The 111,213-nt window shown below is 70.5% G+C and carries 115 protein-coding genes (1 of these 115 only partly in view); 63 read left to right on the top strand and 52 right to left on the bottom strand.

Annotation, left to right across the window (positions count from 1 at the left end):
• Positions 1-116 precede the first annotated feature (116 nt).
• From ACWIGU_RS16955 to ACWIGU_RS16970, 4 genes are read right to left on the bottom strand one after another with little or no spacing between them, the layout of a single operon-like run.
• Complete coding sequence (locus tag ACWIGU_RS16955) at positions 117-779, bottom strand: response regulator (RefSeq protein WP_454401623.1); 663 nt, start codon at positions 777-779, stop codon at positions 117-119.
• On the bottom strand, positions 776-2,038 hold the full coding sequence (locus ACWIGU_RS16960; RefSeq protein WP_454401625.1) for a sensor histidine kinase: 1,263 nt from the start codon (positions 2,036-2,038) through the stop codon (positions 776-778). The genes ACWIGU_RS16955 and ACWIGU_RS16960 overlap by 4 nt, the downstream gene beginning before the upstream one ends.
• A gap of 37 nt (positions 2,039-2,075) precedes the next feature.
• Positions 2,076-2,849: an ABC transporter permease gene (locus ACWIGU_RS16965; protein ID WP_454401627.1), complete on the bottom strand. Its 774-nt coding sequence runs from the start codon at positions 2,847-2,849 to the stop codon at positions 2,076-2,078.
• A complete protein-coding gene (locus tag ACWIGU_RS16970) occupies positions 2,846-3,775 on the bottom strand; it encodes an ABC transporter ATP-binding protein (protein WP_454401629.1) in 930 nt (309 codons plus the stop codon). Before ACWIGU_RS16970 ends, ACWIGU_RS16965 begins: the two co-directional genes overlap by 4 nt.
• A gap of 104 nt (positions 3,776-3,879) precedes the next feature.
• Here ACWIGU_RS16970 and ACWIGU_RS16975 point away from each other — a divergent pair, with 104 nt between their 5' ends.
• Complete coding sequence (locus tag ACWIGU_RS16975) at positions 3,880-4,452, top strand: GNAT family N-acetyltransferase (protein WP_454401631.1); 573 nt, start codon at positions 3,880-3,882, stop codon at positions 4,450-4,452.
• Here the strand turns inward: ACWIGU_RS16975 and ACWIGU_RS16980 are convergent.
• The 10 genes from ACWIGU_RS16980 to ACWIGU_RS17025 form a co-directional block, all read right to left on the bottom strand.
• Positions 4,449-6,005 (bottom strand): TraM recognition domain-containing protein, encoded by a 1,557-nt coding sequence (locus tag ACWIGU_RS16980; protein WP_454402362.1) that lies wholly within the window; start codon positions 6,003-6,005, stop codon positions 4,449-4,451. The genes ACWIGU_RS16975 and ACWIGU_RS16980 overlap by 4 nt on opposite strands.
• A 100-nt stretch (positions 6,006-6,105) precedes the next feature.
• Positions 6,106-7,536 (bottom strand): ATP-binding protein, encoded by a 1,431-nt coding sequence (locus tag ACWIGU_RS16985; protein WP_454401633.1) that lies wholly within the window; start codon positions 7,534-7,536, stop codon positions 6,106-6,108.
• Positions 7,537-7,551: 15 nt separating this feature from the next.
• On the bottom strand, positions 7,552-9,111 hold the full coding sequence (locus ACWIGU_RS16990; protein WP_454401635.1) for an SCO6880 family protein: 1,560 nt from the start codon (positions 9,109-9,111) through the stop codon (positions 7,552-7,554).
• Positions 9,108-10,457, bottom strand: coding sequence for a hypothetical protein (locus ACWIGU_RS16995; protein WP_454401637.1), 1,350 nt, complete (start codon positions 10,455-10,457; stop codon positions 9,108-9,110). The genes ACWIGU_RS16990 and ACWIGU_RS16995 overlap by 4 nt, the downstream gene beginning before the upstream one ends.
• Positions 10,447-11,256: a hypothetical protein gene (locus ACWIGU_RS17000; RefSeq protein ID WP_454401639.1), complete on the bottom strand. Its 810-nt coding sequence runs from the start codon at positions 11,254-11,256 to the stop codon at positions 10,447-10,449. Before ACWIGU_RS17000 ends, ACWIGU_RS16995 begins: the two co-directional genes overlap by 11 nt.
• Positions 11,257-11,399: 143 nt before the next feature.
• Positions 11,400-11,708 (bottom strand): hypothetical protein, encoded by a 309-nt coding sequence (locus tag ACWIGU_RS17005; protein WP_116512240.1) that lies wholly within the window; start codon positions 11,706-11,708, stop codon positions 11,400-11,402.
• A 269-nt stretch (positions 11,709-11,977) separates the two neighbouring features.
• Entirely contained in the window at positions 11,978-12,211 is a 234-nt protein-coding gene (locus ACWIGU_RS17010) for a DUF397 domain-containing protein (protein ID WP_356273674.1), read from the bottom strand.
• Between the two features lie 766 nt (positions 12,212-12,977).
• A complete protein-coding gene (locus ACWIGU_RS17015) occupies positions 12,978-13,199 on the bottom strand; it encodes a DUF397 domain-containing protein (RefSeq protein ID WP_454401641.1) in 222 nt (73 codons plus the stop codon).
• A gap of 7 nt (positions 13,200-13,206) precedes the next feature.
• Positions 13,207-13,398 carry a DUF397 domain-containing protein gene (locus tag ACWIGU_RS17020; protein ID WP_454401643.1) on the bottom strand — a complete coding sequence of 64 codons (192 nt, stop codon included), beginning with the start codon at positions 13,396-13,398 and terminating at the stop codon, positions 13,207-13,209.
• A gap of 11 nt (positions 13,399-13,409) precedes the next feature.
• Entirely contained in the window at positions 13,410-14,255 is an 846-nt protein-coding gene (locus ACWIGU_RS17025) for a helix-turn-helix domain-containing protein (protein WP_454402364.1), read from the bottom strand.
• 193 nt (positions 14,256-14,448) lie between these two features.
• Here ACWIGU_RS17025 and ACWIGU_RS17030 point away from each other — a divergent pair, with 193 nt between their 5' ends.
• From ACWIGU_RS17030 to ACWIGU_RS17040, 3 genes are all read left to right on the top strand, one after another.
• Entirely contained in the window at positions 14,449-14,889 is a 441-nt protein-coding gene (locus tag ACWIGU_RS17030) for an ATP-binding protein (RefSeq protein WP_454401645.1), read from the top strand.
• A gap of 400 nt (positions 14,890-15,289) precedes the next feature.
• Positions 15,290-16,312: a C40 family peptidase gene (locus tag ACWIGU_RS17035; RefSeq protein WP_454401647.1), complete on the top strand. Its 1,023-nt coding sequence runs from the start codon at positions 15,290-15,292 to the stop codon at positions 16,310-16,312.
• Between the two features lie 235 nt (positions 16,313-16,547).
• Entirely contained in the window at positions 16,548-17,267 is a 720-nt protein-coding gene (locus ACWIGU_RS17040) for a phosphatase PAP2 family protein (RefSeq protein ID WP_454401649.1), read from the top strand.
• A 363-nt stretch (positions 17,268-17,630) separates the two neighbouring features.
• On the opposite strand, the gene ACWIGU_RS17045 is transcribed toward ACWIGU_RS17040, so the two are convergent.
• Complete coding sequence (locus tag ACWIGU_RS17045; protein ID WP_454401651.1) at positions 17,631-19,202, bottom strand: FAD-binding oxidoreductase; 1,572 nt, start codon at positions 19,200-19,202, stop codon at positions 17,631-17,633.
• Positions 19,203-19,536: 334 nt separating this feature from the next.
• Between ACWIGU_RS17045 and ACWIGU_RS17050 the strand changes: the two genes are divergently transcribed.
• Both ACWIGU_RS17050 and ACWIGU_RS17055 read left to right on the top strand, forming a co-directional pair.
• Entirely contained in the window at positions 19,537-20,406 is an 870-nt protein-coding gene (locus ACWIGU_RS17050) for a hypothetical protein (RefSeq protein ID WP_454401653.1), read from the top strand.
• 97 nt (positions 20,407-20,503) lie between these two features.
• A complete protein-coding gene (locus tag ACWIGU_RS17055) occupies positions 20,504-20,704 on the top strand; it encodes a hypothetical protein (protein ID WP_454401655.1) in 201 nt (66 codons plus the stop codon).
• A gap of 93 nt (positions 20,705-20,797) precedes the next feature.
• Here ACWIGU_RS17055 and ACWIGU_RS17060 read toward each other — a convergent pair whose 3' ends face one another.
• Positions 20,798-21,148, bottom strand: coding sequence for a metal-sensitive transcriptional regulator (locus ACWIGU_RS17060; RefSeq protein WP_454401657.1), 351 nt, complete (start codon positions 21,146-21,148; stop codon positions 20,798-20,800).
• A 188-nt stretch (positions 21,149-21,336) separates the two neighbouring features.
• On the opposite strand from ACWIGU_RS17060, the gene ACWIGU_RS17065 reads away from it, so the two are divergent.
• Complete coding sequence (locus ACWIGU_RS17065) at positions 21,337-21,957, top strand: DUF47 domain-containing protein (RefSeq protein WP_356273697.1); 621 nt, start codon at positions 21,337-21,339, stop codon at positions 21,955-21,957.
• Positions 21,958-21,966: 9 nt separating this feature from the next.
• Entirely contained in the window at positions 21,967-22,965 is a 999-nt protein-coding gene (locus ACWIGU_RS17070) for an anion permease (RefSeq protein WP_454401659.1), read from the top strand.
• Between the two features lie 109 nt (positions 22,966-23,074).
• Here ACWIGU_RS17070 and pstB read toward each other — a convergent pair whose 3' ends face one another.
• From pstB to mshD, 12 genes are all read right to left on the bottom strand, one after another.
• On the bottom strand, positions 23,075-23,851 hold the full coding sequence (pstB, locus tag ACWIGU_RS17075; protein ID WP_454401661.1) for a phosphate ABC transporter ATP-binding protein PstB: 777 nt from the start codon (positions 23,849-23,851) through the stop codon (positions 23,075-23,077).
• Positions 23,852-23,891: 40 nt separating this feature from the next.
• The gene (pstA, locus tag ACWIGU_RS17080) at positions 23,892-24,962 is read right to left on the bottom strand and encodes a phosphate ABC transporter permease PstA (RefSeq protein ID WP_454401663.1); all 1,071 of its coding nucleotides are present in this window, start codon (positions 24,960-24,962) and stop codon (positions 23,892-23,894) included.
• On the bottom strand, positions 24,959-25,960 hold the full coding sequence (gene pstC, locus ACWIGU_RS17085) for a phosphate ABC transporter permease subunit PstC (RefSeq protein ID WP_454401665.1): 1,002 nt from the start codon (positions 25,958-25,960) through the stop codon (positions 24,959-24,961). Before pstC ends, pstA begins: the two co-directional genes overlap by 4 nt.
• Before the next feature lie 99 nt (positions 25,961-26,059).
• The gene (gene pstS / locus ACWIGU_RS17090; RefSeq protein WP_454401666.1) at positions 26,060-27,190 is read right to left on the bottom strand and encodes a phosphate ABC transporter substrate-binding protein PstS; all 1,131 of its coding nucleotides are present in this window, start codon (positions 27,188-27,190) and stop codon (positions 26,060-26,062) included.
• Positions 27,191-27,428: 238 nt separating this feature from the next.
• The gene (locus ACWIGU_RS17095) at positions 27,429-27,887 is read right to left on the bottom strand and encodes an NUDIX hydrolase (protein WP_454401668.1); all 459 of its coding nucleotides are present in this window, start codon (positions 27,885-27,887) and stop codon (positions 27,429-27,431) included.
• Positions 27,884-28,945, bottom strand: a complete 1,062-nt coding sequence (locus ACWIGU_RS17100) for a CHAD domain-containing protein (protein ID WP_454401670.1) — start codon at positions 28,943-28,945, stop codon at positions 27,884-27,886. Before ACWIGU_RS17100 ends, ACWIGU_RS17095 begins: the two co-directional genes overlap by 4 nt.
• Positions 28,926-31,304, bottom strand: a complete 2,379-nt coding sequence (locus tag ACWIGU_RS17105) for an RNA degradosome polyphosphate kinase (protein ID WP_454401672.1) — start codon at positions 31,302-31,304, stop codon at positions 28,926-28,928. Before ACWIGU_RS17105 ends, ACWIGU_RS17100 begins: the two co-directional genes overlap by 20 nt.
• 112 nt (positions 31,305-31,416) lie before the next feature.
• Positions 31,417-32,364: an ABC transporter permease gene (locus tag ACWIGU_RS17110; RefSeq protein WP_454401674.1), complete on the bottom strand. Its 948-nt coding sequence runs from the start codon at positions 32,362-32,364 to the stop codon at positions 31,417-31,419.
• On the bottom strand, positions 32,361-33,374 hold the full coding sequence (locus ACWIGU_RS17115) for a hypothetical protein (RefSeq protein WP_454401675.1): 1,014 nt from the start codon (positions 33,372-33,374) through the stop codon (positions 32,361-32,363). The genes ACWIGU_RS17110 and ACWIGU_RS17115 overlap by 4 nt, the downstream gene beginning before the upstream one ends.
• Complete coding sequence (locus tag ACWIGU_RS17120) at positions 33,371-34,291, bottom strand: ABC transporter ATP-binding protein (protein WP_454401677.1); 921 nt, start codon at positions 34,289-34,291, stop codon at positions 33,371-33,373. Before ACWIGU_RS17120 ends, ACWIGU_RS17115 begins: the two co-directional genes overlap by 4 nt.
• On the bottom strand, positions 34,288-34,677 hold the full coding sequence (locus ACWIGU_RS17125; RefSeq protein ID WP_454402365.1) for a GntR family transcriptional regulator: 390 nt from the start codon (positions 34,675-34,677) through the stop codon (positions 34,288-34,290). Before ACWIGU_RS17125 ends, ACWIGU_RS17120 begins: the two co-directional genes overlap by 4 nt.
• Before the next feature lie 121 nt (positions 34,678-34,798).
• Positions 34,799-35,731, bottom strand: coding sequence for a mycothiol synthase (gene mshD / locus ACWIGU_RS17130; RefSeq protein ID WP_454401679.1), 933 nt, complete (start codon positions 35,729-35,731; stop codon positions 34,799-34,801).
• A gap of 173 nt (positions 35,732-35,904) precedes the next feature.
• Between mshD and ACWIGU_RS17135 the strand changes: the two genes are divergently transcribed.
• The gene (locus tag ACWIGU_RS17135; protein WP_454401681.1) at positions 35,905-37,716 is read left to right on the top strand and encodes a bifunctional metallophosphatase/5'-nucleotidase; all 1,812 of its coding nucleotides are present in this window, start codon (positions 35,905-35,907) and stop codon (positions 37,714-37,716) included.
• 90 nt (positions 37,717-37,806) lie between these two features.
• Complete coding sequence (locus tag ACWIGU_RS17140) at positions 37,807-39,072, top strand: LmeA family phospholipid-binding protein (protein WP_454401683.1); 1,266 nt, start codon at positions 37,807-37,809, stop codon at positions 39,070-39,072.
• Positions 39,073-39,104: 32 nt separating this feature from the next.
• Here the strand turns inward: ACWIGU_RS17140 and ACWIGU_RS17145 are convergent, their stop codons facing one another.
• From ACWIGU_RS17145 to ACWIGU_RS17155, 3 genes are all read right to left on the bottom strand, one after another.
• A complete protein-coding gene (locus ACWIGU_RS17145; protein WP_454401685.1) occupies positions 39,105-40,559 on the bottom strand; it encodes a HAMP domain-containing sensor histidine kinase in 1,455 nt (484 codons plus the stop codon).
• On the bottom strand, positions 40,556-41,290 hold the full coding sequence (locus ACWIGU_RS17150; RefSeq protein ID WP_266562694.1) for a response regulator transcription factor: 735 nt from the start codon (positions 41,288-41,290) through the stop codon (positions 40,556-40,558). The genes ACWIGU_RS17145 and ACWIGU_RS17150 overlap by 4 nt, the downstream gene beginning before the upstream one ends.
• Before the next feature lie 100 nt (positions 41,291-41,390).
• On the bottom strand, positions 41,391-42,482 hold the full coding sequence (locus ACWIGU_RS17155; protein WP_454401688.1) for a S1C family serine protease: 1,092 nt from the start codon (positions 42,480-42,482) through the stop codon (positions 41,391-41,393).
• Positions 42,483-42,820: 338 nt separating this feature from the next.
• Here ACWIGU_RS17155 and ACWIGU_RS17160 point away from each other — a divergent pair, with 338 nt between their 5' ends.
• Positions 42,821-44,575, top strand: a complete 1,755-nt coding sequence (locus ACWIGU_RS17160) for a trypsin-like serine protease (protein WP_454401690.1) — start codon at positions 42,821-42,823, stop codon at positions 44,573-44,575.
• Positions 44,576-44,650: 75 nt separating this feature from the next.
• Here ACWIGU_RS17160 and ACWIGU_RS17165 read toward each other — a convergent pair whose 3' ends face one another.
• A complete protein-coding gene (locus tag ACWIGU_RS17165; protein WP_454401692.1) occupies positions 44,651-45,673 on the bottom strand; it encodes a LacI family DNA-binding transcriptional regulator in 1,023 nt (340 codons plus the stop codon).
• Positions 45,674-45,696: 23 nt separating this feature from the next.
• Positions 45,697-46,569, bottom strand: a complete 873-nt coding sequence (locus ACWIGU_RS17170; RefSeq protein WP_454401694.1) for a winged helix-turn-helix transcriptional regulator — start codon at positions 46,567-46,569, stop codon at positions 45,697-45,699.
• Between the two features lie 255 nt (positions 46,570-46,824).
• Between ACWIGU_RS17170 and ACWIGU_RS17175 the strand changes: the two genes are divergently transcribed.
• The 11 genes from ACWIGU_RS17175 to ACWIGU_RS17225 all read left to right on the top strand — a co-directional run bounded on the left by ACWIGU_RS17175 (position 46,825) and on the right by ACWIGU_RS17225 (position 54,778).
• Positions 46,825-47,658, top strand: a complete 834-nt coding sequence (locus ACWIGU_RS17175; RefSeq protein ID WP_454401696.1) for an alpha/beta hydrolase — start codon at positions 46,825-46,827, stop codon at positions 47,656-47,658.
• Between the two features lie 35 nt (positions 47,659-47,693).
• The gene (locus ACWIGU_RS17180; RefSeq protein WP_100595616.1) at positions 47,694-47,948 is read left to right on the top strand and encodes a MoaD/ThiS family protein; all 255 of its coding nucleotides are present in this window, start codon (positions 47,694-47,696) and stop codon (positions 47,946-47,948) included.
• Between the two features lie 5 nt (positions 47,949-47,953).
• Complete coding sequence (locus ACWIGU_RS17185; protein WP_454401698.1) at positions 47,954-49,207, top strand: hypothetical protein; 1,254 nt, start codon at positions 47,954-47,956, stop codon at positions 49,205-49,207.
• A gap of 123 nt (positions 49,208-49,330) precedes the next feature.
• Positions 49,331-50,059 carry an LmeA family phospholipid-binding protein gene (locus tag ACWIGU_RS17190; RefSeq protein ID WP_454401700.1) on the top strand — a complete coding sequence of 243 codons (729 nt, stop codon included), beginning with the start codon at positions 49,331-49,333 and terminating at the stop codon, positions 50,057-50,059.
• Between the two features lie 190 nt (positions 50,060-50,249).
• Positions 50,250-50,330: a putative leader peptide gene (locus tag ACWIGU_RS17195; RefSeq protein ID WP_351257108.1), complete on the top strand. Its 81-nt coding sequence runs from the start codon at positions 50,250-50,252 to the stop codon at positions 50,328-50,330.
• A gap of 137 nt (positions 50,331-50,467) precedes the next feature.
• The gene (locus ACWIGU_RS17200; RefSeq protein ID WP_454401702.1) at positions 50,468-51,307 is read left to right on the top strand and encodes a sulfurtransferase; all 840 of its coding nucleotides are present in this window, start codon (positions 50,468-50,470) and stop codon (positions 51,305-51,307) included.
• A 48-nt stretch (positions 51,308-51,355) separates the two neighbouring features.
• Entirely contained in the window at positions 51,356-51,643 is a 288-nt protein-coding gene (locus ACWIGU_RS17205) for a DUF1416 domain-containing protein (RefSeq protein WP_100595620.1), read from the top strand.
• Positions 51,644-51,874: 231 nt separating this feature from the next.
• Complete coding sequence (locus ACWIGU_RS17210; RefSeq protein WP_454401704.1) at positions 51,875-52,252, top strand: hypothetical protein; 378 nt, start codon at positions 51,875-51,877, stop codon at positions 52,250-52,252.
• Positions 52,253-52,266: 14 nt separating this feature from the next.
• On the top strand, positions 52,267-53,838 hold the full coding sequence (locus ACWIGU_RS17215; RefSeq protein WP_454401706.1) for a peptidoglycan-binding protein: 1,572 nt from the start codon (positions 52,267-52,269) through the stop codon (positions 53,836-53,838).
• A 22-nt stretch (positions 53,839-53,860) separates the two neighbouring features.
• Positions 53,861-54,322: a protease inhibitor I42 family protein gene (locus ACWIGU_RS17220; protein WP_454401708.1), complete on the top strand. Its 462-nt coding sequence runs from the start codon at positions 53,861-53,863 to the stop codon at positions 54,320-54,322.
• Between the two features lie 51 nt (positions 54,323-54,373).
• Positions 54,374-54,778 carry a hypothetical protein gene (locus ACWIGU_RS17225; protein ID WP_454401710.1) on the top strand — a complete coding sequence of 135 codons (405 nt, stop codon included), beginning with the start codon at positions 54,374-54,376 and terminating at the stop codon, positions 54,776-54,778.
• Positions 54,779-54,860: 82 nt separating this feature from the next.
• On the opposite strand, the gene ACWIGU_RS17230 is transcribed toward ACWIGU_RS17225, so the two are convergent.
• The gene (locus ACWIGU_RS17230) at positions 54,861-55,127 is read right to left on the bottom strand and encodes a DUF3099 domain-containing protein (protein ID WP_326775113.1); all 267 of its coding nucleotides are present in this window, start codon (positions 55,125-55,127) and stop codon (positions 54,861-54,863) included.
• A 25-nt stretch (positions 55,128-55,152) separates the two neighbouring features.
• Complete coding sequence (locus ACWIGU_RS17235; protein WP_454401712.1) at positions 55,153-55,515, bottom strand: DsrE family protein; 363 nt, start codon at positions 55,513-55,515, stop codon at positions 55,153-55,155.
• 218 nt (positions 55,516-55,733) lie between these two features.
• Here ACWIGU_RS17235 and ACWIGU_RS17240 point away from each other — a divergent pair, with 218 nt between their 5' ends.
• From ACWIGU_RS17240 to ygfZ, 4 genes are all read left to right on the top strand, one after another.
• Positions 55,734-56,075 (top strand): hypothetical protein, encoded by a 342-nt coding sequence (locus ACWIGU_RS17240; RefSeq protein WP_454401714.1) that lies wholly within the window; start codon positions 55,734-55,736, stop codon positions 56,073-56,075.
• Positions 56,076-56,332: 257 nt separating this feature from the next.
• Positions 56,333-56,905: an FABP family protein gene (locus tag ACWIGU_RS17245; RefSeq protein WP_266671960.1), complete on the top strand. Its 573-nt coding sequence runs from the start codon at positions 56,333-56,335 to the stop codon at positions 56,903-56,905.
• A gap of 107 nt (positions 56,906-57,012) precedes the next feature.
• Complete coding sequence (locus ACWIGU_RS17250) at positions 57,013-57,480, top strand: Fur family transcriptional regulator (RefSeq protein WP_454401716.1); 468 nt, start codon at positions 57,013-57,015, stop codon at positions 57,478-57,480.
• Positions 57,481-57,514: 34 nt separating this feature from the next.
• Positions 57,515-58,480 (top strand): CAF17-like 4Fe-4S cluster assembly/insertion protein YgfZ, encoded by a 966-nt coding sequence (gene ygfZ / locus ACWIGU_RS17255; RefSeq protein ID WP_454401718.1) that lies wholly within the window; start codon positions 57,515-57,517, stop codon positions 58,478-58,480.
• A gap of 19 nt (positions 58,481-58,499) precedes the next feature.
• Here the strand turns inward: ygfZ and dtd are convergent, their stop codons facing one another.
• Entirely contained in the window at positions 58,500-58,937 is a 438-nt protein-coding gene (gene dtd / locus ACWIGU_RS17260; RefSeq protein WP_454401720.1) for a D-aminoacyl-tRNA deacylase, read from the bottom strand.
• Positions 58,938-59,077: 140 nt separating this feature from the next.
• Between dtd and ACWIGU_RS17265 the strand changes: the two genes are divergently transcribed.
• The 3 genes from ACWIGU_RS17265 to ACWIGU_RS17275 all read left to right on the top strand — a co-directional run bounded on the left by ACWIGU_RS17265 (position 59,078) and on the right by ACWIGU_RS17275 (position 62,076).
• Positions 59,078-59,698 (top strand): RsiG family protein, encoded by a 621-nt coding sequence (locus ACWIGU_RS17265; protein WP_454401722.1) that lies wholly within the window; start codon positions 59,078-59,080, stop codon positions 59,696-59,698.
• 84 nt (positions 59,699-59,782) lie between these two features.
• Positions 59,783-60,781, top strand: coding sequence for an asparaginase (locus ACWIGU_RS17270; protein WP_454401724.1), 999 nt, complete (start codon positions 59,783-59,785; stop codon positions 60,779-60,781).
• Between the two features lie 41 nt (positions 60,782-60,822).
• Positions 60,823-62,076 (top strand): GNAT family N-acetyltransferase, encoded by a 1,254-nt coding sequence (locus ACWIGU_RS17275; RefSeq protein ID WP_454401726.1) that lies wholly within the window; start codon positions 60,823-60,825, stop codon positions 62,074-62,076.
• A 120-nt stretch (positions 62,077-62,196) separates the two neighbouring features.
• Here the strand turns inward: ACWIGU_RS17275 and ACWIGU_RS17280 are convergent, their stop codons facing one another.
• Positions 62,197-62,382, bottom strand: a complete 186-nt coding sequence (locus tag ACWIGU_RS17280) for a hypothetical protein (protein ID WP_100595631.1) — start codon at positions 62,380-62,382, stop codon at positions 62,197-62,199.
• A 175-nt stretch (positions 62,383-62,557) separates the two neighbouring features.
• Here ACWIGU_RS17280 and ACWIGU_RS17285 point away from each other — a divergent pair, with 175 nt between their 5' ends.
• The gene (locus ACWIGU_RS17285) at positions 62,558-63,448 is read left to right on the top strand and encodes a GntR family transcriptional regulator (protein ID WP_454401728.1); all 891 of its coding nucleotides are present in this window, start codon (positions 62,558-62,560) and stop codon (positions 63,446-63,448) included.
• A 21-nt stretch (positions 63,449-63,469) separates the two neighbouring features.
• Here ACWIGU_RS17285 and ACWIGU_RS17290 read toward each other — a convergent pair whose 3' ends face one another.
• Entirely contained in the window at positions 63,470-63,658 is a 189-nt protein-coding gene (locus ACWIGU_RS17290) for a hypothetical protein (RefSeq protein WP_454401730.1), read from the bottom strand.
• 126 nt (positions 63,659-63,784) lie between these two features.
• Between ACWIGU_RS17290 and ACWIGU_RS17295 the strand changes: the two genes are divergently transcribed.
• From ACWIGU_RS17295 to ACWIGU_RS17305, 3 genes are all read left to right on the top strand, one after another.
• A complete protein-coding gene (locus ACWIGU_RS17295; RefSeq protein WP_454401732.1) occupies positions 63,785-64,669 on the top strand; it encodes a GntR family transcriptional regulator in 885 nt (294 codons plus the stop codon).
• A gap of 32 nt (positions 64,670-64,701) precedes the next feature.
• Positions 64,702-65,409, top strand: a complete 708-nt coding sequence (locus tag ACWIGU_RS17300; protein WP_454401734.1) for an HAD family hydrolase — start codon at positions 64,702-64,704, stop codon at positions 65,407-65,409.
• A 294-nt stretch (positions 65,410-65,703) separates the two neighbouring features.
• Positions 65,704-66,765, top strand: a complete 1,062-nt coding sequence (locus ACWIGU_RS17305) for an aminoglycoside phosphotransferase family protein (protein WP_454401736.1) — start codon at positions 65,704-65,706, stop codon at positions 66,763-66,765.
• Here ACWIGU_RS17305 and ACWIGU_RS17310 read toward each other — a convergent pair.
• Positions 66,753-67,517 (bottom strand): HAD family hydrolase, encoded by a 765-nt coding sequence (locus ACWIGU_RS17310; protein ID WP_454401738.1) that lies wholly within the window; start codon positions 67,515-67,517, stop codon positions 66,753-66,755. The genes ACWIGU_RS17305 and ACWIGU_RS17310 overlap by 13 nt on opposite strands.
• A 180-nt stretch (positions 67,518-67,697) precedes the next feature.
• Between ACWIGU_RS17310 and ACWIGU_RS17315 the strand changes: the two genes are divergently transcribed.
• The 4 genes from ACWIGU_RS17315 to ACWIGU_RS17330 all read left to right on the top strand — a co-directional run bounded on the left by ACWIGU_RS17315 (position 67,698) and on the right by ACWIGU_RS17330 (position 72,606).
• The gene (locus ACWIGU_RS17315; protein ID WP_454401740.1) at positions 67,698-68,783 is read left to right on the top strand and encodes a phosphotransferase family protein; all 1,086 of its coding nucleotides are present in this window, start codon (positions 67,698-67,700) and stop codon (positions 68,781-68,783) included.
• Between the two features lie 85 nt (positions 68,784-68,868).
• A complete protein-coding gene (locus tag ACWIGU_RS17320) occupies positions 68,869-69,777 on the top strand; it encodes a hypothetical protein (protein ID WP_454402368.1) in 909 nt (302 codons plus the stop codon).
• 46 nt (positions 69,778-69,823) lie between these two features.
• On the top strand, positions 69,824-70,459 hold the full coding sequence (locus ACWIGU_RS17325; RefSeq protein ID WP_454401742.1) for a TetR/AcrR family transcriptional regulator: 636 nt from the start codon (positions 69,824-69,826) through the stop codon (positions 70,457-70,459).
• A gap of 32 nt (positions 70,460-70,491) precedes the next feature.
• Positions 70,492-72,606 carry a HelD family protein gene (locus tag ACWIGU_RS17330; protein WP_454401743.1) on the top strand — a complete coding sequence of 705 codons (2,115 nt, stop codon included), beginning with the start codon at positions 70,492-70,494 and terminating at the stop codon, positions 72,604-72,606.
• 9 nt (positions 72,607-72,615) lie between these two features.
• Here ACWIGU_RS17330 and ACWIGU_RS17335 read toward each other — a convergent pair whose 3' ends face one another.
• The 3 genes from ACWIGU_RS17335 to ACWIGU_RS17345 all read right to left on the bottom strand — a co-directional run bounded on the left by ACWIGU_RS17335 (position 72,616) and on the right by ACWIGU_RS17345 (position 75,232).
• Complete coding sequence (locus tag ACWIGU_RS17335; RefSeq protein ID WP_454401745.1) at positions 72,616-73,080, bottom strand: TIGR03618 family F420-dependent PPOX class oxidoreductase; 465 nt, start codon at positions 73,078-73,080, stop codon at positions 72,616-72,618.
• Positions 73,081-73,119: 39 nt separating this feature from the next.
• Positions 73,120-74,565, bottom strand: a complete 1,446-nt coding sequence (locus ACWIGU_RS17340; RefSeq protein WP_454401747.1) for an MFS transporter — start codon at positions 74,563-74,565, stop codon at positions 73,120-73,122.
• 181 nt (positions 74,566-74,746) lie between these two features.
• The gene (locus ACWIGU_RS17345) at positions 74,747-75,232 is read right to left on the bottom strand and encodes a MarR family winged helix-turn-helix transcriptional regulator (protein ID WP_454401749.1); all 486 of its coding nucleotides are present in this window, start codon (positions 75,230-75,232) and stop codon (positions 74,747-74,749) included.
• Positions 75,233-75,303: 71 nt separating this feature from the next.
• On the opposite strand from ACWIGU_RS17345, the gene ACWIGU_RS17350 reads away from it, so the two are divergent.
• The 5 genes from ACWIGU_RS17350 to ACWIGU_RS17370 all read left to right on the top strand — a co-directional run bounded on the left by ACWIGU_RS17350 (position 75,304) and on the right by ACWIGU_RS17370 (position 77,681).
• Positions 75,304-75,534, top strand: coding sequence for a hypothetical protein (locus tag ACWIGU_RS17350; RefSeq protein WP_454401751.1), 231 nt, complete (start codon positions 75,304-75,306; stop codon positions 75,532-75,534).
• Between the two features lie 71 nt (positions 75,535-75,605).
• A complete protein-coding gene (locus ACWIGU_RS17355; protein WP_356273797.1) occupies positions 75,606-76,055 on the top strand; it encodes a helix-turn-helix transcriptional regulator in 450 nt (149 codons plus the stop codon).
• A gap of 108 nt (positions 76,056-76,163) precedes the next feature.
• On the top strand, positions 76,164-76,592 hold the full coding sequence (locus tag ACWIGU_RS17360; protein WP_454401753.1) for a helix-turn-helix domain-containing protein: 429 nt from the start codon (positions 76,164-76,166) through the stop codon (positions 76,590-76,592).
• A 28-nt stretch (positions 76,593-76,620) separates the two neighbouring features.
• Positions 76,621-77,211, top strand: a complete 591-nt coding sequence (locus ACWIGU_RS17365) for a hypothetical protein (RefSeq protein WP_454401755.1) — start codon at positions 76,621-76,623, stop codon at positions 77,209-77,211.
• Between the two features lie 128 nt (positions 77,212-77,339).
• Positions 77,340-77,681: a DUF2516 family protein gene (locus tag ACWIGU_RS17370; protein ID WP_100595782.1), complete on the top strand. Its 342-nt coding sequence runs from the start codon at positions 77,340-77,342 to the stop codon at positions 77,679-77,681.
• Between the two features lie 60 nt (positions 77,682-77,741).
• Here ACWIGU_RS17370 and ACWIGU_RS17375 read toward each other — a convergent pair whose 3' ends face one another.
• The 3 genes from ACWIGU_RS17375 to ACWIGU_RS17385 form a co-directional block, all read right to left on the bottom strand.
• Positions 77,742-79,079, bottom strand: a complete 1,338-nt coding sequence (locus ACWIGU_RS17375) for a PP2C family protein-serine/threonine phosphatase (RefSeq protein WP_454401757.1) — start codon at positions 79,077-79,079, stop codon at positions 77,742-77,744.
• Between the two features lie 273 nt (positions 79,080-79,352).
• Positions 79,353-80,414: an NlpC/P60 family protein gene (locus ACWIGU_RS17380; protein ID WP_454401759.1), complete on the bottom strand. Its 1,062-nt coding sequence runs from the start codon at positions 80,412-80,414 to the stop codon at positions 79,353-79,355.
• 222 nt (positions 80,415-80,636) lie between these two features.
• Positions 80,637-81,431 carry a class I SAM-dependent methyltransferase gene (locus ACWIGU_RS17385; RefSeq protein ID WP_454401761.1) on the bottom strand — a complete coding sequence of 265 codons (795 nt, stop codon included), beginning with the start codon at positions 81,429-81,431 and terminating at the stop codon, positions 80,637-80,639.
• 184 nt (positions 81,432-81,615) lie between these two features.
• On the opposite strand from ACWIGU_RS17385, the gene mshA reads away from it, so the two are divergent.
• The 3 genes from mshA (at position 81,616) to ACWIGU_RS17400 (ending at position 85,275) form a co-directional block, all read left to right on the top strand.
• Complete coding sequence (gene mshA / locus ACWIGU_RS17390) at positions 81,616-82,965, top strand: D-inositol-3-phosphate glycosyltransferase (protein WP_454401763.1); 1,350 nt, start codon at positions 81,616-81,618, stop codon at positions 82,963-82,965.
• A gap of 7 nt (positions 82,966-82,972) precedes the next feature.
• Positions 82,973-83,467, top strand: coding sequence for a YbjN domain-containing protein (locus ACWIGU_RS17395; protein WP_454402370.1), 495 nt, complete (start codon positions 82,973-82,975; stop codon positions 83,465-83,467).
• Positions 83,468-83,655: 188 nt separating this feature from the next.
• Positions 83,656-85,275 carry a glycoside hydrolase family 55 protein gene (locus ACWIGU_RS17400; protein ID WP_454402372.1) on the top strand — a complete coding sequence of 540 codons (1,620 nt, stop codon included), beginning with the start codon at positions 83,656-83,658 and terminating at the stop codon, positions 85,273-85,275.
• A 17-nt stretch (positions 85,276-85,292) separates the two neighbouring features.
• Here the strand turns inward: ACWIGU_RS17400 and ACWIGU_RS17405 are convergent, their stop codons facing one another.
• Positions 85,293-86,567, bottom strand: a complete 1,275-nt coding sequence (locus ACWIGU_RS17405; protein ID WP_454401765.1) for an MDR family MFS transporter — start codon at positions 86,565-86,567, stop codon at positions 85,293-85,295.
• A 213-nt stretch (positions 86,568-86,780) separates the two neighbouring features.
• Here ACWIGU_RS17405 and ACWIGU_RS17410 point away from each other — a divergent pair, with 213 nt between their 5' ends.
• A complete protein-coding gene (locus ACWIGU_RS17410) occupies positions 86,781-87,542 on the top strand; it encodes a phosphoglyceromutase (protein ID WP_356273824.1) in 762 nt (253 codons plus the stop codon).
• A gap of 78 nt (positions 87,543-87,620) precedes the next feature.
• Here the strand turns inward: ACWIGU_RS17410 and ACWIGU_RS17415 are convergent, their stop codons facing one another.
• The 3 genes from ACWIGU_RS17415 to ACWIGU_RS17425 form a co-directional block, all read right to left on the bottom strand.
• Complete coding sequence (locus ACWIGU_RS17415; protein WP_454401767.1) at positions 87,621-88,904, bottom strand: serine hydrolase domain-containing protein; 1,284 nt, start codon at positions 88,902-88,904, stop codon at positions 87,621-87,623.
• A gap of 246 nt (positions 88,905-89,150) precedes the next feature.
• A complete protein-coding gene (locus ACWIGU_RS17420) occupies positions 89,151-89,687 on the bottom strand; it encodes a hypothetical protein (protein ID WP_454401769.1) in 537 nt (178 codons plus the stop codon).
• Between the two features lie 570 nt (positions 89,688-90,257).
• A complete protein-coding gene (locus ACWIGU_RS17425; RefSeq protein ID WP_454401771.1) occupies positions 90,258-91,694 on the bottom strand; it encodes a purine-cytosine permease family protein in 1,437 nt (478 codons plus the stop codon).
• A gap of 169 nt (positions 91,695-91,863) precedes the next feature.
• Between ACWIGU_RS17425 and ACWIGU_RS17430 the strand changes: the two genes are divergently transcribed.
• The 6 genes from ACWIGU_RS17430 to ACWIGU_RS17455 all read left to right on the top strand — a co-directional run bounded on the left by ACWIGU_RS17430 (position 91,864) and on the right by ACWIGU_RS17455 (position 97,162).
• Entirely contained in the window at positions 91,864-92,772 is a 909-nt protein-coding gene (locus ACWIGU_RS17430) for a LysR family transcriptional regulator (RefSeq protein ID WP_326775143.1), read from the top strand.
• 137 nt (positions 92,773-92,909) lie between these two features.
• Complete coding sequence (locus tag ACWIGU_RS17435; protein WP_453773924.1) at positions 92,910-93,446, top strand: flavin reductase family protein; 537 nt, start codon at positions 92,910-92,912, stop codon at positions 93,444-93,446.
• Positions 93,443-94,915 (top strand): 4-hydroxyphenylacetate 3-hydroxylase family protein, encoded by a 1,473-nt coding sequence (locus tag ACWIGU_RS17440; protein WP_454401774.1) that lies wholly within the window; start codon positions 93,443-93,445, stop codon positions 94,913-94,915. The genes ACWIGU_RS17435 and ACWIGU_RS17440 overlap by 4 nt, the downstream gene beginning before the upstream one ends.
• Complete coding sequence (locus ACWIGU_RS17445; protein ID WP_454401776.1) at positions 94,912-95,334, top strand: RidA family protein; 423 nt, start codon at positions 94,912-94,914, stop codon at positions 95,332-95,334. The genes ACWIGU_RS17440 and ACWIGU_RS17445 overlap by 4 nt, the downstream gene beginning before the upstream one ends.
• Complete coding sequence (locus ACWIGU_RS17450; RefSeq protein WP_454401778.1) at positions 95,331-96,008, top strand: DUF1028 domain-containing protein; 678 nt, start codon at positions 95,331-95,333, stop codon at positions 96,006-96,008. Before ACWIGU_RS17445 ends, ACWIGU_RS17450 begins: the two co-directional genes overlap by 4 nt.
• Positions 96,005-97,162: a M20 family metallopeptidase gene (locus tag ACWIGU_RS17455; protein ID WP_454401780.1), complete on the top strand. Its 1,158-nt coding sequence runs from the start codon at positions 96,005-96,007 to the stop codon at positions 97,160-97,162. Before ACWIGU_RS17450 ends, ACWIGU_RS17455 begins: the two co-directional genes overlap by 4 nt.
• Here ACWIGU_RS17455 and ACWIGU_RS17460 read toward each other — a convergent pair.
• Positions 97,140-97,754 (bottom strand): TetR/AcrR family transcriptional regulator, encoded by a 615-nt coding sequence (locus tag ACWIGU_RS17460; protein WP_454401782.1) that lies wholly within the window; start codon positions 97,752-97,754, stop codon positions 97,140-97,142. The genes ACWIGU_RS17455 and ACWIGU_RS17460 overlap by 23 nt on opposite strands.
• Before the next feature lie 116 nt (positions 97,755-97,870).
• Here ACWIGU_RS17460 and ACWIGU_RS17465 point away from each other — a divergent pair, with 116 nt between their 5' ends.
• The 3 genes from ACWIGU_RS17465 to ACWIGU_RS17475 all read left to right on the top strand — a co-directional run bounded on the left by ACWIGU_RS17465 (position 97,871) and on the right by ACWIGU_RS17475 (position 101,943).
• Complete coding sequence (locus tag ACWIGU_RS17465; RefSeq protein WP_454401784.1) at positions 97,871-99,334, top strand: aldehyde dehydrogenase; 1,464 nt, start codon at positions 97,871-97,873, stop codon at positions 99,332-99,334.
• Between the two features lie 56 nt (positions 99,335-99,390).
• Complete coding sequence (locus ACWIGU_RS17470) at positions 99,391-100,743, top strand: aminotransferase family protein (protein WP_454401786.1); 1,353 nt, start codon at positions 99,391-99,393, stop codon at positions 100,741-100,743.
• A gap of 84 nt (positions 100,744-100,827) precedes the next feature.
• The gene (locus ACWIGU_RS17475) at positions 100,828-101,943 is read left to right on the top strand and encodes an APC family permease (protein WP_454401788.1); all 1,116 of its coding nucleotides are present in this window, start codon (positions 100,828-100,830) and stop codon (positions 101,941-101,943) included.
• Between the two features lie 294 nt (positions 101,944-102,237).
• Here ACWIGU_RS17475 and phoU read toward each other — a convergent pair whose 3' ends face one another.
• Positions 102,238-102,921, bottom strand: a complete 684-nt coding sequence (gene phoU, locus ACWIGU_RS17480; protein ID WP_266562819.1) for a phosphate signaling complex protein PhoU — start codon at positions 102,919-102,921, stop codon at positions 102,238-102,240.
• 187 nt (positions 102,922-103,108) lie between these two features.
• Between phoU and ACWIGU_RS17485 the strand changes: the two genes are divergently transcribed.
• Both ACWIGU_RS17485 and ACWIGU_RS17490 read left to right on the top strand, forming a co-directional pair.
• Positions 103,109-104,386: a sensor histidine kinase gene (locus ACWIGU_RS17485; RefSeq protein WP_454401790.1), complete on the top strand. Its 1,278-nt coding sequence runs from the start codon at positions 103,109-103,111 to the stop codon at positions 104,384-104,386.
• Entirely contained in the window at positions 104,383-105,063 is a 681-nt protein-coding gene (locus ACWIGU_RS17490; RefSeq protein WP_111665435.1) for a response regulator transcription factor, read from the top strand. Before ACWIGU_RS17485 ends, ACWIGU_RS17490 begins: the two co-directional genes overlap by 4 nt.
• 92 nt (positions 105,064-105,155) lie before the next feature.
• On the opposite strand, the gene ACWIGU_RS17495 is transcribed toward ACWIGU_RS17490, so the two are convergent.
• Positions 105,156-105,800 (bottom strand): DUF461 domain-containing protein, encoded by a 645-nt coding sequence (locus ACWIGU_RS17495; protein WP_454401792.1) that lies wholly within the window; start codon positions 105,798-105,800, stop codon positions 105,156-105,158.
• A 708-nt stretch (positions 105,801-106,508) separates the two neighbouring features.
• Here ACWIGU_RS17495 and ACWIGU_RS17500 point away from each other — a divergent pair.
• From ACWIGU_RS17500 to rlmB, 6 genes are all read left to right on the top strand, one after another.
• Positions 106,509-106,991: a CarD family transcriptional regulator gene (locus ACWIGU_RS17500; protein WP_003953493.1), complete on the top strand. Its 483-nt coding sequence runs from the start codon at positions 106,509-106,511 to the stop codon at positions 106,989-106,991.
• A gap of 291 nt (positions 106,992-107,282) precedes the next feature.
• On the top strand, positions 107,283-108,050 hold the full coding sequence (gene ispD, locus ACWIGU_RS17505; protein ID WP_454401794.1) for a 2-C-methyl-D-erythritol 4-phosphate cytidylyltransferase: 768 nt from the start codon (positions 107,283-107,285) through the stop codon (positions 108,048-108,050).
• Positions 108,040-108,534 (top strand): 2-C-methyl-D-erythritol 2,4-cyclodiphosphate synthase, encoded by a 495-nt coding sequence (gene ispF / locus ACWIGU_RS17510; RefSeq protein ID WP_454401796.1) that lies wholly within the window; start codon positions 108,040-108,042, stop codon positions 108,532-108,534. Before ispD ends, ispF begins: the two co-directional genes overlap by 11 nt.
• Before the next feature lie 74 nt (positions 108,535-108,608).
• A complete protein-coding gene (locus ACWIGU_RS17515) occupies positions 108,609-109,013 on the top strand; it encodes a PPOX class F420-dependent oxidoreductase (RefSeq protein ID WP_100595667.1) in 405 nt (134 codons plus the stop codon).
• Between the two features lie 93 nt (positions 109,014-109,106).
• Complete coding sequence (cysS, locus tag ACWIGU_RS17520) at positions 109,107-110,507, top strand: cysteine--tRNA ligase (protein ID WP_454401798.1); 1,401 nt, start codon at positions 109,107-109,109, stop codon at positions 110,505-110,507.
• An 85-nt stretch (positions 110,508-110,592) separates the two neighbouring features.
• Positions 110,593-111,213, top strand: the 5' portion of a protein-coding gene (gene rlmB, locus ACWIGU_RS17525) for a 23S rRNA (guanosine(2251)-2'-O)-methyltransferase RlmB (protein ID WP_454401800.1). The gene runs 324 nt beyond the window's last position; only the first 621 of its 945 coding nucleotides appear in the window; the start codon lies at positions 110,593-110,595; the stop codon falls past the right edge of the window.

Consider the following 111,213-nt stretch of genomic DNA (forward strand, 5'->3'; position numbering starts at 1 on the left):
CCCTGTGGGAGAGTAGGACGCCGCCGAACTATTTTTGATAAAAAGCCTCGTTCCCCGAGTGAAAACTCGGGGAACGAGGCTTTTTTGCGTTCCCGGCCATAAAGCAAGCCGCGGATTCACGCCGGCTCCACCAGCTTCGCGTCGTAAGCCACGATCACCGCCTGCACCCGGTCTCTGGCGCCCGTCTTTGCCAGGATGCGACTCACATGGGTCTTCACCGTCGACTCGGCCAGGTGCAGGCGCGCGGCGATCTCCGAATTCGTCCAGCCCTGGGCGATGACCGTGAGGATCTCGCGTTCCCGGTCCGTGAGGGCGGCGATGCGCGGATCGGGGCCCTGGGGTGTGTTCGTGGCCGGCAAGTGCTGGACGTACGCGTCGAGGAGACGGCGCGTCAGGCTCGGGGCGACCACCGCGTCGCCCGTCGCGACCGCCCGGATCCCGGAGAGGAGTTCCTCCGGCAGCGCGTCCTTGACGAGGAATCCGGACGCTCCCGCGCGCAGGCCGTCGTAGGCGTACTCGTCGAGGTCGAACGTCGTGAGGATCAGGACCCGGGTGCGGGCGCCGGACGCGACGATGCGGCGCGTGGCCTCGATGCCGTCGAGGCCCGGCATGCGGATGTCCATCAGGACGACGTCCGGGTGGAGGCGTGCCGTGAGGCGGACCGCCTCGGCGCCGTCGCCCGCCTCGCCGGCGACCGTCAGGTCGTCCTGGCTCTCCAGCAGCATGCGGAAGCCGAAGCGCTGCATGGGCTGGTCGTCGACGATGAGCACGCTGGTCACAAGGAGGGTTCCTTCGGGAGGTGGAGACGGACGCGCCAGCCGCCCGGGGGCGTGGGCAGCGGGCCTGCCTCAAGTGTGCCGTCGTAGAGGGAAGTTCGCTCGCGCATGCCGGTCAGGCCGCGTCCCGCGCCCGGCTCCGGCGGGCGGCCTCCGCGGCCCGTGTCCGTGACGCTGACCCGTACCCCGTCGTCCCCGTACGTGACGTCGACGGCGGCGGCGGCGCCCGGACCGGCGTGCTTGAGCGTGTTGGTGAGCGCCTCCTGCACGACGCGGTACACCGTCAGTTCCTTTCCAGGGGCGAGGGAGCCCGGGCGGCCGCGCAGCGCGAGGCGTACGGGCAGGCCGGCCGCGCGTACTCCGTCGACCAGCTGGTCCAGGTCCGTGAGCGCCGGCTGGGGGGCCAACTCGGCCGTGAGCACGGCCTCTTCGCGCAGGACGTCGAGCAGACGGCGCAGTTCCGCGAGGGCCTGGCGACTCGTCGTCGCGATGGCCTCCAGCGCCTGCCCGGCGCGCTCGGGGCTCTTGGCCGCCGCGTAGGAACCGCCGTCGGCGAGGCCCGTGATGACGGAGAGGTTGTGGCCGATGATGTCGTGCATCTCGCGGGCGATGCGGGTGCGTTCCTCTGCCGCGGCGAGCCGGGCCTGCTGGTCGCGTTCGACCTCCAGGCGGCGGGCGCGCTCGACGAGGGACGATGTGTACTCCTGGCGGCTGCGGACCGCGATGCCGAGCAGTGCCACCAGGGTGATGGCCCAGACCTGCGGGACGATCTGCTGGTCCCAACTGCCCTTCGGATAGCGGGCGACGCCCACGACGACCGGCACGATCGTCAGCGCGCAGGCGGCGGCAAGGAGCTTGAGGGGGCGGCGCAGCGCGACGTTGAACACGACGATGAGCTGGACCAGCGCCGCCTGGAGCAGGGCGCCCGTCCAGCTGTTCACGACACCCGCCGCCACCATCACCGCGAGGGTCGTCATCGGGCGCGTGCGGCGCCACAGCAGGGGCACGGTCAGAGCGAGACTCAGGCACAGGACCAGCGGGCCCGGTACGTCGGTGTTGTGGGCGATGTTGCGCCAGCCGCCGCCCGTGTAGTCGATGACGGCGGCGGTCACGAAGAAGCCCGTCAGGTGCAGGTCCCAGACGAGCGGGCGGCGCCGGTCGGAGGCGCGCACCCGCTCGGTGAGCCGCTGGACGTGAGCGGTGAGGGGGAAGGGGGCTCGCTCGGGCCCCTGGGTCCTGTCGTCCGTCACCTCGTCCGTCACCGCTTCATCCTCGTACGGGAAAGGGTTCCGCGGGGCGTCATACGTCGCGGCGCCTGAGGAGCAGGGCCGCGGCCGTGAGGACCGCGGCGGCCCACAGGGTCAGGGAGAGGAGACCCATGGCGGGCGGGACCGAGTCGGCGAGCCGGGTGGCCGAGCCGAGGGATTCGGCGGACTGGGTCGGGAAGTAGTTGACGGCGCTGTCCACGGCGTCGTACGGGAGCATGCCGAGGATCTCGGGGAGGATCATCACGCCGCCGACGAAGGCGCCGATCGCGGCCGGGACCGAGCGGAGCAGGGCGCCGAGGCCGAGGGCGATCAGGCTCATCAGGGTGATGCCGGCGGCGTTGCCCGCGAGGGCGCCGAGGACGCCCGCGTCGGTGAGCGAGGTCGCCTTGTCGCCGTCGGAGAGCCAGATCTGCGCGACCAGGAACGTGACCACGTTCGTCACGAAGCTCAGGGCGAACGCGACGGCCACGAACACGCCGGCCTTGGACCACAGCACGGGCAGCCGGCGCGGGACCGCCGTCAGCGAGGCGCGGATCATGCCCGTCGAGTACTCGCTCGCCGTGACCAGGATGCCGAGGACGGCGACGCAGATCTGCGAGAGCTGGGTGCCGAGGAGGACGAAGACGACCGTGTCGATCTCGGAGTCGTCGCCGTCGTACGTCGAGCCCATGGTGACGCCGACGGCGAGGACGAGGGCGCTCGCGACGGCGAGGGTGATCCACGTGGAGCGCAGGGTCCAGAACTTGTGCCACTCGGAGCGCAGTACGCGGGGCGCGGTGACGCGGTAGGGGACTGCGGTGGTCATGCTGCTGCTCCCGTCAGGGCGGTGGCCTGGTACTCGACCGAGTCGTGGGTGAGGTCCATGAAGGCCTGCTCCAGCGAGGCGGTCTGCGGGGTGAGTTCGAAGAGGGGGATGCCGTGCGTGGCGGCGGCGCGGCCGATGTCCGGGGCGTCGGTGCCGCGGACGTGCAGGGTGTCGGGGGACTCGCCGGCGACGTCGACGCCGGGGGCGCCGGACAGGAGCTCGCGCAGGCGTACGGCCTCGGGCGTGACGACCTTGACGTAGGCCGCGCCCGACTCGCGTACGAGGTCGGAGACGGTGGTGTCGGCGAGGAGACGGCCGCGGCCGATGATGATGAGGTGGTCCGCGGTCAGGGCCGTCTCGCTCATCAGGTGCGAGGAGACGAGGACCGTACGGCCCTCCGCGGCCAGGGACTTGAGGAGGTTGCGGACCCACAGGACGCCCTCCGGGTCGAGGCCGTTGACCGGCTCGTCCAGGATGACGGTGGCCGGGTCGGCGATGAGCGCGGCCGCGATGCCCAGGCGCTGGCCCATGCCGAGTGAGAAGCCCTTCACGCGCTTTCCCGCGACCTCGGTGAGGCCGGTCAGCGCGAGGACGTGGTCGACGCGGGAGCGCGGCACGCCGTGCGTGTGGGCGAGCACCATGAGGTGGTGGAACGCGGTGCGGCCCGGGTGGACCGAGCGGGCCTCCAGGAGGGCGCCGACCTCGTGCAGGGGCGCGGCGTGCGCGGCGTAGGCGCGGCCGCCGACGGTGGCGCGGCCCGAGGTGGGGGCGTCGAGGCCGAGGAGCATGCGCATGGTGGTGGACTTGCCGGCGCCGTTCGGGCCGAGGAAGCCGGTGACGGTGCCCGGGTTGACCGTGAAGGTGAGGTCCTGGACGACGGTCTTGTCGCCGTAGCGTTTGGTGAGTCCGTGTGCCCTGATCGTCATGCTTCGACGGTAGGAAAAGGGGCCGGTACGGGGCGTCCGCCCGCGGTCCGGAGCTGCGGAAAACGCGTAGTACCCCGGTACGACGGTCCCGTAGGGTCCGCCCCATGGAGCCTGCCGAGAAGTACGTCGTACGTCCTGTCCGGTCACAGGAGTGGGAGGCGGTGCGGGAGATACGGCTCGCGTCCCTGCGCGATCCGGCGGCGCCGATCGCCTTCCTGGAGACGTACGAGACCGCGCTCGCGCGGCCCGAGGAGTTCTGGCGGGACCGGGCCGGACGGTTCGAACTCGACGGCTCCGCCCGGCAGTTCGTCGCCGAGGGAGCGGACGGCCGGTGGTGGGGGTCTGTGACCGTGCGGATCGAGGAGGCCGGTGCGCCGCTCGCGTTCGGCGAGACGAGCGACGTGCGGCAGGCGCATCTCGTCGGCGTGTACGTGCGGCCCGAGCACCGGGCGAGCGGCGTGACCGAGGCGCTGTTCCTGGCGGCCGTGGAGTGGGCGCGGTCGCTGGAGGGCCTGGAGCGGGTGCGGCTGTACGTGCACGAGGACAACGCGCGGGCGCAGGCGTTCTACCGGCGGTTCGGCTTCGTCCCCAGCGGGGCGAGCGTGGCGGTGCCGTCGGACCCGTCGAAGTACGAGTACGAGATGGTGCTGGAGTGGCCCGAGGGCGACAGGGCCTAGGGGGCCGGGAGCTCGGCGTGCGGCCAGCGGGCCCGGCCCTGTTCCCGGGAGCGGAGGAGGGCCAGGGTCGGCAGACCCCGGTCCGCTCCGGTGGACAGCAGCTCCGGCAGCTGGGGAAGCGGAGCCACCGCGGCGACATCGTCGAGGACGAGCGCCATTGGTGGGTCGAGCCGACCGGCGGATGACCGTTCGGCCATGCGCCGGCCGTGCTCGACCACGCTTGAGGCGAGGGCCGTGAGGAGGGGCATCGCGCCCGGGTCCGTCTTGGGATCCTCGATGGCTTCACCCACCACATAAAGCGTGCCCCCTTCGTTCACGAAGGAATCCAGGGTGAGCGCATCAGTTCGGTTTGGGGTGCAGGCCTCGCGGATGTGGACCGAGAACAGCGAGGACAGAGCGCGCGCCGTCAACTCCTGTGCCATGTCCCGGCGTTCGGCGTGCGAGGTGAGCGCGGCCTCCAGCTCGCCCGCGGCACCGGCCGCGGCCTTCGGGCTGGTACGCAGAATGCGTATGGCCTCCTGGACCTGACTGCCCTGCGCCCAGCGGTGCACGTGCCGGAAGGGCTTCGTGTCCACGGCGGCGGCGTGCAGAAAGCTCCGCAGCAGCGTCTCGGCCGTGTCGGCGGTGGCCATGTCGAGTTTGACGGTGGGCCGGATCGGGGCGAGGAGCGCCGTAGCCCGGGACGCGGCCGTGGGCCTGTCCTCGCAGCCCTGCGCCGGGTTCCAGTGGAGGCGGGCCGGGGTGTCGCACAGGTGGGTCGGGTCGTAGACGAGGACGGGGCCGAGCTTCGACCGGGCGTCCTTGGTCTCGGCCCACACACGCGCCGACGACGTGACGACGAGGACGGGACCCTCGGCGTCCCGGATGGCCTGAATGGCCCGCGGGGCGCGGGTCTCGGCGGGGCCGAGGACGACGGGGCCGCGGGGGGCGGGGACGGTCATGGGGGCGGCGGCCGGGGTGTCGGGACTCGCGAGGTGCTCGAGATGCTCGTGGTGCAGGTCGTGCGCGTGGCGCTGGTCGTGCCTGTGACTGTCAGGGGGCTCCGCCCCAGCTGCCGGGAGGACCTCCGAGACCGTGGTCCGGGCAGCGGGTGTGACCGCGGGCGCCGGTTCGGCCGACGCAGCGGCGGCGGCCTCCTCCCGGCGCCTCCGCCGTACGGCCCGCCACCGCGCCACCGTCCCCGCGACGAACACCGCGAGCACGATCAGCACGAGCACCTGGCCGATGAACAGGCCCCAGAACAGCCCGTACCCGGAGAGCTGCCCGTCCGGGGTGTCCGGCCACGCGCCCGGCAGGTCGTGCGGGCGGCCGATGAGGGAGCGCATCGCCACCGGCGTGTGGCGGATCGTCACGCCGTCCGGCCAGGCGCCCTTGGAGAACAGGCCCGACAGGCCCGTCGCCGTCCACACCATGACGGTCATGCCGAGCAGGAACGCGAGCACGCCGAGGAGCAGCCCGTCGGGAACGCCGCGTTCCCGTTCCCGCGGGGCGGGGCCACCCCGGCCCCGCTCTCCGTACCTGTCGTCCCGCTCGTAGGCGTCGTGCCGCCGCATCCCGCTCTCGCTCTCGCCGAGCCCCACCAGTAACTTCCCAGACCTCAGACCCCAGACCTCAGGTCTCAGGCCCCAGGCCCCAGACCTCAGACCCCGGACCTCAGGCCACCGTCGACTCCGACGAGTCCTTGTAGCGGTCGCCCATGTGCTGTTCCACGAACGCGGCCGCCCGCTCCTCCGCCTCCAGGTCGGCGGCGCGCATCGCGTCGTCGTCGCCGAGCGACTCGGCGGAGGACTCCGTCATGGCGCGGTCGGTGAAGACCAGCGGCCGTTCCGTCTCGGTGATCAGGTGCTTCACGACCTGGACGTTCCCGTTCACGTCCCAGACCGCGATGCCCGGCGTCAGCGAGGGGATGATCTCCACGGCCCAGCGTGGCAGGCCGAGTACGAGACCGGTGGCCCGTGCCTCGTCGGCCTTCTGGGCGTAGATGGTCCTCGTCGACGCCATCTTCAGGATCGCGGCCGCCTCCTTGGCCGCGGCCCCGTCCACCACGTCACTGAGGTGGTGGACGACCGCCACGAACGACAGGCCGAGCCGCCGCCCGAACTTCAGGAGCCGCTGGAACAGCTGCGCCACGAAGGGCGAGTTGATGATGTGCCACGCCTCCTCCACCAGGAAGATGCGCTTCTTGCGGTCCGGCCGGATCCAGGTGTGCTCCAGCCACACGCCCACGATCGCCATGAGGATCGGCATGGCGATGGAGTTGCGGTCGATGTGGGAGAGGTCGAAGACGATCAGCGGGGCGTCGAGGTCGATACCGACCGTCGTCGGACCGTCGAACATGCCGCGCAGGTCACCGTCCACGAGCCGGTCGATGACGAGGGCGACATCAAGCCCCCACGCCCGTACGTCGTCTATGGCCACGTTCATCGCTTCCGCCGACTCGGGTTCCGGGTGGCGGAGCTGCTCGACGATGTCGGTCAGGACGGGCTGGCGGTCGACGATGGTCTCGTTGACGTAGGCGTGCGCGACCTTGAGGGCGAAGCCGGAGCGCTCGTCGAGGCCGTGCCCCATGGCGACCTCGATGATCGTCCGGAGCAGGGCGAGCTGCCCGGTCGTCGTGATCGCCGGGTCGAGCGGGTTGAGCCGGATCCCCATGTCCAGAGCGGCCGTGGGGTCGAGCCGGATGGGGGTTATACCCAGCTCCTGGGCGATGAGGTTCCATTCACCGACCCCGTCCTCACCCTGCGCGTCGAGGACGACGACCTGGCGGTCCTTGAACCTCAGCTGCCGCAGGACGTACGTCTTCTCCAGCGCCGACTTGCCGTTGCCGGACTCGCCGAGGACCAGCCAGTGCGGCGCGGGCAGCTGCTGCCCGTACAGCTGGAACGGGTCGTAGATGTAGCCCTTGCCGGAGTAGACCTCGCGGCCGATGATGACGCCCGAGTCGCCGAGGCCGGGGGCGGCCGTCGGCAGGTAGACCGCCTGGGCCTGCCCCGTCGACGTACGGACCGGAAGCCGGGTCGTCTCCACCTTCCCGAACAGGAAGGAGGTGAAGGCGTCAGTGGCCATGGACAGCGGATCCCGCATCTCAGAGCCCTGCCTCTACCGTCGGATGCCGGTCGCGAACGGCAATGTGTTGACGAAGGCCCGGTGGTGCTCGCGGTCGCACCACTCCAGCTTCAGATAGGACTTGCCGGCGGAGGCGCGGATCGTGCGCTTGTCGCGCGCGAGGCTCTCCGGGGAGCGGGAGGAGACGGTGATGTAGCCGACGAGATTGACTCCGGCCGCGCCGCTCGCGAGGTCCTCGCCGCGCTGGTCGAGGCGCGTGTTGGCGGCGACGTCGCGCGGGTCGATGGTCCGGTTCATCTTGGCGGCGCGGCTGGCCTCCGCCTCGTCGTTCGTCTTCTCGGTGAGCATCCGCTCGATGGCGACCTCGGTGGGTTCCAGGTCCATCGTGACGGCCACGGTGCGGATGACGTCGGGGGTGTGGACGAGGAGCGGCGCCAGGAAGTTCACGCCGACCGGCGTCATCGGCCACTCCTTGACCCAGGCGGTGGCGTGGCACCAGGGCGCGCGCGTCGAGGACTCGCGCGTCTTGGCCTGCAGATACGTCGGCTCCATCGCGTCCAGCTCGGCCGGCCAGGCGTTGCGCTTGGTCATGGCCTGGATGTGGTCGATCGGATGGTCCGGGTCGTACATGGAGTGCACGAGCGAGGCGAGCCGCCCCTGCCCGAGCGGCTGCCGCACCCGGATGTCGGCCTCCTGGAGGCGCGAGCAGATGTCGGTCAGCTCGCGCGCCATGACGACCGCGAGCCCGGCGTCCCGGTCGACCTTGCGGCCGCTGTGGGGACGGGCCGCGCGCGCCATGGCGTGCGCCTCGGCGGCCAGCTCGCGCGTGTAGTGCATGCAGGCCACGAGGTAGGCGCGGTGCTGCTCGCTGCTGGTCGACACCATCGACTGGAGCTGGTCGTACGACTGCTGCAGCCAGCCCGGCGCACGGTCGTCGCCGCGCACGGCGACGTCCTTGGCGTGCGCGTCGGGGTCGGCGGGGAGCGTGCGGGCGAGCATCTGCAGCCGCGTGACGAACCCGTCTCCGTTCGCGACGTGCTTCAGGAGCGTCCCGAACCGGTCGACCAGCGCCTCCTGGTCCTCGCTGTCCCGCAGCCCGACACCGGGGCCCTCGATCTCGATGGCGGCGGTGACGGTCCGCCGGTCGGCGTGCAGCAGTACGGCGATCTCGTCCGGCCCGAACGGCGCGGCCAGCCAGGTCAGCCGGCCGATGCCGGGCGGCGGCCCGATCTCCACCTCGCGCCCGTCGAGCCGCACCCCCGCGTCCATGGCCCGCGACCGGTACGTCGTGCCGCGCTTCAGCTGCCGCTTGTAACTGCGGTTGATCTCGAACCACTTGTAGAAGGTGCGGTGCTTGTACGGGATGTAGACGGCCGCGAGCGCGATCAGCGGGAAGCCCAGGAGCAGCATGATGCGCAGGGACAGGGCGGGGACGAGAAGCCCGCACATCATGCCCAGGAAAGCGCCCCCGATGATGAGGGCGATCTCGCCGGTCTCGCGGTTCCTGCCGACGATGGCGTTCGGCCGGGCACGGCCGATCAGATACGTACGGCGGGGCGTGACCGATGGGGACACATGGGACTGGGTCGTCAACGCCCTGCACCTCCTTGCCGATTGCTGTTGCCGGTGTTCCCGCCGTTACGAGCATTGCGCGCGTGCGGCGTGTTCGTGGGACTCGTACGGGGCGGAGGTGCGGCGGAGGGGACAGATCCGCCGCCACCGCCACTGCCCCCGGAGGAGGGGCGCGTGCTGTGTGCGGCCACGCCTCCCGACACGGGGTTCGCGGGGCGGGCCTGGGACTGGCCGCCACCGCTGCCGCCGCCACCGTCCGCGCGGGCGCTGTGCGTCTTGATGCCCTGCGAGACGAGTGCGGCGGGTGAACTGATGACCGCGGCCGCCTTGTTCTCGGCGCCGCGCATGATGCGGTTGTTACGGCCGTTGGCGATCTCGTCGCCGAAGCCGGGTACGAAGCGGTAGATCATGCCGCTGGCGAAGATCGCGAGCAGCACGATGGCGAGACCGGAGACGACGGCGGCGAGGGAGTCGGGCCCTTCCGACCCCGACAACGCACCCGCGAGCCCCAGCACGATGACGATCACCGGCTTCACCAGGATCACGGCGATCATCACGCCGGCCCAGCGGCGGACGTGTCCCCACAGGTTCTTGTCGACGAGCCCTGCGTAGACGACGACGCCGAGCAGCGCGCCCACGTACAGCAGCACGGCCCGCAGATACAGCTCCAGATAGAGCACACCGGCGGCGAGGATCGACACGAGCGAGACGACGATCAGCATGATCGGCCCGCCCCCTATGTCGTCGCCCTTCTTCAGCGCCTCGGAGAACGTCCCGAAGAACGCGTCCGTCTGATCCCCCGTCGCCTTCGCCAGCACATCCGAGACCCCGTCCGTCGCGGATACGACGGTGTAGAGGATCAGCGGTGTGAACGCGGACGCGATGACGGTGAGCCAGAGGAACCCGATGGCCTCGGAGAGGGCGGTACCGAGGGGGACACCCCGGACGGCCCTCTTGGCCACGGCGAGCAGCCACAGCAGCAACGTGAGAATCGCCGACGCCGCGAACACGATGGCGTACTGCTGAAGGAACTTGGGGTTGGTGAAGTCGACGCTGGCGGTCTGCTTGATGGACTTGCTGAGCATGTCCACGGTCCATGACGCGGCGTCGGCACAGCCCTTGGCGAGGGAGGAGAGGGGGTCCAGGGGATTGGTGGTGCCGGGGGGTGTGGCGGGGGTTCCCCCGCTTCCGGATTTGCCGTTGCCGCGTTCGCAGTAGGCCTTGGCGGGGCCGTGGATCAGATCGCACGGATCGTTCGAGTTCTTCGGGTCTGGCGCTGCGTAGGCGCGCGTAGCCAACAGGAACGCGGCGGTCTGCACAGCCGTGATGGCAGTGGTGAGCTTGAGCATGTGCCGCTTAACGGGCATACGTGAACCCTCCGTACCCCTCGACCGCGTTCGCGATCTCGTCAGAACCGGAGGCCCGCTCGTCGCCCGGGACCGGGGCGGGACCGTCCTTCTGGGAGTGCGTGACGATCTTCCAGTCCCCGCCGGTCCACTCAAGCTTCATGGAGATGGTGAACCAACTGTTCGTGACCGGGTTCTTCGAGTTCTCTCCAGCCATACCGAGCAGCCCGCTGCACCAGACGGCGACGTTCGCCGTGCTTGCCGAGTAGTCGGTCGCCTTGGTACCGATCGGGGTGGTGCGAGAGACGAAGGTGTAGCCCTTGGGCGACGATCCGTCCGCATTGAGCCCGACGTTCGTGTTGAACTCGGGGGAGTAGGCCTTGTCGAGGGTGCCCTCGAAGCCGGTCACGCGGGAGGGTGTGATGACCTCTTGGAGGATGCGGTCCCGTTGCGCTTTGTTGAACATCTCCGCCGAACCGAGCTGAACCGCATAGTTCGCCGCAGCGCTCTGCGCCCCCTGCTCATCATGGGCGAAGCCCGACCTGACGGGCTTTGTTCCGGTCGCCGCCGTCGGAGACGTATCCGGCTTCTTCGCGTTGCCGTCGTCCGAAGAGGAATCGCCCCGGTTCGCGAAGGCGATCGCCGCGACGAGGAGGACCACTACTCCGACCACCGTGATGAGGCTGCGCGACGAAGACCGGGCAGGTCTGCGCGCAGCGCCCCCGTACACATCGCCCTGCCCCCCGTCGGGCAGACGCGTGCGGGTCTGGCCCGTGCCGCCGTAGAGGCCGTCGTCGTCGTTGCCGTCGCCCGGACTCATCCCGCGTACGCCCCCTCAGGCTCGTGCTGAACCGCCACGTACGACGGTAGCCGCGCTGCTTTCCGCGCGGGCGCGGTGTGGTGACTCGACATCAGGGAGTTGCAACCTCAGTGCAGGTGAGACCGGAGCGGGCGGAACAGGGGCTAGATCGCCATGCCGTAGACGATGGTGAAGAGCGTGCCGAGTGAGCCGATGATGAATACGCCGGTCAGGCCCGCGATGATGAGGCCCTTGCCCTGCTCGGCGCTGAACGTGTCGCGCAGGGCCGTCGCGCCGATTCGTTGCTTGGCCGCGCCCCAGATGGCGATGCCCAGGCACAGCAGGATCGCCACCGCCATCACGACCTCGACCATCACCTGAGCTTCCTTGCCCAGATTCTGGAATGGGCCCCAGTCGGGGGCGATCCCGCCGATGATGGTGTCGATGTTGCCCTTGCCGGCTGCCAGCAGCATGTGTAACTCACCGCCCCATGTGGGTAGTTCTGTCGCCCCCGCCGCAGCGCAGAGGTCAGGCCCATTCTTGCCCAGATCGCCGCGGATGCCTGCCGACTTGGCGCCATTCCTTGGCTGAGTTCCTACGTCTTCACATGGTTGCGTATACGAGGGAACGTATGGTCACTCTGTGTATCACGCTGCGTCACTCCGGGCAATGAACCTCAGGTCTGTGCCGTGACCTGAACGGTGACGGTTCGTTGGCCACTCACTGACCGTCGCCGGCCGCGTCAGAGGCCCTCGGCGAAGTGGTCGAACTCGCCTGCCTGTACGCCCAGTACGAAGGCGTCCCACTTCGCGCGGGTCGTGGTGACGACGGTGTCCGGGGCGGACGTCTCGCGCAGGTACACGAGGTCGCCGGCGCCGAACGCGATCTCGATCCAGGGGCCGTCCCCGGTCGCGTCCTCGGGGGCGGCGCGGGTCCAGTCGAGCTGGGCGGGGGGCTGGGTTTCGTTGTGGGGCAAGGGTCGTCCTTCCCGGGGGTCACTGATGAAAAGCGAATGGGGTGGCTGGGGTCCGTGGGTGGTTGCTGGCGGCCTCCGTACGCCGTCCTTTTCTCTGCGGCCAGGTGGGGGCTGACTTTCGTCGCTTGATGTTCGTACGGGGGAGGGGGGTTCCTCATTCGCTCCGACCACCAATGGGCTCCGGACGACCAAGAACCAAAAGCCAAAGACGGCGGCTACGGGGAAGGAGGGGAGGGGCGGCGCGGTGAGCTGCCGGGTGCGGGCGGGTTCGTACGTGGGCCGGTTCGCATGCGGGTGGGGGTTCGAATGCGGGTGGGGTTCGGCTGTGGCTGTGGCTGTGGCTGTGGGTGTGGGTGTGGGTGCGAGGGAGGAGGGGTGGGGCTGCCCGAACTGGCCTGAATCTGCCAGTCATGAGGGCGCTGCCAGGGGGCGGTTCTCTGAGCTGCGCATACGTCGAAGGTTTGCGGGGTGTGATGTCCGTGGGGGGTGGGAGTGGCAGATCTCGGCCTCCGAAGGGGTCGTTTGCCCCCAACCGACCGGCCGCAGCCGCCGACGAGAGAGCAGACCGACCCCGGACCTGCCGCGTGCACTTCTTGCTGTTGCTGCCTGCTTTTCGTCTTTGGCCTTGGTGGTACGGAGCCCATTGGGCGTTGAAGGGAAATTTGGCTCCCCCTTCAGCCCCGTACGAAGATCAGCCGACGAAAGTCAGCCCCCACCGAGCCGCAGACAAAAGGACGGCGTACGGAGGCCGCCAGCAACCACCCAGTTACCCCAGCCACCCAATCTGCTTTTGATCGGTAACCCGCACCCGCCGCACCAGCGCGGCGAAAGCGGCGGGGGTGGCGGTGAGTACCGCTCCGGCGGGGTCGGCGGATTCGGTGAGAAGGACGGCTCCGTCTTGGTCGGCGGCTATGTGGACGCAGGAGTTTCCCTGGGCGCAGTAGGACGACTTCTGCCAGGTGAGGTCGGGCATGGTGTGTCCCTTCACGGCGATCTCAGTCGCGATTCGGCTCTTGCTTGAGTGCGCGGAGCAGATGTGAGAAGGCGGCGGGGGTGGCGGTGAGTATCGCTCCGGCGGGGTCGGCGGATTCTGTTATGTGGATCGCGCGGGTCGTGTCGGCGGCGACGTGGACGCAGGAGCTGCCCTCGGAGCAGTACGACGACTTCTGCCACGTGTGGGTGGGCATCTTGGTTCCCTTCACAGTTCTTGGGCCAGGCTGTGGATGAGGTCGCGGGTCTTCCCGGGGTCGAGGGTGACGGCCTCGATTCGGTCGAAAAGGGTTCGGTACTTGTGCAGCTGGGCCTCGGCATCCAGAAAGGCGATGCCGTGGGACTGGTCGAGGTAGATCGTGTCGAGCTGAGATACGAGGCCGTGCACGTAGTAGATCGATTGGCCTGAGCCCGGAAAGGCGCCGACGTCGAACGTGATGGCTCGCAGCGTGATGTGGTCCCGCTCGCTCATGTCGAGCAGGTGTTGAAGCTGTTGCCGGGACACCGCGGGGCCGCCGACCTTCATCCGCAGGGCGGCCTCATGAATGATCGCCGAATACGGAACAGGGTCGTCCCGGAAGAGGATCGCCTGCCGCTTGATACGGAACGACATGCGGTGTTCCACATCTGGGGGCGAGAGTTCCGTGACTCCCTGGCGAAAGATCTCGCGCGCATGGTCAACAGTCTGGAGCAGCCCTGGAATGCGCGCCGTGGTGGCATCCCTCAACGACTGTGCGTGGTGCTCCAGTTCGGCCAGGTCGAGCAAGGTGCAGGGCAGGAGTTCGCGGTACTCCTCCCACCAGCCGCGCTTGCGGTCCGTCGTCATGCGGGTGAGCGCTTCGACGAGGACGCTGTCGGGGCAGTCGTAGTAGCCGGCCAAGCTGCGTACACGGTCGGGGCTCACGCCAAGGCGGCCTGCCTCCATGTTGCTGACTTGGTTCTGCTTGATGCCGAGGAGTGCTGCCGCCTGGGTCGAGGTCAGGCCGGCACGCTCGCGGAGCTTTCGCAGCTCGCTCCCCAGCCGGAGCTGCCGCCCGGTGGGGGTGTTCCTCATCGCCACTGTCGCCCTTCCGATGCCCTCACCCACACGAATGAAAGATAAACACGTTCGTGCAACTCGTACTAAGACCTTAGCCCTTGGCGCTACCTTCGTGTTCACGCGCCCCGCCCAGAAGTACCCCGCTCGACGGAGCGGCCCGGTCACTGGGCACCGTCCAACTCCCTTCCTCCGTAAGGAGACAGGCTCGATGGCAACCGTATCCCCGCCCCCCTGGACCTACGCCCTCCATCTCCCCCACGACCCCCGCGCCCCCGGCATCGCCCGCGCCACCCTCCGGCTGGTCCTCGATGCCCATGGCCTTGCCGACCTCTCCGACGACGCCGAACTTCTCGCCTCCGAACTTCTCACCAACGCCCACCTCCACACCACCGGCCCTTACGCCCTGCGACTCGGGCCCGCCGCCGTTGATCCCGGGCGGCTCCGGGTCGCCGTATGGGATTCGAACCCCCGGATTCCGCCCGGCTTCGGGCCCGTCCGCAATGGGGACGTGCCGCCCGAAAGTGCGGAGGGCGGGCGGGGGTTGCACCTGGTCCGGGCCTGCGCGCAGGCGTGGGGCGCGTATGCGCTCGGTGACGCGCAGGGCGGGAAGCTGCTGTGGGCCGAGTGTGCGGGAAGCCGTGGACGGTGAGGGTCCTGATCGCCATGCTGGTGCGTCATGAGTGACCAACCGGCGTGCGGCAGATGGCGGTTACCCGACAGGGGCCTGCTCAAAGGCAGGTCGCTCATGGCGGTCGCGGTCGGCTGCATGCTCGTCCTTGCGGGGTGCGCTCTCGCGCTGCCCGGGCTTCCCCAGTCGCCCACCGGCTACGCGGACATCCCCCCGCGCGATGTCGTCGTCGAGCGCGGCGACGCGGCGTCGGGTGAGATGGCGCGGGCGATGGTCGGGTCGGGGGGACCTGGTGACGTGGGGTCCGGCGTGCGTGATTCGGACAATCCGGGGGGTGCGTCTTCGTCATGAGGGCCGGTGAGAACGCTGCCCACCTAGACTGAGGCCCGGCGTACTACCGGGCTTCGAGGGGCGGTTGACGGTGCGTAAGGCGTGGGTCGTCGGGGGTGCGCTCGCCGCCGGGGGGACCGGGTTCGTGACGCTGCTCGTCGTCGGTACGTACATGGCCGCAGGCTCTCTCGCGAGCGGGGTCGGCAAGGGGGCCGTGGGGCTCGCCAAGGGGGCCGTGCCCTCCGCGTACCAGTCGATCGTGCAGGAGTGGGGGAACCTCTGCCCCGCGATCAATCCGGCGCTGCTCGCCGCTCAGCTGTATCAGGAGAGCGGGTTCAACCCGAACGCGAAGAGTCCCGCGAAGGCGCTCGGGATAGCGCAGTTCATCCCGGGGACGTGGGCCGCGCACGGGGTCGACGGTGACGGGGACGGGGACCGGGACATCTGGGATCCGAAGGACGCCATTCCGTCCGCCGCCTCGTACGACTGCTCGCTCGCGAAGTACGTGAAGGACGCGCCGGGCAATCAGACCGAGAACATGCTCGCCGCTTACAACGCGGGTGCGTACGCCGTCATCAAGTACGGAGGCGTACCGCCGTACCGCGAGACGCAGAACTACGTGAAGACGATCACGAACCTGGAGAAGAGCTTCGCGCGGCCGGCCGGCCGTGTGCAGCCGTCGCAGCAGGCGGCGGGGGCTATTTATTACGCGCAGAAGAAGCTCGGGACCCCGTATCTGTGGGGCGGGAACGGGACCGCCGATCAGGGCGGCCGGTTCGACTGCTCGGGGCTGACGCTCGCCGCGTACCGGGAGGTCGGGATCGGGCTGCCGCGCGTCGCGAACGACCAGTACAACGCCGGGCCGCACCCCAAGCGGGACGAGCTGCTGCCGGGGGACCTCGTCTTCTTCTCGGACGACCTCACCGACAGCCGCGCGATCCGGCACGTCGGGATCTATGTGGGCGGCGGCTACATGATCGACGCGCCGCGGCCGGGTGCCGTGATCCGGTTCGACCCGGTCGATACACCCGACTATTTCGGGGCGACGCGGGTGACCGAGGATGGTGCGAAGGCGGTGCCGAGCGAGAGGCCGGCCGGGAACTCCCAAGTGTGATGTGGCCGGAACTCTCCGTGAGAGCCCTGCCCTGAGCTGCGGCTTCGTGTCTCTCTTCGATAACGTCTGCGTGATCATTCGGTGGAGTGCGGAACGAAGGGGAGGGTGCCGTGCGTTCCTTTTCCTGAGCCGATCGCGGATCGACGAAGACCGCGGATCTATGACCACGGGGGTGGACGAGCGGCGCACGACCGTGTGCGCCCACTGAGCAGCAAGACGAAGGGGCCGCGGCGAGATGGCTGGACTGGCTGGACTCTCGGCACTCGGGGCCTCCGGGTCCAACCCCGACGTCGGTCTGCTCTACGACATCAACGGCCTGGCGAAGGACGCCCCCGGCTGGGTCGACAGCGCCATGGCGTTCGTCGGTGAGTACGGTCTGCTGCTCGCGCTCGTGCTGCTCACCCTGTGGTGCTGGTGGGGCGTGCGGAAGCGGGACTCGCTCGACGACGCCGCCTCGTCCGTCGCCTCCGTCGTATGGGCCCCGCTCGCGGCCGGAATCGCCGTCCTGGTGAACGTGCCGATCCGCGGTTTCGTCGAGCGGCCCAGGCCCTTCACCGACCACGAGGGCCTCGACGTCCTCGTCGACGGCAAGTCGGACTTCTCCTTCGTCAGTGACCACGCGACGCTCGCCATGGCCATCGGCGCCGGCCTCTTCGTCGCCCACCGCAAGTTCGGGTTCATCGGTCTGGGGCTGGCGGTGCTCGAAGGGTTCTGCCGGGTCTTCATGGGAGTGCACTACCCGACCGACGTCGTCGGCGGATTCGCCCTCGGCACGGCGGTGGCACTGCTCCTGTCGCCGCTCGCGTCCGCGCTGCTCACCCCGCTGGCGCGCGCCGTCGGGCGGACGACGCGGCTGCGGTGGCTGGTGTGGTCGCCTAGCGGTGCGGCGCAGTCTCAGGAGACGGTGGAGATTCCTGAGCCTCGGGAGTCCGAAGAGCGGGATCTGGCCGCTTAGCCCTCTCTGCTTCACGTCGGCACAGCAGGACGGTACCGCCGGCCGCGGCGGCGAGCGCCACGGCGCCGGACGCGACGGCGAGGGTGCCCGAACCGGAGTGTTCCGAGCCGTCGTCGGTGACGGCGGCGGTCGTGACGCCCAGGGCGAGCGAGGCGGCGGCGATCGCGAGGACGGCGACTGTGCGGGGCATGCGGCGTATTCGGCTTATTCGGGGTATTCGGGGCTTGTTCATGGTCCCAGCGGAACCCTGCGGGCTGCTTTGGGCCAGTTGAGGGCGTGTTGGGTGGGCCGTCCGTGTCGGGTACCGCCGGAACGGTCGACACGGCCCCGCGCCCCTGACGGGGCGCTCAGCTGCGAGCGCGCTCAGAGCCCCTGCGGGAACGTGAAGAAGCGGTTCGGGTCGTACTGCTTCTTGACCGTCGCCAGGCGTGTGGCCGCGTCGCCGTAGTACGCCTTGCGCCAGTTCGTCAGTGCCGGGTCCGTGTAGTTCTGGTACGCCGCCCCCGACGCGTACGGCCGCATCGCCGCGTGGGCGGAATCCAGCCAGCCGCGGGCCGTGGAGCCGGACGTTCCGGCCTGCCAGGAGACGATGTACTGCGCGAGCATCCGGGAGCGCCGGTGCACGAACGCGGTGGCGGTCGGGTCGACGCGGTTGATCGCCCCGCCGAGCGCGGTCAGCGCGATGCTGCCGGCGCCCGAGGTGACGTTCTCCATCCTGGCGAACATGGCGCGGATGCCGACCGAGGAGATCGAGCGGTCGAAGAAGTCGGAGCGGGCCGCGTACGTCTCGCGCCCGAGCGCCCCCCGCGTGCTGCGCCCCGGGGTCGTGCCCGGCAGATGGCACATGGCGTCCTCGGCGAACGCCGAGCAGCCCGCGTACACCTCCATCGACTCCTCGTAGGAGCGGCGCTTGAGGGAGACGTTCGACGCGGGGCCGGGGCCGCCGGGGCCGTCGGCGAGGCGGTCGACGGCGTTCTGGAGCTCGCGGTACGTGCCGAGCGAGAACGCGGCGACCGAGATGGTCGGCCGGCCTCCGACGGCGTTCGCGATGTGACAGGACGACCAGATCTCGTCGGGCTGCGAGGGGCCCCACTCCTGCCAGGCCTTCAGGACGGCGGTGGCCTTCGACCAGGGCCAGGTCATGTACGCGGAGACGGCCTGCGGGGCGGGGTGCGTGCGGAAGCGGAGCTCGGTGACCACGCCGAAGTTGCCGTTGCCCGCGCCGCGCAGGGCCCAGAACAGGTCCTTGTTCTCGCTCTCGTCCGCGACGACCTGCTTGCCGTCCGCCGTGATCAGCGTGGCCTGGGTGAGGCTGTCGCAGGTCAGGCCGTAGGCGCGGGAGACGACGCCGTGGCCGCCGCCGAGGGTGAGGCCGGAGACGCCGACGGTGGGGCAGGAGCCGGCCGGGATGGTGACGCCCTTCGCGGCGAGCGCGCGGTACACGTCGATGAGCTTGGCGCCCGCGCCCACCACGGCCTCGCCCCCGGAGGCCCTGATCGCGGAGAGCTTGGACACGTCGAGGATCAGGCGGCCGTCGCCGGACGACCAGCCCGCGTACGAGTGGCCGCCGTTGCGGATCGAGACGGGGACGTGGTGGGCCCGTGCGTAGGCGAGCGTGGTGCGGATGTCGTCGGGGTGGGCGACGTAGGCGACGGCGGTCGGCTTCAGGCTGTCGAAGCGGGTGTTGTAGAGCTGGCGCGCGGCCGCCCACTTGGCCTGGCCGGGGGTGACGAGCGTGCCGTCGAGGTCCTTGGCGAGCGCCTTGAGGTTCGCCGCGGCGGTGGCGCTCGCGCTGGTGGTGCGGATGGGGGCGCCGGTGGTCGCGCCGGGCGTCGCCCGGCCGCCGCCGGCCCCCGCCGTGCCGGTGCTGCATGCCGTGGCCACGGCTGCCGTGACGGTGGCCGTGCCGACTGCGATGAACGTACGCCGATCCATGGACGCCTCCCGTTGCTTCCCGGGGTACGAGACGTCTTCGGGGAGCGCGGGGTTCCACGCCGGGCGGTCGGGTCAGGGGCGGGCGGCGTGCTCCTCGGCGTCGCTTCTCGCCTTCGAGCGGGCTCTGCGGGAGGGGCCGCGCCAGCCGCACGTGCAGCGGGCCATGCAGAAGCGGCCTTGTTCGGCCGTGGTCGTTCGGTGAGCTGCGGGGAGTTCGGACTGCTCGTGTGCCACAGCCCAACGGTACGCGTGACGGGCGCAGGCAATCGTCGTTATCCGGTCGACAGAGGGGCCGCGGACGCTCGGATTGACAGGGCTTGGGGGCAGACAGGCGATGGTGCAGCACGGACGCGCAGCACGGGCGGTCGCAGCGGCCGCGGCGGTCGGAGTGATGGGCCTCACCACGGGCTGTTCGCCCGCCGCCGAGGCGGACAACGAGAGCCCGGCCGACTCCGCCGCCGCCGTCCACGACGCGGCCGACCGCCTGGTCAGGGAGGGCAGTTCCAAGGCCCGTACGTCCATGGAGATGGCGAGCGGCGGTACCCGCGTCACGATCAGGGGCGAGGGCGTCTACGACTACCGGGCGCGCGTCGGGCAGTTGAAGGTGGTGCTCCCGCAGGATCCTTCCGGCGCCGAGGAGCACAGGCCCATCACCGAACTCCTCGCGCCCGGCGCCCTGTACATGAAGAACCGGGGTGCGGGGGTGCCTGCCGACAAGTGGGTGCGGGTCGACACGGCCACCATGTCGGACGGGAACCTGGTCACCGGCGGGGCCACGGATCCGCTGGCCGCCGCCGAACTGCTGCGGGGCGCGCGCAAGGTGACGTATGTGGGGGAGAGCAAGTTCGCCGGGACGGACGTGCGGCACTACCGCGGGACCGTCGACATGGCGGCCGCCGCCCACGCCGCCTCCCCCGCCAGCCGGCAGTCCCTGACGGCCGCGGCGAAAGGGTTCGCCAAGGACCAGGTGCCGTTCGACGTGTACCTCGACGACGAGGGCCGGATCAGGAAAGTGCGGCACCGGTTCAGCTTCGTGAATACGAAGGTGACGACTGCGGTGAAGGGGAACGGGAAGGGGCACGGCGGGAAGAGGGACGTCGTCGACGTGGCGTCCACCACTCTGCTCTACGGCTTCGGGGTCGCGGCGAATATCGAACTTCCCGACACAAAGGACATCTTCGCCGGGAAGATCGCCGAGAATTAGCCGTCCGGAAATGGTCCGTCCGTGCCATGCGCAGTGCGTAGGCCGCTCCCTACTCTAGGAAGCCGGTTACGGCTACGGCTTACGGCTGGAAGAGGTGATGAACGTGGCTCCGGTGGGCGGCACGGTGGTTCATGACTATGTCGCCCTCGCCGAGATCGAGCTGTGCGGTGAATTGATCATCGCGGCTTCGGCCGCGGGCGAGGACCGGCTCAGTGCGGACCGTATCGACGAGGTGCTGAGGGTCGCCGAGGAACGGTGGCCCCGGGAGCCCCGGGACGAGGATCCCGGGGAGTCCTGAACCCGTGAGGGGCGCGGCCGGTCGTCCGGCGCGCCCCGGCTCCGGGTCACGTTTCTCACAGGGGCAGGGCGCGCGGTGCGCGTCCCGGGCGTCTCACGTGCGCAGCATCCGCGCGATCGCCTTCGTCGCCTCCTCGACCTTCGCGTCGATCTCGTCGCCGCCCTTGACCGCCGCGTCGGCGACGCAGTGGCGCAGGTGCTCCTCGAGGAGCTGGAGCGCGAAGGACTGGAGGGCCTTGGTGGAAGCGGAGACCTGCGTGAGTATGTCGATGCAGTAGACGTCCTCGTCGACCATGCGCTGCAGGCCCCGGACCTGGCCCTCGATGCGGCGCAGGCGCTTGAGGTGCTCGGCCTTCTGGTGGTGGTATCCGTGGATTCCACGGTCGTGGTCCGTCACGGTCTCACCGTCGTGGTCGGCCACGATCTCGGTCGCTTCCGTGGTCATCGCGTCCTCCCGTTGTATACCCCTAGTGGGTATATGGTACCGAATTCCGAAGGTGTCCGACGGGTTCGCGGGACCCCGTGCTGACCACAGTGCCTGATGGGCGACACTGGTGTATTGCCGGTTAGCCGTGGCCGGATGATGCGCCTAGCATCAGCCTGACCGAATCCAAAGCACCCCGAGGACCCCACGTGCGCTTTCGTCTGACCCCCAGGGAGACGAGCTTCTACGACATGTTTGCCGCATCCGCGGACAACATCGTCACGGGCTCGAAACTCCTGATGGAACTGCTCGGGGCGGATTCCTCCGCCCGGGCCGAGATCGCGGAGCGGATGCGGGCAGCGGAACACGCCGGTGACGACGCCACCCACGCGATTTTCCATCAGCTGAACTCCTCGTTCATCACGCCCTTCGACCGCGAGGACATCTACAAGCTCGCGTCGTCCCTCGACGACATCATGGACTTCATGGAGGAGGCCGTCGACCTCGTCGTCCTCTACCAGGTCGAAGAGCTTCCCAAGGGTGTGGAGCAGCAGATCGAGGTTCTGGCGCGCGCGGCCGTGCTGACGGCCGAGGCCATGCCGAACCTGCGGACCATGGACAACCTCACCGAGTACTGGATCGAGGTCAACCGCCTCGAGAACCAGGCCGACCAGATCCACCGCAAGCTGCTCGCGCACCTCTTCAACGGCAAGTACGACGCCATGGAGGTCCTGAAGCTCAAGCAGATCGTGGATGTGCTCGAAGAGGCGGCGGATGCCTTCGAGCACGTGGCGAACACGGTGGAGACCATCGCCGTCAAGGAGTCCTGAGGCCTTCTCATGGACACCTTCGCACTGATCGTGACGATTGGCGTCGCGCTCGGATTCACGTATACGAACGGCTTTCACGACTCGGCGAACGCGATTGCCACGTCGGTCTCCACGCGTGCGCTGACGCCTCGGGCGGCGCTCGCGATGGCCGCGGTGATGAACCTCGCCGGTGCCTTCCTGGGCAGCGGTGTCGCCAAGACGGTGAGTGAGGGGATCATCGCCACGCCCGAGGGCAGCAAGGGGATGGGCATCCTCTTCGCCGCGCTCGTCGGCGCGATCATCTGGAACCTGGTCACCTGGTACTTCGGGCTGCCGTCCTCGTCGTCGCACGCGCTGTTCGGCGGCATGGTCGGCGCGGCGCTCGCCGGCGGGACGGCCGTCTACTGGTCCGGCGTGCTCGACAAGATCGTCATCCCGATGCTCACCTCGCCGGTGATCGGTCTGATCGTCGGCTATCTCGTCATGTGCCTGATCCTGTGGCTGTTCCGGCGGTCCAACCCGCACAAGGCCAAGCGCGGCTTCCGTATCGCGCAGACGGTGTCGGCCGCCGGCATGGCGCTCGGCCACGGTCTGCAGGACGCGCAGAAGACGATGGGCATCGTGGTGATGGCCCTCGTCATCTCCGGGCACGAGACCTACCGCGACCCGATCCCGGTCTGGGTCAAGCTCGTCTGCGCCCTGATGCTGTCGCTCGGTACGTACGCGGGTGGCTGGCGCATCATGCGGACCCTCGGGCGCAAGATCATCGAGCTGGACCCGCCGCAGGGTTTCGCGGCGGAGACGACCGGTGCGTCCATCATGTTCGGCTCGGCGTTCCTGTTCCACGCGCCGATCTCGACGACGCACGTCATCACCTCGGCGATCATGGGCGTGGGTGCCACCAAGCGCGTGAAGGCGGTCCGCTGGGGCGTCGCCAAGAACATCGTCCTCGGCTGGTTCATTACGATGCCGGCCGCGGCGCTGGTCGCGGCGGCGAGTTACTGGGTCGTGAATCTGGCGTTCGGCTAGTACGCAGTCTCCGTACGAAAAGAGGGCCCGCCCCCCGGGAGCCAGGGGGCGGGCCCTTTGCCTTGCGGTGGCACCGCCATGCAGCACCGCAAGGAGTCGGTGGTGGTGTCTAGCCGAAGCGGCCCGAGATGTAGTCCTCGGTGGCCTGGACCGACGGGTTGGAGAAGATCCGCTCGGTCTCGTCGATCTCGACGAGCCTGCCGGGCTGGCCGACCGCGGACAGGTTGAAGAACGCCGTGCGGTCCGAGACGCGGGCCGCCTGCTGCATGTTGTGCGTCACGATGACGATCGTGAAGCGCTCCTTGAGCTCGCCGATCAGGTCCTCGATGGCGAGGGTCGAGATCGGGTCGAGGGCCGAGCAGGGCTCGTCCATGAGGAGCACCTGGGGCTCGACCGCGATGGCGCGGGCGATGCACAGACGCTGCTGCTGGCCGCCGGAGAGGCCGGAGCCGGGCTTGTTGAGGCGGTCCTTGACCTCGTTCCAGAGGTTGGCGCCCTTGAGGGACTTCTCGACGACGTCGGCGAGCTCGCTCTTCTTGTACGAGCCGTTCAGGCGCAGGCCCGCCGCCACGTTGTCGAAGATCGACATGGTGGGGAACGGGTTCGGGCGCTGGAACACCATGCCGACCGTGCGGCGCACGGCGACCGGGTCGACGTGGGTGCCGTAGAGGTCCTCGTCGTCCAGGAGCACCTTGCCCTCGACGCGGCCACCGGGGGTGACCTCGTGCATGCGGTTCAGGGTGCGCAGGAACGTGGACTTGCCGCAGCCGGACGGGCCGATGAAGGCCGTCACCGAGCGGGGCTCCACGGTCATGGAGATGTCTTCGATCGCCTTGTGGGCGCTGTAGTAGGCGGTGAGTCCGCTTACGTCGATTCGCTTGGCCATGATGGTTACTTCACTTCCAGTACGTCGCTGATTGGCCGCGTCAGCGACCGGTCTTCGGGGCCTTCCAGCGGGCGATGCCGCGGGCCACCAGGTTCAGGATCATGATGAACGCGATGAGGACGAGAGCCGCCGCCCATGCGCGGTCGTACGCTGCCGGGCTGCCGCCGCTGTTCTGGTACTGCTGGTAGATGTACAGCGGCAGCGAGGACTGGGGTCCCTGGAACGGGTCCGTGTTGATGAGCGGGTTGCCCCAGACCAGCAGCAGCACCGGCGCGGTCTCACCGGCGATACGGGCGACGGCCAGCATCACACCGGTCGTGATGCCGCCGATCGACGTCGGCAGGACGACCTTGAGGATCGTGCGCCACTTCGGTACGCCGAGCGCGAGGGAGGCCTCGCGCAGCTCGTTCGGGACGAGCTTGAGCATTTCCTCGGTGGAGCGGACGACGACCGGGATCATCAGGATGGAAAGGGCCATCGACCCGGCGAAGCCGGAGTAGCTGAAGCCGAGGATCAGGATCCAGAAGCTGAGGATGAACAGGCCCGCGACGATCGACGGGATGCCCGTCATGACGTCGACGAAGAAGGTGACCGCCTTGGCGAGCTTGCCCCGGCCGTATTCGACCAGGTAGATCGCGGTGAGCAGGCCGATCGGCACGGAGATCAGGGTGGCGAGGCCGACCTGCTCCAGGGTGCCCATGATGGCGTGGTAGATGCCGCCGCCCGGCTCGTAGTCGGTGACGACGCCCATCGAGTGCGTCAGGAAGAAGCCGTCGAGGACCTTCACGCCGCGCGAGACGGTCTCCCAGATCAGGGAGACCAGCGGGATCACGGCGAGGATGAACGCGACCCACACGACGCTGGTCGCGACGCGGTCCTTGGCCTGGCGCTTGCCCTCGACGGCGGTGGCGATGCCGAACGTGCCGAGCACGAACAGGACCGCGGCGATCAGACCCCACTGGATCCGGCTGTCGAGTCCGGCGCCCAGGCCGATCGCGCAGCCGATCGCTACGGCGCCGACGGCGATGGCGTACGGGGACCAGCGCGGCAGGCGCGCGGCGCTCAGCGAGTTGGTGCCGGGGGCCGGCGGGGTGATGGTTGCGTGGCTCATGCGTTGGCCCCCGAGTACTCCTTGCGGCGGGCGATGATCGCGCGGGCCGCGCCGTTCACGACCAGCGTGATGATGAACAGGACCAGGCCGGAGGCGATGAGCGCGTCACGGCCCTGCTCGGTGGCCTCGCTGAACTTCGCGGCGATGTTCTGCGCGAAGGTGCCCCCGCCCGGGTCGAGCAGGCTGGCGTTGATCTCGAAGCTGGGGGAGAGGACCGTCGCGACGGCCATGGTCTCGCCGAGTGCGCGACCGAGGCCGAGCATCGAGGCGGAGATGACGCCGGAGCGGCCGAAGGGGATCACCGACATGCGGATGACCTCCCAGCGGGTGGCGCCGAGCGCGAGTGCGGCCTCCTGGTGCATCAGGGGCGCCTGCCGGAAGACCTCACGGCTGACGTTCGTGATGATCGGGAGGATCATGATCGCGAGCAGGATGCCGACGGCGAGGAGGGTGCGCGGGGCGCCGCCCTGCCACTCGAAGATGCCGGTCCAGCCGAAGTAGTCGTCGAGCCAGCTGTAGAAGCCGGTGAGGTGCGGCACCAGGAAGAGGGCGCCCCACAGGCCGTACACGATGGACGGTACGGCGGCGAGCAGGTCGATGACGTACGCGATCGTGCCGCCGATCTTCTTCGGCGCGTAGTGCGTGATGAACAGCGCGATACCGACGGCGATCGGGACGGCGATCACCATGGCGATGACCGAGGAGACGATCGTGCCGAAGGCGAGGACCGCGATGCCGAAGACCGGCGGGGTCGCGTTGGCGTTCCACTCGAAGGTCGTGAGGAAGTTGCCGTCGTTCTTGGACAGCACCATCGAGGCGCGGTAGGTGAGGAAGACCGCGATGGCGGCCATGATCACCAGAAGCAGGATGCCGGAGCCGCGCGAGAGACCGAGGAAGATCCGGTCACCGGGGCGGGTGGCGCCGCGGGCCGCGCGCTTCTGCAGCGCGGGCGGGTCGGCTGGAGTGGGTGGAGCAGTCGTCTTCGTGGATATATCCATGGGGTTCTCCGGTCTGCGGAGCCGCGGTCGGGCGGCTCCAGGCGGCGGTGCACCGGACGGTGCGGCCCGCCCCCGGTCGGGGACGGGCCGCACACTGGGTCAGCTCAGGCTCGCGACGGTCTCGCGGACCTTGGCGTTGATCTCGGCGGGGATGGGCGCGTAACCGAGGGCCGCCAGGGAGTCCTGGCCGTCCTGGCTCGCGATGTAGGTGAGGAAGGACTTGGTGGCCTTGAAGGTGTCGGCCTTGTTGCCCTTGTCGCAGACGATCTCGTAGGTGACGAGGGTGATCGGGTAGGCGCCGTCGGCCTTCGTCGCGTAGTTCAGCTCGAGGGCGAGGTCCTTGCCGGTGCCCACGGTCTTGGCCTCGGAGATCGCCTTGGTGGCGTTCTCGACGGTGGCCTTGACCGGCGCGGAGGCGCCCGTGTCGAGGTCGACCGTCTTGATGCCGTCCTTGGCGTAGGAGAGCTCGAAGTAGGAGATCGCGCCGGCGGTCTGCTTGACCTGCTGGGCGAGGCCGGAGGAGCCCTGCGCCGACTGGCCGCCCTTGGCCTGCCAGGCCTTGCCGCCCGAGTACTTCCAGTCCGCCGGGGAGGCGGCCTTGAGGTACTTGGTGAAGTTGTCCGTGGTGCCGGACTCGTCCGAGCGGTGGAACGCCTGGATCTTGGTCTTGGGCAGCTTCGCCTTGGGGTTCAGCTTGGCGATGGCCGGGTCGTCCCAGGTGCTGATCTTGCCGTCGAAGATCTGGGCGAGGGTCTTGGCGTCCAGGACCAGGTTGTCGACGCCCGGGACGTTGTAACCGACCGCGATCGGGCCGCCGACCATCGGGAGGTCGATGCCCTGGCCGCCGTTGCAGACCTTCTTGGAGGCGGCGACCTCTTCGGGCTTCAGCGCGGAGTCCGAGCCGGCGAAGGCGACCTGGCCCTGGGTGAACGCCGTGACACCGGCGCCCGAACCCTCGGGCTTGTAGTTGATCTGAACGTCCTTGCACTCGGCGGTGTACGCCTTGACCCAGGCCTGGATGGCGTTGGCCTGCGCGGAGGAACCGTTCGCGAGGAGCTGGCCCTTGGCGTCGTCGCATTTGATGCTGCCGGCCTTGGCGGCGGGCGCGCTGCTGCTGTCGCCGCCCTTGCTCGTGTCGTCCGAGCCGCACGCCGTGAGGGCCAGGGCGCCGGAGACGGCGATGGCGCCGAGGGAGAGGGCGCGGAGCCGGTTCTTGCGCTGAAGCTTCACTTTCGGATGTTCCTTCCAGGAGCCGCCGGTCGGAGATCCGGGACGGCGTGCGAAGTCTGTTCGTTCCAGGTAGGCGGTGCGGTGTTCGCCCTTGTGGGCGACTCGCACCGGGTAAGGCCGAAATTAGGCAGGACAGGTGAAGCGACCGATGGGCATGAGTGAACGGCGGGTGAACCTCGGCGGTCGGTGCGGTGAGGTAATGTGTGACGTTTCGTGACAGCGCGGATACTTATTGCGACTATGCCAGGTGGAGGGCGTTGAGCAGCGCGTCGATGAGCGTCTTGTCGCGGGGTTGGGTCAGACGGTGACGGGCGGCGGCCGGGGCGAGCCAGGCGACGCGGTCGACCTCGCGGTTCGGCGTGAATCCGCCGTCCGTCGCCTCGGCGGCCCAGTAGTCGACCCGCTTGGGCCGGCCCCTCGCGATGTAGCGGGCGGTGGGGAGGCGGGCGCCGGGAGCGCACTGGAAGCCGGTCTCCTCCGCCACCTCGCGCAGCGCGGCCGCGAGGGCCTCTTCGCCGCGCTTCAGCTTGCCCTTGGGGTGAGACCAGTCGTCGTACTTGGGCCGGTGGACGAGGCAGATCTCAATGGGGGCCTCCCCCGCTCGATCGAAGGTGAGAGCTTGGGGAACGTGGTCATATGAGGAGCGGCGCCACAGCACGCAGCCGGCCGCGCGGATTGTGTCGTCGCCGCTGCTCATGTGGTGTGGACCGTCTCCTTCAGCCAGGCCCGCTGGAAGGCGAAACGGGCCGCTTCCACCTCGTGGCGCTGGTCGGCGTGCAGGACGCCGAGCGCGTAGGCCGTCGCCGGGGCGATGCGCGGGGTGCGGGCCGCCTGGGCCGCGGCGGCCGCGGCCTCGGCGGCGTCCCGGTGCCGGTCGAGCGCGGCGGCCGCCTCGGTCTCCGCGTCGGCCGGCCCGCCGCCGGGTCCGCACGGCACGACCTCCCGGGCATAGCGGTGCAGCCGCAGCAGGAGGCGTACGTGGTGCCAGGGCGCGTCCTGGGACGGAGGCGCCGTGTCGGCGGTGAGGCCCTGGACGAGGGCCTCCGCGTTGTAGGGGTGGCCCGCCCGGTGGAGGGGGAGCGCGGCGACGGCCTCGGCGAGGCGGGACTCCGCGGTGGCGGCCAGCGCGTCGAGGTCGGCCGGGGCGGCGCGCAGCGGGACCTCGCTGGCGAGTACGGCGACGTTGTCCGCGACCGCGTGGAAGCGGGACGAGCCGAGTGCTTGCAGCGCCGTCGAGTGGGCCCGGGTCCGGGCGAGGGTGAGCTGGCGCTCGAGGAGGGCGCCCGCCTTCGCCGCGCCCACGGTCAGATTCCCCGAGGCCGTGTTCTCGCCCCGCGCCAGCTGGGCCGTGCCCACCCGCGCGGCGAGAGCCGCGGGGGCCTGGGCCGGGACCGCGTGCGCGCCGGAGAGCCGGTGCAGCGCGGACAGCAGGCGCTCCAGGCGGCCCGCGTACGCGTGTTCCTGCGCCAACGTGCCCGACAGCCACGCCAGTTCGGGGCGCAGCGCGTCGGACCACTCGGGGTCGAGGAGGGGACGGAACGTGTGGAGCGTGCCGCTGATGCGGCGGGCCGAGCGGCGCAGGGCGCGCGCCGCGTCGGCCGCCTCCTCGGCGGTTCCCCCGGGTGCGGCGCCGCCGCTCTCGCGGTGCTGCCGCAGGGAGCGCAGGAACTCCGTGGCCTGCTCGCGCAGGTGGGCCGCGACGACCTCGCCCGCGGAACCCTCCGCTCCCGTTGTCTCAAGGTGTTGCTGTGCCACGCCGGCGCCTCCGGGCGTCTATGAGCATCTCCTGTACGTTCCGCAGGGGCCGGCCCTCCGCGTCCTTGGCGTGCCGGACCCAGTTCCCGTCCGGACCCAGATGCCAGGAGGCGGTGGTGTCGGACATCCCCGTCTCCAGGAGCCGGTTCAGGGCGCCGCGGTGGGCCGGGTCGGAGACCCGGACCAGGGCCTCGATGCGGCGGTCGAGGTTGCGGTGCATCATGTCCGCGCTGCCGAACCAGACCTCGGGCTCGCCGCCGTTGCCGAAGGCGAAGACCCGGGAGTGCTCCAGGAAGCGGCCGAGCACGGACCGTACGCGGATGTTCTCCGACAGGCCCGCGACGCCGGGCCGCACGGCGCAGATGCCGCGGACCCACACGTCGACGGGTACGCCGGCCTGCGCCGCCCGGTACATCGCGTCGATGACGGCCTCGTCGACCATCGAGTTGACCTTGAAGCGGACGTAGGCGGGGCGGCCGGCGCGGTGGTGCTGGACCTCGTTGTTGATCCTCGAGATGAGGCCGTCGCGCAGGGACTTGGGGGCGACGAGGAGACGGCGGTACGTCTCGCGGCGCGAGTAGCCCGACAGCCGGTTGAAGAGGTCGGAGAGGTCGGCGCCCACCTGCGAGTCGGCGGTGAGCAGGCCCAGGTCCTCGTAGAGACGGGCCGTCTTCGGGTGGTAGTTGCCCGTGCCGACGTGGCAGTAGCGGCGCAGGGTGTCGCCCTCCTGGCGCACGACGAGCGACAGCTTGCAGTGCGTCTTCAGGCCGACGAGGCCGTAGACGACATGGCAGCCGGCCTCCTCCAGCTTGCGCGCCCACTTGATGTTGGCCTGTTCGTCGAAGCGGGCCTTGATCTCGACGAGGACGAGGACCTGCTTGCCGGACTCCGCGGCGTCTATCAGCGCGTCGACGATCGGCGAGTCGCCCGAGGTCCGGTACAGCGTCTGCTTGATCGCGAGGACGTCCGGATCCGAGGCGGCCTGCTCCAGGAACGCCTGCACGGACGTGGAGAACGAGTCGTACGGGTGGTGGAGCAGCACGTCCCGCTCGCGCAGGGCCGCGAAGATGTCGGGCGCGGACGCGGACTCGACCTCGGCCAGGTCGCGGTGGGTGCCCGCGATGAACTTGGGGTACTTCAGCTCGGGCCGGTCGAGGCTCGAGATGCCGAAGAGGCCCGTGAGGTCCAGGGGGCCCGGCAGCGGGTACACCTCGGACTCGCTGATCTTCAGCTCGCGCACGAGGAGATCGAGGACGTATCGGTCGATGGTCTCCTCGACCTCGAGCCGCACCGGCGGGCCGAAGCGGCGCCGCATGAGCTCCTTCTCCAGCGCCTTGAGGAGGTTCTCCGCGTCGTCCTCCTCGACCTCCAGGTCCTCGTTCCGGGTCAGCCGGAACATGTGGTGCTCCAGGACCTCCATGCCGGGGAACAGTTCGCCCAGGTGCTTGGGCGCCGAGATGACGTCCTCGATGGGGACGTAGCGCTGCGGCGAGGCCTCGAGGAAGCGGGAGAGCAGCGGCGGCACCTTGACGCGCGCGAAGTGGCGGTGGCCGGAGACCGGGTTGCGCACGACGACGGCGAGGTTCAGGGACAGGCCGGAGATGTAGGGGAACGGGTGCGCGGGGTCCACGGCCAGCGGGGTGAGCACGGGGAAGATCTGCTGCTTGAACAGCGTGAAGAGCCGGGACTGCTCCTTGTCGGTGAGCTCCTCCCAGCGCACCACGTGGATGCCCTCGTCGGCGAGCGCGGGGGCGACGTCCTCCTGGTAGCAGGCGGCGTGCCGGGCCATGAGCTCGCGCGAGCGGTTCCAGATCAGCTCGAGGACCTCGCGGGGCTGGAGCCCTGAGGCCGAACGGGTGGCGACGCCCGTCGCGATACGGCGCTTGAGACCGGCCACCCGGACCATGAAGAACTCGTCCAGGTTGGACGCGAAGATCGCCAGGAAGTTCGCCCGCTCCAGGAGGGGGGTGTCCGGGTCCTCGGCCAGTTCGAGTACGCGCTCGTTGAACGCGAGCCAGCTGCGCTCCCGGTCCAGGAAGCGGCCCTGGGGCAGCTCGGCGCTGTAGTCCTCGAACTCGTCGGGGTCGGCGTCGATGTCGGCCGTGAGCTCGGGGAGGTCGGGCTTGAAGTCATTGCCTGCGACGGGGTGCGGGCGGTGCGCGGCTATGGAGCCGACGGACGGCTGCGCCTGCCGGTCGGAGGCCTGGTCCTGGGCGTTCTGCTGGCTCATGGACCCATTCTTCCGCGCCTGGACCACGATGGGCGCGTCGGAGAGCGCGGGCGTGAGGCGGAGTCTCCCGTTCGGGTTCGGGGAGCGCTCCGCCGGTACCCCGGTGGGGTCGGGCGCGGCGGGCTGCATTCTGTGAGGGTGGCAAGCCCGTCTGAATGGTTGGTTACGGCGACATGACGTGCGGGGCATGGCGGGGCGTCCCGGGGACGTCCACAGACGCCCCGGCATGCCCCGCGGTCGCCTACGGTCGCAGATTCCTGCGCAGGAGGGCGAACACCGCCGTCACCGTGAGTGCCGTCAGGCCGAGGAGGATGCCCGTTTCGACGAGCTGGAGCGGCCAGAAGTGGGAGGACGGCTGGAATTCACGGTAGAAGCCGGTGATGTCGTGCTGGGCCAGGCAGCCCTTGTCCCCGACGCACAGCGGGTCCGCGATGTGGGCGCCGCTCCCGGTGACCGCGCCCTCGTCGAGGAAGAGGCCGGTGAAGCCCCGGTAGCCCTCGCGGACATTCCCGGTGACGGTGACGGGGGGCCACAGGCGCCCGCGGATTTCGCCGAGCGCGGTGATCACGATGCCGTAGAGGGCGAGTGAGACGCACATCGACGTGATCACGCGCCGGGAGATGAACGCCACGAGTGCGCCGAGGGCCAGGCCGAGCAGCGGGAGCGCGACGGCGGTCGGGCCCAGGGAGCCGTAGACGCCGTTGGTGAACCACTGGTTGTCGGGCAGGCCGCTCGCCCCCGAGGCGACCAGGCGGCGCAGCGCCACGAGGATGCCGGTGCCCACGACGAGGAACGCGGCGGGCGCGGCGAGCTTCGCCGCCAGCCAGCGGGCCGGGGGGACGGACTGCGTCCAGGCGAGGGCGGCCGTGCCGCGCTCCAGCTCACGGCCGATGAGCGTTCCGCCCGCGAAGGCGGCGGCGATCGCGGGCACGATCGTGATCAGGCTCGTGGTGAGCCCGAGCAGGCTGGTGTACGTGCCGGCGCCCGGGCCCGTGGCGGTGCAGGCGTTCATGACGCCCGCGACGCACCTGCCCGTGATGTGCCATCCGGAGCTGCCAGGTCCCCACAGCCACAGCAGCATCGCGGCGGTGATCGCGACGTACGCGACCCACACCCACAGGGCGAGCCGGTGCAGCCGCAGGACCGTCCAGGTCAGCCCGGTCGACGGGGAGAAGGTGGCGGTGCTCATGCTGCGGTCTCCTTCTTCGGCCGGTGGGTGTTCTTCGGCTGGTACCGGCGCAGGACGAGGAACGCGCCGACGACGGCGAGCGCGGTCAGGGCGAGCAGGATGCCCGTCTCCGTGAGCTGGCGGGGCCAGTAGTCGGGCGAGTGGAGGTAGGTGCGGGTGAAGCCGGTGATGTCGTGGCGGTCGAGGCACTTCTGGCTCAGGTAGCAGCCGGGGTCCGGGACCCTGGCGCCCGAGGACGTGATCGCCTTGCTGTACACGGGCAGTTCGGGCTGCAGGCGCGAGAACGGTGAGTGCTGGAACGGCCAGTTGTTGCCGCGCAGCGCGCCGGCCAGGAACTGCACCACGCCGGCGACCACGAGGGCGGGCAGTGTGCGGCGCAGGACAAGGGCGGTGAGGACGCCGACCGCGAGGCCGAACAGGGCGCTCGCCACGGTGGCGGGGCCGAGCGAGAAGTAGAACGAGCGGGGGCCGATGCCCGCCACAAGCAGATGGTTGTGCGCGTTCCACACCAGCCGGTACAGGACGACGAGCAGGCCCGTGCCGAGCGTGATGAACACCGCGGGCACGGCCAGCTTCGCGGCGAGCCAGCGGGCGGGGGACACGGACTGGGTCCACGCCAGCGTGGCCGTCCCCTGCTCCAGTTCGCGCGCGATCAGCGGTCCCGTCGCGAAGAGGGCTATGGCGAACGACGCGAAGCCGATCAGCGCGGACATGCCGTAGAAGCGGTGGTCGAACGAGCCGCCGAGACCGAAGAACGAGAATCCGCCGGTGTAGGCGTTCTCCTGCGCACCGCTGTAGCCGAACGTTTCGAACGCCTTCTGCGCGGCATGCGCGCCGGGGCCCCACAGCCACAGCAGCAGGGCCGCCGTGATGGCGATGTACGCGGTCCACACCCACAGCGCGGTGCGGTGCAGGCGCAGCACGGTCCACACGAGGCCGTCGGGGCCGGGCATGCGGCGCCGGGCGGGGCTTTGGGCGGGGCGTTCAAGGGCCGGGGTCGTGGAGGTCACGCCGTCACCGCCACGGCGGACGCGGTCGTGCCCGGGGTGATCAGCGCCGGGGCGCCGGGGTTGCGCAGATGGGCGAGGATCAGCTCCTCCATGGACGGTTCCTGCGCCTCCCACGCGCTGTCGAGCGGTCCTTCGCGGCGGATCAGGGCGGTGAGCCCGCGGCCGGCGGCGCGGGACTCGATCACGGTGTGCGGGGCGAGATCGGCGGCGGTGCCGCGCCCGGTGACCAGGCTGTGCGCGGCCGTCAGGTCGTCGATGCCGCCGCCGAGCCGGATGTGCCCGCCGCCCAGGAGCAGCAAGTGGTCGCAGGCGTCGGTCAGTTCGGCGACGATGTGCGACGACATCAGGATGGTGGTGCCGTGTTCGGCGGCGTCCGCCATCAGCGTGCCCATCAGCTCGTGGCGGGCCAGCGGGTCGAGGTCCGCCATCGGCTCGTCGAGGAGCATCAGACGGGGGCGCTTGCCGAGCGCGAGGGCGAGCGCGACGCGGGTGCGCTGCCCGCCGGAGAGCGAGCGGACCCGGCCCCGGGGATCGAGGTCGCCCTGCTCGATGATCGTGCCGGCGTACGCGGCGTCCCAGTGGTCCGGGTTCAGTTCGGCGCCCATGCGCAGGGTGTCCGCGATGGAGAGCTGCGGGTACAGCGGCTTGTCCTGCGAGAGGTAGGCGACGCGGTCGCGGTGCGCGCCGGGGGCGGCGCCGAGGACCGTGAGGTGCCCCGAGCTGGGGCGCAGGAGCCCGGCGGCGATGGCGAGGAGGGTGGACTTTCCCGCGCCGTTGGGCCCGACCAGGGCGCTGATCCGCCCGGCGGGCAGCCGGAAGGAGCACATGTCGAGGGCGGTCCGGCCATGGCGGCCGTAACGCTTGCCGAGCCCTGTCGCCTCGATGGCGACGGCCGGGGTGGTGCTGGTGGAACTCACAGGTCCCCCTTCGGGAAGTTTTCGTCCAGTACGGCGCCGAACAGGGCGGCCGCGTCCTCGCGGTCGAGGCCCGCGGCGCGGGCGCGGCGGGCCCAGTCCGCGAGTTCGGCCCGCAGCGGGGAGTCGGCCGGGGCCGCCGCGCCGAGCGTCCTGCGGACGAACGTGCCGAGACCGCGGCGGGCCTCGACCAGGCCCTCGCGCTCCAGCTCGCGGTACGCCTTGAGCACGGTGTTCGGGTTGATCGCGGTGGCTTCGACGACCTCGCGGGCCGTGGGCAGCTTGTCGCCGGGCTCCAGCAGACCGAGGCGCAGGGCCTGCTGGGTCTGCTGGACGATCTGCAGATAGGTGGCGACGCCGCTGCGCCGGTCGATCCGGTACTCGACCACGTTCTTCAACACCACCCTTTCACTAATCAAGTAGTGAAAGGGTGGTGCAAGAGAGGGGCAGTGTCAAGTGACGACTGCCCCTCGGGTGCTGCTGATCTGTGTTCTGTTGTTCTGCGACCGGCTACGACTCCGTGCGGTACATCAGGTCCGTCTCGTGCGTGACGAAGCCGAGGCGCTCGTAGACCGTGACCGCCGGCTTGTTGTCGGCGTCCACGTAGAGCATCGCCGTCGGCATGCCCGACGCCGCCAGGTGCCGCAGGCCCACCGCCGTGAGCGCCTTGCCGAGGCCGCCGCCCTGGTTGCCGGGCGCGACCCCGACGACGTACACCTCGCCGAGCTGCTCCTCCGCGTGGACCTTGGTCCAGTGGAAGCCGACGACCTCGCCGTCGTCCTCCCGTACGGCGAGGAAGAAGCCGGCCGGGTCGAACCAGGGCTCGGCCTTGCGGTCGTCCAGGTCGCGCTGGGTCAGCGAGCCCTGCTCGGGGTGGTGGGCGAACGCCGCCGCGTTGACCGCGAGCCAGGCCGCGTCGTCCTCGCCGGGCACGAAGGTCCGGATGATGATGCCCTCGGGCAGCACCGGCTCGGCGAGCGGGGGCCCCTCGGCCAACGGGCGCCGCATCTGGCGCAGTTCACGGAACAGGGTCAGGCCGAGTACCTGCGAGAGGTGCCGGGCCGCCGAGTGGCCGCCGTGCGCCCAGACCCGCAGCCGCTTGCCGGACGCGCCGAGCAGCGCCGAGCCGAGCGCACGGCCGTGCCCGTGCCCGCGGTGCGCGGGGTGCACGACCAGCTCGGCGGCCGGCGCCTCGATCGGGTCGGTGTCCTCCAGCTGGCCGTACCCGATCAGCTTGCCGTCGACGGTCAGCAGGAAGTGGCGCACGCCTTCCCTGGGGCCGCCGCGCAGCTGCAGCCTGCCCTGCTCCGACACCGCCTGCTGCCCGTCGGCACGGGCGGCGTCCGAGAGGATCTCCAGGACGGCTTCCGCCTGGTCGGGAGTGAGGGCGGTGAGCGTCTCGATCTGGCGGTCGGGGGCGGTGGGCACGGCATCGCTGGTCATGCACAAGAGGGTACGGCGACAGGCCCGCGCCGGGCTTGCTGCCGGGTGATGGCAATCAGCTCGTAACCGGCAAACCCCTGTCGTGCTACGCGCGTTGACCCTAGGCTGCCGACTTGTTCACGACACACCGCCGCCACCTCCGTCTCACAGCACCCACACAGGGGGACGTATCCATGACTCCGCTGACACCGCACAGGACCAGACGCCGCGCCGCCTCGCGGATACTCGCCGCGGCGGCCGGGTTCGCCACCGTCGGCGCGCTCGTCGCGGCGCTGCCCGCGAACGCCACACAGGACCGGCACCACGGGGGCGAGGGCGGTCGCACGGTCGACGTGCAGCTGCTCTCCTTCAACGACTTCCACGGCAACCTGGAGCCGCCGGCCGGCTCGTCGGGCCAGGTCACGGAGAACCTGCCGGACGGCACCACGAGGAAGGTCGACGCGGGCGGCGTCGAGTACCTCGCCACGTCCCTGCGGACCGCCAGGAAGGGTCACCCGTACAGCGTGACCGCCGCGGCCGGCGACCTGATCGGGGCCAGCCCGCTGCTGTCGGGGCTCTTCCACGACGAGCCCACCGTCGAGGCGATGAACAAGCTCGACCTGGACGTCACGAGCGTGGGCAACCACGAGTTCGACGAGGGCGCCACGGAACTGGCGCGCATGCAGAACGGCGGCTGCCACCCCAAGGACGGCTGTTTCGAGGACGGCAAGAAGTTCGAGGGCGCCGACTACCCCTACCTCGCCGCCAACGTGACGGACGAGAAGACCGGCAAGCCGATCCTCGCCCCCTACTGGGTGTGGAAGCAGGGCGGCGTGAAGATCGGGTTCATCGGCGTGACCCTTGAGGGCACCCCCGGCATCGTCTCCGCGGACGGCGTCAAGGGCCTGAAGTTCCACGACGAGATCGAGACCGTCAACAAGTACGCCGAGATCCTCGACAAGCAGGGCGTGAAGTCGATCGTCACGCTCATCCACGAGGGCGGTGTGCCGGCCTCCGGCTCGTACAACTACGACTGCGACTCCCCGAGCGGCGGCGCCGGCATCTCGGGCCCGATCGTCGACATCGCCAAGGGCATCTCGCCGAAGGTCGACGCGCTGGTCACCGGCCACACGCACAACGCGTACGTCTGCACGATCCCCGACCCGTCCGGCAAGCCCCGCATGGTCACTTCGGCGTCCTCGTACGGGAAGCTCTACACGGACACGACGCTGACGTACGACCGCCGCACCAAGGACGTCGTGCGTACGTCGGTGAAGTCGGCCAACCACGTGGTGAGCCGCACGCAGCCGAAGGCCGCGGACATGACCGCGCTCATCGGCCGCTGGAACAAGATGGCCGCGCCCGTCGCGAACCAGCCCGTCGGCTACATCTCGGCGGACATCCCGGGCCGCGGCGCCGCCTCGCCGGAGGCGCCGCTCGGCGATCTGATCGCGGACGCGCAGCTCGCGCACGCCAAGACCCTCGACCCGAAGACCTCGCTGGCCCTGATGAACCCCGGCGGCGTGCGCTCCGACCTCGTGTACAAGGCGAGCGGCAGCGAGGGCGACGGCGTCGTCACCTACGGCGAGGGCTTCACCGTGCAGCCCTTCAGCAACACCGTGAACCTGGCCGACCTGACCGGCGCGCAGGTCATCGCCGCGCTCCAGCAGCAGGTCAGCGGTTCCAACGAGGCCTCGCCCAAGATCCTCCAGCCGTCGGCGGGCCTGACGTACACGCTCGACATGACGAAGACGGGCGCGGCCCGGGTCGTCGTCGACTCCATCAGGCTGAACGGCGCCGCGATCGACCCGGCGGCGACCTACCGCGTCGCGATGAACTCGTTCCTCGCGGGCGGCGGCGACGGCTTCGCGGCGCTCGGCCAGGGCAAGAACCCGCTGGTCGGCAGCGACGACCTGAAGGCGTTCAACGACTATCTGAGCGCCAACTCGTCGGCGGCGTCGCCGATCGCGCCCCCGAAGGCGGACCGGATCACGATCGTGAAGTGACGTATCGCACGGCCGGGTTGGGGGCCTGAACCGTCCCTTACTGGGAGTAAAGCTCAGCGGTGGGGTCGGGACGTGTGGTGAAATCTCACGATGCGTTCCCCCCACCGCATAGCCACGTTCACGTCCGAGTCCGCCGAACTGTCTGATGGACGTACGGAGGAATCCGTTCCATCGGGCACTGTGCCGCACAACCCGTACGACGAGCTGGGAGCCCTCGCGGACAACCCGCTCGACGAGTTCCTCCACGAGGAGGACCCCGAGGCGGGCCCGGACGACCAGTCCTGGTCCAGGCCCAACCACCGCCGCGGCAGCCGCCGCCGCAACCGGTTCGCCGGGCTCTCGCTCGCCACGAAGGCCGTCGTCGGGATCCTCGTCCTCGCCGCCTTCGTCACCCTCGCGGACCGCTGGGCCCTCCTCTACGCCGAGCACCGCGCCGCCGGCCGGCTCAAGGACCAGCTGCACCTGAGCGCCGCGCCCGAGGTCGACATCGAGGGCTTCCCGTTCCTCACGCAGCTCGCCGACCGGCGCCTGGACGAGGTGAAGGTGACCGTCCCCGACGTCGCCGCGAGTCGCGTCTCCCTCGCCAAGGTCTCCGCGACCGTCCGCGACGTGACGATCGACGGCGACGGCCTCACCGATGTGCGCGGTGCCCGCATCGGCGGCATGACCGGCGAGGTCCTGCTCTCCTTCGACGACCTGAACCGCGAACTCGGCGCCTCCCAGGTCTCGTTCAGCGGACAGGGCCGCGACCGGGTCCTCGCGCGCGGCACGCTGCCCGTCGCCGGACACGACCTGAAGGTGCGCGCCGACGCCACGATCCGGCGCATCGGTGACACCGGCATCGCCACCGACATCGGCGGCATGCGGCTCGACATCGGCGACCTCGCCACGTACCGGCCCGGCACCCGCCCGTCCGAGGGCCTGCACCTGAGCCGCCGCTCGGTGACGCGCCTCGCGGCCGAGACCGCCAAGGCGAAGGCCCTGCTGTCCGTGCCGTCGCTCGTGCACCGGCTCGGCGTGCCCGACTCGGCGGTACGCGCGGCGCTGCGCAGCGACCGGCGCCTGAGCGAGCTCACCGGCTCACCGCGCTTCGTGCACCAGCTGATGTCCCTGAACCTGGTCGACCTCGCGCTCGCGCACCCGGCGCTCCTGAAGAAGTTCGGCCTCGACCCGGCGCTGCTCCAGGGCCTCACCCGGCTCACCCGCCCCGAACTCGCCGACCGCCTCTCCCTGGCGTTCCGGCTGCCGAAACTGCCGGGCGACGGGAGGGGCGACGTCCGGCTGAGCGGCGTGACGGTCGAGAAGGACGGGATCCGGGTCGGGCTCACGGGGGAGGGGCTGGGCTTCGAGCGCTAGGGGGTGTCCGGCGAGTCAGGGTCGGACACCCCCTAGGGCGCGTCCGGCGCGCCGTCGGGGACCTCCGGCGGAGGCGTCGGGGCGCCCGGCAGCTGCACCGTCGCGACCGTGCCGCCGCCCTCCGCGGCCCCGAGCTCGACGGTGCCGCCGCAGCTCTCCACCGTGCGCGCCACGATCGACAGGCCCAGACCCGAACCCGGCAGCGCCCGCGCGCTCTGCGAGCGCCAGAACCGGTCGAAGACGTACGGGAGTTCATCGGCCGGGATGCCGGGGCCGTGATCGCGCACGGTCAGCCGGCCGCGCATGAGGTGGACCTCGATCGTGCCCTCGGGCGGGCTGAACTTGACCGCGTTGTCGAGGAGGTTCACGATCGCGCGCTCCAGGGACGCGGGCTCGGCCCGCACGTACCAGGGCGCCAGCTCGGAGGTGATCGTCAGCTCGGGCCCGCGCAGCGCGGCGCGCTCCAGCGCGGTGCGGACCGTGTCGTGCAGGGCGACGACCTTGAGGGGCGCGTCGCCGGCCGCCAGGCCCGTACGGGACAGCTCCTGCAAGTCCCGGATGAGCGCGGCCAGTTCGGTCATCTGCGCCTTGAGCGAGGCCATCAGCGCCTTGCGGTCGTCCGGCGGGATCGCGCGGCCCGTCTCGTCGCTGCGGGTGAGCAGCTCGATGTTGGTGCGCATCGAGGTGAGGGGCGTGCGCAGCTCGTGCCCGGCGTCGGCGATGAGCTGCTGCTGGAGGTCGCGCGACGAGGCGAGCGAGGCGGTCATGGAGTTGAAGGACGCGGACAGCCGCGCGATCTCGTCGTCTCCCTCCACGGGGATGTGCACGGTGAGGTCTTCGGTACGGGCCACGTGTTCGACGGTGTCGGTGAGCTCGTCGACGGGCCGGAGCCCGGTGCGGGCGACCCACAGGCCGGCGGCGCCGGCGCCGACGACGCCGATTCCGGAGACGAGGAGGAGGACCAGGGCGAGTTCGTTGAGCGTGGACCGGGTGTCCCCGAGGGGGAGGGCGACGAGCAGCGCCGTTCCGGCGAGCACCGGCTGACCGGGGCCGCCGAGCACGACGGGGACGGTCACCACCCGGACCGGCTTTCCGTCGGTGTCCGTGCCGTTGCGGTAGGTCTCGACGCCCGGGTTGGGGTCTCGGGCCACGGACTTGTCGCTGCTGGTCACCTCCACCGTGCCGCTGGAATTGGGGAAGACGCAGGGGGTGCCGTCCGCCTTGATCAGCTGGGCGTAGGACGTGCTCCGCAGGGCGGTCGGGCGGGCGCTGGGCCGTTGACCGCAGTCCTGCAGGAGGCCGGTGACCTCGCCGGCCTGGAGCGTCTTGTCCGTCGAGTGCAGCTGGTCGTCCACCTCCGCGTACAGCTTCCCCCGCACGATCACCCAGCACGTGACCGAGACCGCGGCCACCGCGACGGCCACCGCCACCGCGACGAGCAGCGCGAGCCGCGACCGCAGAGGAAGCGCACGGACCCGCCTGATCACTCCGCGCCCCCGGCCCGCAGCACGTACCCCACACCCCGCACCGTGTGAACGAGCCGCGGCTCGCCGCCCGCCTCCGTCTTCCGGCGCAGGTACATCACGTACACGTCCAGGGAGTTGGAGCTCGGCTCGAAGTCGAAGCCCCAGACCGCCTTGAGGATCTGTTCACGGGTGAGGACCTGGCGCGGGTGGGCGAGGAACATCTCCAGGAGCGTGAACTCCGTGCGGGTCAGCTCGACGGTGCGCGCGCCGCGTGTGACCTCGCGGGTCGCGAGATCCATGCGCAGGTCGGCGAAGGACAGGACGTCACCGGCGTCGTCCGCCGGGCCCGCCGCCGAGGCGTAGGCGCTGCGCCGCAGCAGCGCCCGTACCCGCGCGAACAGCTCGTCCAGTTCGAACGGCTTGACCAGGTAGTCGTCGGCGCCCGCGTCGAGCCCGGTCACACGGTCGCCGACCGTGTCGCGGGCCGTCAGCATCAGGATCGGGGTCCGGGACCCCCCGGCCCGCAGCCGCCGGGCGGCCGTGAGGCCGTCCATGCGCGGCATCTGGATGTCGAGGACGACCAGGTCGGGCTGGTACGCGGCCGCCTTGTCGAGCGCGTCGGCGCCGTCGACCGCGACCTCCGTGCCGTACCCCTCGAAGGCGAGGCTGCGCCGCAGCGCCTCGCGGACGGCGGGTTCGTCGTCGACGATGAGAATGCGCTGGGGTTCGCGGTCGCCTTCGGCGGGGCTCATGGGCGGGCTTCCTCGGGGGTGCGGACGGTGGTGGGGGGCCGGTATCAGCCTCGCACGGTGGGGCTGCGGGCGGGCGCGGCGCGGCGGCGCGCGGCCGGGGTCAGCTGCCGGAGGTGCCCCCGCTGCGCAGCGAGTCGAGGTCGGCCTTGACGGTGTTGACGGGGATGGCGAAGCCGAGACCGACGCTGCCGGCGCCGGACGACCCGGACCCGCTGTCCGAACTGGCCGAGTACATCGCGGAGTTGATGCCGATGATGTTGCCGTTCATGTCGATGAGGGCGCCGCCGGAGTTGCCGGGGTTGAGGGAGGCGTCGGTCTGGAGGGCCTTGTACGTCGTCTTGGACGAGCCGGTGTCGCCGTTGAACTGCCGCCCGCCGAACTCGAACGGCCACTGGCCGTCGCTGCCGCCGCCCTGTTGCTGCTGCTGTTCCTCGTCCGTGGAGACGGTGACGTCGCGGTCGAGCGCGGAGACGATGCCGCTGGTGACGGTGCCGGTCAGGCCCTCGGGGGAGCCGATGGCGACGACCTCGTCGCCGACCCTCACGTTGTCGGAGTCGCCGAGGGACGCGGTCTTGAGGCCGGACGCGTTCTTCAGCTTGATGAGGGCGAGGTCCTTCTTGGCGTCGGTGCCGACGACGTCGGCGGTGTAGGTCTTGCCGTCGTTCGTCCGCACCTTGACCGTCGAGGCGCCCGAGACGACGTGGTTGTTGGTGACGATCTCGCCGTCGCTCGTGATGACGACGCCGGAGCCGGTCGAACTGCCCGCGTTCGAGGTCGCGCTGATCTCCACGATGGCGGGGCTGACGGCCTCGGCGACACCGGCGACGGTGCCCTTCTTGCTGGTCGGCACGACGCTCGCGCCGGCGCTGGTGGACGTGGAGTCCTTGCCGGTCAGCTCCTGGAAGGCGTACGCGGTGCCGCCGCCCACGGCCGCGGCGGCGATGGCGACCGCGGCGAGCAGCCCGAGCGGGCCTTTGACCCGCCGCCGGCGTGCGGGCGGCGCGAGGGAGCCCTCCGGTACCGGAGCGGGCCACATCGCCGAACCCGGGACGGCGTTCGCCGGCTGCGGCGGGTCGTACGCGGGCGGGGGCGGAAAGGCGCCGCCCGCCTCGGGGGTCCCCGGATACGAGGACTGCGAGTGCTGCTGCTGGCCCTGGGGGTACTCGCCGCTTCGGCGGAAGCTCTCGGTCATGGCAGTAAGCCTGTGCCGTGTACATGAGAGCCGCCTGAGCGTGCCCTGAGAGTCCCGCGAGAACCCTGTTTGCCCGAAATAAAGGCGCCCCTGGAAAACGGTGGGTTGACGGGGGGTGAGATGCGGGAGGGCGCCGGAACAACTCTCACCTGCCTGCTGTGAAGGCCGTGTGTTCAGGGGGCCGTGGGATCTACGATCCGTGCGCCGGAGGGGGGTCTGCGGCGATGCCTGGGGCTGAGCCCGATTCTTCGTGTGCTCTGTGCCCGGTACCGGCCGTGGTGTGCGTCGTCACGTCCCTTCTCGGGCCCTGAAGCCACTCTTCACACCAGGAGCCCTGAGTGATACCTGCCCTGCGCGACCGCTGGAGACGCCCCGTCACGGCGCTGTCCACGGCCGCTCTCGCGCTGGCGCTGAGCTGCGCCGGCGCCCTCGTGGCGCACCCCGCCACCGCGGCCGACGATCCGCCCGGACTGCCCGGCGCGAGCGTCGCCCGTACCGCGAATCCGGCCCCTTCCGCCTCCGACGCCGAACTGCGCAAGCGGGTCGTCGAGGCCGCGAAGACCCAGGCGACCCCGGAGACGACGCCCAACAGGACGCCGTTCATCATCGGCGGCACCGAGACGTCGATCTCCTCCGCGCCGTGGATGGTCCAGCTCTCGTACTACGACGCCGCGTCCGGCGACGGCTACTTCTGCGGCGGCACCCTCGTCGCCCCGAACAAGGTCCTCACCGCGGCGCACTGCGTCGCCGGTCTGGACTGGGTGAACAACGGCGCGGTGGTGGCCGGCACCGCCGGTCTGCTCGACAGCGCCCAGGGCACCGTCGCGGGCGTCTGGCGCCAGTGGAACCACCCGCGCTACAACGCCGACACCATCCAGAACGACATCGCGGTGCTCACCCTGGACCGTCCGCTGGAGGACCAGTGGGCGAAGGTGGTCCAGAGCAACGACACCGCCTCCTACAAGGCGGGCACCTCCGCCACCGTCTACGGCTGGGGCCTGACCTCCGGCGCCGAGGACGCCGACCTGTCGGCGACCCTGCGCAAGGCGACCCTGCCGATGGTCTCCGACTCCACCTGCAACAGCGCGATGCAGTCGGTCCTCGGCGAGGACGACTTCATCGAGGGCTCGATGTTCTGCGCGGGCACGCCGGCGACGGGCACCGACGAGGGCACCAAGAGCCCCTGCAGCGGTGACTCCGGCGGCCCGGTGGTCGTCGGCGGCCGCGTCGTCGGCATCGTCTCGTGGGGCGTCTCCGGCTGCACCGCGAAGGGCGCCTACCCCGTCTTCACGAAGGTCTCCTCGTACGTCTGGGCGGCCCAGCCGCGCATCGACGACACGGACCTGAGCTTCGACGGCCGGGCCGACCTGCTGGCGCGCACCCCCTCCGGGGGCCTGTTCGAGCAGGACAGCAAGGGCACCTCGCTCGCGACACGCGCCTACCAGAGCGCCGGCTGGCAGACCGCGAGCTGGGCCCTCCAGGCCGACCTGGACCGGGACTTCTTCCAGGACCTGATCATCCGCGACAGCACCGACGGCAAGCTGTACCGCAGCTACTACAACCACGCGTCGGACGACTTCGAGTGGATGCAGATCACCTCGGTGTGGGGCGGCTACAAGTCGTACGCCATCCCCGGGGACATGACCGGTGACTCCCGCCCCGACCTGGTCGCGGTGGACGCCGACGGCTCGACGTACCTCTACCCGGGCAAGGGCAACGGCGAGTTCTACGGCAAGGTCAAGGTCGTCGACAAGGCCTGGAAGGGCGTCAAGATCTTCGGCCACGGAGACCTGACCGGCGACGGCAAGGCGGACCTCCTGGTCCGCAACAGCTCCGGCGTCCTGTACCTCTACCGGGGCACACAGGTCGAGAAGACCCCGTTCGCCGCGCGCATCCAGGCGCGTACGGGCTGGAACTTCACCTCGTACGTGACGAGCGGCGACGTGACCGGCGACGGTATCGCCGACGTCATGGCCCGCGACTCGGGCGGCACGCTCTGGCTCTACCCGGGCACCAACAAGGCGTCCTCCGACGTCTTCGGCGCGCGCAAGAGCCTCGGCACCGGGTTCAACCAGTACAACCTGATGTTCTGAGCCCGTGTTCTGAGTGACACGCAGCACGCGCGCGTCGGTCCCGCGGTTCGGGGGCCGGCGCGCGTTTGTGTGCGGTCAGGGGCAGCCGCAGGACTGGCGGACGACCAGCCGCGAGGGGAACACCTTCAGGCGCTCACGCCGGGAGCCGGCGACGCGCAGCGAGTCGTCGAGGACGAGGTCGACGGCGGACCGCGCCATCGCCGAGCGGTCCGACGCGACCGTCGTCAGCGGCGGATCCGTCAGACCCGCCTCCTTCACGTCGTCGAACCCGGCGACGGCCAGCTCGCCCGGCACATCGATCCGCAGCTCGCGCGCGGCCCGCAGGATGCCGAAGGCCTGGTCGTCCGTGGAGCAGAAGATCGCCGGCGGCCGCTGGGGCCCGGCGAGCAGCTCGAGCCCGATCTTGTACGCGTCGTAGCGGTTGTACGGCGCCTCGAACAGCCGGCCCTCGGTGGGGAGACCCGCCTCGTGCATGGCCCGGCGCCAGCCCTCGACGTGGTCGGAGACCGGGTCGCCGACGGACGGCGTCTCGGCGGTGCCGCCGAGACAGGCGACGTACGCGTGGCCGTGCTCGAGGAGATGGCGGGTGGCGAGCTGGGCGCCGCCGATGTCGTCGATCACGACCGCGACGTCGTCGATCGCCTCGGGCCGCTCGTGCAGCAGGACCACGCGCGCGTCCCACGCCTCGATCTCGGCCGCGGCCAGATCGTTCAGGCCGTGGCTGACGAGGATGAGGCCGGACACCCGCATGCCGAGGAAGGCCCGCAGATAGTGGACCTCGCGCTCCTCGACGTAGTCGGAGTTGCCGACGAGGACCATCTTTCCGCGCTCGGACGCCGCCTGTTCGACGGCGTGCGCCATCTCCGCGAAGAACGGCTGGCGCGCGTCCGGCACGATCATGCCTATGAGGTCGGTCCGCCGCGACGCCATGGCCTGGGCGACCCGGTCGGGCCGGTACCCCAGCTCCTTGATCGCGGCGAGTACACGCTCGCGCGTGGCCGGGGCAACCGGCCTAGGTCCGTTGTTGATGACGTAGCTCACGACCGCGGTCGAAGTACCCGCCAGTCGCGCCACATCATCCCGAGTCACCTTGGCCACGCGCGGAGTCTACGCGGATGGACCTACCGCTGGGCAGGGCGTCCGGTGGCGGCCTGGTGAGTGCCCGCCCGGGGCTGCTCGACGGGCTCCGCCGCGGCCCGGGAATCGGCCCCGGAGTCCGTGGTGCCGGCCTTTTCCGCGGGTGCCGCGTGCGCCGTGTGCTCTGCGGGCTCCGGCTTCGGAGCGGCCGCCTTGGCCTTCGCCGCGTCCGCCGCCCGCTCGACCTTCTCCGGCGTCACGAAGCGGTAGCCGACGTTGCGCACGGTGCCGATCAGCGACTCGTGCTCGGGCCCGAGCTTCGCGCGCAGGCGCCGCACATGGACGTCGACGGTGCGGGTGCCGCCGAAGTAGTCGTAGCCCCACACCTCCTGGAGCAGCTGGGCGCGCGTGAAAACACGGCCCGGGTGCTGCGCGAGGTACTTGAGGAGCTCGAACTCCTTGAAGGTCAGGTCGAGGACCCGCCCCTTCAGCTTCGCGCTGTAGGTGGCCTCGTCGACCGACAGATCGCCGTTGCGGATCTCCATCGGGGAGTCGTCGGCGACGATCTGCTGGCGGCCCATCGCGAGCCGCAGCCGCGCCTCGACCTCGGCGGGTCCCGCCGTGTCGAGAAGTACGTCGTCGATGCCCCAGTCGGCGGTGACCGCCGCGAGGCCGCCCTCCGTCACGACGAGGACCAGCGGACAGCCGGGTCCGGTGGAGCGGAGAAGCTGGCACAGGCTGCGTACCTGCGGGAGGTCGCGGCGCCCGTCGATGAGGATGACGTCGGCACCGGGGGTGTCGACGAGTGCGGGGCCCTCGGCGGGGGCGACCCGCACGTTGTGCAGCAGCAGGCCGAGAGCGGGGAGCACCTCCGTCGACGGCTGAAGGGCATTGGTCAGGAGCAGCAGAGAACTCATCGCGCCCCACCTGCCTGGGTCGTCCTGCGGTCGTGCACGTTTCGCTCGCCCATAACGTCTGGTTCCTCCTCGGTCCCTGCGAGGACGTTTACGGCACTGCTTTGTATTGCTTCGTACTGCTTCGTACTGCTTTCGGCCCCGCGCCCTGGGGCCTTGTGCGCTGTGCGGTTCGCGTTCGTATACAACGCGGTCCGAAAGCACAAAAGGACCCGGGGGCTTCGCTGCCCGGATCCTCTGCCAAGGAGAATAGCCCACATGAGTACCGGTCGGGCAGGTCAGGACGCACGATCTTCTGTGCAGCGGAACACTGCGCGCTCACGGCGCGTGATGCTGCGCACGCGGGACGGTGTGCCGATCGAGGCCGCCTACGACCCCGGGCCGGGGCCCGCCGGGGGCCCGGTGATCGTGGTCGCGCACGGGTTCACGGGCGATCTGGAACGGCCGCATGTCCGGCGTGCGGCGGGGGTGTTCGCGCAGCGTGCCGCCGTGGTCACGTTCTCGTTCCGGGGGCACGGGCGGTCGGGCGGGCGGTCCACCGTCGGCGACCGGGAGGTACTCGACCTGGCGGCCGCCGTGGAGTGGGCGAGGTCACTCGGGCATGAACAGGTGGTGACGGTCGGATTCTCGATGGGCGGGTCCGTCGTCCTGCGGCACGCCGCGTTGCACAGGGGGCGCACGGAAGCGCGGTCCGACGCCGTCGTCGCGGTCAGTGCCCCGGCCCGCTGGTACTACCGGGGGACCGCGCCGATGCGGCGCCTGCACTGGCTGGTGACGCGGCCCGCCGGCCGGATCGTGGGCCGTGTCGGGCTCCGCACCCGCATTCACCCGCACGAGTGGGACCCGGTGCCGCTCTCGCCGGTCGAGTCCGTGCCGCTGATCGCGCCGACGCCGCTCCTGATCGTGCACGGCGACCGGGATCCGTACTTCCCCCTCGACCACCCGCGCATGCTGGCCTCGGCCGCGCCCGGCGGGGCCGAGCTGTGGCTGGAGCCGGGCATGGGCCATGCCGAGCACGCGGCGGACGACGGGCTCCTCGCGCGGATCGGTGGCTGGGCCACGGCATCATGGACGACGGCAACCGCCGAATAGACCGTAGGGAAGACCGCATGGGAGGAGCGCCGCACATGGCCAACGGAACCATCCGCTACTGGGCCGCGGCCAAGGCGGCCGCCGGTGTCGCCGAGGAGCCGTACGAGGCCGAGACGCTGGCCGACGCGCTGGAGGGCGTGCGTACGCGACACCCCGGTGACCTGGTGCGCGTCCTGCAGCGTTCCTCGTTCCTCATCGACGGTGACCCCGTCGGCAAGCGCGGGCATGAGACGGTACGGCTTGCCGAGGGCGGCACGGTCGAGGTGCTCCCGCCGTTCGCAGGAGGGTGACCGCGATGAGTGACGAGCCGTACGAAGACGAGTACGGGCAGCAGCAGCCGCCCCAGCAGACCCAGCACTGGCAGGGCCGGACCTGGGACACCCAGGCCCAGTCGGCGTACCCGCAGCCCCAGGGATTCGATCCCAACCAGGCCGCGTACGGGCAGGCCGAGTACGGCCAGGCCGTGTACGGGCAGGGTCCGGTGAGCCAGACCGGCGGTGAGCAGCACGCTTACGGCGACCAGCAGGCGTACGGCGGTGAGCAGCACTCCTACGGCGGTGAGCAGCAGGCTTACGGCTACGGGCAGGTGCCGTACGGGCAGGGGCCCGCGGTCCGGACGCCCGGTGGCCAGACTCCGCCGCCCGCGCATGCCGCGTACGGCCAGGCGCCCGGGGCCCCCGGTGCCGATCAGCAGACGCAGGTCTTCGGGACGGTGGCGGCGGCCCAGCCGCTGCCCGTGGCCGAGCCGGAGGCCGCCGGTTACGGGCCCGCCACCGTCACCGGCAACGCCCGCGTCACCGACGCGCAGCGCGCCCGTGCCGAGGGGCGGTCGCCGATCATAGAGCCGGGGATGCAGCCCGCCGCGCTGACCGCGCTGCTCGGGCTGCTGCTCGCGGGCGGCGCCGCGGTCGGCCAGTACGCGCTGCTCGTGCCGCTCGTGCTGCTCCAGGCCGTCACGGCCGCCGGCTGGTTCCGGCTCAACGGCATGTGGCCCGCCCGGCAGGGCATCGCGCTCGCCTTCGCGGGCGGCCTCGCCGCCGACGCCGCGCTGCTCGTCACCGGCCGGGAGCACGCGCCCGGCGCGATCCTCGGCACCCTCGGCGTGTGGGTCCTGCTCACCCTCGTCCTCCAGCTCCGCAGCCACGCGGCCCCGGACGAGCGCATGTACGGCCTGATGGCGACGGTCGCCTCCGCGGCGCTCGCCATCGTCGCGACCGGACACCTCGCGGCCGACCCGGACGCCGTGACCGTCGGCGCCGTGGCCGTCGCCGTCGCCGTCCTCGCGCGGGCGCTCCCGCTGCCGACGCCCGCCTCCGTGGCCGTCGCGCTGCTCGCCGCCGCGGGCGCCGGCATCGCCGCCGGCGGCATGACGGACATGGGATCGAAGGGCGCGCTCCTCGGCCTCGGCGCCGGTGTCTGCGCGCTGATCGGCCACCGCGTCGCGAGTTACGACTACCCGTCCCGCTTCGTGCACATGACGGCGGGCGTGGCCCTGCCGCTGGCCGCCGCGGCTCCGGCCGTCTATCTGCTCGGGCGGGTCGTGGGCTGAGCGTCCGGCGGGCGTACGGCCTGTCACAGCTGATCGACAAGAACCGGGCCGGGCCCCCTTCGCGGGGGTCCGGCCCGTACGCTCGCGATCAGGAACTGTCGTCCAGGGGGGAAACACCGGGCCATGCGTGCTCTGCGGATACTTCTGATCGTCGTCGTGATCCTGGGCGGCCTGTTCGTCATCGCCGACCGGGTCGCGGTGAACTACGCGGAGGGCGAGGCGGCCGACCGCGTGCGCACCAGCGAGGGCCTGGCCAGCACGCCCGACGTGTCCATCAACGGCTTCCCGTTCCTGACCCAGGCCGCGGGCGGCACCCTGGACGACGTGGAGATCGGCATCAAGGACTACGACGCGAAGAGCGGCGGCCAGTCGATCCGGATCGCCGATCTGAACGCCGAGATGCACGACGTTCGCTTCAACAGCAGCTTCAGCTCCGCCACCGCCGACTCGGCCACCGGCACCGCCCGCATCTCCTACGCCGAGCTGCTCAAGGCCGTCAAGAAGCAGGACGCCGCCCAGGTCGCCCCGGGTGTGACGGCCCAGATCGAGGGCCTGTCCTACGGCGGCGGCGACAAGGTCAAGGTCGCGATCACCGTGCACACGCCGGTGGGCACCCTGCACCCCACCGTCCTCAGTTCGGTCAAGGTCACCGACGGCAAGGTCTCGGCGCGTGCCGACAGCCTGCCCAAGGCCGGCGCGCTCGACCTGGCCGAGGGCCGGATCCGCGCCGTCACCGACTTCCAGCAGGCGATCGACGACCTGCCGGCCGGGATCGAGCTGGACCGGGTCGAGGCGGTCAAGGACGGCGTCGAGATCTCGGTGAAGGGTTCGAAACTCGACCTCGTCGGGTAGCAACCCGGGAACGGCGCGTCCGCACTGCGAGACGGCGCCGTCCGCACAGCAGCGACCGGCGGAGCCGCAGCGGCCCCGGAGCCCGGGGCGAGTGGCTCCGGGCCGCACTTATCTCGCATCGTGGACGATCGCGTCTCAGGATACGACACGCCGGTGACACGGCCGCCCGTGCGTACCTACGATCGGTGGCATGAAGCGACAGGCGGATCTCACGAAGCGGCGGGCAGTAGACCTGTGCCGCGTCGCCGCCATGCTCTGTCGCACCGCCTGAGCGGGACGGCAACTCCCGCTTCCCCAGGCCCCTTTGAGGCCTCCCCCCCCCCGCGCGCCTGATGCCGTCCCTGTCCGCATGCAGGGACCGTGCCCGCACTCCCGCACACCGCCGCAACTGCCCCGGAGGAGAAAAACATGAGCCGCAGCGACGTCCTGGTAGACGCCGACTGGGTCGAGGCGAACCTCGACAACCCGAAGGTCGTCATCGTCGAGGTCGACGAGGACGCTTCGGCGTACGACAAGAACCACATCAAGAACGCCGTCAAGGTCGACTGGCAGCAGGACCTCCAGGACCCGGTCCGCCGCGACTTCATCGACCAGGCCGGCTTCGAGAAGCTTCTGTCCTCGCGCGGCATCGCCAACGACGACACGGTCGTCCTCTACGGCGGCAACAACAACTGGTTCGCGTCCTACGCCTACTGGTACTTCAAGCTCTACGGCCACGACAGCGTCAAGCTGCTCGACGGCGGCCGCAAGAAGTGGGAGCTCGACTCGCGCGACCTCGTCGCCGAGATCGTCCAGCGCCCCGCCACGGAGTACAAGGCCAAGGCCCAGGACACCTCGATCCGCGCCTTCCGCGACGACGTCGTCGCCGCGATCGGCAGCCTGAACCTCGTCGACGTGCGCTCGCCCGACGAGTTCTCCGGCAAGCTCCTCGCCCCGGCCCACCTCCCGCAGGAGCAGTCGCAGCGTCCGGGCCACGTCCCGTCCGCGCGCAACATCCCGTGGTCGAAGAACGCCAACGACGACGGCACGTTCAAGTCGGACGACGAGCTCAAGGCCCTCTACGAGGACGAGCAGGTCGACCTGGCCAAGGACACCATCGCGTACTGCCGCATCGGTGAGCGCTCGGCCCTGACGTGGTTCGTCCTGCACGAGCTGCTCGGCCAGGCCAACGTCAAGAACTACGACGGCTCGTGGACCGAGTACGGCTCGCTCGTCGGCGTGCCGATCGAGCTCGGCGCCAACAAGTAACCCCGCCCGCCCCCCTGACAGACCTGACCGACCTTTTTGGAGAAGCACATGTGTGGAGCGAAGGCCGGCGGCCCCGACGCCTCGACGATCAAGCCCGGTGAGACCACCATCCAGGGCCAGGTGACCCGCGACGGCGAGCCCGTCACCGGTTACGTGCGTCTGCTGGACTCGACCGGCGAGTTCACGGCCGAGGTTCCCACCTCGGCGACGGGACAGTTCCGTTTCTACGCGGCGGAGGGCACGTGGACGCTGCGCGCCCTGGTCCCCGGCGGCTCGGCGGACCGTACGGTCGTCGCCCAGACCGGTGGTCTCTCCGAGGTCGCCATCGCCGTCTGACGCGGCCCGCCGTGTGACGGCGGCGCAGATACGGCCGAGGGGCCGCACCTCCGGGGGTTGGACGCCTACGGAATCGGGGTGCGGTCCCTCGGCTTTGTGCGGAGCCTGTGCTGACGGGCGTGTACATGGCACTGTTCTGCTAATTTTCCTGACAGGCTGGGACCTGACTCGACTTCCCTGATCCGGAAGGCGCGCCGAGGTCGTGGACTGAAGGAAAACGGGGGAAGAGCCATGACCTCTCCGGAGGGCTACCAGGTCGGGCACAAGGGCATGTCGGGCCAGGCCGGCGAACTCGACGGCGCGGGCAACGACGTCGGCAAGATCGGCAAGGCCGTCACCAGCACGATGTGCTACTCGCAGGACGCGCTCGGCGGCACCGACACCGCTCCCGCGTTCAACACGTTCGCGGCCGCCTGGGAGGCCGAGACCAAGGTCCTCGAAGCGGCCCTGCACGAACTCGCGGACAAGGTCCGCCTCTCCAGCCGCGCCTACTCCGGCTCCGACATCGGCGTACGCAACGGGGCGAAGTCCGTGTCCGTGGGCTCCGGGGAGCGCGTCGGCACGATGCCGGCGCACGCCGAGCGCCCGTCCGCGCTGTCCGGCTACTGACGGGGCCCGCGACCGTGACGGAATCCACGAACGACCGCAGACAGAAGCTCAACGGCCTGCGCGACAGGATCTCTTCGGCCGGCAGCAAGAACGACCTGATCGACGCGATCGACGACGCCCTCGGCGTCTCGGGGCCGGTGGGTGAGCCGAAGGTGATCGAAGCGCTGGGCAAGCGCTACACCGGCCAGACCGACGAGGCCGACGCCGTGAGCGACCGGATCGACAAGATCGCCCGCAAGGGCCTGCCGCAGGTCTGGGTCGGCGACACGAGCGTCCTTGCCTCCGACGTGGTGGGCGCCGCCTCCCGCGACGCCCAGCAGATGATCGAGGCGTTCCAGGGCGGCGGCAAGGCCCTGATCGCGCTGTCCGACGCGCTTCAGACGGCGCAGACCCTGGACGGCACCGGCCGCGGCAAGCTGCGCGACGCCCGCGGCATGCTCGGCGGCAAGGACGGCTGGTTCGACGACTGGCACGAGGACGACGACGAGGAAGCCCTCCGTCTGAAGGCCCGCTCCCTGGCCTCGCACGGCATCGACGACCTGCACAAGGCCGCCGCCGCCGCCGACGACGCCGCCCGTGTCGCGGCCCGCGACCTCAACAAGTTCGCCGCCGAGGCCCGCGCCGGCCAGATGGGCACCGACGAACTGACCGCCGCCGACCGGCTCGCCCTCGCCGACACCGCCAACCCGGGCGGCGACCCCGAGCTGAACGAGATCCTCAGCGCCAACGACCTCGAACGCTCCGGCCGCGCCATGGAGAACATGTCGCCCGCCGAACGGGCCCGTATGGAAAGGCTGTTGGCGAACGCGTCGAGCCCGCAGGAGAAGGCGTACCTCATGAAGGCCCTCGCCTCGGGCCACGACGTCGGCGACGTCGAGAAGTTCGGCGGGAAGATCCACGGCAAGGACGCGGCGTGGCTCTCGGAGCACCTGACGCCGGTCACCACGAATTCCGTCGCCTCCGGCAAGGAGCAGCAGGATTTCCGTGGCGAGCTCTGGGACCAGGACGACGAGACCTGCGTCCCGTCCTCGACGGTCACGGCCCGCGCCCTCGTCGACCCGGTGTACGCGCTCGAACTCACCGGCGGCCCCGACGGCACCGACGACGACCCCGACCACTTCCGCCGGCGCCTGCACGACGAGCAGTTCCGGATGAACGAGGAGGGCGACGGCGAGATGGACGGCTGGTGGTGGGACCGGCACCCGGCCGGCATGGACGGCGACGGGCAGGAGGAGATCTCCAACAAGGAGCTCGGCCCGCACACCGGCGACAAGTACGACCAGAAGGAGATGGACGGCGCCGACGACCGGCGCGGCGTCCTGCCCGACATCGAGAAGTCCGTCGCCGACGGCAAGCCCGTGCCCATCAACATCACGCGAGTCGACGAGCACGGCGACCGCCACGGCCACAGCCTGATGATCATCGGGCAGGAGGACGGCAAGCTGCAGGTCTACAACCCGTGGGGCACCACGTCCTGGATCAGCGAGGACGACTTCATCAACGGTGATCTCGAGTCCGCCGCCGACGACCGCTACTCCAAAGCCCACCAGGGCGACGTCAACCGCGTCTACATCCAGCAGGACTGAACTCATCGTGCGAATGCGAAACATGGTGCGTACCGCGGCCGCTTCGGCCGCCGCGCTCGTCACCCTCTCCGGCTGCGGCGGCTCCGCCGGGCCCGCCGCCATCGGGCCGGGCGAGCGGAGCGTCTCCGTCGGCAAGGGCGACACGTTCACGCTCGAGGTCCCGGCCAGCCCCGCCCTCGGCCAGAACTGGTACCTGGCGAGCCCACGCCCCGACAAGGACGTCGTCACGTACCAGGGCAGGCGCGAGGAGGAGGACGGGGGCGACGAAGACCTCATCGGCAGTGGCGACGGCGCCCAGTTCTTCGACTTCAAGGCGCGCGCGGCCGGGACGACGACGGTGAAACTCCTGTTCTGCCCGCACGGTCTGTGCGGGAGCGCCGAGGAGGTCAGCGCGAGCCCGGTCCCGACGGCCACGACCACGGCGGGCCCGGCGAAGTCGGACGACGAGGTCGCCTACTACGTCTACACGATCACCGTCCGCTGACCTGCACGGGAACGGAACGACGGACGCAACGACGGACGGAACGGAATGACCATGGTCCACGACCGTGCACCGCGCACTGACGACGAGGTGCTCGCCGCCACCGACGTCCCGACGCTGCTGCGCCACGGCCTGGCCCGTGACACCTTCCGCACCGCGCTCTTCGGCGACGGCGCGATCGCCGCCGCCGTCACCCTCGACCGGCTCGGCGTGGTGCCGCGCTCGGTGACGTACGTGGCGGAGATCGTCCGGGCCGGCGGCCTCGCGTACACGGCCGCGCTGCCCGAGCCGCTGCCGTCACGTGAGGCGTCCGCGTACCTGCGGGACTGGCTGGAGACGGCGGCGCAGGCGGTACAGGCGCCGGGTGACGAGACGCGGGCGGCGCGGTGGCTGGAGACGGTCGCGCAGATCGTCGCGATGCGCCGCGCCGGCCGGCGCGAGGGGTCTCAGGGTTCCTAGGGGCGTAGGGGCGTAGGGGCGTAGGGGCGTAGGGGCCCAGGGGCCTGGGGTCCTAGGAGGCTGGGGGTCCTAGGGGGGTGTCCTAGTGGTCTTCGGGCCGCTTCTTGCCGTCCAGCTCGTCCCACCACTCGTCGGACTTCGCGTCCCCGGAGGGGTCGTCCCACCAGCGGTCGTCGGGGCCGCGGCGGTTGGCGACGATCGCGGCGACGGGCGGAATCACCATCGCCACGATGCACATCGCCACCGCGGCGGGCACGGACCAGAGGCGCACGACGGCCCAGGCCAGGACGAAAAGGCCGATGCAGAGGCCCATCATGGCGAAGTACAGATGACGACGCCGCGAGTACATGCTTCAAGCCTAGGTCCGCTCCGGCTCAATAGACGAGCGCCTGCGCCCCGTCCGCCATCGCCTCCTGCACGAAGACCTGCGCGCCGGCGATCCGGACGCCCTCGATGACGTCCTTCTCCGTGATCTCGCGGCGGGCCGCGCACTGCGTGCACAGCGTGATCCGCCCGGCCGCCAGGACCGAGTCGATCAGGTCGGGCAGCGGTGCGGCGTGCGGCAGCTCGAACTCGGCGGCGCGGCCCGGCAGCGCGAACCACGACGACTCGCCGGTCAGCCAGAGCGAGACCTCCACCCCGCTGGCCACGGCCACCGCCGCCACCGTGAAGGCCTGCGAGCAGCGTTCGGGGGCATCGGCCCCCGCGGTCACCTTGATCACGAGCTTGTTCGCCATGGCTGAATCGTAATCAAGTTCCTTACAACCAGGGACGTTGCCTGTGGGTCTCCTGTGCGCGCGGATACGGAATCCGCGCTTCGAGTTCCGTGGGGGGACCCGTTGGAAGAGCTGGCTCCGCAGCCGCTGTCCGCGGCGCGGGACCGACAGGTCAAGACGGACGGTGACCCGAGCTGACCGACGCCGGCCTGCGGCACATCGCCGGGCGTGGCTGGATCATGCCGGACGGGACCACGACCCGCGTGTTCCTGCTGCACTTCGGCACCGGAGCGGCCGCCCAGGAGTTCTCCGACGGGCTGGTCAGCAGCTTCACCCCCGTCCGGCAACTGGCGGGGACCGCCGACGCGGCCGTCGACGAGTCGTACCCGGACGACGCGCACGTCAAGAACGTCAAGGAGTACGTCTACGACGAGGCGCGACCGCGCGGCGCCGAGCATGTGCGCAGCGCGTGTCTGGTCGCGGGCGACACGGTCGGCCTGGTCGTCCAGTCCCGCAAGGGCACCGCCCCCGCCGTCCCCTTCCGGCAGGCGGTCGTCCTGCAGAGCCAGCTCCTGGGCTGAGGGCACGGGGCACGGGCTCGGTGCGGCCCGCGTCCCGCTTGGGTGACCTCATCGAGAGAGCCGGGCCCCACCCGACTAAAGTGGGGCCCGGCTCTGTACCGACCACCGCTCACCGAGGAGCACCCCGTGCTTGAGGCCTTCTTCTCCGCTCTGCTCGTCCTGGTCTGCGTCGGCGTTCTCGCGTTCGCCGGGCTGACCGTGAAGAAGCTGTACCAGGGCCAGCGCTGACCCCCACCAGAGAGACGCTTTCGCAGACCATGATCGAGATCCCGTCCGACCTGCACCCCGACCTCGTCCCCCTGGTGTTCCTCCTCGGCAACTGGGCGGGCGCGGGTGTCACCGACTTCCCCGGCGCCGAGAAGGCGAACTTCGGGCAGGAGGCCTCCTTCACCCACGACGGGCGGGACTTCCTCGAGTACCACTCGCACACCTGGATCCTCGACTCCGAGGGCAACAAGGTGAAGCCCCTGGAGTCCGAGTCCGGGTACTGGCGGATCGACAAGGACCGCAAGGTCGAGGTCGTCATGGTCCGTGACGACGGCGTCGTCGAGGTCTGGTACGGCGAGCTCGCCGACAAGAAGCCGCAGATCGACCTGGTCACGGACGCCGTCGCGCGCACCGCGGCCGCGGGCCCGTACACGGGCGGCAAGCGGCTCTACGGCTATGTGAAGAGCGACCTGATGTGGGTCGGCGAGAAGCAGACCCCCGAGGTCGAGCTGCGCCCCTACATGTCGGCCCAGCTGAAGAAGGTCGTCTCCCCGGACGACGTGGCCGAGATGGCCCGCAACCTGCCGGACCTGCCCGACGACGGCATCGCCTTCTTCAAGTAGGCCCGTCTTCTTCAAGCGGTCCGTCGAGCGGTCCCGTTCCCGGTCCCGTTCCCGTTCTTCGAGCAGTCCAGAAGTCGTCCCCGGCAAGTAGACCTACACTCGGCGGTGTGGTGAGCACCGACTGGAAGAGCGACCTGCGGCAGCGCGGCTACCGGCTGACGCCTCAGCGTCAGCTGGTCCTCGAGGCCGTCGACACCCTCGAGCACGCGACCCCCGACGACATCCTCTGCGAAGTGCGCAAGACGGCGTCGGGGATCAACATCTCGACCGTCTACCGCACCCTCGAGCTGCTCGAGGAGCTGGACCTCGTCAGCCATGCCCACCTCGGGCACGGCGCGCCGACGTACCACCTCGCGGACCGGCACCACCACATGCACCTGGTGTGCCGGGACTGTACGAACGTGATCGAGGCCGACGTCGAGGTCGCCGCCGAGTTCACGGCGAAGCTGCGCGACACCTTCGGGTTCGACACCGATCTCAAGCACTTCGCGATCTTCGGCCGCTGCGCCGACTGCTCCGAGCGGTACGGCAAGGGGATCAAGGGCGACGGCGAATCCGCCGCCCCGCAGGAATAAGCGCGTCCGTGTGCTCGTCGTAGTGTCTGTGAACATGAAGAGCCCCCTCCTGTCCCTGCCCGGCGCCGTTCCCGCCGAGGGCGTGGACGAAGGCGTCGCCGCGCACTACGGCGACCTGTTCCGCGAGCAGCGCACCCTCGCCGACGGCAACGGCCTCGTCGACCTCTCCCACCGCGGCGTCATCACCGTCACCGGCGACGACCGGCTCGCGTGGCTGCACCTGCTCCTCACACAGCACGTCGCCGACCTCCCGGCCGGCCAGGCCACCGAGGCGCTCGTCCTCTCCGCGCACGGCCACATCGAGCACGCCCTGTACATCGTCGACGACGGCACCACCACGTGGGCGCACGTCGAGCCCGGCTCCCAGGAGGCGCTGATCGCCTACCTGGAGTCGATGAAGTTCTTCTACCGGGTCGAAGTCGCCGACCGCACCGAGGAGTTCGCCCTCGTCCAGCTGCCGGCCGGTTCGATCGCGCCGGTCCCGGACGGTGTCGCGGTGCGCGAGACGGCGTACGGCCGCGACGTGTTCCTGCCGCGCGCGGACCTGGAGGCGTACGCGGAGCAGAACGGGCCCCCGATCGGGCTCCTCGCCCACGAGGCGCTGCGCGTGGAGAACCACCGGCCGCGCCTCGGCTTCGAGACCGACCACCGCACCATCCCGCACGAGCTCGGCTGGATCGGCAGCGCCGTCCACCTCCAGAAGGGCTGCTACCGCGGCCAGGAGACCGTCGCCCGCGTGCAGAACCTCGGGAAGCCCCCGCGCCGGCTCGTCTTCCTGCACCTGGACGGCAGCGATGTGCACCTGCCCCCGCACGGCGCCCCGGTCCGCCTCGCGTCCGACGGCCCCGAGGGCCGCCAGCTGGGCTTCGTGACGACGTCCGTACGCCACCACGAACTCGGCCCGATCGCGCTCGCCCTGGTGAAGCGGAACGTGCCGGTGGACGCCGACCTCATCGTGGACACGACCGCGGCCGCGCAGGAAGTCGTCGTCGAGCCCTGACACCCCCCCCGGGGTCGGGCTACATCTCCAGAAGCACCGTGAACGGGCCGTCGTTCGTCAGGGACACCCGCATCTTCGCCCCGAACCGGCCCGTCGCCACGGTCGCGCCCAGGGCGCGCAGCTGTGCCACGACCTCGTCGACCAGCGGCTCGGCCACCGGTCCGGGCGCCGCCGCGTTCCAGGTGGGGCGGCGGCCCTTACGGGCATCCCCGTAGAGCGTGAACTGGCTGATCACCAGGAGCGGGGCGTCGATGTCGCTGCACGACTTCTCGTCGGCGAGCATCCGTACGGACCAGAGTTTGCGGGCCAGTTGGGCCGCCTTCTCCTTGGTGTCCTCGTGGGTGACCCCCACGAGGACGCACAGGCCCTCGCCCTTGATCTCGCCGACGGTCTTCTCCTGGCCGTCCTCGTCCACGACGACGCTCGCGCCGTCCACCCGCTGCACCACTGCTCGCATACGGACATCATGCCGTGCTCCAGAACCGCCCATCCGGGGCGGATTTGGGGCACTCGTGCACAGAGCGGCCACTCGGAGTGGCACGATTGCTCCCACGCGGTGCACCGCGTCGGTCCGGTCGAGGGGACGGTAGGGACGCAATGAGCCACACATCGAGCATCGGGCAGCCTCCAGGGGCCCCCGTTTCGCTGACGCACGCCAGTCGCATCACCGGTACGAACCGCCTCAGCACGGCGCGCCCTCCCAAGCAGCGGGTCGCCGGCCCCGAGCTTCCGGAGCCGCCCGGGCACGACCTGTCCGCGCTCCGGCTTCCCGAGCTGCGCACACTGCGCCGCGACGCCCAGCAGGACGAGGCCGACCTGAGCTACGTACGACGGCTGCTCCAGGGCCGTATCGACATCCTGCGGGCCGAGACCGCCCGCCGCAGGGACCCCGAGGCGCCGGTCGTGGACCGGCTCTCCGAGATCCTCACCGACAAGGCCGCCGGGCACCGCTCCTCCGCCCGCCACGTCACCCTCGGCACGCCCCGCAGCGAGGAGTACCGGGACCTGGCCGCCGAGATGCTCGCCGAGGTCGAGCTGTCGGACCTGGACGCCCGAACGGACGACGAGCTGCACACGGCGATGGGCCGCCTCGTGCGCTACGAGCAGCAGGTCTCGCGCCGCCGTCAGCTGCTCCAGTCGACGGCCGACGATTGCAGCGCCGAGATCGCCCGCAGGTACCGTGAAGGCGAAGCACAAGTAGACGACCTGCTCGCGTGACGCGGCCGCACCGGTGACCCCGGTGGCCCGCTGCGGGGCGGGTCCGTCCATGGCCCGCCATGGACCCGCCCCGGAAGGCCACCGATGTCCCCCTCCTCCGCCGCCGCCATACCCCCGGTCCTCGCCGAGGTCGTCCGTTCCGGCTTCGTCGAGGGCCATCACCGAGGAAGCCTGGTCGTGCTCGCCGCGGACGGGACCGTGGAGCTCGCCCTGGGGGACGTGACCGCTCCCGTCTTCCCCCGCTCGTCGAACAAGCCGATGCAGGCGGCGGGCGTGCTGCGCGCGGGCCTCGACCTGTCGGGCGAGCGGCTCGCGCTCGCCGCCGCGAGCCACTCCGGTGAGACCTTCCACCGCGCTCTCGTCCAGAAGATGCTGTCCGAGCACGAGCTGACCCCGGCCGAGCTCCAGTGCCCGCCCGACCTGCCGCTCGACCCGGCCGAGACCGAGACGTACCTGGCGGCGGGCGCCGTACGGGACCGGGTCACGATGAACTGCTCCGGCAAGCACGCGGCGATGCTGGCCGCCTGCGAGCTGAACGGCTGGCCCAAGGACTCCTACCTGGACCCCGGCCACCCGCTCCAGAAGCTCATCCACGAGGTCGTGGAGGAGGCCGCGGGCGAGTCCGTCGCCGCGGTCGGTACGGACGGCTGCGGGGCGCCCCTGATGGCCATCAGCCTCACCGGCCTCGCCCGGGCCTTCCGGCACTTCGTGCTCGCCCCCGAGGGCTCGGCGGAGCGCCGGGTCGCCGACGCGATGCGCGCGCACCCCGAGTACGTCGCCGGTACGCGCCGCCCCGACACGTGGCTGATGCGCGAGGTGCCGGGCACCCTGTCGAAGATGGGCGCCGAGGCGGTCCAGGCCGTGGCGCTCCCGGACGGGCGGGCGCTCGCCTTCAAGATCGACGACGGCTCGACGCGCGCCCTCGGCCCGGTCCTGGCCCGCGTGCTGCGGATGCTGGGCGTGGACGGCGAGGTCGTGGCCCGCATCGGCTCGGCGCCGCTGCACGGCGGCGGGGGCGTGGTGGGGGAGATCCGCGCGGTCTTCCAGGCCCCGCTGCCGGACGGGACGGGGGCCGCGCGGTAATCGGGTGGCCTCACCCCGCGGGCCCCGCTTAGCGTGACGGGATGACCCGCGACGACATCGACGTACGGCCGATCACCGATGACGAGTTTGCCGACTGGTCCCGCGCGCTGAACACCGGCTTCCTGCGGAGTACCCCGGACTCGCGCGAAACCCTCGACAAACGCAGGGAACAGGCGCGCGGCTCCCGGATCCTGGGCGCGTTCGACGGCGGGCGCTGCGTCGCCACCTACCGCTCGTTCCCGCAGGAGCTCACCGTGCCGGGCGGCGCGGCCGTCCCCGCCGACGCGATCTCGAACGTCACGGTCAGCGCCACCCACCGGCGGCGCGGCCTGCTGAGCCGGATGATGGCGGCCGACCTGGCCGACGCGAAGTCCCGCGGCGACGTCGTCGCGACGCTCATCGCCGCCGAGTACCCGATCTACGGCCGGTTCGGCTTCGGGCCCGCCACGTCGCTCACCGAGTGGGCGGTGGACGTGACGCGCGCCGGTCTCGACCCGCGCCGGCCGGTGCCGGACGACGGGGGCCGTATCGATCTCGTCGACGGCGAGGACGTCCGCAAGACGGGCCCGGAGCTGCACGAGCGGCTGCGCGCGAGCCGGCCCGGCGCCGTGGACCGCGACGGATTCTGGTGGCGCCGCAACACCGGACTCCTCGAAACCCCCGAAGATCCCTGGAAGGAGCCCTTCTACGCGGTCTACCGCGCGCCGAACGGCGAGGCCGAGGGACTGATCGTCTACAGCGTCGACGACAACTGGGGCGACACCAAGCAGCCGCACAACACGGCGACCGTGCGCGACCTGATCGCCGTCACCCCGGCCGCCGAGCGCGCCCTGTGGCACTACGTCTGCTCGGTCGACTGGATCGCGACCGTCCGCACGGGCTACCGGCCCCCGGACGACCTGCTGCCGCACCTGCTGCCCGACCCGCGCGCGGCCCGCGTCGTCACGCACGCGGACTGGCTGTGGGTGCGGATCCTGGATGTCGTCAGGGCGCTTGAGTCGCGTACGTACGCGGGGACGGGATCGCTGGTCCTCGAGGTCGGCGACGCGGCCGGCCTCTCCGGGGGCCGCTACCGGCTGGACGCGGAGCCCGGGGGTGCGGTGTGCGCACCGACCTCGGAGGAACCCGAACTCACGCTGGACGTGAGCGAGTTGGGGACGCTGTGGCTGGGCGACGAGTCCGCGGTGCGGCTCGCCGCGCTCGGCCGCGTCAGGGAGGAGAGGGCGGGCGCCGCCGCCATTGCCGACGCCCTGCTGCGTACGTCCAGGCGCCCGTGGTGCCCGGACATCTTCTGAGGCGCATGTGCCCGGACACGTCTTCTGGGGCGCATGTACCGAGGTGTGCTGTGGTGCTCCGGCGCGCTGTGACGCCGTGGCGTGACCGGGCTCCCGGCTCCCCTCCGGAAGGGAGCCCGGTCAGCCGCTCTGGGCCAGCAGCATCACGAGGATCACGGCCCCGATGCCGCTGATGAGGTTGTTCTTGGCCTTGAGGCCGATGGAGAGCGCGACGAACGCGATGATGCCCATCGGCCCGTACTTCCACTGGATCAGCTGCTCGAACCCGATGGCGAGGGCTGCTACGGCGATGGCGATGAACGGCATGTCTGGTCCCCCTTCAGTTCGGGAGCGATGACCAACCGGGCCAACCCCTGAGGATGTCCGACCAGGTGGCTCAAGTTGGCAACCAACTCCACTGAACTTATCTCCGCTCAACGCCGACTCATAACCACCTTTCCCTCAACTCCCCAAAGATGGCGGGAAGTTGTAGGGTTCGTCTGTGGGTTCGGAACCTGCCGCGGTCAACGGCCACCAGGAGCCGCCGGCGACGTATCGCCAGGTGGCCGACGAGCTGCGCGCCCGGATCAGGGCGGGCCGGCTGCGGCCGGGTGAACGACTGCCGACCCAGGCCCGCCTCGCCGACGAGTTCGGCGTGGAGCGCGCCGCCGTGCGCCAGGCCCTGCGCGTCCTGCGCTCGGAACACCTGCTCGCCGATGTGTCCCAGGGGGCCCCGGCCACCGTCGCGCGGCACACGGGCCCCCTCTTCACCGGCCCGGGATCGCCGCCCCAGCCCACGATGGCGGGGCTCGGCCCGCGGGTCACCGCCGCGTTCGGCGCCCAGCACGTCCAGATCGACGCCCTCTGTCTGACCGCGGTCTCGCTGACGCTCGCGATGGGTGAGCCGCTCCGTCAGATCCACGCCGGCCGTTCGAATCCGGCCAAGGTCGACGTCCGCGTCCTGCTGCCGAGCCGCGACATCGACCTCGCGTTCCCGACGCGGGTGGGCACGGCGGACGCCCGGCTCCAAAGGAACTGGCTGGCGCAGCGCAACGCGCAGGGGCAGGTCCTGCGCCACAATCTCCTCGCCCTGCGCTCCACGCACGGGATCGACGTCCACGTCACGTTCAGGGCACTGCCGTTCACGCCACCGATCAAGCTCTATCTGCTCAACGGCGGCGAGGCGCTGTTCGCGTACTACACACTGACGAGGCGGGACGAGCAGATCGACCAGGAGCACCTGGAGACGTACGGGGTGCAGGGCACGCGGTCGATGCTCTTCCGGTTCGAGCAGGGGCAGGGGCTGCGGGAGACGACGTTCGTCGAGCAGTCCCATCTGTGGTTCGACAGCCTCTGGAACACGATCAGTTCGGACCTGACGCTCACGCCGTGAGGGCGCGGGGACCCGCCTGTGTCAGAGCGCGGGTCCGGCGATCATCAGCGCCAGGAGTACGGCGCCGACGGAGCTGCAGGTGGGGCTCTTCGTCCTGACGCCGATCGTGAGGAGCAGCAGGCCGGCGATCCCGACGGGACCGTAGCGCCACTGGACCAGCTGCTCGAAAGTGATCACGAGGACGGCGGAGAAGAAGGTGAGGACGGACATGGTGGTTCCTCCTTTGGCCATCTTGCTCCAAGTTGGTAACCAACTACGATGAAGTTGTCCCCACTTGGTCAGGGTGAATAAACAACTCATCAACAACTCCCGCCAAGTGATGGTTAGTTGTAGCGTTTGGTTGTGACTCAGGAGAGCGTTGCAGTGAACGGCAGCAGAAGGACCTCACCGCAGGAGATCGCCGACGTCCTGCGGGAGCGCATCAAGTCGGGTGAGCTGCGCGCGGGCGAGCGGCTGCCGACGCAGGCGGAACTGGCCGAGGAGTTCGGCGTGGAGCGCGGCGCCGTACGGCAGGCCCTGCGCTCCCTCCAGGAGGACGGCCTGCTCAGCAACGTGAGCAAGGGCAGCCCGCCGAGGATCGCCGAGCAGGCCCCGGCCCGCGACGAACCGCAGCGCACGATGGTCGGCCTGGCGCCGCGCCTGTCCGAGGCGTTCACGTCGCCGCAGGTGAGCATCGACGCCGTCTGCCTCACCGCGGAGACCCTGATGCTGGCGCTCGGCGAGCCGCTGCGCTTCATCCACGAGGGCCGTATGCGCCCCGACTCGGTCGACGTGCGCATCCTGCTGCCGGGCAGGGACATCAATCTCGCCTTTCCCGTATCGGTCGAGGACGCCGGAGCCGGGGAGAGTGATGTCGTGCACCAGCGCTGGCTCGACCAGCGCAACGCGCAGGGCCAGGTCCTGCGCCACAATCTGCGCTCGCTGCGGTCCTCGCACGGCATCGACGTACGGGTCACGTTCCGCGCGCTGCCCTTCACTCCGCCGGTCAAGCTCTACCTGCTCAACGGGAACGAGGCGCTCCTGTCGTACTACCTGGTCACGCGGCGCGAGGAGGAGATCGAGAGCGGCACGCTCGACATGTACGACACGCTCGGCACGGAGTCGCTGCTGTTCTCGTTCGAGAAGCGGGCCGGTCAGCGGGACACGGCGTTCGTGGAGGAATCGCAGAAGTGGTTCGACGCCCTCTGGGAAACCATCACCACGGACCTGACACTCTCCTAGTGACTTCTGATGCAACGAAGCAGACTGTTCCGGTGGCTGAAGAGACAGAAGGCCTGCGCGAGCTGATCAAGAGTGCACAATTTGTGATCTTCGACTTCGACGGGCCGATCTGCAGACTGTTTGCCCGGCGTAAGGCGGAGCGCATCGCGGCCGACCTGGTGGAGTGGCTCGAAGTGCGGGGCTTGCACAGCCTGTTGAGCAGCCTGGAGCGCCAGTCGCTCGACCCGCAAGTGGTTCTGCGCGCCGTCGACCGCAGGCGTCCCCAGAGCGACCTCGTGGAGGAGCTGGAGGAACGTCTCACCCAGGAAGAACTGCGGGCGGCCTCCTCGGCCTGGCCCACGGAGTACGCCGACCCGCTGATCAGGACATGGAAGGCGGTCGGCGCACACCTGGCGATCGCCACGAACAACTCCCCGCGCGCGGCGAAGCGCTATTTGGCAACGCGCGGCCTGACGGAGTGTTTCAGCCCTCACATCTATGGCCGAACCCAGGACCTGCACCGGCTCAAGCCGGATCCGCACTGCCTGTTGCGCGCGATGAATGCTCTGGGAGCGGACCCCACGGCAACGCTGATGATCGGTGACACGCCCTCGGACTATGAGGCGGCAATTGCGGCGGAGGTCCACTTTCTGGGCTACGCGCATCACGAGGACAAGGCGAAGGTGTTGCACGAGGCCGGCGCGCAATCCGTCGTCGGTTCGCTCGAATCCGTGCGGCGGATCCTGATGGATCAGGCCTGAAGGACCACCGAGCGAGGATCACGGATCCCAGGCGCGACCAGTCTCGCCGCGCGTCCGCAGGCCGGCCGCGAGCGGGGTCACTGTGACGAGGCCGATGGCACCCGTACTGCGACCTGCGCCGTTTTCGCACACGCGGGCATATACGACCTCCTCCCCGTCATCGGTCCCTGAATCCGGTGCTTGAGTCGTGACCCCGCAGGACGGTCAGTAGGGTGTGCTCACTCTCCGACCCCTCAGTGAATCCAGGAGCAGCCAGTGGGCGCATCCTCCGCCCCCAGTCCCTCCTACGGGCGTATGTCCGACCAGACATGGGAGCGGCTGGCGAGGCTGAAGGGCGCGGCTCTCAGCGGCTATCACAACCAGAACTACGTGCTGTCGCTGACCGGGTCGATGTCCCGTCGGCTTGGCCTGCCGGTGGGAACCCGAGTGACCCTGCGGACCCGCAAGGCCGAGGCCCTGCCGGTGGTCATCAGGACCTGGCAGCACGAGGCCGGCATTCTCGACGCGATCGGCGGGGTGCTGCCGCACGTGCCCCAGTGTCTGGCCAGGCGGGGCGACGAATCGATCCACAGCTATGTGGAGGGCGTGCCGCTGTCGGCCATCTGCCCGAACGGCAAGCGGGTGGGCTCCCGTCTGGTGTCGGCCCTGGCCGGGTTGCTCGCGGACATGACGCGCGTGCCCAGGTGCGCATTACCAGCACTGCCGGAATCCTGGCCGCGCAGGGACGGGGAGGGGGGTGCCTTTCTGAGGGCTCTCGCTCTCGCGGCCGAGAAACAGATTCGAGAACCCAACTGGCCTGTTTTCGAAGGCCTGTTCACGGATCTCGGCATCTTCGAGGATGCGCTGACCCGGTTCGCGGAACGCTTGCCCACGCTGGGAGAGCGACCCTTCAGCCTCCTCCACGGAGACCTGCACCGGGACAACGTGATCATTTCCCACGGCGCCGCGGAATCTCCGCTGATCTGCGTCGACTGGGAGCTGGCGACGTACGGGGATCCGCTCCATGACCTGGCCACACACCTCGTGCGCATGGACTATCCCGAGGGCCAGTGGGCCGAGGTGATCGGGGAGTGGCGCAGAGCGATGGGCGAGAGGCGCCCCGAGGCCGTCCACGGGCTCGGTCAGGACCTGCGGCACTTCATCGACTTCGAACACGCCCAGTCCATCTATCCGGATGTCATGCGCCCTGCTCTATGGCTGCAGCGGAATCAGGGAGAGGCGGCCTACAAGCAGGCGGCTGCAGTGATCGGCCGGGCCATTGGGGTCGCGCGTGCCCCGCTGCAGCTGGCTGAGGTACCCGGCCCGGGACGGATCGAGCGGGCCCTGCGCGCCTGGGTGGCGTGTCAGCCGGTCTGAGCGAGTGACTTCGCGCAGGCTGCCACCGGCGCCAGGTTCGCTACGACCACCTCTGCACCCAACTCACGCATTCTGGCGCGCCGGTGGGCCCTCCTGGTGGAGCCAAGGAACGGCACGGATGCAGCATGCGCGGCCTGAAGGTCGCTGAGCTGGTCACCCACCATCAGGCAGGACCCCGGCGCCGTCTCCAGTGAGCGCAGCGCGCGGAGGACGCCGTACGGGTTCGGCTTCATCTTCCTCAGTTCGTCCTCGTCGCGGCCGATCACCGTGTCGAAGTAGGGCAGCAGGCCCGTTCCGTGGAGGTACTTCCGGATAGGTGCCTCGGCGTTGTTGCTCACGACGGCCATTCGGGTTCCCAGATGGGCCAAGTGGCTGAGGAGTTCCTTGATGTGCGGTTCGAGATCGGCGTCCTGGACCGCGCGCCACTCATGCTGCGTCACGACGTCCTCGGCCTGCTTCAGTGTGGCCAGTCGGCGGCCGACGGGGGCTCCCTCGGAGAACATGTCCTGCCGCAGCGCCCGAAGAATGCCGTGCGAGTCCTGCGATGTCCCTACGGAGGGCGGCAGCTCGCCCCACTCGGCCCGGACCAGCTCCTGGATCTCCTTGGCAGCGGGTGCGGTCGGGTTTCTGGCGAAGAGGCCGCAAATGGGACCGTCGAAATCGAAGAGCACCGCTCGCGCTGTCGTGAGAAGGCCGCGCAGGCCTCCTTCGCCGTCGCCGGTCTCCGCGTCTGAGTCCTGCTGCGTCCTCATTCCGCCAGTGTGCTACGAGGGCGCGCTCGGGCGGTCCAGGCAGCCGCACCCCTTTCCTGCGCCCTTTGGCAGCCTTCCGACATCCTTCCGGCGCCGGACTTGCACTGTCCCGGCGACGGACGGAGTAGCGTACTCCTGCTCTTCAATGACGCATGTGCTTCACCTCGTGAAAGATGGACGATGGCACCCGAATCGACGACGGCGGCTTGGCGACTTGCCGTCGAATTGAGCGGTGACGAACAGTCGATCGAAGGGCCACTCAGGGGCTATCACCACGAGACGTATGTCATCCCATCCCTTGATGCGAATGCCCCGCTCCCGCCGGGCCGATGGAAGTGTCGGGAACCGCGCAGCGGACTCCTCTGGTTCGACCGGAGATGCTTCGAATCCGAGGAGCCGCTGATCAGTGCCCTGACGAATCGGGTCACGCGCATCCCTGAGATCTTCGAGGTCGAGGAGGTCCGGCTGCAGCGATTCATCGAAGGTGAATCCCTTGGGGCCCTTTGCGGGGCAGGCGATGAGATCCCTCCGGATTTGATCGGCCAACTCATCACTGTGTTCCGTGAAATGGCCGCAGTGCGCCCTGACTCGCTCTCCATTGCCCGGAACTGTGCAAAAGAAGACCAGGCGCCCGAGGGGGACTCGGCCGGATTCCTTGACCGGCTGATCCGGTTCACCGAGAAACAGGTATACGACAAGAACCAGGAAGAGTTCGGCGAGCTGTTCGCTCGGCTCGGAGTGGACAGGGAGACGTTCACGAGTTTGCGCAAGCACGTGCTCGGGCTGGTGGAGAGGCCGTTCTGCCTCCTGCACGCCGATCTCCACCGGGAGAACCTCATCATCGACAACTCGTGGCAACTCTGGGTCATCGACTGGGAGCTGGCGATGTTCGGTGATCCTTTGTACGACCTGGCAACGCACCTGTATCTCATGCGTTACCCGAAGGCCCAGGAGGTTGACGTCATCACCTCGTGGTGCCAGACCGTTGAGGACGTCCGGGAGGGCAGTTCCCGGGGCTGGGAGAAGGATCTGCCGCTCCTGATTGACTACAAGAAAGTGCAGTCGGTGTACACGGATGTGATCCGGTCCGCGACGGCTCTGAGCGACGCACCGCAGGGCGACCAGGACGCCGAACTGTCGTGCACGGCACGGAAACTGCGGCAGCTGCTTTTCGCCGCGGAACGGCCGATGGGCCTGGAACCCGGCTCGGTCCCCACGACGGACGAGATCGCCGGCGCCCTGCGCCGGTGGCTGCGCAGCCGCTGAGGCCGGGAGCGGAAGCGGCCTCTCAGGGCTTCTGCGGCCTCTACGTCCACCGGCCACCTTGCTCCATCGCCCGCGTGTGACGACCATGGGCACTGATGGGATGCGTGAGGGGGGAAGCGTGGCGCGCACTGGGGGACCTGGCGGCAGAGGTGTGTTCGCCCGGCTGAAAGATTTCCTGGCGAGGTTCGAGCACCTGGCCGTGCGGGCCATGCTGCTGGGAATCTTCGTCACCGGCATGCTCGCCGAATTCGTGAAGCCGGTGGGGGACGCACTTCAGGGAAAGACCTTTGTGGGCGGCGCGCTACTCAGCCTCGTGGCGTACGTCCTGTACGACGCCGTGAAGGACCTCGCCTCCTCCGTGGAGAGGCCTCCCGTCCGCACGCGTGTGCCCTCCAGCAACCTTGCCGCATATGTACGCGATGCATTCGACGCGCGGAAGGTGGACATCTGCTTTCTCGGCTACACCGGGGAGACGCTGAAGGAAGTGATCTACGAGAGGCTGAATCTGCTGCTTGACGGCACCGGTCACGCCACAGACGTGAACATCAGGATGCTGGTGCCGGACTTCAGCCGGACGATGGCTCTGCCCTCGCGCGTGGGGCTCGCCGGTGAGCCCGTCGACGATCCCGGATTCAGGGACCGGCTCGCCGATCTGTGCCAGGAGTATGACAACCAACTCCGCGAGAAGATCGAGGAGTTCGACCACGTCCGGGGAGTGAATGTCACCTGCGAATACCGGCTCTACGACGGGGTTCCGCGTGACAAGATCTGCATATTCAACGAGTCACTCGTGATGCACGGCCTCTATGACGTCTCGGTCACCATGCGGTGGCGAGGAGAGAACTACTACGACCCGAAGGGCTACCAGACGGAGCTCTCTGTGTGGTCGCTGCGGGAGGGTACGGCGGTGGCCGAGGAGTCCGTCGCGATGTGGACCAAGCACTTCAACGACCTGTGGAAGCTCGGGTCGACCCCGCGATGGCACCTGCCGTGAGGTGTCGGCCCCGACCGTCCTCCCGCAGTGCGTACCCTTCATGCGCATGAACACCGGCGACATGGGCCTGCGCGCGCGCAAGAAGCAGCGGATGTATCAGGCGATCTCCGAGGCGGCCATCGGGCTGTTCCTGGAGAAGGGGTTCGACAAGGTGTCCGTCGCCGAGGTCGCGGCCGCCGCCGAGATCTCCAAGCCCACCCTGTTCCGGTACTTCCCCACCAAGGAGGACCTGGTCCTCCATCGGTTCGCCGATCACGAGGACGAGGCCGCGCGCGTCGTCGCCGGGCGGGGCGAGGGTGTGACCCCGCTCGCCGCGCTGCGGGCGCACTTTCTCGACGGGCTCGAGCGGCGCGACCCGGTGACCGGGCTGAACGACCACCCCGCGGTGCTCGCCTTTCACCGGCTGCTCTACGGCACCCCGTCGCTGGTCGCGCGGGCGTACGGGTACCAGGAGCGGTCGGAGAAGATCCTGGCGGGCGCGCTCGGCGAGGGGGTCGGGGCGGCGCTCGGGGCCGGGCAGATCTTTGCCGTGCAGCGGGTTCTCGCCATGGAGAACTGGCGGCGGATCGCCGCGGGGGAGAGCGCCGACGCGGTGTGGCCGGATGCGGTGGAGGCTGCTGAGCTGGGGTTTCGGCAGTTGGAGGGCGGGCTCGGGGCGATCGGCCACTTTGAGGGTGAGTAAAAAACGTTACTCGGTTACGTTATTCTCGTTCGGTGACCGATTCCGCCGATCTCCGTGCCCTCGTCCAGGAACGCCACCACCACGACCTCTGCCGCGCCGCCCTCGCCGCGATGATCGAAGGCGCCGACGAGCAGGTGATCGTCGGCGAGAACGCCTCCGCCTCCGGGGCCGACGCCGAAGTGCTCGGGTACCAGCTGCGCAGCAAGGCCAAGGAACTGCACGAACTGCCCGAGGTCCCGCTCTTCTTCGGGCGCCTCGACTTCGCGGACGGTGACGGCGACCACGCCGGGCAGAGCTACCACGTAGGACGGCGCCGCGTCAGTGAGCACCCGGCCGCCCCGCCCCTCGTAGTCGACTGGCGCGCCCCCGTCTCGCGCGCCTTCTACCAGGCCGGACCCCAGGAACCGCAAGGCGTCGCGGTCCGGCGCCGCTTCGGATGGGCCCCCGCCAGCAAGGGCGACTCCGCCGATCTGACCGGCCTGGAGGACGAGTGGCTCACGGTGGAGGGCGAGGCCGAGGAAGGGTCCGGTGCCGCTCCCGCTCCCGCTTCCGGCTCGGGCGAGGGCAGCCGTATCGTCGCCCGCGAGATCGAGCGCCCCCGCGTCGGCCCCATGCGTGACATCGCCGCCACCATCCAGCCCGACCAGGACGACCTCGTCCGCGCCGGTCTCGGCACCTCCGTCTGTGTGCAGGGCGCCCCCGGCACCGGCAAGACCGCGGTCGGCCTGCACCGGGCCGCGTACCTCCTCTACACCCACCCCCAGCGCGTCCAGCGCGGCGGACTCCTCATCCTCGGCCCCAACCGCACCTTCCTCACCTACATCTCCGAGGTGCTGCCCGCGCTCGGCGAGAGCGGGGTGCGGCAGTCCACTATCGAGGAAATCCTCGTCGAGGAGAGCAGCACGGCGGTGGCCAGGGCGCGGACGTACGAGGACGCCGAAGCCGCGGCCGCCGTGAAGCACGACGCCCGCATGGCCGACGTCCTGCACCGCGCCCTCTACTCCCGCGTACGGCCCGAGGCCGCCGCCGACGCCCTCGCCATTGCGGACGGTTCGTACCGCTGGCGGGTGCCGGCCGGCGTGCTCGGGCGGATCGTGGCGGGCGTACGCGAGGAGGAGCCCCCGTACGCGATCGGGCGGGAGCGCGTCCGCAGCCGGGCCGTGCGGCACCTTCAGGAGCAGGCCGAACGCAGGTCGGGACCGGTGAACAACCTCTGGCTGCAGAAGATCGGCAGGGCGCGGCCGATGAGCGCGTACGTCGACGCGGTGTGGCCCAGGGTGCGGCCTGAGGAGGTCGTCGCCGGGCTCCTCGGCGACGCGGACGCTCTCGCCGCCGCGGCGGACGGGATCCTGGACGCCGACGAGCAGCGGTCGGTCCTGTGGGCGAAACCCCCGCGCTCCTTCCGTTCGGCCTCCTGGTCGGCGGCCGATCTCGTCCTCCTCGACGAGGTCGCCGGGCTCCTCGAACACCCCGCCGGATACGGGCACATCGTCATCGACGAGGCACAGGACCTCTCCCCGATGCAGGCCCGGTCGATCGCCCGCCGCGCCGTGTACGGCTCGCTCACCGTCCTCGGCGACCTCGCGCAGGGCACCACCCCGTGGGCGGCCCGCACCTGGGGCGAGCTGCTCGGCCACCTGGGCAAGCCCGACGCCCTGATCGCGCCCCTGACGACGGGGTTCCGCGTCCCCGGCGCGGTCGTCGCCCTCACCAACCGCCTCCTCGGGCTCCTCGACGTGGACGTGCCGCCCGCCCGTTCCCTGCGCAAGGACGGCGAGTTGAGGATTCGCCCGACGGACGACGTCATCGCGGAGACCGTCGACGCCGTGCACGAGGCGCTGGCGCACGAGGGGTCGGTGGGCGTCGTCGCGGCCGATGAGGAGACGGTGCGGCTGTTGCGTACTGCCTTGACCAGCAAGGGCATTGAGGTGAGCGGGCCGGATGATCCGCGGGCTCGCGTGACCGTCCTCGGGGCCTTTGTCGCCAAGGGCCTCGAGTACGACCATGTCGTCGCCGTCGAGCCGGCCGCCGTCGCCGGGGCCGAGCGCCGCGGACTGCACCGGCTGTACGTCGTCCTGACCCGTGCCGTGTCCCGCCTCGACATCGTGCACAGCCGGCCACTGCCGTTCGGGCCGGACGCGGCCTGAGCCGCCCGCTCACGCCGGGATGTCGAGCGCCGTCCCGTAGAGCCGCGACGCCCGGAGCCTGATCACGACGCGGCGCTCCTCCACCTGCTGCTCCAGGAACTCCGCCTCCTGCGCGGGATCGTCGAACCCCGGTGTCATGGCGAGCAGTTCGCGTCCGACGGCGTCGCCGGGCGAGGCTGTCACCTCCGACACCTCGGCATCTCCCTCGGCGACCGCGAAGGACCACACGTCGGGGCCGCTGACGTGCAGCGCGGCATGCGGGTCGCTCCGCAGCAGGCGGGCCTTGAGCCGGTCGGCCGTGGTGGAGACGCGCACGACGCGCTCCTCGGGGCTCCAGTGGTAGAGCACGGTGGACAGGTGCGGGTGCCCGGTGCGCCGGACGCTCGCCAGCGTTCCGAACCGGCTGCGGGCGAGGAGCAGCTGGAGATCTTCGTCGGTGAGGATCCGGGGTGCGGGGCCGCTTTTCGCTGTCATGACGCCTCCGTCGGCGGGGTGTTGTTGGCGGGTGGGCGATCAGGCCGTCGTACGGGGCCTGCGCAGCACCACGTAAGCGATCAGGAACGCGGCGACGAGCAGACCCGTACCGACTGTGAAGGCCAGGTGATAGCCGCTGGTGAGGGCCTCGGCGCGGGTGGCGCCGTGCGCGGTGAGCGAGCGGGTGCGGGCCGCGGCGAGCGTGGAGAGCACGGCGACGCCGACGGCCATGCCGATCTGCTGGGTGGTGTTGAAGAGGCCGGAGGCGAGCCCGGCGTCGGCCTCGCTCGCCCCGGACATGCCGAGCGAGGTCAGCGCGGGCAGGGCGAGGCCGAAACCCGCCGCGAGGAACATCACCGGGAGGATGTCGGTGGTGTAGTGCGCGTGCACGGGGACGCGGACGAGGAGTCCGAGTACGCCGATGAGGAGCACGATCCCGGTGAGCAGCACGTTCCGTTCGCCGAAGCGGGCGCCCAGGCGGGCCGAGGCGCCGAGGGAGACCGCGCCGATGACGGCGGCCGCGGGAAGCATGGCGAGGCCGGTCTCCGCGGCGCCGTAGCCGAGGACGTTCTGGAGGTAGAGGGCGACGAGGATCTGGAAGGAGAAGAGCGCGGCGACCATCAGCATCTGGACGAGGTTGGCCCCGGCGACGCTGCGCGAGCGCAGGATCCGCAGGGGCATGAGCGGCGTACGGGCCCTGGCCTGCCGGACGAAGAACCCGGCGAGCAGCAGCACGGCGACGGCCCCGGTCCCGAGCGTGCGCGCCGAAGTCCAGCCGTACTCCTCGACCTTGACGACGGAGTAGATCCCGAGCATCAGGCCGCCGGTGACGAGCAGCGCGCCCGCCGTGTCGGCGCCGGCCCTGAGCCCGAGGCCGCGGTCGCGGGGCAGGGCGGGCACGGCGACCGCGAGGGCCGCGAGCCCGATGGGCAGGTTGATGAAGAAGATCCAGTGCCAGCTGAGCGCGTCGGTGAGTACACCTCCCAGGACCTGCCCTATCGAGGCCCCGGCGGCGCCGGTGAAGCTGAACACGGCGATGGCCCTGGCGCGTTCGCGCGGTTCGGTGAACAGCGTGACGAGGATGCCGAGACTGACGGCGGACGCCAGCGCGCTGCCGACGCCCTGGAGGAACCTCGCGGCGATCAGGACCTCGGGACTCGTGGCCACGCCGGCCAGGAGCGAGGCCGCGGTGAAGACCGCCGTGCCCGCGAGGAACAGCCGCTTGCGTCCGACGAGGTCGCCGAGCCGCCCGGCGAGCAGCAGCAGGCTGCCGAACGCGATCAGGTAGGCGTTGACGACCCAGCTGAGTCCGGCCGGGGTGAACCCGAGATCGCTCTGGATGGCCGGCATCGCCACGGTCACGATGCTGCCGTCGAGGACCGTCATCAGCATCCCCGTGGCCAGGACACCGAGGGCCGGCCACCGGGAGCGCTGGGGGGCGAGGAGCGCCGGCAGGGCGCGGAGTGGTGCGGAAACGGCAGCCATTTACGGTCATCTCCTGTCAAAGGGCCACTGCGGGAGCCGCTTGGGCCAACAGAAATGACCGTAGCAGATAGTTTTGTTGCAGACTATCTTTTACGGGTGCGTGTGGAGTGAGTGGGGGCTGGGTCGGGGGTGCGGGGTGGCGAGAGGGGTGGGGGGCTAGGGGGTGTCCGCCGGACACCCCCTAGTGCTGGCGCGCCCTCCGGGGGGCCGGGTGCGGGCTCTCGGGCGGGGTGGCCAGGTGGCCGTCGACCAGCGCGTTCAGCGCTCGCAGCAGAACCTCGCGCTCCGTCTCGGGGAGCGAGGCGAGCGCCTCCTCGTGGACGTGGTCGACGATCGCCTGGCTCTCCACGGCGGTCTGCGCGCCCTTCTCCGTGACCGCGATGATCCTCGCCCGCCGGTCCCGCGCGGACGGGCGCCGCTCGGCGAGGCCCGCCTTCTCCAGGGCGTCGACCGTCACCACCATCGTGGTCTTGTCCATGTCGCCGATCTCCGCGAGCTGGGCCTGCGTGCGCTCCTCCTCGAGGGCGTGCACCAGTACGCAGTGCATGCGGGCCGTGAGGCCGATCTCGGAAAGGGCCGCCGCCATCTGCGTACGCAGCACATGGCTCGTGCGGTCGAGCAGGAAGGAGAGGTCCGGTTCGGTGCGGGTGGGTGCCATGGAGGTCATGCGTACCAGGGTAGCCAATTTGATCCGTTACGGATTATCTGCAACTTGGCGCACCCCTGGGCGCACGTCCGGTGCGCCCTGTCACCCGCCGACCCGCTCGCCGGGCGAACGCCTCCCACGTCCGCTCGCCCCTGGCCGCACCCTGGCGCGCCAGGTTCGCCCCGGCCCGGTACGCGCGGCCCGCCTTCCCGGGGATGCGGACCGGCAGCTTCGGCCTGCGCCTGCCCTTGGCCTGGAGGCAGCCGGCGCTCATGGACATCACCGTCCTCGACGGTGATCCGGGCGATCCGTACCGGCAATAGGGCTGTACGAGGAACGGAGGCCTGCGGCGAGTGGCCGGACGCGGGCCCGGGCCCCGCCGTACGCTGGCAGCGTGACGCTCGACGACCTCGTACGGCTGCGCCGGGCCCGGGACATGATGGACCGGGACTACGCGCAGCCTCTCGACGTCCCGGCCCTGGCGCGCGCCGCGCACATGTCGCCGGGCCACTTCTCCCGCAGCTTCCGTGCCGCCTTCGGCGAGACCCCGTACAGCTATCTGATGACCCGCCGTGTCGAGCGGGCCAAGGCGCTGCTGCGGCGGGGCGATCTGAGCGTGACGGAGGTCTGCTTCGAGGTCGGCTGTACGTCGCTGGGGTCGTTCAGCTCGCGCTTCACCGAGCTGGTCGGCGAGACCCCGAGCGCGTACCGGGCGCGCAGTCACGAGCCCGGCGCGGTCATACCCGCGTGCGTCGCCAAGATCCTCACCCGGCCGGTCAGGAACGGGCCCGTGGGCAGCGCTCAGGTCCTCGACGGAGAACCGGGAGCGGGCCCTCGCGCGTAGGGCCTTCCGTCCGGGGCAGGCGGGGCTCACGCCGCCTTCCGGGTGGCGTGGCGCACTATTGCAAGCAGTCGCTTGCAATAGTTAGCGCCGGCGAGGCACTATCGGAGCATGGCATCGCTCAACGTCGGCAATCTCGGTGAGTACCTGCGCGAGCAGCGCCGCAGTGCGCAGCTCTCGCTCAGGCAGCTCGCCGATGCCGCCGGGGTGTCCAATCCGTATCTGAGCCAGATCGAGCGCGGCCTTCGCAAGCCGAGCGCGGAGGTTCTGCAGCAGGTAGCCAAGGCCCTGCGGATCTCCGCGGAGACGCTGTACGTGCGGGCCGGGATCCTCGATGCGGAGCGGGACCGGGAAGAGGTGGAGACGCGCGCCGTCATCCTCGCCGACTCCTCGCTCAACGAACGCCAGAAACAAGTGCTGTTGCAGATCTACGAGTCCTTCAGGAAAGAGAACGGGACCGAGGCACAGCACAGCAGTCAGGAACACCTCGCCGACGGCCCCCGCACGGCCGGGGACAGCGGTGCCGAACCCTCAAGCTGAAGCCGATGTGATCCGGGAGGACCACGCCATGGCCATCACCGACGACCTGCGCAAGACCCTCAGCAACCCGACCCCCCTCTACTTCGCCGCCGGCACGGCCGAGCTCGCCTACCAGCAGGCGAAGAAGGTGCCCGGCATCGTGGAGCACCTGCGTGCCGAGGCCCCGGCCCGGTTCGAGGCCGTGCGCAACACCGACCCGAAGGACGTTCAGGAGAAGGCGGCCGGCCGCGCCAAGGAGGCCCAGGCGGCCATCCAGGCCAAGGTCAACGAGGTGCTCGGCACCCTCGACACCGACCTGAAGAAGTTCGGCGAGACCGCTCAGGACCTCGCGCTGCGCGGTGTCGGCGTCGCCGCCGAGTACGCCGTCAAGGCCCGCGAGACGTACGAGAAGGTCGCCGAGCACGGCGAGGAGACCGTGCGGGCCTGGCGCGGTGACGCGGCCGACGAGATCCTCGAGGTCGCCGAGGCCGTCGAGCCGACAGCGGAGCCCGTGGCCGGCGAGACGGCCGCCGCGAAGCCCCAGCCGACCGATGCCTCCGCCAGGAAGCCGGTGGCGGCGAAGAAGGCCCCGGCCAAGAAGACGACGACCGTGAAGAAGACCACGCCCTCCGCGAAGTAGCGGCACGGCGGGGTAAGGAAAGCGGTACGGAGCGTACCGAGGGACGGGCCGGGCACTTACCGAGTGTCCGGCCCGTTCACCGGGTACGGTGACCGCGTAGGACTGATCTGACTCGGGTGGTGGGCGTTGTGCTGATGTCGGCTTTCGGCGGCTTGATGTGGCTGCTCTACACCGCCATGCTCGTGCTCGCGGTGGTTGCTCTGGTGATGGCCGCGTTCTCGCGCGAGGACGCGTTCCGCGCGGCGGACAAGCAGAACAAGATGTTCTGGCTGATCATCCTCGGTATCGCGGTCGCGGTGAATCTCCTGATCCCGATGCTGTTCCTGCAGCTCGCGGGGCTCGTCGCGACGATCGTCTTCTTCGTGGACGTGCGGCCCGCGCTCCAGCAGGTGTCGGGCGGCGGCCGGGGCCGCCGTGGCGGCGGCTCCAGCAGCGACGGTCCGTACGGGCCGTACAACGGCGGGCGCTGAGCCCCCTCCGGCTCCCGGGGGCTCCCGGGGCGCGGTCAGCGCCCCGGTTCGGTTCAGGGGCTAGTTCCCCCGGTCCAGGAGGACGACGGCCACGTCGTCCGTGAGGTCGCCGCCGTTGAGGTCGCGGGCCTCGTTCACCGTCGCGTCGATGAGTTCCTCGCCGCGCAGTCCCTCCGCCAGCCTGCGGCCCACCATGTCCACCATGCCGTCCTGGCCGAGGCGCTGCTTGCCGTCGCCGACCCGCCCCTCGATCAGGCCGTCCGTGTAGAGCATCAGGCTCCACGTCGGGCCGAGCTCCACCTGGCGGCGCGGCCAGCGGGCGCGCGGCAGCAGACCGAGCGCCGGGCCGTTGTCCTCGTACGGGAGCAGCTCGGCGGTCGGGGGCCCGGGGACGCGGGCGGAGCCGGGGACCCGGGAGTACGTCGGGCGGGAGATCAGCGGCGACGGGTGCCCGGCCAGGCACAGGCCCGCGCGGCGGCCGTCGGGGGAGATGTCGACCGTGCACAGCGTCGCGAAGATCTCGTCGTCCGCCCGCTCGTGTTCGAGGACCTGCTGGAGCGTGGAGAGCAGTTCGTCGCCGCACAGGCCGGCGAACGTCAACGCCCGCCAGGCGATGCGCAGTTCGACGCCGAGCGCCGCCTCGTCGGGGCCGTGCCCGCAGACGTCGCCGATCATGGCGTGCACCGTGCCGTCGGGCGTGCGGACGGCGTCGTAGAAGTCGCCGCCGAGCAGCGCGCGGGAGCGGCCGGGGCGGTAGCGGGCCGCGAAGCGCAGCGGGGAGCCGTCCAGGAGCGGCGTCGGGAGCAGGCCGCGCTCCAGGCGGGCGTTCTCCTGGGCGCGCAGCCGGGACTCGGCGAGCTTGCGCTGGGCGACGTCGGCGCGCTTGCGCTCGACGGCGTAGCGGACGGCGCGGCCCAGCAGGCGGCCGTCCAGCTCGTCGCGGAACAGATAGTCCTGGGCGCCGACGCGTACGGCCTCGGCGCCGCGCTCCGCGTCGCCGGACGCGGTGAGGGCGAGGACGGCGTGCCGCGGCGCGAGGCGCAGGACATGCCGCAGCGTCTCCAGCTCGTCGGCGTCCGCGGCCGCGCCGGGCGCGGGCAGGGCGAGGTCGAGCAGGATGCAGTGGACGTCGTCGGTGAGGAGCCGCTCGGCCTCGGTGAGGTTGCGGGCGGTACGGACACGGATCGGCTTGCCCGCCGAGTCGGTCAGTTCGGGCACGCCGAAGGAGGCGGTGGGGTCGTCCTCGATGACGAGGAGCGTCAGAGGGCCACCTCCGCCGCTCTGGGCGCCGGAGGCCGTGGGCTGCCGGGGCAGCGTGACGGGCGGCGTCGGCACAGTCGCGGCCTGACCACCTTCCACGGCCGGGATCGCTCTCTGCCGCGGTACGGGTACGGGCATCGCTCGGTTCCTTCCCTCCCCCCGAGGGCGTGGTGGAGCGAAGGTCGTCGCACCACCGACGGTGGACCTTAGCGGTAGGCGGGCCGGCAACGGAATGGTGAGAGGCAAACCGCCACTGTCATATGCCGCGTCAGCTAACGCAATTGGGCACGCCAAAGGGCCCATCGGCCCTTTCGGGGATGACGAAGGTCACGTCGTTTCACTGCAACCGGAGGCCTCGGAGTGTGGTGGGTCACGTGGCCCAGCTCACGGCAGCCGGCCCCGCGCGGACCTTCACGCGTCGGGGCGGACGACCCCGAGAATCGTCATCGAGCCCGCGCCCGCGACCGTGACGTTCCGCCCGGGCCGGGGGGCGTGCACGATTGCGCCGTCCCCTATATACATCCCGACGTGGCTGGCGTCGTCGTGGTAAATGATCAGGTCGCCGGGGCGCATGTCCTTGATGTCGATGTGCTTGAGCTGCTTCCACTGCTCCTGCGAGGTCCGCGGGATCGGCCGCCCGGCCGCCGACCAGGCCTGCGAGGTCAGGCCCGAGCAGTCGTACGAGCCGGGCCCTTCGGCGCCCCACACGTACGGCTTGCCGAGCTGGCCGGTGGCGAACGCGACCGCCTTCTTGCCCCGCGCCGACGCGCTGCCCTTGATGTCCTTGAGGACCCCCGAGCTGAGCCAGGCCGTCTGCTGCTTGTACTCGGCCTGCTGCTCCAGCTCCTTCAGACGCTCCCGCTCCTTCTTCTCGAGCTGTGACTCGAGCTTCTCGGCCTCCGCGATCTTGCTCTTGATCTTCTTCTGCGCCCGGGCCTTCTCCATGCGGTTGGCCTCGAGCTTCTGCCAGTTCCGCGTGGCGTCCTGGGCGTACGTCTGCAGGTCCTCCTGCGTCCGTGTCAGCTCGCCCATGAGTCCCTTGGTGGCGTGCTGCCCCTGCCGCATCCGGTCCGCGCCGTCCAGGAACCGCGAGGGGTTGTCCGAGAGCATCAGCTGCGCCTCCGGCGGCATCCCGCCGTTGCGGTACTGCTGGCGGGCCGCGGCGCCCGCACGGGACTTCAGACGGTCCAGCTTCTTCTGGCCGGCGACGATGTCCTTGGCCAGTTGGACGATCTGTCCCGACTGCTTGTGGGCCTTCTCCTCGGCCGCGTTGTACGCCTCCGTGGCGACGGCCGCGTCGTGGTAGAGCCCGTCGAGCTTGGCGCGGACCGCCTCGAGGTCAGGGCCTCTGTCTGCCGTTGACGGCGGCGCGGGCCGCGCGGGACTCGCGTACGCGGCTCCCGGCGCCGTCAGTACCGTCATCGCGCTGACCAGTGCCACGGCCGCCATGACTGTCGTGGTCCGCTTGCTCATCGCGCTCCGCCCCCAAGCAGTGAAGACTCGCCAGAACTGATTTACCGTCAGTAACTTACGGATGCCCTGGGGATGGTGCCATGGCGGCGCCGAATGTGACAGACCCGGGCAACAACTCCCCATCCGCTCCCGGTCCGACCCCTCAGCCCCGTGCGCCCCTTCCCGCAGCGTCTGACGTACGGCCCTGCGAGATCGTTCCCTCCGGCTCCGGGCGGTTCGTCGTCAGCCCCGTGGCGCCAACGCCCCCCAGGCGACCGTCACTTCCCCCTGCCGCCACCGCGCGGGCCGGTCGAGCACCGGCCAGTCCGCGCTCAGCGCCCGTGCCGTCCGGATCCAGCGCTGCCGCGCCCCGTACGAGGCGTAGGGGGCGGCCGCCGCCCAGGCGCGGTCGAAGTCGCGCAGGAACGCGTGGACCGGCTCGCCCGGCACATTGCGGTGGATCAGGGCCTTGGGGAGGCGCTCGGCGAGGTCGGAGGGGCGGTCGAGGGAGCCGAGGCGCGTCGCGAAGGTGACCGTGCGCGGGCCCTGTGGCCCGAGCGCCACCCACACGTGGCGGCGGCCGATCTCGTCGCAGGTCCCCTCGACCAGGAGCCCGCCGGGCGCGAGCCGCGCGGTCAGCCGCCGCCAGACCTCGGCGACCTGGTCCTCGTCGTACTGGCGCAGCACGTTCGCGGCCCTGATCAGGAGCGGGTCGTGGGGGAGGGGCACCTCGAAGCCGCCGTGCCGGAAGGTGAGGCCGTCCCGTTCGTAGGGGAGGGCGGCGGCGACCCGCGCGGGCTCGATCTCGATGCCCACCACGCTCGCGCGTGGTGCCACGGTGCGCAGCCGCTGGAGCAGTTCGACCGCGGTCCAGGGTGCGGCGCCGTAGCCGAGGTCGACGGCGACGGGGTGGTCGGCGCGGCGCAGGGCGGCGCCGTGCGTGGCCGCGATCCAGCGGTCCATGCGGCGCAGGCGATTGGGGTTGGTGGTCCCGCGTGTGACCGTTCCCACGGGGCGGGACGGGGGGCGCGGGCTCATGGCTACGAGGGTATGCGCCGGGTCCGCGGTCCCGGGGTTGAGCCCCCGACGGTAATGATTCGGCAAAACGGAAATGGAGCGGAGAGATCAGGTGTTGCAGCCGCTGAAGGGGGGCTCACGCCCGGGCTCCGCGCCCGCGGTCACGGGCCCCCGACGACGTGCCCGCAGCAAGGAGGACCGCCACGTGAGCCAGTACGTGTCCAGGCTCCGCCGTTCCGGGGCCTCGTCCCAGCGGCTCAGGTTCCCCGGCGCGCACCGCAGACCGCGTCGGGTCGCCATGCTGAGCGTGCACACGTCACCGCTCCACCAGCCCGGCACGGGCGACGCGGGCGGCATGAACGTCTACATCGTCGAGCTCGCCAAGCGCCTCGCCGCGATCAACATCGAGGTCGAGATCTTCACGCGCGCCACGACCGGCGCGCTGCCCCCTGCCGTAGAGCTGTCGCCCGGTGTCCTGGTCCGGCACGTGGACGCGGGCCCGTACGAGGGCCTCGCCAAGGAGGAGCTGCCGGCCCAGCTGTGCGCCTTCACGCACGGCGTGATGCAGGCGTGGGCGGGCCACCGGCCGGGCCACTACGACCTCGTTCACTCGCACTACTGGCTCTCCGGTCACGTCGGCTGGCTGGCTGCCGAGCGCTGGGGCGTCCCCCTCGTGCACGCCATGCACACCATGGCCAAGGTCAAGAACGCCGCGCTCGCCGAGGGCGACACTCCCGAGCCCGCCGCGCGCGTCATCGGTGAGACCCAGATCGTCCGCGCCGCCGACCGCCTCATCGCGAACACGGCGGAGGAGGCCGACGAGCTCGTACGCCACTACGAGGCCGACGCCGCCAAGGTCGCGGTCGTCCACCCCGGCGTGAACCTGGAGCGCTTCTGCCCCGCCGACGGCCGCGCCGCCGCCCGGCACCGCCTCGGCCTGCCCCAGGACGCCCTCATCCCGCTGTTCGCGGGCCGTATCCAGCCCCTGAAGGCGCCGGACATCCTGCTCAGGGCCGTCGCCGTCCTCCTCGACGAGCGGCCCGAGCTGCGCTCGCGGATGGTCGTGCCCGTCGTGGGCGGCCCCAGCGGCAGCGGTCTGGCCAAGCCGGAGGGGCTGCAGAAGCTCGCCGCCAGGCTCGGCATCGCCGACGTCGTCCGCTTCCGCCCCCCGGTCGGGCAGGACCAGCTCGCGGACTGGTTCCGCGCGGCATCCGTCCTCGTCATGCCGTCGTACAACGAGTCCTTCGGGCTCGTCGCCATAGAGGCCCAGGCGGCCGGTACGCCGGTGATCGCGGCCGCGGTCGGCGGTCTGCCCGTCGCCGTGCGCGACGAGTCGACCGGCTTCCTGGTCCCGGGCCACGACCCGGCGGCGTACGCGCGCAGGCTCGGCGAGTTCGCCGACCATCCACAGCTTGTGGACAGCATGGGCGCCGCGGCGGCGGCGCACGCGCAGGGCTTCGGCTGGGACACGGCGGCCTCCGCGACGGCCGATGTGTACACGGCGGCCACCTACGAGCACCGCCACCCCCGTCACGTACCCTCGCTGCATGGCTGACAGCACCATGGCCGGCGCGGCGGCGGTCATCGAGCAGGTCCTCACCGAGGCCGAGCTCGAGTGGGAGAGCCCCGAGCCCGGCACGTCGTACGTCGTGAAGCTGCCCGGGACGCGCAAGCTGTCGACGACGCTCTCGCTGCTCGTCGGCAAGCACTCGCTCTCGCTGAACGCGTTCGTGATCCGGCACCCGGACGAGAACGAGCAGGGTGTCCACCGCTGGCTCCTGGAGCGCAACCTCCGTCTGTACGGCGTGAGTTACGCAGTCGACCAGCTCGGCGACGTCTACCTCACGGGCAAGCTGCCCCTCGCGGCCGTCACCCCGGACGAGGTCGACCGCCTCCTCGGCTCGGTCCTGGAGGCCGCGGACGGCGCGTTCAACACGCTCCTCGAGCTCGGTTTCGCGAGCGCGATCCGCCGTGAGTACGCCTGGCGGGTGTCGCGCGGGGAGTCCACGCGCAACCTCGACGCGTTCACGAACCTGACCCACCGCCCCGCCAAGTAGCCCTTCCCTCCCGCCCGTTCACTGTTGCCCGCCCCCTTCCGCCACGGAGGTCGCCATGGCATGCTCGCGGCCGACGCAGACATGAACAGCGTTCACGTGGTTGAACGTATGGAATCGTGTGGAGGGTGGCGGCGGTGGAGAACCTCAGCAGACGCGGGTTGTTGGGCAGCGCGATCGCGGTGGCGGCCATGACGGCGACGGGAACCGGCGCGCGGGCCGCCACGGCCCCCTCCGGTGAAGTGCCGCCCATCTGGCGCGAGTTCACCCGCACCCCCTATACGCACCCGCAGATCCCGTACGTCGGCCGGGCCGGATACCGCACGGGCCGGCACGGCTTCGCCCGCCCCCGCGTCGTCGCCGACGTCGTACGCGACTACGGCGCGCGCCCCGACGGCTCGGCCGACGCCGCCCCTGCGATCAACCGTGCCCTCGCCGACGCCGGACAGGCCGGCGGGGGCACGGTCCACCTGCCCCCGGGCACGTACCGCATCGACGACCTCATCCGCATCGGTCACAGTGGCGTCGTCCTGCGCGGCGCGGGCAGCACCCGCACCAAGCTGTACGCGACCCGCAGCCTCACCGAACTCATCGGCGTCTACGGCTCCCGCTACGGAGGCGACAAGTCCAGCTGGTCCTGGGCGGGCGGCCTGGTCTGGCTCTGCCCCGAGGACCGCTTCCGCACCCTGACCGACGCGATCAGGGCGAAGGCATGGCCCTTCGAGGGCTGGACGGGCAACAAGCGCGACGCGTGGGACACGCTCACGGCGGTCGAACCGGCCACCCGCGGCTCCTGGTCGGTGACGGTCGCCGACGCGACCCGCCTCTCGCGCGGCGACCTGGTCCTCCTGCGCCTCGCCGACGACCCCGGGCACACCCTCCTCGAACACATGGCGGGCGGCGGCCCCGGCCCCGAGGCGTACTTCTGGGACGACAAGACCAAGCTGACCTCGTACGTCCCCTACGAATGGCCCGTACGGATCGAATCCGTGCACGGCCGCCGTGTCACCTTCGAACGCCCGCTCCCTCTCGACGTACGCCCGGAGTGGGACCCGCGGCTGACCACGCACGCCGGCGCCCTGACCGGCTCGGGCGTCGAGGCGCTGACCCTCGAAGCGGTCGAGACCCCGCAGTCCCAGCACCTCCTCGACAAGGGCTACAACGGCGTCGCGTTCCAGTGCGCGTACGACTGCTGGGCCGACGACGTCACCGTCCGCCACGTCGACAACGGCTTCGGCCTGGTCGCCGCGTCCGCCTGCACCCTGCGCCGCACCCGCGTCGCCGGCCGCGGCTCGCACCACCCGTACTTCTGCCGCGAGGGCTCCCACGACAACCTCGTCGAGTCGTTCACGATCGAGCAGCGCACCGTCCCCGCCCCCGCGGGCACGCAGCTGCACGGCATCAACGTCGAGGGCCTGTCGTCGTACAACGTGTGGTCGCGCGGCGAGATGGAGATGGGCACGTTCGACTCGCACCGCGGCATGCCCTTCGCGAACGTGCGCACGGACATCACGGTGAACAACAACGGCCGGCACGGCGGCGACGCATCCGCCGGACCGCTCTTCGGGGCGCGCTTCACGCACTGGAACATCCGCGTCACGAATCAGCGCGCCGGCCTGATGCGCATCGACGGACTCGCGCCGTACAGCGCGACCGTCGCCGTCAACACCGTCCGCGAGTTCGACCAGATCGATGTCCCGGACTTCACCGGCGACCTGCGTGCGCGGCTCGAGCTGTACGGCGACGGGGTGTCGGACACGGTCCGGCCGCGGAACCTGTACGACGCGCAGCGGTCGTCGGTCAGACGGTGAGCGTCAGGCAGTGAGTGTCAGGCGGTGAGCTCGGGCTCGGTCCCGGTCTTCTCGGGGCTGGGGACGGGGGCGACGGGGTGTTCCTCCGCGGGCAGCCCCCGCATCAGGATCCAGTACCCGGCCGCCGCGACCGTCCCGATCGCCGCGCAGCCCGCCCACAGCCACCCCGCGCCGAACCGGTCGATCGTCACGCCCGACGCGAGCGGCGCGACCAGGGCCGCCACCGACCACGACATCGAGTACATGCCCTGGTAGCGGCCGCGCCCATGGGTCGGGGCGAGCCGCGCCACGAGGCCGGACTGCGTGGGGGCGTTGATCATCTCGCCGAGGGTCCACACGACGACGATCAGGGCGTACGCGGCGATCGACCCGGCGAACGCGGTGAGCGCGAAGCCGTAGCCGATGAGGAGCGAGGAGACCGTCAGGAGCCGGCCCGCGTCGCGCTTCTCTATGAAGCGGGTCAGCGGGATCTGCAGCGCCACGATCACGATGCCGTTGACGGCGGCGACGAGCCCGACGTCCGAACTGCTGAGACCCGCCTGCCCCATGACGATGGGCAGCCCGGACGAGGACTGCGTGAAGACGACGGAGATGAGGAACGACAGTCCCACCATCAGCATGTACCGGCCGTCGCGCAGGACGGTCAGCATCGTCACGTCGGCGACGGGCGCCGCGTCGGGCTTCGGCTCGGCGCGCTCGGGCCGCGACTCGGGCACCTTCACGAACACCAGGACCGCGCAGGCCAGCGTCATCGCGGCCTCGAGGAGGAAGCCGGCGGTGTAGCTGGCGGCGACGAGGAATCCGGCGTAGACGGAGGAGACGGCGAAGCCGAGGTTGATGGCCCAGTAGTTGAGGGAGAAGGCCCGCACGCGGTCCTGCGGCGCGACGAGGTCGGCCATCATCGCCTGCACGGCGGGACGCGACGCGTTCGAGGCGACGCCGAGCAGGAAGCCGGTCACCGCGATCCCGGCGGGGTCGCGCACGAAGGCGAGGACGGCGACGGTCGCGGCGGTCGACAGCTGCGCCGCGAGGAGGGTGGGCCGCCGTCCGATCCGGTCCGCGAGCACCCCGCCGAGCACCGACGCGATCATGCCGCCGAGCCCGATGAGCGCGGCGACGAGACCCGCGAACGAGGCGGAGAAGTGGCGCTCGGTGGTGAGGTACAGCGCCATGAACGTGAGGACGAAGCCGCCGAGGCGGTTGATCAGGGTGCTGGTCCACAGCCACCAGAACTGGCGCGGCAGACCGGACACACTCTCGTGTGCGGCCCGTCTGAGAGCGGTGACGGACATCGGGACGGATCCCCCCTGGGGCGTGTGCGGCGTGGGTGCGGCCTGATGGGCCTGTAAGCGGCGCCGGCCCAGTCCGTAACTTACGTGGGGGAGGGCGGCCGCAGCCACTCAATTGACGGCTGCCGTCAATCGACGGCCGGCGCTCCCGGCCCGTACCGTCCGGCCCGTGGCCGGGCGCGCGGGGCGCCGGAGGCTTGGATTAGGCTCGGAGCCATGGCCGACGCACCGTACAAGCTGATCCTCCTCCGCCACGGCGAGAGCGAATGGAACGCGAAGAACCTGTTCACCGGTTGGGTGGACGTCAATCTCAACGAGAAGGGCGAGAAGGAGGCAGTCCGCGGCGGTGAGCTGCTCAAGGACGCAGGCCTGCTCCCCGATGTCGTACACACCTCGCTCCAGAAGCGCGCGATCCGTACGGCCCAGCTGTCGCTGGAGGCCGCGGACCGCCACTGGATCCCCGTCCACCGCTCGTGGCGCCTGAACGAGCGGCATTACGGTGCGCTCCAGGGCAAGGACAAGGCGCAGACGCTGGCCGAGTTCGGCGAGGAGCAGTTCATGCTCTGGCGCCGCTCGTACGACACCCCGCCGCCGCCGCTGGCCCGCGACGCGGAGTACTCCCAGTTCGACGACGCGCGCTACGCGACCCTCCCGCCGGAGCTGCGCCCGCAGACGGAGTGCCTCAAGGACGTCGTCGTCCGGATGCTCCCCTACTGGTTCGACGGCATCGTCCCGGACCTCCTGGACGGCAAGACGGTCCTGGTCGCGGCCCACGGCAACAGCCTGCGCGCCCTGGTCAAGCACCTCGACGGCATCTCCGACGCCGACATCGCGGGCCTGAACATCCCGACGGGCATCCCGCTGTCCTACGAGCTCGACGCGGACTTCAAGCCACTGAAGGCGGGCGGCACCTACCTGGACCCGGACGCGGCCGCGGCGGCGATCGAGGCGGTCAAGAACCAGGGCAAGAAGAAGTAGCCTTCCCGATCATGCCTCCCACCTGCGCGAACGGCGCGGGTGGGAGGCATTTTCATGTCCCGTCCCGGAGCGCGTTCGTCACCTTGCCGCAGGCTGTGCCGGGAGGTCGAACACGTTGTCAGGGGAGATGATCTTGGTGATCGCCTGGCCGACGAGGGTGCTCGGCTCCGAGTTGTCGTGGTCGATGTCCGTGTTCAGGAGCACCACGAGGGTCGCCTCGGCCGACGGCAGGTAGATCGTCAGGGACTCGTAGCCCGGCAGGGAGCCGTTGTGGCCTGTCCAGCCCTGGACGTTGAAGATGCCGAGGCCGTAGCCCGCGCCCGGGATCGTGGTCTTCGGGGTGATGAGGCGCTGCTTCTGCGTGGCGGGGCTGATCATCGCGTCGCCGTTGGGGAACTTGCCCGTGGCGACCGTGGGTGCCCAGATACGCAGGTCGTCGAGGGTGGAGATCATCGCGCCTGCCGCCCAGCCCCAGGACGGGTTCCAGTCGACCGTGTCCTCGACCTTCCCGCTCGCGGTCTGGTTCGTGTAGCCCTGCGCGTGCGGCTCCGGGAACTCGTTGCCGGTCGGGAACAGCGTCTGCTTCATGCCGGCCGGCGTGAGGATGTTGTCCTTGATGTACTCGTCGAGGGGCTGCCCGCTCTCCTTCTCGACCACGAGGCCGAGCAGGATGAGGTTGGTGTTGCAGTAGGAGAACTCCTTGCCCGGCTCGAACAGCACGGGGTGCTTGAACGAGTAGTCGAGGAGCTGCTGCGGTGTGAACGGCCGCTCCGGATCGGACGTCAGCGCCTTGTAGAAGCCGTCGTCCGCCGAGTAGTTGAAGAGTCCGCTGCGCATCTCGGCCAGCTGGCGGATGGTGATCTTGTCACCGTTGGGGACCCCGTCGATGTACGTGCCGATCGGGTCGTCCAGGCCGACCTTCTTCTCGTCGACCAGCTTCAGGATCGACGTGACGGTGAACGTCTTGGTCTCGCTGCCGATCCGTATGTGCAGGCCGGGCGACATCTTCTGGCCGGTGCTCTTGTCGGCGACGCCGTAGGACTTCACGTACTCGCCCTTGTCCGGCGTCCACACACCGAAGGTCACACCCGGAACGTTCGCCTCACGCATGACCTTCTGCACGGCGGCGTCGAGCTCCTTCTCCACGGCGGGAGTGAGCTTCTGAACCTGTCCCGGAGCCGTCGACCCGGAATCGGACGGGGAGGGCGGGTCGGCGGCGCGGATGACGGAGGCGGAAATGGAGCCGGCGGCCACGGAGGCCGGCGTGGCGAACGCGGACCCACCCGCTATCGGCACCGTGAGCGTTCCCACCGCTACGGCGGTCACAGCCCCCCTGCGCAATCCCCGGGTCGAATGCGTCATGAGCTGACTCCAACCATGTGAGGAAGAACCCACAGGAAGAACCCGGACCCATCGTAGGGCGGGGCCCCACGCACCGCCTCTCCAGCCACCACAGCCCCTGCGGTCACGGGGGTCAGCGCGGTCAGCGCCTCTCCAGCAGCCCGCCGCGCATCACCATCGTGCCCGAGACGGTGCTCGGCGGGGCGGTGCCCGCGGCAGCCTCGACCGGTGGAACGGGCTGTCCACCGGTCGGTGGATGGTGCCGGGTCAGTCGACCCCACGCAGATAGACCTGGCTGGTCCGCGCATCGAGGGGATGCACCGTCACCTCAAGGGAGTTCAGCTCGCCGGCGCAGGGCGCGCACACGGGTCCGCTGCGGACGTCGGCAAGCGTCTCCGGTTCCTTGAGTCCGAGGTGCGCGAACGGCGTCATGGGCTTCACCGACTGCTGCAAGGGCTTGGCGCGGTGGGTGAGTTCCTGCTCGGGGGCGAGCCGGTTCACAAACGTGTCCACGCGCGCTGTCGGCACCGTAAAGGCCAGAAGAAGGCCATCGTCCTGGAACCCGTTCTGGTACGCGGCACGCCGGTCCATGGCCTCGGCAGGGATCTGTACGTGCATCAGCTCACCGATCGCTGCGGGGGTCACTCCCGCCTTCCAGGCCGGGACTTGTCCGCGCGTATCCGCGTCCGTGTCACGTCCGGTGCCGGTCCTGGTGCCGTCATCGGAGCCACCCGAGCAAGCCGTGAGCAGTGCGAGGGCCGCGAGGCACAGCGCACCGGCGGACGCTCCCCGCACCGGCACCATCGATCCGGTCCTCGCCCTCACCGTGCATCCCCATTGCGTCCGATGTCAGTACGGGTCCCGTCCCGTCCGGGATCGGCCGGGTCGGGAAGCTTCGCGGGTCCCGACCTCAGGTCGTAGTGCTGCACCGAACCGCTGCCTCTCATGTCGAGCTCCCTGGCCAGACCCGTCGTGTGGAGGCGCGCCATGTCCGCGTCGGTCACTTCGGTCGGGCCGATCCGCGTGGCCGTTCCCGGGTCCCAGTTGTGGTCTCGAGCTCGCCACCGGCCCCGAAGTGATGGCTCTTCAGCTCGGCAGCGGCCTGCATGGTGGAACCTGAGCCGTGCTCGTCCGCGCCGGCACCCGCGATGTCGACCTGCTGCCCAGCCGGGCGTGCAGCGAGAACGCCTCGTGCCCGACGGCCCCGAGATCGTCCTGCCGCACGATGAGCCGCCCCCGGCGGGAGGTGCCTGGTTGAGCTGAATACCGGCGCCCCGTCGCTGGGCGGCTCGCCCTTGGGGTGTCGTGCGTCGTTGAGTTGACGTTGTCGCCCGACGAGGCGTTGTTCGTGGTGCGCCGCCGGGCGAGCCGCCGTCACGCCGTCGCCGAAGCCGACTCCGGCGCCACCCCCGTCTCCGTCTCCGCCACCGCGCTCCCGCCCCCCATCGCCACCCTCCGCGCCCACACGTAGTACACCGGCGCCGTCACCACCAGTCCCACGAGCCACGACAGGTCCGCGCCGCCGAGGGGTGCTACCAGCGGGCCCGTGTACAGCGACGTGGCGACGAAGGGGAGTTGGACGGCGATGCCGATCGCGTACGACGTCAGGGCCACCGGGTTGAAGCGGCCGTAGCGTCCGCCGTCGGGAGCGAAGAGGTCGCCGAGCGCGTAGCGCCCGCGGTGGACGAGGTAGAAGTCGATCAGGTTGATCGCCGTCCAGGGGACGAGGACGACGAGCAGGACCAGTACGAGGTTCACGAAGCTGGAGACGAAGTCGCTCGACAGGGCCGTCGCGATGGTCAGCGCGGCCACGAGGACCACCGCGGAGACGGCGCCGCGTGCCCTCTGGCGCGGGGTCCACGCGGGGCGGAACGTCTGGCAGATGGTGATCAGCGACAGCACCGCGCCGTAGAGGTTGAGCGCGTTGTGGTTGATGACCGAGAAGAGGAACAGGAGCAGCACGACCGGGCCGAAGGCGCCCGCCGCGCTGTCGAAGCCCGCCACCGTGTCGTCCGTGCCGGGCGACGCGAGGCCGATCACCGTGCCCGCGAGGAACGGCAGCGTCGAGCCGAGACACGAGCCCCAGTACGTGGCCCAGAAGGTCGACGCCGTACGGACGGTGCGCGGCAGGTAGCGCGAGTAGTCGGAGACGTACGGGGCGAAGGCCAGCTGCCACAGGGCGCTCAGGGACACCGTCGCGAGCCAGCCCGCGAACGTGAAGGAGCCCGTCGAGAAGAAGCCGTCGGGCAGGCCGCGCCCGGCCACCACGGCGAGGCCGACCAGGATGCCCGCACCGAGCACCCACGTCGCGATCTTGTTGAGGGTGTGGATGAGGCGGTAGCCGACCCAGCAGATCAGGGCCGAGCCGAGCGCCCCGAGCACGATGCCCGCGTCGACCGGCACGGCGGGCGCGAGGCCGTGCAGGGACTTGCCGGCCAGGATGATGTTCGAGGCGAAGAAGCCGATGTACATCGCCGCCGCCACGACCACGATCAGCAGGGCGCCCACGCTGCCGAACTGCGCCCGGCTCTGGATCATCTGCGGGACACCGAGCTGCGGGCCCTGCGCCGAGTGCAGCGCCATGAAGACGGCGCCGACGAGCTGGCCGACCAGGATCGCGAGGACGCTGGACCAGAACGACTGGTGGAACACCTGGACGCCCATGGCGCCGGTGACCAGCGGCAACGGCGCGATGTTCGTGCCGAACCACATCGTGAACAGGTCACGGACGCGGCCGTGGCGCTCGTTCTCGGGGACGTGGTCGATGGTGTGCTGCTCGACGGCCGGGGCCGCCTCGGGTGTGGCGGGCATACGGACTCCCTGTCCGGAAAACGAGGGGGCGGGCGGGGGTGTTCGGGCATGCGGGTTGGTTGGGGAGTCTCGCCACCCTCGCAATCCCCGGTCAAACATCGATTTCCCGGGAGTTACATCTGTTTTCGAGATGCAGACAGCTCGCGGGCGCCCGGGGCACAATCCCGCCATGGCCAAGGACGCGAACTTCACCCTCGTGCAGCTGCGGTACTTCCTCGCCGCCGCCGAGCTCGGCAGCATGACCGCCGCCGCGCACCGCATCAACGTCTCGCAGTCCGCGGTCTCCACCGCCGTGCACCACCTGGAGCGCGAGCTCGGCGTGCAGCTCCTGATCCGCCGGCACGCGAAGGGCCTGGAGCTGACGGCCGCGGGGGAGCGGTTCCTGCACGAGCTGCGCGGCTTCCTCACGCACGCCGACGAGCTCGCCGAGTCGGCCAGGAGCCTGGGCGCCGACCTCGTCGGCGAGCTGGCCGTGGGCTGCTTCCAGACGCTCGCCCCGTTCTATCTGCCCCGCCTGCTGAGGGAGTTCGGGGAGCGCCAGCCCGCCGTGCGCGTCGAGGTCGTCGAGGGCGACATCCCGGCCGTGCAGGAGAGCCTGCGCACGGGCGCCTGTGAACTGGCGCTGCTCTACGACATGGATCTCGACGCCGACATCGAGTGCGAGGTCCTCGCGATGGCCCCGCCCTACGCCCTCGTCCCCGAGGGGCACCGGCTCGCGGGCGGTGGCCGGGCCCGTCTCGCCGACCTCGCGGACGAGCCGATGATCCTGCTCGACCTGCCCGCGAGCCGCGACTACTTCCGCTCCGTCGCGGCCAAGGCCGGGGTCGAACCGCGCATCAGCCACCGCACCCGCAGCTACGAGACCGTGCGCGCCCTGGTCGCCGCCGGATACGGCTGGTCGCTGCTCAATCAGCGGCCCGCGCACGACCGCACATACGACGGGTCGAGCGTCGTCGCCCTGCCGCTCGCCGACCCGCTGCCCGCGCTCCCGGTCGTCCTGGCGAAGCTGCGCGGGGTCCGGCTGACGGGCCGCGCGCAGGCGTTCGCGACGGCCTGCAGGGAGGCGTTGCGCGCCTGAACGACCAGCTCAGACGTCGCAGGGAGAGAGCATCTCAAAAACCAATGCAATAGCGCTAAAAGATCTGTTGTACGGATGCAGGTCCCGGCTCCCATAGTGGTCCCACCACAGCCCACTCGCTCCGAGGGAGGCCGCTCGTGACCATTGCTCCGGACCAACTCCTCACATCCCGCCAGGACTTCGTGGCCGCCATGGGGAACGCCGCGACGGGCGTGACCGTTGTCTCCACAGAAGGACCGGCCGGTCGCTTCGCCCAGACCGTCTCCGCCATGTGCTCCGTCTCCGCCGACCCGCCCTCGCTGCTGGTGTGTGTGAACGAGCGGAGCCCCCTCGCCGCGGCCGCCGTGCGCAACGGCGTCATCGCCGTGAGCGTCCTCGCCGCCGGCCAGGCCCACGTCTCCGACGTGTTCGCGGGCCGCCCCGCCCGCGGGAGCGGCCCGTACGACTTCGACAGCGCCGAGTGGGACGTGCTCGCCACCGGCGCCCCCGTCCTGCGCGGCGCGGCCGCCGCCTTCGACTGCCGGCTGGCCGACTCCGTGACGCGGGGCACCCACCAGGTCCTGTTCGGCGCGGTCGTCGCCTCCGCGGTGTCCGGCGCGCACCCCCTCGTCCACCACGCCCGTACGTATGCCACCCCGAGCCCCCTCAACTCCCTCAAGGAGCACGGCGCATGATCCGCACCGGAGACCAGTACCGCGAGTCGATCCGCGACGGCCGCGACGTATGGATGAACGGCGAGAAGGTCACCGACGTGACCACGCACCCCGCGTTCAAGCCGCTGGTCGACATACGCGCCCGGATCTACGACATGGCGCACGACCCGCGGACCCGCAGCTCCATGACGTACAAGGACGGGACGACCGGTGAGGTCAACGCGATCCAGCAGAAGCCGCCGCGCACCCGCGAGGACTGGGACGCGAAGCGGGCGGCGACGGACGCCGTGCTGAGCGACGTCGGCGGTGTCGTGACCCGCGTCGGTGACGAGACGATCGGTGAGGTCTGGTCGCTCATCGACGGCCAGGACGTCCTCAACGCGATCAACCCCGCGTACGCGGAGAACGTCAAGCGGCACATCGACCACGCGCTGTACGCCGACCCCTTCCACGTCTCGGCGAACACCGACCCGAAGGGCGACCGCTCCAAGCGCCCCCAGGACCAGGACCCGGACATGCTCCTGCATGTCGTGCGGGAGACGGACAGCGGCATCGTCGTGCGCGGCGCCAAGTACGAGACGGCCGCCGCCTACTCGAACCAGGCGTTCACGAAGCCGACGATCGCGAACTGGGGCGACTCCGAACTCTCGGACTACGCCCTCGGGTTCATCGCCGACATGGGCTCGCCCGGCCTGAAGTACATCTGCCGTACGGGCTTCGCCGGTACGAAGCCGCCCGCCGACTACCCGGTCTCCAGCCGCTTCGACGAGGTCGACACCCTGGTCGTCTTCGACGACGTCGAGATCCCCTGGGAGAACGTCCTCTTCTACCGGGACACCAAGGCCGCCACCTTCATCCGCGCCACGCTCCACCGCTACAGCGCGTTCGCGTTCACGCAGCGCAATCTGCGGCTCGCGGACCTGATGATCGGGGCCGCGCTGTGGAACGTGAAGCAGACCGGCCTGGAGAAGCAGCAGGCCGTGCAGGAGAAGCTCGCCACGCTGGCCTGCTACCGCGAGGGCATCAACGCGCACCTGACCGCGTCGATCGCGATGGCGGAGCCCAGCCCCGGCGGGCTCCTCATGCCGAACCAGTCGCTGCTGTACACCGGCCGCGTCCTGGCCTGCTCGCAGCTGCACGAGATGATGCACATCGCGCGCGAGCTGTGCGGCGGGCAGATCTGCATCACGCCCGACAAGGCGTCCTTCGACCACCCGGACACCAAGCCGTGGCTCGACAAGTTCTACTCGATCAACGAGCACTGGGTCGCCGAGGACCGCCGCAAGCTCCTCGCGTACGCCCGTGACCTGCTCAACTCGGACTACGCGGGCCACCGTCTGACCTTCCAGCTCTTCGCGCAGTCCCCGCCGTTCGCGCACCTCGGCGCGGTGTACCGCAACTTCGACTGGGAGGGGCCGCTCGACCTGGTGAAGGACGCGGCCGGCCTCAGCGACAACGTCCTCGGCACACTCGGGAGGAAGGCCAAGTGACGACCCACCGGCGCATCCGCCCCTTCAACACGGCGGACACCTACCCCGAGCAGGACCTGTCCAACGACCTCGCGCAGGCCGTCGTCGCCGACGGCACCGTCTATCTGCGCGGCCAGATCGGCCAGGATCTCGACACGCGCGAGAACGTCGGCGTCGGGGACGTCGCCGCCCAGGCCGAGAAGGCCATGGCGAACATCGCGTTGCTCCTGGAGGAGTCCGGCAGCCGCCTGGAGGACATCGTCAAGATCACCGTCTATCTGACGGACATCCGCTTCCGCGAGCCCGTCTACCGCGTCATGGGCCGCCGGCTGAAGGGCGTCCACTACGTCTCCACGGGCCTGGTCGTGTCGGCGCTGGCCCGCCCGGAGTGGCTCGTCGAGATCGACGCGACGGCCGTCATCCCGAAGGAGCGCCGATGACGTTCTCGATCGCCGCGCGGTGTCCGCGCACGGGCCGGTTCGGGGTGGCCGTCACCTCGTCCTCGCCGGCCGTCGCCGCGCGCTGCGCGCACGTACGGCCCGGAGTGGGCGCGGTCTGCTCCCAGAACGTCACCGACCCGCGCCTGGGCACCCGCCTGCTCGACCTCCTGGAATCCGGGGTGCCCGCGAAGACGGCCGTACGCGAGGTGTCCGCCCAACCCCACGCCGAATGGCGCCAGTTGACGGCCATCGGAGCCTCCGGTCCCGGCGCGGTCTTCTCGGGCGCCCGGACCCTCGGCACGTACGCGGAGGCGGTCGGCCCCGACGCCGTGGCCGCGGGGAACCTCCTGTCGGGCCCCGGCGTCCCCCGGGCGGTCCTCGACGCGTTCACGGGCGCGGACCCCGGGGCTCCGCTCGCCCGCCGTCTCGTCGACGCCCTGACGGCGGGCGCGGCGGCGGGCGGCGAGGCGGGACCCGTCCACTCGGCCGGACTCCTCGTCGTCGACGTACAGCAGTGGCCGGTGACGGACCTGCGCGTCGACTGGACCGAGGGCGACCCGATCGCCGAGCTCGCGCACCTGTGGAAACGGTGGGAGCCGCAGCAGGAGGCGTACGTACAGCGGGCCCTCGCTCCGGACGCGGCGCCGAACTACGGCGTGCCGGGGGACGAGTGAGGCCCGTGCGCGAGGCGGTCGCGAAGGCGGCGCCCGAACTCCTCGCCCTGAGCCACCGCATCCACGCGAACCCCGAGGTGGCGTGGGAGGAGGAGAAGGCGGCGCGCTGGACCGCGTACGCACTCAACGACCTCGGCTTCGACGTCGTGACCGGCACCGCGGGCCTGCCCACCGCCTTCACCGCCACCGTCGGCAGCGGCCCGCTCCACCTCGCGATCTGCGCCGAGTACGACGCGCTGCCCGGCCTCGGCCACGCCTGCGGGCACAACGTCATCGCGGCGGCCGCGGTGGGCGCCGCGGCCGGACTGGCGCCGGTGGCCGACGAGCTGGGCCTCAAGGTCACCGTCTTCGGCACCCCGGCCGAGGAGGGCGGCGGCGGCAAGATCCTCATGCTGGAGCGCGGCGCCTTCGACGGGGTGCACGCGGCGATGATGGTGCACCCCGGGCCCGCGGACGTCGCCGAGGCCGACCCGTACGCGGTCGCGCACCTCAAGGTCCGCTTCCACGGCAAGGCGGCGCACGCGGCGGCCTACCCGGAGCGGGGCCGCAACGCGGCGGACGCCTTCACGGTCGCCCAGGTCGCCATCGGACTCCTGCGCCAGCAGCTCCCGTCCACCACGCGCGTGCACGGCATGGTGACGCGCGGCGGGGAGGCCCCGAACGCGATCCCGGAGCTGACCGAGGGCCGCTGGTACGTGCGGGCGGGCAGCCTCGAGGAGCTGTCCGCGCTCCAGCCGCGCGTCGAGAGGTGCTTCGAGGCCGGCGCGCTCGCCTCGGCCTGCGACCTCGAGATCGAGCCGGAGTCCCGTCCGTACTCGGAGTTCCGCAACGACGCCGCGATGCTGGCCGTCTACCGCCGGGCGGCCGAATCCCTCGGCCGTACGTTCGACAGCTCCGGATCCCCGGCGGCCCGGATGAACCGCGCCTCCACGGACATGGGCAACGTCTCCCGCGTCCTGCCCGCCATCCACCCCTACCTGGGCATCGACTCGCTGCCCGCGGTCAACCACCAGAAGGAGTTCGCGGCGGCGTGCGTCACCCCGGACGCGGACCGGGCGGTCCTCGACGGCGCGCTCGGCATGGCGCTCACGGCGGTGGTCCTCGCGGGCGACGACGGCGAGAGGGCCCGGCTCACAGCTCCGGGCAGCCGGTGACCGTCCGCGCGTAGCCGAGGAGCAGGCGCCGGGCGACGTCCGGCGTCAGCTCGGCGTTGCGGCTGACGATGTGCAGCCCGTAGCCGTCCTCCAGCGCGACGAGGTTGCGCGCGAGGTCGGCGACGGGCTCCGTGAGCGTGAACTCGCCGACCGCCGCGCCGACTTCGAGCACCGTCGCGTACAGGGCGACCTCGCGGGCGAAGAGCGACGCCATCAACGTCGCGTGCCCGGAGCTGCGGTCGGCGCGCCGGTGCAGCTCGAAGAGCAGTCCGTGCACGGCGTCCCCCGAGCCGCCCGGCAGCCCGCTCCCCACGAGGGCCCGCAGCCGTGCCGCGGCCCCGGTCGCCCCGTCCACGGCCCCCTGCCGGGCGGCGAGATAGCGCTCCACGGCGCCCCGGTGCACCTCCAGGACCAGCTCGCCCATCTCCGGGTAGTAGTACAGAACCGACCCCGCCGACATCCCCGCCTCGGCGGCGATGTCCTTGATGCGCAGCCCCTCCAGGCCCCGCTCGGCGATGGCGCGTCCCGCCGCGTCGACGAGGGCCTCGCGGCGCGCCGTCTGGTTCTTCGGTCTCCCAGGCTTGTTCCCCATGGGTTAATTCTCTGTTACTCGGTTCAAGTAAATCAAGTTCCTTGGGTCCAGGGCATTGACGACCCAGCACTCCATTGTTTGAATCCAATCTCAAAGAAATAGAGGGGAGCCGCCGCATGAACACCTCCGCAGACTGGCAGCGCCGAGCAGCCGAACTGACGCCACGCACAAAGGCGTTCATCAACGGCACATGGACCGAGTCGCGCACCCGAGCCACCTTCCCCACCGTCAACCCGGCCACCGGCGAGGTCACCGCACACGTCACGCGCGGCGAAGCGCCCGAGATCGACGCGGCGGTCCGCGCGGCCCGCACCTCCTTCGAGGACGGCCGCTGGTCCCGCGCCGACCCGGCGGCCCGCAAGCGCGTCCTGCTCGAACTCGCCGGCCTGATCACCGCCAACGCCGAGGAGCTGGCCCTCCTCGACACCCTCGACATGGGCAAGCCGGTCGCCGAGTCCTACGGCACGGACGTGCCGGGCGCGGCCGGCGTCTTCGCCTGGTACGCGGAGGCCGCGGACAAGCTGTACGACGAGATCGCGCCGACGCCCCCGGGCAACCTGGCGACGGTCCGCCGCACCCCGCTGGGCGTGGTGGGCGCCGTGGTCCCGTGGAACTTCCCCCTCGACCTGGCGAGCTGGAAGCTGGCGCCGGCCCTCGCGGCAGGCAACAGCGTCGTACTCAAACCGGCGGAGCAGTCCCCGCTGTCGGCGCTGCGCCTGGCCGAACTGGCGGCACAGGCGGGCCTGCCCGACGGCGTACTGAACGTCGTCCCCGGCATGGGCGACACCGCGGGCCGGGCGCTCGGCCTGCACAGGGACGTCGACACCCTGGTCTTCACCGGCTCGACGAAGGTCGCCCGCCTCTTCCTGTCCTACGCCGCCGAGTCGAACATGAAGCAGGTCTGGCCGGAGGCGGGCGGCAAGAGCCCGAACGTGGTCTTCGCGGACGCGGACCTGGACGCGGCGGCGGAGCGCGCGGCCTGGGGATTCGCGTACAACGCGGGCCAGGTCTGCTCGGCCAACACCCGCCTTCTGGTGGAGAGTTCGATCGCCGACGACTTCACGGCCCGCGTCGCCGAGCACGCGGATCGCTTCGTACCGGGCGACCCCCTGGACCCCGGCACGAACCTCGGCCCGCTGGTCGACGAGGCCCAGGCGACCCGGGTCCTCGCGGCGGTCGAGGCATCCGACGGCAAGGTGATCACGGGCGGCACGCGCGACGGCGCCTACCTCACCCCCACGATCGTCACCGGCCTGCGCCCCGACGCACCCCTGGCCCGCGAGGAACTCTTCGGCCCGGTCCTGACGGTCCACCCCTTCACCACGGAGGAGGAGGCGATACGAACCGCCAACGACTCCCCGTACGGCCTGGCGGCCTCGCTGTGGACGAGGGACCTGGCCCGCGCCCACCGCGTCTCGGACGCCCTGCACGCAGGGACGGTCTCGGTGAACACGGTCGACGCGCTGAGCCCGCTGACGCCGTTCGGCGGCTTCAAGCAGTCGGGTCACGGCAGGGACCTGTCGCTCCACTCGCTCGACAAGTACACGGGCCTGAAGACGACGTGGATCACGTACGCGTAGCCGGGCCGGGCCGCGACCGCCCGGACAACTCCCAACCCCCCGAAGGGACGAACACCATGACCCTCACCCCCGCACAGCAGCTCGCCGCCACGGACCGGGCGCACATCATCCATCCCTACCTCCCCGGTACCGCCGAGGAACGCGTGGTGATGACGCAGGGCAAGGGCTGCCGCCTCACGGACGCGGAGGGCCGCAGCTACCTCGACGCGACGGGCGGGCTCTGGCTCGCCCAGGTCGGCCACGGCCGCAAGGAGATCGCGGACGTGGCGCACGCGCAGATGCAGCAGCTCGAATACTTCACGAGCTTCTGGGAGTTCTCGAACGACAAGGCGATCCAGCTGGCCGAACGCCTCACCACGCTGGCCCCCGAGAACCTCAACCACGTCTACTTCACGTCGGGCGGCTCGGAGGGCAACGAGGCGGCCATCAAGATGGCCCGCTACTACCACCACCGCAGGGGCGAGGGATCCCGCACCTGGATCCTGGCCCGCGACAAGGCGTACCACGGCATCGGCTACGGAGGCGGCTCGGCCACCGGATTCCCGGTCTACCACGAGGGCTTCGCCCCGATGATGCCGCACGTCAGCCACCTGACGCCGCCGTGGCCGTACCGCACGGAGCTCTACGGCAACGCCGACCCCACGGACTTCCTGATCGCCGAACTGGAGGGCCGCATCGCAAAGATCGGTGCCTCCAACATCGCGGCGATGATCGGCGAACCGATCATGGGCGTGGGCGGCATGCTGGTCCCGCCGGCGGACTACTGGCCGCGCGTGCGCGAGGTCCTCGACCGCCACGGCATCCTTCTCATCTTCGACGAGGTGGTGACGGCGTACGGCCGCGTGGGCGAGTGGTTCGCGGCCCAGCACTTCGACGTGAAGCCGGACATCATCACCACGGCGAAGGGCATCACCTCGGGCTACACCCCGCTCGGCGCCCTGCTCGTCTCCGACGAGGTGACCGAGGCGCTGCTCCAGGACCACGGCTTCCCGATGGGCTACACGTACAACGGACACCCGGTGGCGGCGGCGGTGGCGCTGGCGAACCTGGACATCATCGAACGGGAGAGCCTCCTGCCCCGAGCGATCACGATGGGCGAACACCTCCACGCCCAACTCGCCGACGCACTGGGCGACTTGCCGATCGTGGGAGAGATCCGCTCGGTGGGCATGATGCTGGCGGTCGAGCTGGTGGCCGACCGCGAGACCCGCACCCCCCTCCCCATGAACCCGGCCCGCATGCCGCACGACGTGATCCGCAAGGAGACGGGCGTCATCGTCCGCGACTCGGCCCACAGCCTGGTCCTGTCCCCGCCGCTGATCATGACGGAACAGGAGGCCAAGGAGGCGGCTACGGCGATGCGCTCGGTCCTGGAACGCACGACGCCGACGGGCGAGATCGCGAAGTAGCCCCCGGGCCCCGCCCGCGTACCTCAGTCGCGCCCCACAGCCACCCGCACGGTCCCACCCGTCCCCAGCCCCGAGGACACAGACGTGCCCGACCACAAAGAACAAGCACCACCACCACCAACCACCGCCGTCGTGGAATCCGCCGCCGCCGCGGAGTCCACCGGCGAAGAAACCACCCCCACCCCCAACCTCCACCGAAGCCTCCGCCGCTTCGACATCACGGCGACCGCAGTGGCGTACGGCATCGCACACGGCTTCCAGGGCCTGACAGGAACGGCGGACAGCACCACGGCCGCCGCCACCTTCACCCCCACCACGGCCGGTTTCCTGGCCCTGGTCCCGGTGCTCCTCTTCGCGTACGTGGGCTTCGAGGCCCCGAACGCCGCGGGCGAGGAGATGCACGATCCGCAACGCGACGTCCCCACGGCCCTCGGCCGCTCCGCGGCGATCGCGGCGGCCTGCTACCTGCTCCCCGTACTGGCGATCCTCTCCGTGGTCCCGCCCGGCAAGGTCACCGGCATCGGCGGCTTCATGGAGGGCGCGCAGACCATCTTCACGATCTACGGAGGCGCAAGCGGCGCACTCCTGAAGGTGACCGCGCTCCTCTTCGTCTTCGCGCTCCTCACCCAGGGCAGCGCCTGGATGATCGTCAGCGACCGGATGCAGGCGATGGCGGCGGCGGACGGCGGGTTCTTCAGCCGCAAGCTGGGCGCGTTCCACCCCACGCTGGGCACACCGGTGCGCACGAACCTGCTCTCGGGGGCGATCGCGACGGTGTTCATGGTGGCGGCGATGCGGCTCGCGGACGGCGACGCGGCGGCGGTGTTCTCGGTCGTCCTGACCGTCGCGGTGACGACGCTGCTGCTCTCGTACCTGACGGTGATCCCGGCCCTGGCGGTCCTGCGCCTGCGCCACAGGGACGTACCGCGCCCGTACCAGGTCCCGTTCGGGACGAAGGGGTTCATGATCTGCGCGGCGCTTGTCTACGCGTGGATCCTGACCGGCTCATGGACGGCCCTGTTCCCGGGGACGCTGGAGGCGCTGCTCGGCATCACGTACGACTTCCACGACACGTGGGGGGTGTCTCGGACGGCGTTCGAGGCGTTCACGCTGGGCACGGTCGTCGCCCTGCTGCTCATCGGCACCATCGGTCACGCAGTGGCCGGCGCGGCGAACGCCCGCGCGCGCGTGCGCCGTTGACGCGCCCGCCGGGCTGGGCATGAACTGGGGAACAGGCAGTTCGCCCCGAGGAGGGAACACCATGGCCGAGTCCCCCACCCCCGAAGCCAGCGCAGAGCAGCCCACGGAAGTTCCGCAGCCGCACCGGCTGGTCCTGCTAGGCGCCTGCGGCTGCGGCTCGGGCTGCGGCTGCGGCTGCCAGTCGGGCGCGCCGTGCCAGTGCGGCGGCTGCTCGGGCTGACATGACGGGACATGACGGGGGCCCCGCACCACACAGGTGCGGGGCCCCCGACAGACAGGTCACCCCGGCAGGGGTCAGCTGCCGTCGACCGGCTGCGGCTGAGGCGCCTGGATCTCGTCGGCGTGCTCACCGGTCACGAGGTACACCACACGCTTGGCCACGGAGACCGCGTGATCGGCGAAGCGCTCGTAGTAGCGGCCCAGCAGGGTCACATCCACGGCCGTCTCGATGCCGTGCTTCCACCGGTCGTCCATCAGGTGCTGGAACAGCGTCCGGTGCAGCTGGTCCATCTCGTCGTCGTCCTGCTCCAGCTGGAGCGCGAGGTCGACGTCCTTGGTGATGATGACCTCGGCGGACTTCGCCATGAGCCGCTGCGCGAGCTGCCCCATCTCCAGGACGGTCGCGTGCAGATCGTGCGGAACGGCCTGGTCCGGGAACCGCAGCCGGGCGAGCTTGGCGACGTGCTGCGCCAGGTCACCGCTGCGCTCCAGGTCCGCGCTCATCCGCAGCGAGGTCACGACGATCCGCAGATCCGTGGCGACGGGCTGCTGGCGCGCGAGCAGGGCGATCGCCCGGGCCTCCAGGTCATGCTGCAGATCGTCGACCTTCTGGTCCGCCGCGATGACACTCTCGGCCAGCTTCAGATCGGCGTCGAGCATGGCCGTGGTGGCGCGCCCGATCGCCGACCCGACAAGGCGGGCCATCTCGACCAGGCCCTCGCCGATCGAGTCAAGTTCCTCGTGGTACGCGTCACGCATACAACTGTCCCTCTCACTCACTGCGGGGCTGCTGTGCCCCACGCTCCCACGTTCGGCCCTGTACGCGTCCGTTTCCGTCACCCCAAATGAATCACCCCTGTATCCAAGGTGAACTCTGGGCGACGAGTGTTCGAGCTACCACTCGGACGGCTGTGGGCAGTGCTGACAGGGCGCATAACCTGGAGGCATGGACGTGAACGCGGCGGTCGCCGCAGCGGCAGCGATCGCCGGGGTATGCACCGGCGTGATCGCCATGCTGGCGTTTCGCTGGAGCGAACGCGACCAGAAGCGCCCCACCCGTACCTCCCTGCACACGGACCCGGTCCTTCCGCCCGGCGTCGACACCGTCCTCTCCGTACTGCGCTCCTCCGCCGTCGTCCTCGACGAGGCGGACAGCGTGGTCAAGGCCAGCTCGGCGGCGTACGCCCTCGGCCTGGTCAGAGGCGGCAAGCTGGCCGTGGAGCCGATGCTCCTCATGGCCAGGGACACCCGCCGTGACGGAGAGATACGACAGGTCGAGCTCGACCTGCCCCGCCGGGGCACCGGCCGCGGGGACGCCCTCGCGGTCTCCGCGCGTGTGGCCCCCCTCGGCTCCCGCCTGGTCCTGCTCCTCGTGGAGGACCTGACGGAGGCACGCAGGATCGAAGCGGTCCGACGCGACTTCGTGGCGAACGTCAGCCACGAGCTGAAGACCCCGGTCGGCGCGCTCAGCCTCCTCTCCGAGGCGGTCATGGACGCGTCCGACGACCCGGAGGCGGTGGAGCGCTTCGCAGGCAGGATGCAGATCGAGGCGACCCGCCTGACGAACCTGGTCCAGGAGCTCATCGACCTGTCCCGGGTGCAGAACGACGACCCGCTGGAGGACGCCGAGCCGGTCCGCGTCGACGAACTCGTCGCCGAGGCGATCGACCGCTGCCGCCACCAGGCCGGCACGAAGCAGATCACCATGGCCGCGGGAGGAACCGCGGACCTCCAGATCTGGGGCAACCGCGGCCAGCTCGCCGCGGCTCTCGGCAACCTCGTCGAGAACGCCGTCAACTACAGCCCGGCCCGAACCCGTGTGGGCATAGCCGCGCGCCGGGTCAGCGCACCTGGCGGGGACCTCATAGAAGTGGCGGTCACCGACCAGGGCCTGGGCATCTCCGACAAGGACAAGGAGCGCATCTTCGAGCGCTTCTACCGAGTCGACCCGGCCCGCTCCAGGGCCACCGGCGGTACCGGCCTCGGCCTCGCCATCGTCAAACACGTGGCTGCCTCGCACGGCGGGGAAGTCACCGTATGGAGCTCCGAAGGCCAGGGCTCCACGTTCACCCTGCGGCTGCCGGAGGCAGGCGCGACCCGCGACCGCGGCCCAGGACACGTAGGCGGCGACGCATACGGACACCACGTCGGCAACGACGCCGACGGGCCCGACGAGACAACCGCATACGATCCCATTCCTGCCGCCCCGGAGGTCCTTCCGTGACCCGAGTGCTCGTCGTCGAGGACGAGGAATCCTTCTCCGACGCCCTGTCGTACATGCTCCGCAAGGAGGGTTTCGAGGTCGCCATCGCGGCCACCGGCCCCGACGGTCTCGACGAGTTCGAGCGCAACGGCGCCGACCTCGTCCTGCTCGACCTGATGCTGCCGGGCCTGCCCGGCACCGAGGTCTGCCGCCAGCTGCGCGGCCGGTCCAACGTCCCGGTCATCATGGTGACCGCCAAGGACAGCGAGATCGACAAGGTCGTGGGCCTCGAGATAGGAGCCGACGACTACGTCACCAAGCCCTTCTCGTCCCGCGAGCTGGTCGCCCGCATCCGCGCGGTCCTGCGCCGCAGGGGCGAGCCCGAGGAGGTCACCCCGCAGGCCCTGGAGGCCGGCCCGGTCCGCATGGACGTGGACCGCCACGTCGTCACGGTCTCCGGCTCCAAGGTCGACCTGCCCCTCAAGGAGTTCGACCTCCTGGAGATGCTCCTGCGCAACGCGGGCCGCGTCCTGACCCGCATGCAGCTGATCGACCGCGTGTGGGGCGCGGACTACGTGGGCGACACCAAGACCCTCGACGTCCACGTCAAGCGCCTGCGCGCCAAGATCGAGCCGGACCCGGGGGCCCCGCGCTACCTGGTGACGGTGCGCGGCCTCGGGTACAAGTTCGAGCCGTAAACCGCCGGGTCACGGCGGTGACCCAGCCACGGATCGCCGAAGGGCGGGACTACCACCGGGGTCCCGCCCTTCGCCATTGCGTACGTACGTGATCAGTGCCCGGCGGCCGGGCTGCCCGAGGCCGACCCGGACGGCGAGGCGGAGCCGGACGGGCCGGCCGCCCCGGAGGGCGTCGCGGAGCCGGACGCGGACTCCGACGGCTCCGTGCTCGGCACGGCCGGGATCTCGCTCGGGCCCCACTTCTTGAAGTAGCTCTCGGCCGGCACGACGAACGACTGGATCTTGACGGCGCCCGTGGTGCTGAACGTGAAGGTCAGCGCCCGCACGTCACCGTCGAGGTCGGCGGTGCGGCTGTTGGGCAGCTGCGCGGACGCGTTGCCCTGCCCGCCGAGCACGAGGGAGCCGCCGGCCGGGATCGTCACGGTCTTCTTGCCGTCGGCGGCCGACAGCTCGGCCTTCTTGCCGACGCCGTCGAGCACGACCGAGTCGAGGGTCTGGGCCTTGGAGCCATTGTTGAAGAGCGTCGCGGTCACGACGGCCGGACCCGTGGACTTCAGGTCGGGCTGCGTGATCACGGTGGCGTTCTGGATCCGGATGTCCCCGACGGAGGTCTCCGCGTTGTCGGGCTTGACCTCCAGCGTCTGGGCGTTGTTTCCGGCGCCGCACGCGGCGAGCGAGGCGATCGAGAACGCGAGGACGGCGGCGGCGAGGGTGCCGCGTCGAAGGCTGCTGCTCACGGCGGCGGCACTCCTTGAACGTGGGCGATAAGGGTCTGGACGCCCGGGGCGGGTGTAAAGCCGCCCTAAGGGTCTGTCAGCGGGCTTAGGTTACCGAGCCGTTCGCGCGCCGCTGCACCCGACCCGCCCCTAGGGAGTTTCGGATGGATCCCGGCACCGCCCGATCCCCCGCTCCGACCGGCCCGCGCACCACCTGCCGCACCCGCGATCACCCTCGCGATCACGCCCTCACCGAACTCACCGAAGACCCGTCGGCCGCGCCCCGGCCCTCTCACCTCGCCGAACATGTCAGACCGCATTGGCCTCCCGTTCACCATTCACATAAGGGCCGCGCCGCCCCTCCTGCGGATTTCCGGTAAGGAATGCATGGCGGTACGGAAAATTGATCACCCCTCACGGTGATCAATTCCGGATTCGGGTCGCACGCGCCTCCGAGTCACCGAACGGAGTAGCGGAAGTGCAGCGCTTCGAACCGCGCAAAACGGGACGTTCGACCCTCTGCGGGCTGCTCCGGGTAGGTGTACGGTGCGCGTTTCGTCTCCGCCGAAGAGCCGCTCCGACCTGCGAATACCCCCTTCCGCAGGCCCTCCGCAGCACGTTCCGGTTGCTGTTGTCAAGCCCCGAGATATGCCCTGACCTGCGAAAACGCCATTCAGAAGACGCCGTTTCCGTGTTACCCTGGATAGCCACGGAAGGGGTACCTGTCACATGACGTTCAAGGTTGGCGACACCGTGGTCTATCCCCATCACGGGGCCGCGCTGATCGAGGCTATCGAAACTCGCCAGATCAAAGGCGTGGACAAGACCTACTTGGTGCTGAAGGTCGCGCAGGGTGACCTGACGGTGCGTGTGCCAGCGGACAATGCGGAGTTCGTCGGCGTACGTGATGTGGTCGGTCAGGACGGTCTCGACCGGGTCTTCGAGGTGCTTCGCGCGCCGTACGCCGAAGAGCCCACGAACTGGTCGCGCCGCTACAAGGCAAATCTCGAGAAGCTCGCCTCCGGCGATGTCATCAAGGTCGCGGAAGTTGTCCGTGACCTGTGGCGTCGGGAGCGTGAGCGCGGACTGTCCGCAGGTGAGAAGCGCATGCTCGCCAAGGCACGGCAGATCCTGGTGAGCGAGCTCGCGCTCGCTGAGAACACGAACGAGGACAAGGCCGAGGCCCTGCTCGACGAGGTCCTCGCGTCCTGACGCGTGCCCTGACCGGCACGCGGCTGCGACAAGAAGTCCCGGGTGAAAGCCCAGGCGCATGAATAATGCCGCGGTGCCCGCTGACCCTGATGGTGTCGCCGGGCGCTGCGGCATGTTCGTACCCGCACTCTGTGCCTGCTCGCGGTACCTGTCCGCTTGACTCACTGGCGTGCCGGGCCCGGGCAGCTGGCTCGACCGGATGTCACGGAAGGGGTCCGGTCAAGGCGTCGCGCCCGGCACTGGTGTTGGCCATACCCACCTCGGTCGAGCACACAAACCTGAACGGAAGCGATGTCTGACGAAACGCGGCCCTCGCGCACCGCGGCCGTGATTCCGGCCGCCGGCCGGGGCGTACGCCTCGGTCCGGGCGCCCCCAAAGCACTCCGCGCGCTCAACGGCACCCCGATGCTCATCCACGCCGTCCGGGCGATGGCCGCCTCGCGGTCCGTCTCCCTCGTCGTCGTGGTCGCCCCGCCCGACGAGGCGTCCGCCGCCGAGGTGAAGACCCTCCTCGCCGACCACGCGCTGCCTGGGGGCACCCCCAGCGGTAGCTGGGGAAGGACCGACGTCGTCGTCGTACCCGGCGGCGAGACCCGCCAGGAGTCCGTGAAGCTCGGCCTCGACGCCCTGCCGCCCGGCATCGACGTCGTCCTCGTCCACGACGCGGCCCGCCCCCTGGTGCCCGTCGACACGGTCGACGGCGTCATCGAAGCCGTACGCGAAGGCGCCCCCGCCGTCGTCCCCGCGCTGCCCCTCGCCGACACCGTCAAGCAGGTCGTGGCCCGCACCGACGGGGGACCCGAGCTCGTCGTCGCGACGCCTGAGCGGGCCCGGCTGCGCGCCGTGCAGACTCCGCAGGGCTTCGACCGCGCCACGCTCGTGCGCGCCCACGAGACCGTCACGGACAACGTCACGGACGACGCCAGCATGGTCGAGCAGCTCGGCGAACCGGTCGTCGTCGTGCCCGGGCACGAGGAGGCCTTCAAGGTCACCCGCCCTCTCGACCTCGTGCTCGCCGAGGCCGTACTCGCCCGCAGGAGGGCCAACGATGGGTTCTGAGCTCCCGGTCATCCCCGTCGTCGGCATCGGCACCGACATCCACGCCTTCGAAGAGGGCCGCGAGCTGTGGTGCGCCGGACTGAAGTGGGACGGCGAGGGCCCCGGTCTCGCCGGGCACTCCGATGCCGACGTCGTCGCGCACGCCGCGTGCAACGCGCTGTTCTCCGCCGCCGGGCTCGGTGACCTCGGTGCCCACTTCGGCACGGGCCGCCCCGAGTGGTCCGGTGCCTCCGGGCTCACCCTGCTCACCGAGGCCGCCCGCATCGTGCGCGAGGCCGGTTTCACCATCGGCAACGTCGCCGTCCAGGTCATCGGCCCCCGGCCGAAGATCGGGAAGCGGCGCGAGGAGGCGCAGAAGGTGCTCTCCGACGCGGCCGGCGCCCCCGTCTCCGTCTCCGGCGCCACCACCGACGGCCTGGGCTTCCCCGGCCGCGGCGACGGCCTCGCGGCGATCGCCACGGCACTGGTCGTCAGGACGGGCTGAAATACCGCTCCGGGGGCGGATGTTGGCGCAGTATCGGGTACTCGTACAGGCATCCCCTGAAGGAGTGAGGCTTCATGTCCGCCCAGCTGTCCGACGAGCTCAAGGCGTTGCTCGACACCCCCGTCTTCATCACGGTCGCCACCATCCAGCCCGACGGGAGCCCGCAGGTGTCGCCTGTCTGGGTGAAGCGGGACGGCGACGACGTGCTGTTCTCGACGACCGTCGACCGGCGCAAGGAGAAGAACCTGCGCCGCGACCCCCGCGTCACCGTCGTCGTGCAGCCCACCGACAACCCCTACACGTACGCCGAGATCCGCGGCAGCGCCGACCTCACCACCGAGGGCGGCCAGGAGCTCATCGACGAGCTGTCCCTCAAGTACACGGGCAAGAAGTACGCGGAGTTCAACCCCCGCTCTGCGGACGACGCCGAGCGCGTCGTCGTGCGGATCACCCCGCGCAAGGTCGTCGGCCGGGTCTGAACGGCGGCCTGACACACGTCATAACGTCACGGTTGTGCCCCGTGTCCCCAAAGGGGTCGCGGGGCACTGCCCTGGGCCCACTACCCTGGAGGGGTGACTATTCGCCTGCACGACACCAGCGCCCGGAAGATCCGTGACTTCGTCCCGCTGACACCGGGTTGTGTCTCGATCTACCTCTGTGGCGCGACCGTGCAGGCCGCTCCGCACATCGGACACATCCGGTCCGGCCTCAACTTCGACATCATGCGCCGCTGGTTCACGTACCGCGGCTACGAAGTGACGTTCGTGCGGAACGTCACCGACATCGACGACAAGATCATCAAGAAGGCCGCCGAACAGGGCAGGCCCTGGTGGTCGATCGGGTACGAGAACGAGCGCGCGTTCAACGACGGCTACACCGCCCTCGGCTGCCTGCCGCCCACCTACGAGCCGCGCGCCACCGGTCACGTCACCGAGATGGTCGAGATGATGCGCGGCCTCATCGAGCGCGGCCACGCCTACGAGGCGGACGGGAACGTCTACTTCGACGTGCGCTCCTTCCCCGGCTACCTGGAGCTGTCCAACCAGGACCTCGACGAGCTGCGCCAGCCCTCCGGCGAGGGGGAGACCGGCAAGCGCGACCCGCGCGACTTCGCCATGTGGAAGGCCGTCAAGCCCGGCGAGCCCAGCTGGGAGACCCCGTGGGGCCGCGGCCGGCCCGGCTGGCACCTGGAGTGCTCGGCGATGGCCCACAAGTACCTGGGCTCCGGCTTCGACATCCACGGCGGCGGCATCGACCTGATCTTCCCGCACCACGAGAACGAGATCGCCCAGGCCAAGGCCTTCGGCGACGAGTTCGCCAAGTACTGGGTGCACAACTCATGGGTCACCATGAGCGGCGAGAAGATGTCGAAGTCCCTGGGCAACTCGGTCCTCGTGTCCGAGATGGTCAAGGAGTGGCGCCCGATCGTGCTGCGCTACTACCTCGGCACCCCGCACTACCGCTCGACCATCGAGTACAGCGAGGAGGCCCTGCGCGACGCCGAGTCCGCGTTCGCGCGGATCGAGGGCTTCGTGCAGCGCGTCACCGAGCTGGCCGGGGGCGTCGTCGCCCCCGCCGACGAGGTGCCGCCCGCCTTCGCCGAGGCGATGGACGAAGACCTGGGTGTGCCGCAGGCGCTCGCGATCATCCACACCACCGTCCGCCAGGGCAACAGCGCCCTCGCCGCCGACGACAAGGAAGCCGCCGTCGCCCGCCTCGCCGAGGTCCGCGCGATGCTCGGCGTCCTCGGCCTGGACCCGCTCGACCCGCACTGGGCCGGCGAGACCGAGCGCGGCGAGGACCTGCACGGCGCCGTCGACACCCTCGTACGGCTCGTCCTGGAGCAGCGCGAGTCCGCCCGCGCCCGCAAGGACTGGGCCACCGCCGACGCCATCCGCGACCAGCTCGGACAGTCCGGGCTCGTCATCGAGGACAGCCCGACCGGGCCTCGCTGGACGCTCGGCCCGCGCTGACGACCTGCGCGAATGTGCCGCCCGGGCCTCCGGGCGGCACACTTCATATACGTACGCACATACGCATCACACAGACAGGTAGATCATGGCCGCGAACAACCGCCGCATGTCCGGCAAGAAGGGCGCGCAGGTCGGCAGTGGCGGCCAGCGACGCAAGGGCCTCGAGGGCAAGGGCCCCACGCCGCCCGCCGAGATGCGCAAGAAGCACAAGAAGAACCGCATCGCGAACGCCAAGGCCAAGCAGGCCGCCCGCCGCCCCGCCACGCTGAAGAGCCGCGGCGGCAAGGGCACGTCCGAGATGGTCGTCGGCCGTAACTCGGTCGTCGAGGCGCTGCGCGAGGGCGTGCCCGCGTCGATGCTCTACGTCCAGCAGTACATCGACAACGACGAGCGGGTGCGCGAGGCGCTCCAGCTCGCCGGTGAGCGCGGCGGCATCCACCTGATGGAGGCCCCCCGCCCCGAGCTGGACCGCATGACGAACGGCCTCAACCACCAGGGCCTCGTCCTCCAGGTCCCGCCGTACGAGTACGCGCACCCGGAGGACCTCGCCGCCGGCGCGTACGACCAGGGCCAGGACCCGCTGATCGTCGCCCTGGACGGCGTCACCGACCCGCGCAACCTCGGCGCCGTCGTGCGTTCCGTCTCCGCGTTCGGCGGCCACGGCGTCGTCGTGCCCGAGCGGCGCGCGGCCGGCATGACCGCCGGT

It is taken from the genome of Streptomyces sp. NPDC055400 (assembly GCF_053644375.1).

Excerpts from the sequence above, each read along its gene's own strand:
- mshD (WP_454401679.1), bottom strand. The coding sequence starts at position 35,731 with ATGACCAGCGATGCCGTGCCCACCGCCCCCGACCGCCAGATCGAGACG.
- ACWIGU_RS17220 (WP_454401708.1), top strand. The coding sequence starts at position 53,861 with ATGGTGCGTACCGCGGCCGCTTCGGCCGCCGCGCTCGTCACCCTCTCC.
- ACWIGU_RS17240 (WP_454401714.1), top strand. The coding sequence starts at position 55,734 with ATGCCGGACGGGACCACGACCCGCGTGTTCCTGCTGCACTTCGGCACC.
- ACWIGU_RS17140 (WP_454401683.1), top strand. The coding sequence starts at position 37,807 with ATGCGTTCCCCCCACCGCATAGCCACGTTCACGTCCGAGTCCGCCGAA.
- phoU (WP_266562819.1), bottom strand. The coding sequence starts at position 102,921 with ATGCGTGACGCGTACCACGAGGAACTTGACTCGATCGGCGAGGGCCTG.
- ACWIGU_RS17375 (WP_454401757.1), bottom strand. The coding sequence starts at position 79,079 with ATGCCCGTACCCGTACCGCGGCAGAGAGCGATCCCGGCCGTGGAAGGT.
- ACWIGU_RS17020 (WP_454401643.1), bottom strand. The coding sequence starts at position 13,398 with ATGCCCACCCACACGTGGCAGAAGTCGTCGTACTGCTCCGAGGGCAGC.
- ACWIGU_RS17470 (WP_454401786.1), top strand. The coding sequence starts at position 99,391 with ATGACCCTCACCCCCGCACAGCAGCTCGCCGCCACGGACCGGGCGCAC.
- ACWIGU_RS17315 (WP_454401740.1), top strand. The coding sequence starts at position 67,698 with ATGGCACCCGAATCGACGACGGCGGCTTGGCGACTTGCCGTCGAATTG.
- ACWIGU_RS17440 (WP_454401774.1), top strand. The coding sequence starts at position 93,443 with ATGATCCGCACCGGAGACCAGTACCGCGAGTCGATCCGCGACGGCCGC.
- ACWIGU_RS17150 (WP_266562694.1), bottom strand. The coding sequence starts at position 41,290 with ATGAGCCCCGCCGAAGGCGACCGCGAACCCCAGCGCATTCTCATCGTC.
- ACWIGU_RS17275 (WP_454401726.1), top strand. The coding sequence starts at position 60,823 with ATGACCCGCGACGACATCGACGTACGGCCGATCACCGATGACGAGTTT.
- ACWIGU_RS17245 (WP_266671960.1), top strand. The coding sequence starts at position 56,333 with ATGATCGAGATCCCGTCCGACCTGCACCCCGACCTCGTCCCCCTGGTG.
- ACWIGU_RS17270 (WP_454401724.1), top strand. The coding sequence starts at position 59,783 with ATGTCCCCCTCCTCCGCCGCCGCCATACCCCCGGTCCTCGCCGAGGTC.
- ACWIGU_RS17400 (WP_454402372.1), top strand. The coding sequence starts at position 83,656 with ATGACGGCGACGGGAACCGGCGCGCGGGCCGCCACGGCCCCCTCCGGT.
- ACWIGU_RS16995 (WP_454401637.1), bottom strand. The coding sequence starts at position 10,457 with ATGCCCGTTAAGCGGCACATGCTCAAGCTCACCACTGCCATCACGGCT.
- ACWIGU_RS17410 (WP_356273824.1), top strand. The coding sequence starts at position 86,781 with ATGGCCGACGCACCGTACAAGCTGATCCTCCTCCGCCACGGCGAGAGC.
- ACWIGU_RS17465 (WP_454401784.1), top strand. The coding sequence starts at position 97,871 with ATGAACACCTCCGCAGACTGGCAGCGCCGAGCAGCCGAACTGACGCCA.
- ACWIGU_RS17195 (WP_351257108.1), top strand. The coding sequence starts at position 50,250 with ATGAAGCGACAGGCGGATCTCACGAAGCGGCGGGCAGTAGACCTGTGC.
- ACWIGU_RS16965 (WP_454401627.1), bottom strand. The coding sequence starts at position 2,849 with ATGACCACCGCAGTCCCCTACCGCGTCACCGCGCCCCGCGTACTGCGC.
- ACWIGU_RS16970 (WP_454401629.1), bottom strand. The coding sequence starts at position 3,775 with ATGACGATCAGGGCACACGGACTCACCAAACGCTACGGCGACAAGACC.
- ACWIGU_RS17485 (WP_454401790.1), top strand. The coding sequence starts at position 103,109 with ATGGACGTGAACGCGGCGGTCGCCGCAGCGGCAGCGATCGCCGGGGTA.
- ACWIGU_RS17430 (WP_326775143.1), top strand. The coding sequence starts at position 91,864 with ATGGCCAAGGACGCGAACTTCACCCTCGTGCAGCTGCGGTACTTCCTC.
- ACWIGU_RS17190 (WP_454401700.1), top strand. The coding sequence starts at position 49,331 with ATGCGTGCTCTGCGGATACTTCTGATCGTCGTCGTGATCCTGGGCGGC.
- ACWIGU_RS17365 (WP_454401755.1), top strand. The coding sequence starts at position 76,621 with ATGGCCATCACCGACGACCTGCGCAAGACCCTCAGCAACCCGACCCCC.
- pstC (WP_454401665.1), bottom strand. The coding sequence starts at position 25,960 with ATGGATATATCCACGAAGACGACTGCTCCACCCACTCCAGCCGACCCG.
- ACWIGU_RS17360 (WP_454401753.1), top strand. The coding sequence starts at position 76,164 with ATGGCATCGCTCAACGTCGGCAATCTCGGTGAGTACCTGCGCGAGCAG.
- ACWIGU_RS17340 (WP_454401747.1), bottom strand. The coding sequence starts at position 74,565 with ATGGCTGCCGTTTCCGCACCACTCCGCGCCCTGCCGGCGCTCCTCGCC.
- ACWIGU_RS17200 (WP_454401702.1), top strand. The coding sequence starts at position 50,468 with ATGAGCCGCAGCGACGTCCTGGTAGACGCCGACTGGGTCGAGGCGAAC.
- ACWIGU_RS17420 (WP_454401769.1), bottom strand. The coding sequence starts at position 89,687 with ATGGTGCCGGTGCGGGGAGCGTCCGCCGGTGCGCTGTGCCTCGCGGCC.
- ACWIGU_RS17055 (WP_454401655.1), top strand. The coding sequence starts at position 20,504 with ATGAACGTGGCTCCGGTGGGCGGCACGGTGGTTCATGACTATGTCGCC.
- ACWIGU_RS17515 (WP_100595667.1), top strand. The coding sequence starts at position 108,609 with ATGTCCGCCCAGCTGTCCGACGAGCTCAAGGCGTTGCTCGACACCCCC.
- ygfZ (WP_454401718.1), top strand. The coding sequence starts at position 57,515 with ATGAAGAGCCCCCTCCTGTCCCTGCCCGGCGCCGTTCCCGCCGAGGGC.
- ACWIGU_RS16980 (WP_454402362.1), bottom strand. The coding sequence starts at position 6,005 with ATGCGGCGGCACGACGCCTACGAGCGGGACGACAGGTACGGAGAGCGG.
- ACWIGU_RS17500 (WP_003953493.1), top strand. The coding sequence starts at position 106,509 with ATGACGTTCAAGGTTGGCGACACCGTGGTCTATCCCCATCACGGGGCC.
- ACWIGU_RS17405 (WP_454401765.1), bottom strand. The coding sequence starts at position 86,567 with ATGTCCGTCACCGCTCTCAGACGGGCCGCACACGAGAGTGTGTCCGGT.
- ACWIGU_RS17460 (WP_454401782.1), bottom strand. The coding sequence starts at position 97,754 with ATGGGGAACAAGCCTGGGAGACCGAAGAACCAGACGGCGCGCCGCGAG.
- ACWIGU_RS16975 (WP_454401631.1), top strand. The coding sequence starts at position 3,880 with ATGGAGCCTGCCGAGAAGTACGTCGTACGTCCTGTCCGGTCACAGGAG.
- ACWIGU_RS17380 (WP_454401759.1), bottom strand. The coding sequence starts at position 80,414 with ATGAGCAAGCGGACCACGACAGTCATGGCGGCCGTGGCACTGGTCAGC.
- ACWIGU_RS17395 (WP_454402370.1), top strand. The coding sequence starts at position 82,973 with ATGGCCGGCGCGGCGGCGGTCATCGAGCAGGTCCTCACCGAGGCCGAG.
- ACWIGU_RS17095 (WP_454401668.1), bottom strand. The coding sequence starts at position 27,887 with ATGAGCAGCGGCGACGACACAATCCGCGCGGCCGGCTGCGTGCTGTGG.
- ACWIGU_RS17040 (WP_454401649.1), top strand. The coding sequence starts at position 16,548 with ATGGCTGGACTGGCTGGACTCTCGGCACTCGGGGCCTCCGGGTCCAAC.
- ACWIGU_RS17025 (WP_454402364.1), bottom strand. The coding sequence starts at position 14,255 with ATGAGGAACACCCCCACCGGGCGGCAGCTCCGGCTGGGGAGCGAGCTG.
- ACWIGU_RS17170 (WP_454401694.1), bottom strand. The coding sequence starts at position 46,569 with ATGAGTTCTCTGCTGCTCCTGACCAATGCCCTTCAGCCGTCGACGGAG.
- ACWIGU_RS17345 (WP_454401749.1), bottom strand. The coding sequence starts at position 75,232 with ATGACCTCCATGGCACCCACCCGCACCGAACCGGACCTCTCCTTCCTG.
- ACWIGU_RS17265 (WP_454401722.1), top strand. The coding sequence starts at position 59,078 with ATGAGCCACACATCGAGCATCGGGCAGCCTCCAGGGGCCCCCGTTTCG.
- ACWIGU_RS17385 (WP_454401761.1), bottom strand. The coding sequence starts at position 81,431 with ATGAGCCCGCGCCCCCCGTCCCGCCCCGTGGGAACGGTCACACGCGGG.
- ACWIGU_RS17155 (WP_454401688.1), bottom strand. The coding sequence starts at position 42,482 with ATGACCGAGAGCTTCCGCCGAAGCGGCGAGTACCCCCAGGGCCAGCAG.
- ACWIGU_RS17320 (WP_454402368.1), top strand. The coding sequence starts at position 68,869 with ATGGGCACTGATGGGATGCGTGAGGGGGGAAGCGTGGCGCGCACTGGG.
- pstA (WP_454401663.1), bottom strand. The coding sequence starts at position 24,962 with ATGAGCCACGCAACCATCACCCCGCCGGCCCCCGGCACCAACTCGCTG.
- ACWIGU_RS17415 (WP_454401767.1), bottom strand. The coding sequence starts at position 88,904 with ATGACGCATTCGACCCGGGGATTGCGCAGGGGGGCTGTGACCGCCGTA.
- ACWIGU_RS17450 (WP_454401778.1), top strand. The coding sequence starts at position 95,331 with ATGACGTTCTCGATCGCCGCGCGGTGTCCGCGCACGGGCCGGTTCGGG.
- ACWIGU_RS17070 (WP_454401659.1), top strand. The coding sequence starts at position 21,967 with ATGGACACCTTCGCACTGATCGTGACGATTGGCGTCGCGCTCGGATTC.
- pstB (WP_454401661.1), bottom strand. The coding sequence starts at position 23,851 with ATGGCCAAGCGAATCGACGTAAGCGGACTCACCGCCTACTACAGCGCC.
- ispD (WP_454401794.1), top strand. The coding sequence starts at position 107,283 with ATGTCTGACGAAACGCGGCCCTCGCGCACCGCGGCCGTGATTCCGGCC.
- ACWIGU_RS17425 (WP_454401771.1), bottom strand. The coding sequence starts at position 91,694 with ATGCCCGCCACACCCGAGGCGGCCCCGGCCGTCGAGCAGCACACCATC.
- ACWIGU_RS17305 (WP_454401736.1), top strand. The coding sequence starts at position 65,704 with ATGTCCGACCAGACATGGGAGCGGCTGGCGAGGCTGAAGGGCGCGGCT.
- ACWIGU_RS17175 (WP_454401696.1), top strand. The coding sequence starts at position 46,825 with ATGAGTACCGGTCGGGCAGGTCAGGACGCACGATCTTCTGTGCAGCGG.
- ACWIGU_RS17325 (WP_454401742.1), top strand. The coding sequence starts at position 69,824 with ATGAACACCGGCGACATGGGCCTGCGCGCGCGCAAGAAGCAGCGGATG.
- ACWIGU_RS17135 (WP_454401681.1), top strand. The coding sequence starts at position 35,905 with ATGACTCCGCTGACACCGCACAGGACCAGACGCCGCGCCGCCTCGCGG.
- ACWIGU_RS17230 (WP_326775113.1), bottom strand. The coding sequence starts at position 55,127 with ATGTACTCGCGGCGTCGTCATCTGTACTTCGCCATGATGGGCCTCTGC.
- dtd (WP_454401720.1), bottom strand. The coding sequence starts at position 58,937 with ATGCGAGCAGTGGTGCAGCGGGTGGACGGCGCGAGCGTCGTCGTGGAC.
- ACWIGU_RS17045 (WP_454401651.1), bottom strand. The coding sequence starts at position 19,202 with ATGGATCGGCGTACGTTCATCGCAGTCGGCACGGCCACCGTCACGGCA.
- ACWIGU_RS17105 (WP_454401672.1), bottom strand. The coding sequence starts at position 31,304 with ATGCAGCCCGCCGCGCCCGACCCCACCGGGGTACCGGCGGAGCGCTCC.
- ACWIGU_RS17280 (WP_100595631.1), bottom strand. The coding sequence starts at position 62,382 with ATGCCGTTCATCGCCATCGCCGTAGCAGCCCTCGCCATCGGGTTCGAG.
- ACWIGU_RS17060 (WP_454401657.1), bottom strand. The coding sequence starts at position 21,148 with ATGACCACGGAAGCGACCGAGATCGTGGCCGACCACGACGGTGAGACC.
- ACWIGU_RS17030 (WP_454401645.1), top strand. The coding sequence starts at position 14,449 with ATGGCAACCGTATCCCCGCCCCCCTGGACCTACGCCCTCCATCTCCCC.
- ACWIGU_RS17050 (WP_454401653.1), top strand. The coding sequence starts at position 19,537 with ATGGTGCAGCACGGACGCGCAGCACGGGCGGTCGCAGCGGCCGCGGCG.
- ACWIGU_RS17335 (WP_454401745.1), bottom strand. The coding sequence starts at position 73,080 with ATGACAGCGAAAAGCGGCCCCGCACCCCGGATCCTCACCGACGAAGAT.
- ACWIGU_RS17290 (WP_454401730.1), bottom strand. The coding sequence starts at position 63,658 with ATGTCCGTCCTCACCTTCTTCTCCGCCGTCCTCGTGATCACTTTCGAG.
- ACWIGU_RS17205 (WP_100595620.1), top strand. The coding sequence starts at position 51,356 with ATGTGTGGAGCGAAGGCCGGCGGCCCCGACGCCTCGACGATCAAGCCC.
- ACWIGU_RS17185 (WP_454401698.1), top strand. The coding sequence starts at position 47,954 with ATGAGTGACGAGCCGTACGAAGACGAGTACGGGCAGCAGCAGCCGCCC.
- ACWIGU_RS17225 (WP_454401710.1), top strand. The coding sequence starts at position 54,374 with ATGGTCCACGACCGTGCACCGCGCACTGACGACGAGGTGCTCGCCGCC.
- ACWIGU_RS17235 (WP_454401712.1), bottom strand. The coding sequence starts at position 55,515 with ATGGCGAACAAGCTCGTGATCAAGGTGACCGCGGGGGCCGATGCCCCC.
- ACWIGU_RS17180 (WP_100595616.1), top strand. The coding sequence starts at position 47,694 with ATGGCCAACGGAACCATCCGCTACTGGGCCGCGGCCAAGGCGGCCGCC.
- ACWIGU_RS17005 (WP_116512240.1), bottom strand. The coding sequence starts at position 11,708 with ATGCTGCTGGCAGCCGGCAAGGGCAACATCGACACCATCATCGGCGGG.
- ACWIGU_RS17000 (WP_454401639.1), bottom strand. The coding sequence starts at position 11,256 with ATGAGTCCGGGCGACGGCAACGACGACGACGGCCTCTACGGCGGCACG.
- ACWIGU_RS16985 (WP_454401633.1), bottom strand. The coding sequence starts at position 7,536 with ATGCGGGATCCGCTGTCCATGGCCACTGACGCCTTCACCTCCTTCCTG.
- ACWIGU_RS17310 (WP_454401738.1), bottom strand. The coding sequence starts at position 67,517 with ATGAGGACGCAGCAGGACTCAGACGCGGAGACCGGCGACGGCGAAGGA.
- ACWIGU_RS17210 (WP_454401704.1), top strand. The coding sequence starts at position 51,875 with ATGACCTCTCCGGAGGGCTACCAGGTCGGGCACAAGGGCATGTCGGGC.
- ACWIGU_RS17110 (WP_454401674.1), bottom strand. The coding sequence starts at position 32,364 with ATGAGCACCGCCACCTTCTCCCCGTCGACCGGGCTGACCTGGACGGTC.
- ispF (WP_454401796.1), top strand. The coding sequence starts at position 108,040 with ATGGGTTCTGAGCTCCCGGTCATCCCCGTCGTCGGCATCGGCACCGAC.